Source organism: Amycolatopsis sp. NPDC039088 (assembly GCF_055598845.1).
Genome location: NZ_JBVKAE010000012.1, coordinates 1 through 111,638 on the forward strand (window position 1 = coordinate 1; position 111,638 = coordinate 111,638).

Here is a 111,638-nt window from a genome sequence, read left to right on the forward strand (position 1 = left end):
GTGGCGCTGATGGGCCCGACGAGATCCAGGTGTGCTTCGCCGAGGTCCCGCATGAGGTCGTCGTAGGACATGGTGACGAGGATGTGGGTGGCCTCGCCCGCCTGGCCGGGCAGATTCCGGCTGGTCGTCTTCAACCGCACATAGTCGGTGAACGCATCGCCGTAGCGTTCGTCGTGAGTGCGGGAGTCGCGGACCCCGTCGATGGCCTTGTGCGGTTTCGCCATCGGATCGAGGTCGGACTTCAACCGCGCATACGTTTCCAGGTCGAGTCTGGCTTTGAGGCCGAGGGTGCCGTCACGGTGCTTGACGAACCGCAACTCCGGCCTGGTGTCTTTCGGATCCTCACTCCGCGGCTCTTTCCCATTGGGGTCGAGCTTGTCCAACAGGCGTCGTCCGGCGCGGGCGATTTGTCGTGGTCCGGCGTGGCGGGCGAGGTCGACGAGGATCTTCTCCCCGCCCCGCACGTCTTCTTCCGGGACGGTGGAGGGGATGCGCGACAGGGTGCGGATGATCGCGTCGATCTGGCTGCCGCCGATCGCGCCTTCAGCCGCGGCTTCGGCCGTCAAGGGTGCCAGCGGCGGCTCGGGGTCTCCGCCGATAGCCGGTCCGGGATGCAACGCCAGCACCCGGTCCGCGCGGACTCCGGCTTCCTTGTCCGTGACATGAAAGTCCTCGAAGATCAGCGCAGCCAGAGTGGAATGACCGGAGCATCCACGGACACCGCGGGAATTGATTTCCGCCAGGATCGCGTATTGCTCCGCCTCCAATTGCCGCTTCAGAACCTCGATTTCCTGCTTCCGGGCATGCAGCGTCGCAGTGTCGGCACGCCACCACTCGGAGCGCACCGCCTGAGGACTGTTTTCGCTGGCCACGACTCCAACGATACCCGCGTTCGAACAGGTGTGCTAGTGCGATTTGCGTAGTGGCCGCGTCTGGCTCATTTCACCCGATAGGGAACAATGGACCGTCAAACAACTGCGCTGAGCAATATACTTAAAGGACGCGTAGCGGGTGTAGGAGCCTTCGCGGCGTGGTTCCAGACTGGGTGGCGGATGTGAATCGCTGCGCCACTGGTTCGGGCACACAAACCACGATTCACGTTAGTCGCGTCAGCAGTTCTCCAGGAAGTGCCGCAGCACCCGCGTACCGAACCGCAACCCCTCGACCGGGACGCGCTCGTCGACTCCATGGGCCATAGCGCGGTAAGGAAAACCTTCCGGCAGCCACAACGGCGCGAAGCCGTAGCAGTCGATCCCCAGCGGGCTGAACGCCTTCGCGTCCGTGCCGCCGCCCATGCAGTAGGGGACCACGACCGCTTCGGGGTCCTCCGACCGCAGTGCGGCCGCCATGGCGTCGAACCACGGCGAATCCACCGGGGCCTGCACCGGTGGCTGGTGCGCGACGAACTCGCGGGTGACGCCCTCGCCGAGCATCGCGTCGAGTTCGGCGAACAGGGCGGGTTCGGCGCCGGGCAGCACGCGGACGTCCACCTGTGCCTCGGCCGAACTCGGGATCACGTTCACCTTGTAGCCGGCGTCGAGCATGGTCGGGGTCGTGCTGTTGCGGACGGTCGGGACCACCAGCGCCCCGGCCGGTCCGAGCCGCGCGATCGTTCCGTCCACATCGGACAGATCGACCGGGATGCCGAGCGCCTCCCCGGTGCGTTCCAGGAATGCCTGCACCGTCGGGGTCAGCTGGACGGGCCAGCGGTGCGCGGCGATCTTGCCGAGCGCGGTGATCAGGCGGGTGACCGCGTTCTCGTCGTTGGGACGCGACCCGTGCCCCGCGCGGCCCTTGGCGGTCAGCCGCAGGTGCGCGGTGCCGCGTTCGGCGGTCGCTACCGGATAGAGCCGCACGCTCCGGCCGTCGGCGGCGGGGACGTGGTAGGTGTAGGCGCCCGACTCGCTGATCGCGGCCGCGCAGCCGTCGAACAGGTCCCGGTGCGTCGCGGCGAGCCAGTGCGCGCCGTACTCGCCCTTGTCCTCCTCGTCGGCCACGAAAGCGAGGACCAGGTCCCGTCGCGGTCGCGCACCGGTGGCGAGGGCGGCGAGCACCATCGCGCAGAAGTCTTTCATGTCGACCGCGCCGCGGCCCCAGAGGAACCCGTCGCGGATTTCGCCCGAGAACGGGTCCACCGACCAATCGGCGGCGTCGGCCGGGACGACGTCGAGATGCCCCTGTACGAGCAGTGCGGGCAGGCTCGGGTCGGTGCCCGGGACCCGGGCGATCACGTTCGCGCGCCGGGGCGCGGATTCGATGATCTTCGAGCCGATCCCCATCCCGGACAGCAGCGACGCGACGTACTCGGCCGCTTCCCGCTCGCCTTCGGAATCCCCGTTACCGCGGTTCGTGGTGTCGAACCGGATCAACCGCGAACAAACCTCGACAACATCCAGCTCAGCCATAGATACCTTGCACCGCCCCGGCCGCGATCGCCGTGACGATCTTGAACGCCTTCATCGTTTCTGTCATGTCCGGCGCGTCGAAGCCGACTCGCCGGACGCCGATCTGTTCCACCGTCGGGATCACCGCCGCGGCCTGCGCGAGGTGACTCGCGTCGAACTCGACTTCGATCCGGTGGCCTGTGGTGAACCGCTCGACCCGGCCTGCCCGGTTCATCGAGTCCGCCGCGGCCGAGGCCAGCAGCTCCGCGGTCCTCGCGGGCGGAAGGCAGATCGCGGCGTAGCGGCTGACGCATTCCTTCACCGTGACCAGTTCCGCGTCCGGGGCGTAGTCCTGGGCGTCGTCGCAGGCCTTGTCGTCACCGGAGACGACCAGCACCGGGACGCCGTACTCGGCGGCCATCGCGGCGTTGAGCCTGCCTTCGCTGGCGGGGACGTCGTCGAGCCACACCCCGGTGATCTGATTCTCCAGGTAGGTGTGGGAGAGGACGCCGTCGAATCCGGCGCCGGCGTGATAGCCGAGGAAGACCACCCCGTCCACGCCGGTCTCGATCCCTTGCATCATCGAGAGCGGCTTGTGCCTGCCGGTGAGCATGCGCGCCCGGCCGTCGAGGTCTTCGAGCAGAAGATTCCGCTGGGAGGAATGCGCCTCGTTGACCAGTACGTCGGTGGCGCCCGCGTCGAACAGGCCGGCGATGGTCGCGTTGACGTCACCGGTGAACAGGCGCCGGAATCGTTGCCACTGTTCGGTGCCGGGGATGACGTCCTCGGTCCAGGTGACGCCGGTGGCGCCCTCCATGTCCGCCGAGATCATGATGCGCATGCCGGGCACCCTAGCCGAGGTGCTTTGCCCCCGCCGCCGCGATCAGGGCCAGGAACCGGAACGTGGATAGACAGCCCAGGCACGCTCCCACGCCGCGGCCCGGCGCCGGTCCAGTACCAGCCGGACGACCCGGTGGAGGACGACCAGTGCGGCGACCACCGCGAACCAGAGCCAGAGGCCGACGAGCACGGAATCGAACACGGCCGTGGAGGCGGTCTTCGGGGCGGTGGTGAGGTCGCCGCGGGAGTCGACCCAGATCGGCACCGGCGATCCGGCGGGGCTGCCGGGTGTGGCGAGGACGCCGCCGGTGTGCCGGACTCCGCGTGAGTCGGTCCAGGCCGCCTCGGTGGTGGCGTCGCCGGTCCCCACGCTCTCGCTGTCGACGATGCGGACGGGCGCGGCCTTCAGCAGATACGCGGTGGTGGCCTGGCGGCCGGTCGCGTCGGCGGCGGCCTCGGCCACCTGCCTGTCGTGATTGGCCGAGCCGACGGCGGCCGCGACGGGGACGGCGAGGAGCGCGGCGAGGATGACGAGCTTCAGGAGCAAGGCCTCGATACGGTCCGAAGCGCGCGCGAGCGAGTTGTGGCCGGGAAAGAGCCGTCGCCGGAACCGGGCGATCGGACCGCTGGACCCGTGCACGAGCAACTCCATTCCCTCCGGAACACGAAACACTCCGTTTCGATTGTCGGTCACCGGCGCGGCGTTGTCCCGGTATGGGGACACAGACCACTCTGTGAAGCGATACACAGCCGTTAATTCGTTTTGCCCGTCCGCGCTTCCCGGCTACCGTCGTGGCCATGGGAACTTTGTCCTTCCTGTGATTCTCGCCTTCGACGCGGCCCTGGCGTAGAGCCTTCGCTCCGCCGGGCCGCGTCCTTCCGCGCGCTCTTCTTCCTTCCGAGAATCCAGGAGGACGCCCTTATGCGTACCCCGTGTAAAAAACCCGGAACACAACTCGTGCTCTCCGGTGTCACCAAACGTTTCGACGACCATGTCGTGCTCGACGAGGTCGGCTTCACCGTCAAACCGGGGGAGAAGGCCGGTGTCATCGGCGACAACGGCTCCGGTAAATCCACGTTGCTGAGGCTGATCGCCGGTCGCGAGGAGGCGGACAACGGCACGGTGACCGTCACCGCGCCAGGCGGTCTCGGGTATCTCCCGCAGACGCTGGACCTGCCCGCCACCGCCACGGTCGGGGAGGCGATCGACCTCGCGCTGGCCGACATCCGGGAGCTGGAATCCCGGCTGCGGGCGGCCGAGGCGTCGCTGGAAACCGCGGAAGACCTGGCAGCCTACGGCGATCTCACCGCCGCGTACGAAGCCCGCGGCGGCTATGAAGCCGACGCCAGGGTGGAGGTGGCACTGCACGGACTCGGACAGCCGGGCCTCGACCGCGGCCGGCCGCTGGGCACGCTGTCCGGCGGGCAGCGATCCCGGCTGGCGCTGGCCGCCACGCTGGCGGTGGCACCCGAACTGCTGTTGCTGGACGAGCCCACCAACGATCTCGACGACGAAGCCGTCGCCTGGCTGGAGAACCACCTCCGCGGGCATCGCGGCAGGCTCGTCGCGATCACCCACGACCGGACTTTCCTCAGCCGCGTCACCACCACGATCCTCGAGGTCGACGCCGACCGCCGGACCGTGCACCGGCACGGCGACGGCTACGCGGGTTATCTCGCGGCGAAGGAGGCGGCGCGGGCCAGGTGGGTCCGGGAATACGAGGAGTGGCGGCTGGAGAAAGCCCGGCACGAAGCGCTGGCGGACGCCAACATCGATCGGTTCTCCGCGATCCCGCGCAAGGCCCCGGCGGCCTTCAGCGGGGCAGGCGCCTTCCGTGCCCGCTCTCGGGCACACGGGGCGATGAGCCGGATCCGGGCGGCCCGCGAGCGGATCCAGCGGCTCGAAGCCGATCCGGTTCCGCGTCCGCCGCGGCCCTTGCGGTTCACCGCGCGGATCGCCGCCGGGGAAGCGGAGGCCGGTCGGCCCGTGGGTGCTCGTGACCGGTCCCAACGGGGCTGGCAAGACCACCCTCATGCGGGTCCTCGCCGGTGAGCTGACGCCGTCGACCGGGTCCGCTGAGCGGGCGGGCCGGATCGGGTTCCTGCGGCAGAACGGCGGCCTCGCGGGTGACACGCCGACAGTGCTTCGGGCGTTCGCGGCGGACGGCGACGAGGAAGAAGCCGCGGAGACGTTGCTGTCGCTGGGTCTCTTCCGGGCGCCGGATCTGCGCAAGCCGGTCCAGGACCTCTCGGTCGGGCAGCGCCGCAGGCTGGAGCTGGCACGGCTGGTGACGGCCGGGACCGACCTGCTGCTGCTCGACGAGCCGACCAACCACCTCGCCCCGGATCTGGTGGAGGAGATGGAGCAGGCGCTGGAGCGGTACACCGGCGCTCTCGTCGTCACCCACGACCGGCGGATGCGGCGGACGTTCGGGGGCAGGCGGCTCGAGCTGGCATTCGAACCGGTCGCCGTCTGAGGCGGACGAGGAAGTGTCGCGCATGGTGAGACGGCGAACACCGAGGCGAGCACTCGGCGTAACCTTCTCCGACGCGATGACGTTGGGGAGATGATCGACTTGACCGGCAGCACGGTCCGCCATGCCGTCTACTTGCCACCCTTCGGCCCGTTCGGCGAGCCCGCGGTGCTCGTGGACCTCGCTGTCCGCGCGGAGGCGGCGGGCTGGGACGGTTTCTTTCTGTGGGACCACGTCGTCGCGGACACGATGCCCATCGCGGATCCGTGGACGACGCTCGGCGCGATCGCGCACGCCACCACCGGACTGCGGTTCGGGCCGATGATCACCCCGCCCGCACGGCGCCGTCCGTGGGTGGTCGCGCGGCACGCGTCGACGGTCAGCAGGCTTTCGGGCGGGCGGCTGATCCTCGGCACGGGTCTCGGCTCGGACGAATCCGGTGACTTCAGCCGGTTCGGCGAGCAGACCGACCTGCTGACCCGGTCGGCGATGTTCGACGAAGGACTCGACGTCATCCGAGCGATCTGGTCCGGGAGGCGGTTCGACCACGACGGCGCGCACTATCAGGTGGCGCTGGCCGAGTCGCCGCCCGAACCGCATCCGATCCCGATCTGGGTGGCGAGTTCCACCGACAATCCCCGAGTCGTGCGGCGGGCGGCGCTGTGCGACGGGATCTTCCCCAATCCCGAGGACCACACGCCGACGGCCGAAGAGATCGCCGAGACCCACCGCGCGCTCGGCATGGCCGGGCTGGAACCGGGACGGCCGTTCGACGTCGCGGTCGCCGGGAACGCGAGTCCCGCGTGGGAGGAACCGATCAAGGTGGACCTGCCCGCGCTGGCGCAGGCCGGGATGACGTGGTGGATGGAATCGCTGATGCACCTCGATCCGCTGGAGCTTTCGCAGAAGATCGTGGACGCGGGCCCGCCGCGGTGGTGATCGCCGTCTGTCCTCAATGGACAATGGTGCCCTCCTTCGCTGGATTCCGTTGCTCCGAATGACTTCACCGCCCTTGCGTTAGAGCTCGCCTTTGGTAGCGTCACCGTCGGCATCCGGTGAACCGGTGATGCCGGGGAGGGGACCGATGCCTAACAGGCAGGACGGGGCGAAGCTCGACGGCCACCACGCGACGCACCTGGAAACCGCGGTCGCGCTGATCAACACTCTGACCGGGGAGTACGTCCACGGCAGGCCGAAACCTCCGCTCGGCGGCCGCGATCTGGCCCGCGCCGCCACGGAGACGCTCGATGGTGCCGGGCCGGGAAACGGCCGGGTCGACCTCCTCGCGGCGGAACGGTTGCGAGACGTCGCGTCGAGGCTGCGAGAGATCATCGTGGCGCTGTCCCGGGACGAGCACGACGACGCGGCCGGGCTGCTGAACCGGATGCTCGCCGACAGCCGGGCGCGCCCGCATCTGCATCGGCACGACGATCGGTCGTGGCATCTGCACTTCCACAGTCCCGAAGCCGATCTCGTCCAGCAATGGGCGGCGGGTCTGGCCGTCTCCGTGGCCGCGGCGCTCGGCGAGCACATCCCGCATCGGGTGGGGCTGTGCGCCGCGCCCCGGTGCGATCAGGTGTACATCGACGCGAGTCAGGCGCAGATCAAACGGTTCTGCGGGCTGGCCTGCCAGAACCGGGTCAAGGCCGCCGCGTACCGCGCTCGGGTGCGCCGGTCCGGTCCGTGAACCCTCGGCACGCCGAAACCGTCGGTGGTCAAGTCTTGACCGTCCGTCGATCCCGTGGGTAATCTCTCCTTTACTTTCCAATAGTAAGGAAAGTTTCCTATTTAATCCCGCCGCCCTGACCGTCGGCGCGCCAACGCCGGTGCCGCTGACGCGAGAGGAGAAGCCGAATGCGTTGGGACAAGATCCGTCTCCGGGTGACGGCCGCACTGGCCGCCGGACTGCTGGCCCCGGTCGCCGCCGCGAGCACGTCGATGGCGACCGAGACCGCAGGAGAACCCGCAACGCAGGCCGCCGCCGCACTGCCGCCGGGCAGCCCGGCCGCGATCAACCGACAGCTGAAGGTCTGCGGCCTCCAGCTCTGCAACTCCGCGGGCAAGCCGATCCAGCTGCGAGGCATGAGTACCCACGGAATCCAGTGGTACAGCCAATGCGTGAAGACCGCGTCGCTCGACGCGCTCGTCAATGACTGGAAAGCCGACGTCCTCCGGATCTCGATGTACATCCAGGAAGGCGGCTACGAGACCAACCCGCGCAAGTTCACCGACATGGTGCACTCCTACATCGAAGAAGCCACCAAACGCGGGATGTACGCCCTGGTCGACTGGCACCAGCTCACCCCTGGCGACCCGAACGCGAACCTCAGCCGGGCGAAGACGTTCTTCACCGAGATCGCGCAGCGGCACAAGGACAAGACCAACATCATCTACGACATCGCCAACGAGCCCAACAACGTCAGCTGGGACCGCGTCCGCAGCTACGCGGAGCAGATGATCCCGGTCATCCGCGCGCAGGACTCCGACGGCGTCGTGCTCGTGGGCACCCACGGGTGGGGCTCGCTCGGCATCTCCGACGGCCGCGACGAGACCGACATCATCAACAACCCGGTGCGGGCGAGCAACTTCATGTACACGTTCCACTTCTACGCGGCGTCGCACAAAACCGAGTACTTCAACGCGCTGACCCGCGCCGCGGGCAAGATCCCGCTGTTCGTGACCGAGTTCGGCACCCAGACCGCGAGCGGTGACGGCGGCAACGACTTCACCAACTCCCAGAAGTACCTGGACTTCCTGGCCTCGAAGAAGATCAGCTGGACCAACTGGAACTTCTCCGACGACAGCCGTTCGGGCGCGGTGTTCAAACCGGGCACCTGCTCGGGCTCCTCCTTCACCGGCACGGCTCCGCTGAAGCCCGCCGGTGTCTGGATCCGGGACCGCATCCGCACCGCGGACGACTTCCCGACCTCCTGATCCCGGCAGCGCGCACGTCATGAGGGGTCCCCATAGGACGAAAAGTGTCCTATGGGGACCCCTCATGACACTTCAGCCGAGCGGCTCGAAGTCGAGCGAAGCGAGACGGTCCGGGTCGGCGAGGATGTCGATCTCCGCGATCTTCCCGTCCACGACGGTGAAGGCGAAGAGTGTCTGCGGAACGCCGTCCTTGGTGACGAGCATGCCTGCCGCACCGTTGACCAGAACGGGCAACGGAACCGCGCCCACGCCGGTCTGCCGGAACATGAGCGCCTGGCTCGCGACCGTGGCCGCGCCGCGTACGGAGCGCGAGGTGCCGGCCGGAGCCGCGCCGCCCTCCGCGCGGAGCAGGACGTCCGGGTCGAGCACGGAGACGAGGGCGTCGAAGTCGCCGTCCCGCGCGGCGGCGAAGAACGCGTCCACGACTTCCCGCTGACGGCTCAGGTCCGAGTCGGGGACGGTCGGCGAACCCTGCAGACGGCGGCGGGCACGACTGGCCAGCTGCCTGGTCGCGCCCGGCGACCGGCCCACGATCGGCGCGATCTCGTCGAACGGCAGGGCGAACATGTCGTGCAGCACGAACGCGAGCCGTTCGGCCGGGTCCAGTGTGTCGAGCACGACCAGGAGCGCGAGCCCGACCGAGTCCGCCAGCAGGATCTCGTGCTCCGGGTCGATCCCGCCCTCGCGGCCGATGATCGGGTCGGGAAGCTGCGCGCCCACCGGGTCCTCGTGCCGCGACTTGCGCGAGCGCAGCATGTCGAGGCAGATCCGGCCGACGACGGTGGTCAGCCAGCCGCCGAGGTTGTCGACGTCCTCACCGCCGTCCCGGCTGAGCCGCAACCAGGCCTCCTGCACGGCGTCGTCCGCTTCGTTCAGCGAACCGAGCATCCGGTACGCCACCGCTCTCAGATGCGTCCGGTGCCCTTCGAAGCGCCGCGCCAGCCAGTCGTGTTCTTCCACGGTCCCCATCCTTCTTCCCTGTCCGTCGTAACCCTGACGGAGGGGGGACCGTGGATGTGACAGGGCCTCACCGGGACATCCGGTAGCCGCCGTCGACCTCCTTCACCGGCTTGTGCGGGAACCGGCGTTCGGCGTAGGCCTTCGCCGCCGAATCCGGGCGCACGTACAGCGTCTCCACCTTGTCCTGCAGTGGTTTGACCACGGTTCCGAGGAAGCCGCGGCGGTCGTCGAGGTAGGGGCCGAGCACGTCTTCGCCCGCCGGGCAGACGGCCATGCAGTACGCGGCCTTGTAGTTCGGTTTGAACGCCAGGCTCTGCCACATCGACACGTTCTCCGAGTCGGTCACCCTCGACCGGAAGTCGGCGGCGTCCTCGCTGTCGGCCACGGTCTGCGCCCAGTCGGTGAAACCGCTCATGAACTCGCGGTAGTTGTGTGTCGAGCAGGCGAGGAAGTCGAACTCGCCGGTCTTCGAGATCGCGCCGATCGGGCAGGCCGCGACACACAGCTTGCACTCCAGGCAGGGGTTGTAGTCGAGGGCTTCGCCGTGGGTGGACACCTCGGCGTCGAGCAGCAGCGTCGCCAGGAGCACGAAGTTGCCGAACTTCGGGTGGATGACGTTGCGGTGCAGCCCCATGGCACCGAGTCCGGCGGCGACGGCGACCGTCTTGTGCGCGACCACCCAGATCCGGCCGGGATAGTTCTCCATTTCCATCGGGAAGGTCGCCGACGGGTTGATCGCGCGGTAGCCGGCGTCCTGAAGCGCGCGGACGATCGTGTGCCCGGCCTCGTTGATGATCTCGCCGCCGCGGTGGAACTCCTGGTTGGCGACGCTGCGGGCGGGGGAGCGGACGTCGTCGCGGTTCATCCGCACCACGAGCGAGACCAGGGTCTTGGTGCCGGGCAGCGCGCGCAGTACGTGTTCGCGTTCACCTGCCAGATCCGGATGGTCCAAGGGGACCGCGGCCGCGTCGTCGGCGCCCGCGGCGAGACAGATCTCCTTGAGCCAGGCGGCGTCGATCACCGGGGACGGCTTGTCGCGCGGTTTGGCGAGGACGGCCTGTACCGATGGATGGGCCGCGAGTTTCTTGGGCAGGCGGTCGGTCACAGCGCCTCCACGATGGTCGCGTTGGCCTGGCCGCCGCCTTCGCACATCGCCTGCAGGCCGTAGCGGGCGCCGTGGTGGTGCAGGGCGTTGACCAGCGTGCCCATCAGCCGGGTGCCGCTCGCGCCGAGCGGATGACCCAGCGCGATCGCGCCGCCGTGGACGTTGACCTTGGCCGGGTCGGCCCCGGTCTCCTGCTGCCATGCCAGTACGACGCTGGCGAACGCCTCGTTGATCTCGAACAGGTCGATGTCCGCCAGGCGCAGGCCCGCGCGCCGGAGCACCTTCTCCGTCGCCGGGATGACACCGGTGAGCATGAGCAGCGGGTCGGAGCCGGTGACAGCGAAACTGTGCAGGCGCGCGCGAGGCCGGAGGCCGAGCCTGGCGGCGGTCTCGCTGGAGGTGATGAGCACGGCGGAGGCGCCGTCGTTGATCGGGCTGCTGTTGCCCGCGGTCACCGACCAGTCGATCTGCGGGAAGCGTGCGGCCACGGCCGGATCCTGGAAGGCCGGGCGCAACTTGGCGAGCGTTTCGAGGTCGGTGCGGGGCCGGACGGACTCGTCGGTGGAGACCAGGCCGGACGGTGTCTCGATCGGCACGAGCTGGCTCGCGAACCGGCCGAGCTCGTGCGCGCGGGCCGCCTTCCGGTGCGACGACACGGCGAACTCGTCCATCGCCTCGCGGCTGAGTGACCACTTCGCGGCGATGAGTTCGGCGCTGATCCCCTGCGGTACCAGGCCTTCCGGATAGCGCTCGGCGACGCCGGGGCCGAGGGGATCGGTGCCGGGCAGCACGTTCGACCACATCGGGACGCGGCTCATCGACTCGACACCACAGGCGATGACGACGTCGTAGGCGCCGGCCATCACGCCCTGCGCGGCGAAGTGGACGGCCTGCTGGCTGCTCCCGCACTGCCGGTCGACGGTGGTCGCGGGCACGGTTTCGGGCAGCCCGGCCGCGAGCGCCGCCCATCGCGTGACGTTCTGGGCCTGTTCGCCGACCTGGTCGACCGCGCCGCCGATGACGTCGTCGATCAGCGCCGGGTCGAGCCCGTTGCGGCCGACGAGGGCGCGCAAGGTGTGGGCCAGCAACTGGACCGGGTGGATCTCGTGCAGGGCGCCGCCGGGCTTGCCCTTGCCGATCGGGGTGCGGACGGCGTCCACGATCACCGCGTCGTGCACGACTGCCTCCTGGGAGAGTTGGGATTTCCAACTCACTCTGACATCGAGTGGGTTGGAAATCAAGACTCACTGGGTTTACGCTGGTCGCATGACCGAAGGACCGAGGGATTGCTCGATCGCCAACGCGATGGAGGTGATCGGCGAGCGCTGGAGCCTGCTCGCGCTGCGCGAGGTGTTCTTCGGGGCGCGGAGGTTCGACCAGATCGTCCGCAACACCGGGGCGAGCCGGGACATCCTGACCGCGCGGCTGCGCAAACTCGTCGAGGCGGGAATCCTCGAGAAACGGCTCTACGAGGAGCATCCGCCGCGATACGAGTACGTGCTCACCGAGGCGGGGCACGCGCTCAACCACGTGCTGCTGAACCTCATGGCGTGGGGCGACAAGTACGTCACGGAAGGGCCGCCGCCGACGGTGTGGCGGCACGCGTGCGGGGAAGAACTCGCGCCGGAGACGGTGTGCGCGCACTGCCGCGAACCGGTGCGGGAGAAGGACATGACGCTGGTGCGGAGTACGCGGCGCGTCCGGGCCTCGTGAGTGGTGATGACGCTTCTGACGTCATCACCACTCACGAGGCTTCAGGAGCGAGCCTTCCACTCCCGTTCGATCATGCGCATCAGCGCGGGATAGACGAACAGGTAGCGGAACGGCTTGATGAACCCCATGTACGCCCGGCCGAACCGGCCGTTGGGTTTGACCAGCACCGCCAGCTGACCGCGATACCGCCCCGGCTCGTCCTCGATCCACGCGAGATGCAGGACGCCGTGCATGGTCCGGTTCGCCATCTCCGCGGCGAATTCGTCGTCCAGCCGATAGACCGGGGTGAACGGCAACCAGTCCTCGTCGGGGCCGGTGGGTGTGTCGCGGAGGTCTTCCGGCAGCCGGTCGCGGAGTGAACCGACCCGGGTGTCGAGACCGGAATCCCGTTTGTCCAACCGGAACAGCGCGCCCAGCTTCCACCGCAGCGACCACAGTGCGCGGACGATCGCCGGGGCGCCGTCCGGGAAATTCCCCGACGAGAACTGTTTGACGAGCTTGGGAAAGTCGTCGGGGCCGCCGGGAGTGCCGAGCGCCCAGACGTCTTCGAGGTCGAAGTCGCCCGCGATCTCGTGGATTCGCCACGAGCGCGTCGTATGGGCCGTGTTCGCGAGTTTCACGCCGACACCAGCTGGACGATCTCACGGGGGCGCACCTCGCGGTCGTCGAAGGTGACGTCTACTTCGGCCGATCCCAGTGCTCGCATCGAAGCTGCTTGTGCCGCTTCGGATTCCCAGCGTGCGATCGACACTACGGCGTCGCCGCCGGCGGTGACCCAGCATTCGGCGCCGAGGCAGCCCGGCGTGGAGCGCAGCACCTCGGCGACCCGCTGGACCCGCGAGATGAAGGCGTCGTGATGGTCGGTGTGCGGGTAGTGCGTTGCTACGAAGCCGACAGTCATGTCGTTGTTCCTCCCAGTGCGTTCCGCCATCTATACGGTAGCGTATATATCGCTGTCGTGGTGACGGCGTGACGGGAGATACGGTGATCACATGGCCGCAGAGACCCGGACACCGCCGCAAGCGTGGATCGAGGCGGGGCTGCGCGCGCTGGCCGCCGGAGGTCCTGGCGCCGTCCGCGTCGAGGCGCTCGCGAAGACGCTGGGAGTCACCAAAGGCGGCTTTTACGGGCATTTCGCCGACCGCGGCGCGCTGATCGAGGAAATGCTGGCCACCTGGGAACGGACGAGCACCGGCGAACTGATCGCGAGCGTCGAGCGCGAAGGCGGCGACGCCAAGGCGAAGATCCGTCGGGCGGGCATGCTCATCACCGAGCGGGTCCTGGCGGTCGACCTCGCCATCCGCGACTGGTCCCGCCGTGATCCCGGCGTCGCCGAACGGCTCAGGCGGGTCGACAACCAGCGGATGGACTACCTGCGGTCCCTGATGCGCGAGATCTTCACCGACGAGGACGAGGTCGAAGCCCGCTGCCTGCTGGCGTTCTCGCTGCTCGTCGGCAAGCATTTCATGGCCGCCGACCACGGCGGACGCACTCGCGACGAGGTCACCGAACTCGCCGGGACCCTGCTGCTCAAGGGCTAGTACGCGCGCCACTAAGGTGGACGGATGGCGTCGGTCAAACAGTTCCAGGTCACCTTCGACTGCGCGGATCCCCAGCGGGTCGCGCGATTCTGGTGCGAGATATTGGGTTACGTCGTGCCGTCGCCCCCGGAGGGGTTCGCCACCTGGGACGAGTACGAGCGCACCCTGCCGCCCGAGGAACGGGGCCAGTCGTTCGCCTGCAGCGATCCCACCGGGGTGGGCCCGCGGCTGTACTTCCAGCGCGTACCCGAAGGCAAGGTCGTCAAGAACCGGGTGCACCTCTGCGTGCGGGCGGGCACCGGGCTCGTGGGTGACGAGCGCCTCGCCGTACTCGAGGCGGAGCGCGACCGGCTGGTAGCGCTCGGCGCGGTGTGTGAGCGGGTGATGCTCGCGGACGACGAGAACGAATCGTGCATCGTCATGCAGGACATCGAGGGCAACGAGTTCTGCCTCGACTGAGCCGCCTACTCGTCGTCCTCTTCGGGAGTCGTCGGGACCTGCTTGCGCGCGACGTAGATGAGCAGCCCGATGATCACCACGGGGCCGACGAAGATGAGGATCTCGTCCCAGCCGCCCTGGTGCATCATCATCACCCGCGCCGCGATGGTCATGAGCCGGAGACCAGCGCGATCCCGAGCGCGGTGTAGCCGATCATCAGTGCCAGCATCGGGTATTGGCCCACCTTGACGTAGTTCGCGCGGAGCACGCCGACGGAACGATCATGTGCCGAGGTTACGGCCAGCACGTGCCCGGCGACGATTCCGGCGATCTGCACCAGCGCGATCACGCCCGTCGAGACGACCGTGTAATCGATCGCGCGGCCGAAGCCCTGCTGCCCGGAGAACACCGCGAACGAGAAGTAGTGCGCGACCGTGTACCCGACCATGATCGGGATCAAGGACGGCGCGAACGCGGGATACGGGTCGAACCCGCGGCGCAGATAGGGCCTGGTCAGGCTGATGGCGCCCGCGTAAGCGCCGTAGGTGAGCGCGATACAGGCCGCGAGCCCGGCGGTGCCGTCGAAAACGCCGGCGTCCAGCGACGTCCAGAACGGGAGCCGGGTCAGACCGTCGAACGCCGTCGAGCCCAGCACCACGAGAACCAGCGCGGTCAGCCAGGGCGCGGGGGAGAGGGTGAGCAACCCGTCCAGCGGGTTTCGGCAGACGAGCCGCCCATCGGCTCGTCTGCCGAAAGGGGAGAGGCGCGCGATCAGGCGCGCGTAGACCTCGAAAGCGTCGCCACGGTCGAACCACCGCGAACCGAACACCACGCCGAGCGCAATGTGTATAACGGCGTACACGGTGCTGGACAGGGCGATCGCACGCGGCGAGTCGGAGTGAGGGAAGACCAGTTCCAACCAAAGAAACGCCAGGAGGCCGACGATCGCGGGCAGATAACCCCACCTGTCCGGGAGTTCGCGATGGCGGAGAGGGATCAGCGACGCGATCGTCCTCAGTGGATTGAGTCGCCGCCAGATCGGGCCGAACGCCAGTGAAAGCGGGACCAGGCCGACCCAGAACCAGACGTAGAACCAGGCCGGAGCCGGGTTCTCGGCCGAACTGGCGGGGCCTGCCCAGGCCATCACGAGAAAGCCCGCGAACAGCATCACGCCGAGCCCGCGCAACACCACCCGGAGGAACGCGCTGTCGGCGAACCGTTGCAGACCACGGGGAAGCGCGCGGCCGGCGTCGGCGCCGCGGAGTCTGGGCTCCTTCCAGAACACGGTGAGCGCGAAGAAGGAGACCATCACGGCCGCCGCTCCCGCGTAGAGCGCGAGCCACAGCGGGACCGGCAGATCGGACCGGCCGCCGAGACCGTGCGCCAGGATCATCCGCTCACCCGGAGCTTGGTCACCGCCGCGCCGCTCTTGTGCAGTTCCACCTCGAAGATCCCGTCGATGTTCGCGGTGAAGGCGACGGTTCCCGGAATCCCGGGGGCGAGCTGGGCGGCCTTGTCGTAGCCGTGGACGTGCAGTTCGTCCGCCTGGTCGGAGGTGACTTCCAGCGCGACGTTCTCGCCGGTACGCACCGCGACCTCTTCCGGGCCCGCCGTGCGTTTGCCCTCGGTGATCGAGAATTTCACGGTCCGGGCGCCGGTCTGCTGGGTCGGTTCCGAACAGCCCGTCACGGCCAGCAGCGCGGCCACGGTGATCCCGCAGATCCCGCCGATCCTCCGCATCGAGGTCCCTCCAAGTCGTACGCCCCGGCTTGCCTGTCCGGGACCTTGCCCCTATCGTGTTACCCCAAGGTAACAGTTACTTAGGTTAGCAGGAAGGCGAGCACGGTGTTCATGGCTCAGGAGAGCCCGCCTGCCGGCGGCGCGCAATTCGGGCAGATCGTCATCGCGGGCCTGATGTTCACCGCGGTCTTCCTTCCCTTGGCTGTCTTCGTCCTCCGTGAGCGCGCGGGAAAGCGCACCGTCGTCGGTCGCGTCGCCGACTGGACGGGTGAATTCAGCGGGCTGCCACGCTGGGCGGCGCTGCCGATGGTCGTCGCCTTCCTCTCCGGGATGTCGGCGCTGATCGGCGTCTACTGGGACGTGCCGATCCACATGGAACTCGGCCGCGACGAAGGACCGCTCGCGAATCCGTCGCACTACCCGATCTACTTCGGACTGATGGGCATCTTCGCCAGTGGCGTGCTCAGCGCGACCCTGGCGACCAAGGATCTGCCGAAGCGCACCTTCCGCATCGGCCCGCACTGGCGCGCCCCGATGGGCTCCATCCAGATGATGGCGACCGGTCTGGTCGGCATCGCGGGCTTCCCGCTCGATGACGTCTGGCACCGCCTGTTCGGCCAGGACGTCACCGAATGGGGACCCACGCACGTACTGATGATCGGCGGCGGCGTCTGCGTCGTCCTCGGTCTGCAGCTGCTGCTCGGCGAAGCCCGCCAGGTCGGCGCGACCGGACCGATCGTGCGCCTGCTCGGGCCGGTGCTCGCCGGCGCCTGGATGATGGGCGCGTCGGCGTTCCTGATGGAGTTCGACCTCGGCGTGCCGCAGTTCCCGATGTTGTCGCAGGTCGTGCTCGTCGGCCTGATCGGTGCCTGGACGCTGACCTACGGACGGCTGTCCTGGGGCCCCGGCGGCGCGCTGATCGTGGTCGTGGTCTTCCTCGCCTCGCGTGCGTCGTTCACCGTCATCCCGCTGTTCGCCGACCTGCACGTGGCGTCGCTGCTGCCGTACGTCGCCGAAGCGGTGATCATCGAGGTCGTCGCCCTGGTGCTGCGCGGCAGGAAGGGGTATTCCTTCGCCGTTGTCGCCGGTCTGCTCGTGGGGACGGCCGGGATGCTCGCCGAAGCGGCGTTCACCCAGTGGCTGATGCCGAATCCGTGGCCGGCCGCCCATCTGCCGTTGTTCGTCCTGTTCGGAACCGGCGCGGCACTCGCGGGCGCGTTCATCGGCGTCTGGCAGTACGAACGGGTGGAGGAGACGGCGACCCAGGTGCCCGCGACCGGGCCCCGGCACTCGATCGGGCTCGTCGGCGCACTGGGCGCGGTCGTCCTGATGTCGGCGGTCGCCGTCCCGCAGGACCCGGAAGCGGGGTTCACCGCGGACGTCCGGCTGACCGAAGCCGCCACCGGGCTGCCGATCTCGAATCCGCACGGTGGCGGCACGCCCCGATGGGTTGACGCGACCGTCACGATCTCCCGGCCCGACCTGGCCGACGACTCCGTCTGGTTGAACGGCTTCGCTTGGCAGGGTGGCGACTTCTTCACGGCGCCGCTGGAGAAGATCGGCGAGGGCGTTTACCGCACGGCGCAGCCGCTGCCGGTGTTCGGCCAGTGGAAGACCGGGATCCGGGTGCACGTGCCGAACCGGATGATGGGGCTCGCCCCGATCTACGCGCCCGCCGACCCGGCCGCGAACGCGCCGTCGATCGACGCGGCGTCCGGCCCGCGGGTGTTCATGTCCGAGATCGAGTTCCTCCAGCGGGAACGGAAGTCCGATACCCCCACCGTGCTGTGGACGGTCGCCTACGCCGTCGTCGGGCTGATCTTCGCCGGGATGTGGGCGCTGTTCGCGTGGCTTTACGCGGCCGCGGCCAGCGCGCGGCGGCGTGAGGTCTCCGTCGGCTGACCTTCCTCCTGTCGCGATTCGTCCTCTGGATGCGGTAGTTGCGTTGCGCAAGTACCGCATCCAGAGGACGAAACGCTTTGCTCCCACTTCGTTCGCGCGTATCGATTGAGCATCATCGGGCGCAAGCCTTTTGCAAGCACGGTTCCCTTGAATACCCAGGACACCGCACGTGTTCCCACTTCACGCGCCGAATTGGTGACTCAACGCTACTGGGCTCGAACGCAAAGTAGCTGTCGACCACGCGATGGCGTCCGCCGTGCACGATCGGTATTGGCGAGTCATTGCGCGGTTACCGCGACATGTGGTTACTTTTCCGCCTCGGGGGTTGGCACACAGCGAATTTCGATGGGGTGGTCTTCGTGCGCACAGAGCGTTTTCCCAGACGACGACGCGGTCTCCGCGTGGTCGCGGTTCTTGCCGCTTCGGCGGTCGCGACGGTGCCTTTCGCGCCGGTCGCGACGGCGCAGCAGCAGGGCAAGGTGCTGCGGGTGGCGCTCACGACCGGTATCGACCACCTGAACCCCTTCACCGCCACGCTGTCGGCGGCGACGCAGGTCGGCCGGTTCAACTACGAGTTCCTGACCCTGCCTTCGGCCGAGGACACGCAGCCCACGGGCGGCGTCGCGGAGTCGTGGAAGACCTCCGACGACAAGCTCACCTGGACCTTCACCATCCGCCAGGGGATGAAGTGGTCCGACGGCAAGCCGGTGACCGCGCAGGACCCCGCGTACACCTTCCAGCGGATGCTCGACGACGAGAACGCCCGTACCGCGAACGGCAGCTACGTCACGAACTTCGCGTCGGTGTCGGCACCGGACGACAAGACACTCGTCATCAAGACGAAGACGCCGCAGGCGAGCATGACCGCGCTCGACGTCCCGATCGTGCCCAAGCACATCTGGGAACCGATCAAGGACCTCAACGCACCCTCGACCGACGAGATGGCCGTCGTCGGCGTCGGCAGCGGCCCGTACCTGCTGACCGAGTACAAGAAGAACGAGTTCGTGAAGTTCAAGGCGAACAAGGACTACTGGCGCGGCGCGCCCAAGGTCGACGAACTGCAGCTGCTGCAGTTCAAGGACGCCGAGGCGGCGGTGAACGCGCTCAAGCAGGGCGAGGTCGACGTCATCAACCGGCTCACCCCGACGCAGTTCGACGCGCTCAAGGGCGAGAAGAACATCACCACGAACAAGGCACCCGGCCGCCGGTACAACGAGCTCATCATCAACTTCGGCGTGAAGAACGTCGCCGAGCAGCCGATCGGTGACGGCAACCCGCTGCTGAAGGACATTCGCGTCCGCAAGGCGATCGCGCAGGCCATCGACACCGAGTCCATCGTCCAGAAGGTGATGAGCGGCTACGGCCAGCCCGGAACCGGTGTCGTGCCCGCGATCTACAAGGCCTACACCTGGAGCCCGTCCGAGGCGGAGAAGACCAAGTTCGACATCGCCGCGGCGAACGCCACGCTCGACCAGGCGGGCTTCACCAAGGGTGCCGACGGCATCCGGGTCGCCCCTGGTGGCGCGAAGCTGGAGTTCCGCCTCGCCGGCCACGCGAACCGCCCGTTCGACCAGCGGACCGCCCAGTTCGTCTCCGGTTGGCTCAAGGACGTCGGCATCGGCGTCAAGCAGGAACTCGTTTCCGACGACGAACTCGACGACCGCACCACCGCGGGCAACTACGACCTCGCGATCTCCGGTTACGGCACCTCGCCCGACCCGGATTACGCGCTGTCGCTCAACACCTGCGCCGCCCGTCCGAACGCACAGGGCAACGGCGGGACCTCGGCGACGTTCTTCTGCGACCCGCGGTTCGAAGAGCTGTACAAGAAGCAGTTGACCGAGTTCGACCCGGCCAAGCGCGCCGAAATCGTCAAGCAGGCACAGGCCGTGCTGGCGAGCCAGTACGTCGACGTCGTCCTGGACTACGACAACGTGCTCGAGGCCTACCGCTCGGACAAGTTCGCCTCGTTCACCAAGCAGCCGCAGCCCGACGGCGCGATCCTCGAGCAGTCCGGGTACTGGGGCGTCTACGGCGCCACCCCCGCCGACGCGGCCGCCGCGAGCTCCGACGACGGCGGAAGCAACACCGGACTGTGGATCGGCATCGGCGCGGTCGTGCTCGTGGTGCTCGTCGGCGGCGGTGTGCTGCTCGGACGGCGCGGCAAGTCCGCCGAAGACCGGGAGTAAAGGACAGCGTTGAGCGAGGCACTCAGTTCTCTCGACCAGACCTCGGTGCTCGTCGACCCCGACGAGCACCGAGGCGGGACCGGCACCACGCGGTTCGTCCTCTCCAAGATCGGCGGCGCGCTGGCGAGCCTCGCGCTCGTCGTCGTCCTCGGCTTCTTCCTGTTCCGGACGCTGCCCGGTGATCCCGTGCGGTTCATGGTCCGTGACCGGCCGACGGATCCGGTGCAGATGGCGGAGCTGCGAGAGAAGATGGGCGTGGACAAGCCCCTGCTGCGGCAGTTCTGGGACTACGTCGTCGGCTTGTTCCGCGGCACCATGGGCGATTCCTATCTGCTGAAGCGTCCGGTCATGGACCTGATCGGCGAGCGGCTGTGGCCGACCATTCTGCTCGTCGGCAGCGCGACCGTGCTCGCGATCGCGCTCGGCCTCTGGCTCGGCATTCGCGCGGGCTGGCGCCGGGGGAGCAGGTTCGACAAGGTCCAAACAGGACTCGCGCTGACCCTGTGGTCGGTACCGCAGTTCTGGCTCGGGCTCATGCTGCTCGTCGCGACGAACGGCCTCTTTCCCAGCCGGGGCATGCATTCCCCGGACGCCGAGCCGGGCTTCTTCAGCGAAGGGCTCGACGTCCTCCACCATCTGGTGCTGCCGTGCGTGACCCTGCTGGTGGTGTTCTACGCCCAGTACATGCTGGTCATGCGCTCGTCGTTGATCGGTGAGATGAATTCGGACTACCTCACCACCGCGCGGGCCAAGGGACTGCGGGACGACCTCGTGCGCAAGCGGCACGCGGTTCCCAACGCCCTGCTCCCGACGGTGACGCTGGTGTTCATGCAGTTCGGGATGGTGGTCTCGGGTGCGGTCTCGGTCGAGGCCGTGTTCAGCTGGCCAGGTCTCGGGCAGCTGCTCTACGAAGCGCTTCGCGGCCCGGACCTTCCTGTGCTGCAAGGCGTCTTCGTCACGCTCGCCGGCGCGGTGGTGCTGATGAACCTGCTCGCGGAACTGCTCTACCGCGTGCTCGACCCCAGGGTGCGGACGGCATGACGACAGCGGAAAAACCCGGTTCGATCGTCTGGCGCCGCCGTCGCGCGGCCGTGGCGAAACACTGGCACGAGTTCACCACCAACAAGGCGGGTGTCTTCGGCCTCGCGTTCCTCGCGATCATCACGGTGCTGGCCATCCTCGCGCCGGTGATCTCGGACGAGTCCGGCCTCGACGTCACCAAGGCCACCGGCGGTTCGCTGACCCCGCCCAGCGCGGAGTTCTGGCTCGGTACGGAGATCGACGGCCGCTCGGTGCTGCTGATGACGTTCTGGGGCGCGCGGATCTCGCTGCTCACCGGCTTCTCGGCGGCACTCCTCTCGGTACTGATCGGCACGCTCGTCGGGATCGCGGCCGCGCACTTCAGAGGATGGTCGTCCGCGCTGCTGCTGCGGTTCACCGACTTCTTCCTGGTACTGCCGTCGCTCGTCCTCGCCGTGGCGCTGGCTTCGGTGCTGGAGCAGGGTGCCATGACGGTGATCGTCGCCATCGGCGTCACCGCCTGGCCGAGCACCGCGAGGCTGGTCCGGGCACAGACACTGACGATCGAGGGCCGCCCGTACATCGAGCGCGCGAAGGCGCTCGGCGGCGGTCACCTGCACGTTATCGGCAAGCACGTCTTGCCCGGTGTCATGCCGCTCGTGCTGGCCAACACCACCCTCGTCGTCGGCAACGCGGTCATCGCGGACGCGACGCTGGCCTTCCTCGGTGTCGGCAACCCGAACACCATCTCCTGGGGCACCATGTTGCAGACCGCGCTGAACAACGGCGCGATCAGCAAGGGCGCCTGGTGGAACCTGCTGCCGCCGGGTATCGCGATCGTCGTGATCGTCCTCGCCTTCACCCTCGTCGGACGCGCGCTGGAGACCGTGCTGAACCCGCGCCTGAAGGGACAGCACTCATGAGCCCCTTGCTGGAACTGAAGAACCTCGGTGTCACCTACACGACCGGCAGCGGCGAGGTCGCCGCCGTCCGGGGCGTCGACCTGGTGCTCGAACCCGGCGACACCCTCGGGGTGGCGGGGGAGTCGGGGTCGGGGAAGTCGACCGTCGCGATGAGTGTCCTGCGGCTGCTCCCGCGGTCGGCGAAGATCAGCGGGGAGATCCTGCTGGACGGCGAAGACGTCACGGCCATGAAGTGGGGCAGGCTGCGGGCGGTGCGCTGGGCCGAGGCCTCGGTCGTGTTCCAGGGCGCGATGCACGCGCTCAACCCGGTCCGCAAGATCGGCGAGCAGATCGCCGAGCCGATCCGCCTGCATCCACCGGGTGGAAAGGCGCCCTCGGACGCTGAGATCGAGGCCAGAGTCGCCGAACTGCTCGAACAGGTCGACCTGCCGCCCGGCCGCGCCGGGGCGTACCCGCACGAGCTGTCCGGCGGTCAGAAGCAGCGCGTCATGATCGCGATGGCGCTGGCCTGCTCGCCGCGGCTGATCATCGCGGACGAGCCGACCACCGCACTCGACGTCGTCGTCCAGGCCCAGGTACTCGCCCTGCTCGGCAGGCTGGTCGCCGAGCAGGGGATCGGGCTGATCATGATCAGCCACGACCTGTCGGTGCTCGCCGCGACCTGCCGCCGGATCGCGGTGATGTACGACGGCGAGATCGTCGAAGAACGGCCGAGCGCGGAGTTGATGAACGCGCCGCGGCACGAACACAGCAAGGCGCTGGCGGCCGCGTTCCCGACCGTCGGCGATCCGGCTTCACGGTTCGCGCCCGCCACCAGCACGCCACTGCCGCCGGAGCCGGAACGCGCCGGTGACCAGCCCGCGCTCCTGGAGGCCGAGGACCTGCGCGTCAGCTTCCGCGACCGCACCGGCAAGCGGATCAACGCCGTCGCCGGAGTGAGTCTCCAGGTGCGGAAGGACGAGATCGTCGCGCTGGTCGGCCAGTCCGGCTCCGGTAAGACGACCCTCGCCCGGACGCTGCTCGGGCTGCAGAAACCCGACTCCGGGGCGGTGCGCTACGACGGCAAGCCCGTCCCGCTGGGCGGAGCCGGGCTCAAGGCGTACCGGCGGCAGGTCCAGCTGGTCCTGCAGGACCCGACCAGCGCGCTGAACCCGAACCACACGGTGTACGAGGCCGTCGCGGAAGGCCCACGCATCCACGGCATGGGCGCGAGCGAGCACGAGATCGTCATCAAGGCCCTCGAAGCGGCCGAACTGCGGCCGGCGGAGAAGTTCCTCGACCGGCTCCCGCACGAGTTGTCCGGCGGGCAACGGCAGCGCGTGGTCATCGCGGGCGCGCTCGCGCTGAACCCCGGCGTGGTCGTGGCCGACGAACCGGTGGCGTCGCTCGACGCGTCGGTGCGCGGGGAGATCCTCGCGCTGCTGCTGCGCCTGCGGCGTGAGCTGGGTCTCGCTGGGCTCGTGATCACGCACGACCTGGGGCTGGCGTGGAACATCGCCGACCGGGTCGCGGTCATGTACCGCGGGGAGCTGGTGGAGGTCGGTACCGTGGAAGAGGTCCTGCTGGACCCGAAGCACGAGTACACGAAGTCGCTGCTCGCCGCGTTGCCGGGAGGTACCGCTCAGCGGGCGGCGGCGGACCGCTGACCGACGGGAAACCCGTGTCCAACGCGGGAAATACCCATTGCCGCGCACACGCACAGGCGCGGTGTGTAACCTCCAATCTCGAAATGGTGACCACGACAGACCCCCAGCAGACGCCCTCGGCCGGTTCGCTCGGCGAGCGGCTCCGGGTGCCTTCCCGCTTCCCGTACCGCACGATCGCGATGGGAACCGTGGGCAGCACGCTGCTGATGCTGGCCGCGCTCGGCGCGGGCGGCATCCTCGTCCGTGACCCGATCCTGGGCCACGGGCCCTTGTCGTGGATCCGTTACGGCCACGGCCGTCTCCTGGCCAACGCGATGCTCTACCTCGGCTTCGGGCTGATCATCTGGGCGTGGGTCCGGTTAGGCCGCTACGCGCTCGCCGGCCGGATCGGCAGCCGTCCGATCGTGATCGCGGCGGCCTGCTGGATGGCGCCCCTGCTGGTGTCGCCGCCGCTGTTCACCCGCGACGTCTTCTCCTACCTCGCGCAGGGCGCGCAGCTGCTGAACGGCCTCGATCCATACGCCAACGGCCCGGCCGAACTGGTCGTGCTGCCGGACGTCGTGCAGAACGTGCACCCGCTGTGGCAGACCACGCCCGCGCCGTACGGCCCGCTGTTCCTGCTGGTCGCCAAGGGAATCGTCTCGGTCACCGGCAACGACATGATCGCCGGGGTCATCGCGACCAGGCTCGTGCTGATGATCGGCCTGATCGGCATGCTGTGGTCACTGCCGCGGCTGGTCAAGCATCTCGGCGGCAAGCTGCCGATCACGCTGTGGCTCGCCATCGCCAGCCCGATGACGGTCATCCACCTCGTCGGCGGTCCGCACAACGACCTGCTGATGCTGGGCTTCCTCACCATCGGGGTACTGGCCGCGCTGGAGCGCAAGCACGTCCTCGCGATCGTCCTGGTCACCATCGGCATGCTGATCAAGCCGACCGCCGCCTGGGCACTGCCGTTCCTGGTCTGGGTGTGGGCGAACCACCTGCCCGGCGACCGGAAGGTGGTCAACTTCTTCCGCGCCGGGGCGGCGTCGGTCGGGATCTTCTTGCCGGTGTTCGTCGCGGGAACCTGGATTTCGCTCGGTTCGGTGAACCTCGGCTGGCTCACCGGCCTCAAGGCGCCGACGCTGATCGCGAACTGGATGAACTTCCCGACCGGGATCGGCGAGATCGTCTACTCGCTGGTGAACCTGGTGATCGACGTCGAAGTCTCGCCGTTCGTCACCGTGTTCCGGGCGATCGCGATGATCGGTCTGTTCGTCTTCGCCGGCCGCCAATGGTGGCTCGCGCGCAACGGCGGGAACCCGGCGATCCACCGGATGGCGATCGTCCTGCTGGCCGGCGCGATCGTCCCGCCGCCGTCGCTGCCGTGGTACCTGACCTGGGGTTTCGTGGTCCTTTCTGCCTTCGAGTGGCGCCGCCGTAACCTCGCCGTCGTCGTCGCGGTCTCGGTGTTCGTGACGCTGGTGTACTACCCGACAGGGGAGCAGGCGCTGTACGACTGGTGGTTCATGGCCGGGGTCGTCGCCGCGAGTGTCTACGCGGCCGCCTCGCTGCTGCGGCCGGATCCGCTGGGGATCATCGCCGCTTGGCGGGGGAAGCCGGTGGAGCAGTTCCTGCCCGCGGAGGCCCCTCGCTCCTCCTGATACGCGCCGGTGGCGGACGAGCCGAGGTAGGGCCGGGCCTGATTCTGGAAGCCAGCGGCGCTTCAGTGTCCACAAGGGACCTTGCCGGTCGATTGAGTGTCTGATTGATGCCGCTATGTATGTTTCCGCGTGGGGTCGTGAGTGATAATGAGGGTTAGAACGACCCAAATCACTCTCGACCCCCTCGCGAAACCGTGCAACTCGCCCAAACCGGGCGCAATTGTCTCAAAAAGTGTCCCTATGGACAGTCAAGTGCCGGGTGAGGCCCTTGCGTGAGCCCGCTCCCGTCGGGTCCGCCATGACGCGTTCGCTTACTTTGAGGGGCTCTGAGTCCCTCAAAGTGGCCTCGGATTTTGTGTGCCTACGTCTGGTCGCCAGAGGAGCGGTGATTCGACGGGCCGGCTGATCAAGGGCACCTCGGTCGGGTGCCCGGTGCGAAGCCGAGAGTGGGGGAGCGGGGACGTCCAGCGTCATCCACACTCAAAACGCACCGACCTACTGGTGTGACAACTCCACCAGTAGGTCAACAAGTCAGTGGTCGCCAAGGAGTCCTTCGCGACCCGGGCCATTGCCGGGCTCGCCCGCCGTAGATACCCAGGCCCGTAAAATGTATAACGACCTATACGGCGTGGCAATGGCGTTGTTGCCGTTTCACGGCAACAACGCCAAAGAAAGCTAAGAAGCCCGCCATCCTCGCCAAGTGTGGACGAGAGTGCTCACGACCGCGTGCGGGGGCGGCTGCTCTTCGTACTGCGGATACTTCTCCCGCAGCAGCCGCACCGGCAGCGCCTGCTCGCCGGGATCGGTCAGCACCCTGGCGACCCCGTCGGCCCGCGCCCACCACAGTCCGGCCCAGTCCTCGTCGTAGTGGTCGGTCAAGAAGCTGACCATCGGGTTCTCGGCGATGTTCTTCAGCCGTCGCAGCGCTGTCGTGCTCTTCGGCTTGTGATCGATCGCGAAGGCCACCGAATCCCCTTCGACGACGAAGGTCACCGGGACCAGATGCGGCACGCCGTCCGCCCCCGTCGTCGCCAGCCTCGCGATCCGCTCGCCCTCGAACCGGGCGCGGGCTTCCTCCGGGGACAACCGCATGCCTAGACGCTACGCCGTACCCGGAGCACGTTGTCCGAACGCGTCCCCGGTTGCCCCTCCGGTCCCGGGTGGTCGTGCGTGATCAGATCCTGCAGCTCCACGGTCCATTCACCTTCGGCCAGCGCCAGCGCTTCGAGTACCTCGGCGGGCGTCGGGAAATGGACGTCCTTGTGCGGCGGGTCCTCCATCCAGGTCGGCCAGCCCGCGTGGCCGGCGACCAGCAGCGTGCCGCCGGGTGCGACGGCCTCGGCGGCACGGCGGAGCGCCTTGTCGCGGTCGCCGTTCTCCTCGACGGGGGAGTGGAAGAACTGCGCCGAGACGAGGTCGAACCGCCCCTCCGGGAAGGACACCGCGACATCATGACGCTCCCAGGTGATGCCTTCGACCCCGGCTTCGGCCGCGTGCGCGGAGGCACGATTGAGCGCGGTGTCCGAAATGTCGACGGCGGTGACGCGCCATCCTTGCCGCGCGAGCCAGATCGCGTCGCCGCCTTCGCCGCATCCGAGGTCGAGTGCGGTGCCCGGTGTCAGATCGGCGGCTTCGCGTACCAGCAGCGGGTTCGCTTTCCCGCTCCAGACCTGGTCCTTGTCCCTGTAGAAGTCTTCCCAGAACTGCTGTGTGGAATCCATGTCGGAAACGATGCCCGCGATCTCGCCGAAACCGCCAGTCCTGTTGCTGTTATGGCAAAATCCGCAGCGTTCCCTGGTTCGCGTCGAGGGTGGCCCGCGCGCCGAGGGGGATGGTCGGCGACGCCGGGACATGGCCGAAGCCGAAGTCCCACACCGTCGGCACGCCGAGCGGGCCAAGCCGATCGAGCATCAGGTCTCGGATCGCTTCGGGCTCGCCGCACGCTTTCCACGAGCCCAGTACGACTCCCCGGGCGCCGTCGAGCCAGCCGGATCGCAGCAGCTGGGTCACCATCCGGTCGATCCGGTACACCGGTTCGGTGACGTCTTCCAGCAGCACGATCGCGTCTCGCGCGGAGCCCTGCTCGGGAGTGCCGAGGCCCGAGGCGAGCAGGGAGAGGTTGCCGCCGATGAGCGTGCCGGTCGCGGTACCCGGCACCAGTGGCGACGCCGTCGGCGAGGTGATCGTCCGTACCTCGTCCGGTTCGAACAACGACAGCCGCAGGTGTTCGGCGGCCACCGCGTCGAACAGGGTGGTCGCGGGCAAGGGGGAGAACAGGGTTTCCAGTCCCAAGTGGACATTCACCGCCCGGTGCAGCGCGGTCACGTCGCTGGATCCCGCGAACATCTTCGGACCGGCTGCCCGCAGCGCCGTCCAGTCGACCAGGTCGAGCATCCGCTGGGAGCCGTAGCCGCCGCGGGCGGCGAGCACGCACGTCACGCCTGGATCCAGCCACGCCCGCGTGAACTCGGCGGCCCGCGCCTCGTCGGAGGCGGAGAGATAGCCGTCGCGGACCGCGCGCACGCACTCGCCGACGCTGACCTCGACACCCCAGCCGCGCAACACCGGCAACGCCTTCTCGACGAGATCCGGCGGCACCGGACCCGCGGGGGCGACCAAGGCGATCGTGTCACCCGGCCGCGTCTTCGGCGGCCTCACCGGCTCAGCCGCAGTTTCGGCACGCCGGGGGTTTCGAAGCCGAGGACCTGACCGTAGAAGGACAACTCCGCTTCAAGCGCGGCCACGATCGTCTCCGCCTTCCGGAAACCGTGCTGCTCACCCTCGAACCTCAGGTAGGCGTGGTCGATGCCCCGACCGGCCAGTCCGGCCACGAACCGGTCCGCCTGCTCGGGCGGGCAGATCTCGTCCTCCACGCCCTGCAGGAACAGCAGCGGTCCGGCGACCGTGCCGGCGTTGTGGATGGGGGAGCGATCCCGGTAGCGCTGCTCGGTCTCCGGCAGCGGTCCGATCAGCCCGTCGAGGTAGCGGGACTCGAAGTCGTGTGTCTCGCCGCCGTCACCGGTCCACTGGTAGAGGTCGAGGATCGGGTACATCACGGTGCCCGCGCGGTAGGTGGTCGTGGTGGTCAGCGACGCGGCGGAGGTGTACCCGCCCGCGCTGCCGCCGCGGATAGCCAGCCTGTCGCGGTCGACGGTGCCTTCGGCGGCGAGGGCCTCGGCGACGGCGACGCAATCCGCGACGTCGACGACACCCCACTGTTCACGAAGCCGTTCGCGATAGGCCCGCCCGTAGCCGGTAGAACCGCCGTAGTTCACCGTGACGACGGCGAGGCCGCGGCTGGTGAAGTAGGCGATCTCGAAGTCGAGTACCGCGCTGTCGCGGCCGGTCGGCCCGCCGTGCGGATAGACCAGCAGCGGCGGTCGTTCGCCGTCCGGCGCGGCGAAGTCGGCGTTCGCGGGCAAGTAGACGAAGGCGGGGACCCGGTCGCCGTCGCCGGTCTTGAAGATCCGCTCCACGGGTGCCGAGAGGTAGTCCGGCGACGGCGGTTCGGGTGCCGACGCGAGTTCGGTCATCGTGCCGCCCTCGAGATCGACCTTCACCACGGCGCCTTCACGGTCCGGTCCGGCCGCGACGCCGACGACGCCACCGTCGTGGACCGCGAAACCGTTGGTGGACCACGCGGTCAGGCCGGCGGCCGCCGCCACCGGCGTCACGTCCCGTGTCGCCTCGTCGAGGACGGCGAGCTTGCCCGACGCGATGACGGCGAACCGGCCGTCGCCGAGCGGGGTGAACCAGCGCGCACCGAGTTTCCACATCGCGCCGCCGATCTCCTCTTCGGCGGGCGCGAGATTCGTGACGCCGCCGTCGAGTCCGACGCGGTGCAGATTCCACCAGCCGTCGGGATCCAGCAGCGCCAGCAGGCTGTCGGCGGATTCCCATTCGACCTGGCAGACGGCGACGTCGGCCGCGCCGGCGAGCACACGGTGGGGTCCGAACGTGCCGTCCTCGCCGACGTCGGCGACGCAGAGTTCCGTGCCGTCCCATGGCATCGCGGGATGGTTCCAGCCGATCCACGCCGCCCGCGCGCCGTCGGGCGACAGTTGCGGCGCGGTGAGGAAGTGATGGCTCGCGGACAGGACCCGTTCCGGGCCGCCGTCGAGGGGGAGCGCGATGAGGTCCCTGTCGATGTCGACGCGCCTGGGGCCGGTGCTGCGTTCGCGGACCAGCCACACCTCGCCGGTGCGGCCGGGCCGGAGATCGCTGTAGCGGATCCCGTGCCGGGTCGCGGGTTCCGGCGTCAGGGGAGTGGTCTCGCCGGTGGTGAGATCGCGGCGGTAGACCCGCTGATCCGCCCAGTGGGTGAACACGAGGACGTCGCCGTCCACCAGCCAGGGGCGGCCGCCGTACTCGTGCACGCGGTTCCGGACGTTCCACGGAGCGGGAAGGACGTCTTCGACCGTGCCGTCCGCGCGTGCTCGCACGAGGGTGACGCGGCCGCCGTCACCGGTGCGCGGTTCGGCCCACCAGACCTCGTCGCCGACCGTCGCGAGCCATTGCGCGTTGACTCCCGAGGCGGCGACATCGGCGGCCGACAGGGGGGATGTCCAGGTGCCGTAAGGGGCGATCTCAACCACAGCTGAAGACTAGGATCGCCGCTTTGTCCGGGGTGGCCCGGGGCACACCCACGACCTGGCGATCCGTCGCGCCGTTCGCCCACGGCTGAACGGTGGGGCGGCGGATGCCGATCATGTGGCCGTGGCCTAGGGTCAAAGGTGCCATGTCTCGCGTAATCCACGTCTTCCGCCAGCCCGACCGGTTCGTCGCCGGAACCGTCGGTGAGCCCGGCGACCGCACCTTCTACCTCCAAGCGTCCGAGGACGTCCGCACGATCAGTGTGACGATCGAAAAACAGCAGGTCGTGGTCTTGGCCGAAAGGCTCGGCTCGCTGCTGGAAGAGGTCGCCAGCCGGTTCGGCGCGGACGTACCGGACGACGCGCCCGACGAGCTGCTCGACGTCGACCCCCTGACCGTTCCGGTCGAGGAGGAGTTCCGCGTCGGCACGATGGGTCTCGGCTGGGACGCCGAGAGCAGCGCCGTCGTCATCGAACTGCTCGCGATGACGGAGGGGGAGGTGGACGAAACGGTCGTTCTGGACGACACCGAAGAGGGGCCGGACGCGGTCCGTGTCTTCCTGAGCCCCGGCGCGGCGCGGGCGTTCGCCGAACGTGCCGACCGGGTGGTCAACGCCGGCCGTAAACCGTGCCCGCTGTGCGCCGAGCCGCTCGACCCGGCGGGGCATATCTGCCCGCGGCAGAACGGGTACCGGCGCGACGTCGACGTCCTCGAGGACTGACCAGGTGGCGGAGACTTCGCGGGAGCTGGTGACACGCGGCAAGATCGACGTCGAAGGCAGGCTGGTCGACGCCTCCAATGTCACGCTCTTCTGCAAGATCGAGCTCGACGGTGTGACCGGCAACGTCGTGTACAAGCCGGTGTCGGGTGAACGGCCGCTGTGGGACTTCCCGGACGGGACGCTCGCGGGCCGCGAGGTCGCGACGGCCATGGTCTCCGAAGCCGCCGGGCTCGGCGCGATCCCGCCGACGGTGCTGCGTGACGGACCGTTCGGGCCGGGCATGGTCCAGCTGTGGATCGAGACCACCGAGGAGGAATTGGTCGACGTCCGGTCCCCGGAGAGCCTGCCGGAGGACTGGCGCGTCGTGCTGCACGCGCACGATCGCGACGGCGAGCCCGCGGTGCTCGCGCACGCGGATCGGCCGGGGATGCGGGAACTGGCCGTGCTCGACATCGTGGTCAACAACACCGACCGCAAGGGCGGGCACGTGCTCGCCGGCGCGGACGGCCGCATCTACGGGGTGGACCACGGGATCTGCCTGCACACCGACCCGAAGCTGCGGACGGTGCTGTGGGGCTGGATCGGTGAGTCGCTCACGGAGACCGAGATCGGCAAGCTGCGCGGGCTGCGCGAGCAGATCGACGGCGAACTCGGCGAGGCGCTGAGCGAGCATCTCACCGGTTTCGAGATCCGTGCCTTGGCCGAACGTGCCGATCTGCTTCTGGCGGAGGGCGTGTTCCCGGAACCGGGTGACGACTGGCGCGCCATCCCGTGGCCGCTGTTCTGACCGACTGATCACTGGGGGGCGATGTGACCGAGGTGCTGGACGACGAGGCTCGCGCGCGTTTGGTCGCGCGCTTCGGTGACGGCGTCAAAACGTGGTGTGACGAGCTGCCCGCCGTCGTCGCGAAGCTGGCGGAACAGTGGGGTCTCACCGTCGTCGACGCGAAGCCGGGCAATACCGGCCGCACCCTGATCTGCACTGGGGACGACGGTGCCAAGAAGGTCCTGAAGCTGACCCCGGATCGCGCGATCGCCGAGTCCGAGGCTGCCGCGCTGCGCGCCTGGGACGGCTGTTCGCGGGTCGTGCAGGTCCTCGCCACCGAACTCGCCGACGGCGCGATCCTGCTGGAAGGCATCGATCCCGGGACCCAGTTGCTGGAGTCGGGTGCGAACGTTCCGTGGGCCGAGGTCGGCGACCTGATGACGCAGATCCACTCCGTGACCCCTCCGGCCGGTTTTTCGACACTCGAAGACCGCGTCGTCTTCATGTACGGGCTCGCCGAGCGAGGGCTGCGCGGGTCCGTCGCCGAAGCCACGCTGCCGATGGAGGCCCTCGACCGGGCCCGGCGGCGCGCCCTTGCCCTCGCGACCGACGGGGGAGGGAACTCGCTCGTGCACGGCGACCTGCATCCGGGCAACGTCCTCGACGGCGGGCCCGGCCGTGGCGCGGTCGCCATCGACCCGCGCCCGAGCGTCGGTGACCCGGCCTTCGACCTCGCCGATTGGGTCACCTTGCCGATGAGCGACGGCGGCACGCTCGAAGACGGGTTCGACGCCATCGCGCCGCACCTGCCCGGATTCGACGCGGAGCGGGTCCGGGGGTGGTGCGTCGCGCTTTCCCCGCTGTTCGTGATCCGGCCGCTTCAGCGTGGTGAACGGACCCCGTTCGTCGAAGCGATGCTGTCATTCTGGTGGTGAACCTGAGTCCGCGATCGACTCCGGTCAGGCGACGGATGGCAGCCTGACCGGCGTGGCGGGGCGACGTCGGCACCGGGCGCCGATAGCGTCGTCCGCCGTGCGCTCTCATTCGTATGACGACGTGCTGTCCGGGCCGCGCAAGCGGAAGATCCCCGAGGTGCCCGCCGAACCGGGACTCGTGGTCGAGGACCCGGCCAGCGGGTATTGCGGCGCCGTGGTGAAGATCGAGTACGGCAACGTCGTACTGGAGGACCGGCACGGCAGGCACCGTGTGTTCCCGCTGAACCCGGCGGGTTTCCTGCTCGAGGGCAAACCCGTCACGCTCGTGCCGGCGAAGGCCGCTCCGAAGACCCCGGCGCGGCGGATCTCCGCGTCCGGGTCGGTCCAGGTCCAGGGGCTCAAGGCGCGGGTCGCGCGCGATTCGCGGATCTGGGTCGAGGGCAAGCACGACGCCGAACTCGTCGAGCGGGTCTGGGGTCACGACCTCCGGGTCGAAGGCGTCGTGGTGGAACCACTCGATGGTGTGGACGTGCTGTCGGACCGCATCGGCGAGTTCGGCACCGGTCCCGGCCGTCGTCTCGGGGTGCTGGTCGATCACCTCGTCGCGGGCAGCAAGGAGTCCCGGATCGTCGACGGGATCCGCGACGAGAACGTGCTGATCACCGGGCATCCGTACATCGACATCTGGGAGGCCGTGAAGCCGTCGGTCGTCGGCATCCGCGCCTGGCCGAAGATCCCGCGTGGCACGGAATGGAAACAGGGCGTCTGCGCCGCGCTGGGCTGGGGCGAGCCGTACGAGGGCTGGCAGCGGGTCCTGGCGGCGGTCGGCGGCTACCGGGATCTGGAAACGCCGCTGATCGGAGCGGTGGAGCGGCTCATCGACTTCGTCTCCGATCCCGGCGAGGAGTCCTGAATGACCGGTTTGCGCGAGGTCACTCAAGGTCACGCGTCGGTCACGTCGGTTTCGCTTCTCCGGTATGAATCGGCGCGATCTGGGAGCATGAACGCATGACAGGCGCTCTCATCTGGCTGATCGCCGGGATCCTCTTGATCATCGCCGAGCTGCTCTCGGGTGACCTGTTCCTGCTCATGGTCGGCGCCGGAGCCCTGCTGGGGGCCGGTTCCGCCGCGCTGACCGGGAACCCTTTCATCGACGTCGCGGTGTTCGCCGTCGCGTCGATCGGGATGCTGGCCCTCGTCCGGCCCGCCCTCAAACGCCGGTTCCTCGCGGGACCGGACATCAAGACCAACACCGAGGCGCTGATCGGCGCGCGAGCGGTAGTAGTGTCCACAGTGGACATCGAAGCCGGGCAGGTGAAGCTGGCGGGTGACGTCTGGTCGGCCAGGGCCATGACCGAAGGGGAACCGATCGCCCCTGGGACATCGGTGACCGTCGTCGAGATCTCGGGCGCCACGGCGGTCGTGTCCGCCGAGCTGTGAGCCGGACGGCTGAACAGCAAAGGGTTTCTACGTAAGGGGAAGGTAGTTGTCAGAGACAGTGGTGTTCATCGTTGTCGGGCTGCTCGCGTTGTTCGTGGTCGTCGTCGTGGTCAAGGCGATCATGGTGGTGCCTCAGGCGCAGTCCGCTGTGATCGAACGGCTGGGCCGGTTCCGGACGGTGGCTTCTCCCGGCCTGACGTTTCTGGTGCCCTTCCTGGACAAGGTGCGGGCGCGGATCGACCTCCGCGAGCAGGTCGTCTCGTTCCCGCCCCAGCCGGTGATCACGGAGGACAACCTGACCGTGTCCATCGACACGGTCGTGTACTTCCAGGTGACCGATTCGCGGGCGGCGGTCTACGAGATCTCGAACTACATCGTCGGTGTCGAGCAGTTGACCACCACGACGCTGCGAAACGTCGTCGGTGGCATGAGCCTCGAGCAGACCCTGACCTCGCGTGACTCGATCAACAGCCAGCTGCGCGGCGTACTCGACGAGGCCACCGGCCGCTGGGGCATCCGTGTCGCGCGAGTCGAACTGAAGGCGATCGACCCGCCGCCCTCCATCCAGGACTCGATGGAGAAGCAGATGCGCGCCGACCGTGAGAAGCGCGCGATGATCCTGACCGCCGAAGGTCAGCGTGAATCGGCGATCAAGACCGCGGAAGGTCAGAAGCAGAGCCAGATCCTCGCGGCCGAAGGTGCCAAGCAGGCCGCGATCCTGAGCGCGGAGGCCGAGCGGCAGTCGCGGATCCTGCGGGCACAGGGTGAACGTGCCGCCCGGTATCTGCAGGCGCAGGGTCAGGCGAAGGCGATCGAGAAGGTCTTCGCGGCGATCAAGGCCGGACGTCCCACCCCCGAGGTTCTCGCGTACCAGTACCTGCAGACCCTGCCGCAGATGGCGCAGGGCGACGCGAACAAGGTCTGGATGATCCCGAGCGACTACGGCAAGGCGCTGGAAGGTTTCGCGCGCGCACTCGGCGCCCCCGGCGACGACGGCGTGTTCCGCTACGAGCCGCCGAAGGAAGAGCCTGTCGAGAAGCCGGACCTGGAGGACGAAGAAGTCCAGGGCTGGTTCGACACCTCCAGCGACCCGAAGGTCGCCGAGGCCGTCGCGGCGGCGGAAGCCGTGGCACGCAAGGAGGTTCCGGCGCTGGGTGTCGCGACGCCGCGACAGGAGCCGCCGGCTCCTCGGCCGATTCCGAAGGCTTTTCCCACTCCGGAGCCGGAGGCCGCCCCGGAACAGCAACAGCAGCAGACGCCGCCGCCTTCGCAGTTGCCGCAGCCTCAGCCGCCCGCCGCTCCGCAGGGAGGCCCGTACCAGGGCCCTCCGGGACAGGCGCCGGGTGGCAGCGGCCCGTTCCCGCAGCAGGGTCCGTTCGGCGGTCCGCCGCAGCGCTGATCTGATTCGACAGAGGGCCGTCCCGGTCGGGGCGGCCCTTTTTCGTGGGGTTTTGCCTCGAAGAGAGTCTTCAACGGTACTGGACCTCCAGCGCGCTGGAGGTTGCATAGTGCCGGTCATGAGGCGAACTGGATTCGACGTGCGGGGGTTTCTCGACGAGCGCGAGCGGCCCGCCAGCGTCGCCACCACCACGAAACGCGGCAATACCGCCTTGGCGACGATGTGGTTCGTGGCCGAGGAGAACCGGCTGTGGTTCCATACGCCCGCGACCTTCGCCCCGCCGGACGACGTCCAGGTGCGCCTGACCGGACCGGCGAGAATCGAACACAAGGATCTGGAACGGGTCCGCCGCATCTACGAGCGCGACGTTCCGGAATGGACAGGGTCCTGGGCTGCCCACGCGGCGGCACCGGACGCGCTGCTGTGGTCCATGTCCCCGGAACGCGGGATGGCGGTGGAGTACCCCGGACTGGAAAACACACCGGTGGTTCGCTGGTCCAGCATCGGCGAGTACGCCCGGATCAGCGCCTGAACGAAGTGGCCATGCCCGCGCATACCCCGTCCGTGTCGCCCGGAACCGCACGCGATTGGACGCTTCGGCAACCGGGTACCCGGGGAGATCAACATGACCACTGGCGCGAGGAGGATGCCGCATGCGGCGGACGGACCCGGAGACCAGGGACGTGCTGGGCGTCCCCTTCCCCAAGCCGATGCGCACGATGGGCCGGGTCGCGCGGGGGCTGGCCGGACTGGCGCTCGTGCCGTTCGAGGGGGTCCCCGGCCGAGGTCCGCGGCGGGCGGTCTGGGCGTGTCCCGGCAGGCTCTACATCGAGACGCACGGTGTCAAAGGTCCGGACGGTGCCCGTGTCGCCCGGCGGGTCGAGCGGGCGTTGTCGGAGATCCCCGGGGTGCGGTGGGCGCAGGTGAACGCGCCGACGTCGCGGGTGGTCGTGGCGGTCGGGGAGCCCGCGCCCCGGCGGGTGGATCTGGTTCGCGCGGTCGAACGGGCCGAGTCGGAGCCCTCTTGTGAGGCCGAGCGGATCGAGGAGGACGAACTCCACCATCCGGCCGACGGAGCGCGCGCGACGCGGCTTCCCTCCATGATCGCCGCCGACGCCGCCGGCCTGGTGCTCTCGGCGGCCGCGAAACTGATGCCATGGGCGCCGTTGCCGACGGAGGTGGCCGCACTGGCCTCGCTTGTCGATCTGCATCCGCGGCTGCGCGCGCTGGCGAACCGCAAGCTTCGCGGGCACGAGCGGGCGGATTCGGCCACGTCGATCGGGGCGGCGCTGGCACACGGTTTGGCGGCCCGGAGCGAGGGCACGGTGCTGGACATCATGGTCCGGAGCACCCAGTGGCGAGAGGCCAAGGCCCACAAGCGTGCCTGGTGCGAGGCGGAGTCCCGGCTGGTGCGGCAACGTGATCACGCCGGCGCGGATCCGGTGGTGGGTGAACGACCCCGGCCGCTCCCGGAAGGGGCCGCGGATCGTTACGCCCGCCGGTCCATCGCGGCCGGGGCGGCGGCGGCCGCGGCGACCCTGCCGTTCGCCGGCCCGCGACGTGCCGCCGCGGTCGGGATTTCGGCCATGCCGAAGGCGCCGTCGAATGGCGCGGCCGCCTTTTCCGCTCAACTGGGCCAAGTTCTCGCCAGGCGGGGCGCGCTGGTGATGGACCGCTCCGTGCTGCGGAGGCTGGATCTGCTCGACACGCTGGTCATCGACACGGCGGCACTCGGTGCCGGGGTGAACGTGCTCAGCGATCTGGTTCCTTTGCCGGGCAGCGAACCGGTGGAGATGACCGCCGCCGCCTTCGCCTTGTTCGACGAAGAGAAGCCACAGGTGGTCCGGCGCGACGGCGATTGGGTCCTCGGTCCGGTCGACGATCTGGACCTCGACGGGCGCAAGGGAACACGGGAACGGCAGCGGTTGCTGGACCAGGGCGCGCCCCTCGTGCTGGGCCTTGCCCGTGACGGGCGGCTGCAGGGCCTGCTGGCCGTCACGGAAGAACTCTCGCCGGAGGTCGACGCCCTGTCATCGGCGGCCGAGTCGGCCGGTATGCGGGTGGTGTGCAGCGATGGCGGTCAAGGAGTGCTCGACGGCGTCCGCGAACTCCAGGCCGACGGGCGCGTGGTCATGCTCGTCTCCGGTGACCGGCGGGCTCTGGGCGCGGCCGACTGCGGGATCGGCGTCCACGACGAGGGAACCCCGCCACCGTGGGGCGCCCACGTGCTGATCGAGCGGGACATCGACACGGCCATCCTGCTCGTCGAAGCGATCACCGCGGCCAAGACGGTCGTGCGCGACTCCACGCTGTTCGCCACCGTGGCGAGCGGTATCGGCGGGGTCACCGCCCTCAGCGCCCGGCGCAAACCGGCCGCGAGCGGCCTTCGCGCGGTCAACGCGGGCGCGCTCATGGCCTTCAGCGACGGCATCTGGCGGGCACGGAACCTCACCGGCACGCGGAAAGCGGCTCCAGCGGGCCGCGTCGCGCCGCCATGGCATCTGATGCCGGCGGACCTCGTCCTCGACCGGCTCGGCTCAGACCCGCGTGGTCTCGGCGAACACGAGGCGCGACGGCGCGCTCCCGCGAATCGCGTCGGGGGAGCAGGCGGTGCCGGCACCAGTATCGCCAAGGCGTTCCTCGCCGAGCTTTCCAATCCGCTGACTCCGGTGCTGGCGGGCGGCGCGGCCGTGTCCGCCGCGGTGGGTTCCCCGGTCGACGCCGCGTTGGTCGCCGGGATCGTCGGGGTGTCCGCGTTGATCGGCAGCGTGCAGCAGGTCCACACCGAACGCGCGCTGGCCGGGCTCTTCGAGCGGTCCGCCACGGTGACCACCGTCGTGCGGGACGGTACGGAGCAGCGCGTCGTCGCCGACGATCTGGTGCGCGGCGACATCGTCTCGCTGCGTTCCGGTGACGTCGTACCCGCGGACTGCCGGGTGCTCGAGGCCACCGGCGCGGAACTCGACGAATCGTCGCTCACCGGCGAATCGTTGCCGGTGGCCAAGGATCCGTCCCCGGTGGTGGCCGCGGACATCGCCGACCGGGCCTCGATGCTCTACGAAGGCACCGTGGTCGCCGCGGGGAAGGTGACCGCCGTGGTCGTCGCGACCGGCGATCAGACCGAGGTCGGCCGCGGCTTGGCCGCGGCACGGGGCGCCGCACCCGAGACCGGCGTCGAAACCCGGCTCGCGTCGCTCACCAAACAGGCGCTGCCGGTCGCGGTCGGCTCGGCGGCCGCCGTCGCGGGCGCGGGCCTGATCCGCGGTGTGCCGCTGCGCGAAAGTCTCGGCGCCGCGGTGAATCTCGCGGTCGCGTCGGTGCCGGAAGGCTTGCCGTTCCTGGTCAACGCGGCGCAGCTGGCCGCGGCCCGCAGGCTCGCCGACCACGGCGCGCTGGTCCGCAATCCGCGCACCATCGAGGCGCTCGGCCGGGTCGACGTCCTCTGCTTCGACAAGACCGGCACCCTCACCGAAGGAAGGCTCAGCGTCACCCGGATCGACGACGGGCACAGCAGCGTCGCCGTGTCGCGGCTCGGGAAGAGCCATCGCGCGGTGCTGACCGCCGCCGTGCGCGCGACACCCCGGGCGGAGAACCCGGAGGAACTGCCGCATCACACGGATCAGGCCGTCCTCGAAGGCGGCCTCGCCGCGGGTGTGGCCGCGGGCGGCTGGGAGAAGACGGACGCGATCCCGTTCGAGCCGTCCCGAGGGTTCCACGCCACCAACGGCCGGCTCGGCGACGGCAATCTGTTGTGTGTCAAGGGCGCGCCGGAGGTCGTCGTGCCACGGTGCACCAGGCACGGCGGCAAGCCGATCGGCACCGGAACCCGGAAACGGCTGGAAAAGCGGATGGAGCGGCTGGCCGCCTCCGGACATCGCGTACTCGCCGTCGCCGAGCGGACCGTGTCCACAAAGGACATTTCCGAGGACGACGTCGTCGATCTCCACCTGCTCGGCTTCGTCGCACTGGCGGATCCGGTGCGCGACAGTGCCGCCCCCGCCGCGGAGACGCTGCGCGAGGCCGGGGTGCGGACGGTGATGATCACCGGGGACCATCCTGCCACCGGGGAAGCCGTCTCCGAGGAGATCACCGGCCGCAACGGCGACACCAAGGTGCTCACCGGCGCCCGGATCGAAGAACTCGGCGACGCCGAACTCGATGCCGAACTCGCCGACGTCGACGTGATCGCCCGGTGCAGCCCGGCGCAGAAGGTGCGGATCATCCAGGCGTACCAGCGTGGTGGCCGGGTCGTCGCGATGACCGGTGACGGAGCGAACGACGCACCCGCCATCCGGCTCGCCGACGTCGGGATCGCGCTCGGGCAACGGGGCACACCCGCGGCGAGGGCGGCCGCGGATCTGGTGGTCACCGACGACCGGCTGGAGACGATCGTCGCCGCGCTGATCGAAGGCCGGGCGATGTGGGCGTCGGTGCGGGAAGCGCTCGGCATCCTGCTCGGCGGGAATCTGGGGGAGATCGCGTTCACCGTGCTCGGGTCCGCCGTCACCGGACGGTCTCCGCTCACCGCCCGTCAGCTGCTGCTGATGAACCTGCTCACGGATCTGGCGCCCGCGCTGGCCATCGCGCTGAGCAGGCCGGATCGCGAGGCGGTGCCGGAACTGCTCCGGGAGGGGCCCAGTGCCTCGCTCGGCGACGCCCTCCGGCGCGACATCACCACGCGGGCGGTCACCACGACGCTGGGGGCGACCACGGCGTGGACTCTGGCCAGGTTGACCGGCAGGCGCCGGCGTGCGAGCACCGTCGCGCTCGCCTCGCTCATCGGAACGCAGCTCGGGCAGACGCTGGTGATCGGCGGACGTGACGGCACCGTGCTGGCCGCGGGTCTGGGGTCCGCGGCCCTGCTGGCGGTCCTGATCCAGACGCCCGGCGTCAGCCAGTTCTTCGGCTGCACCCCGCTCGGGCCGATCGGATGGGGGATCGCGCTGGGCAGCGCCGGTGCGGCGAGCGCCGTCGGGCTGCTGGTCGGTCATCCACGCATTTAGTCCTCTAAATGCATTCGGTCCGCCGGACCGGGTCTCGACACCGGGTCTAGGATCCCCGCTTGTGACGGACGAGAAACCGCTCCGAGCCGATGCCCGCCGTAACCGGACCCGGGTGCTGGAGGCCGCGGAGCGCGTCTTCACGGCCAAAGGCACCAGCGCGCCGACCGAAGAGGTCGCCCGCGAGGCAGGCGTCGGGGTCGGCACGGTGTTCCGGCACTTCCCGACGAAGGAAGCCCTGCTGGAGGCTGTTCTCTTCGCGCGGCTTCACCGCTTCGCCGACGAAGCAGAGGCGACGGTGGCCGCGGACTCGCCCGACCCGGGCACCGCGTTCTTCGGCTTCCTGACCGGCTGGATCGAGATGTCCGGCGCCAAGAACGCCTACTTCGAGGCCCTGTCTGCGGCCGGGGTCACCGTTCCGGCCACGGGCGCGGTGATCGGCGCCCGCCTGAAGGACGCGCTGGGCGTCCTGCTCGGCCGCGCGCAGGACGCGGGCGCCGTCCGCAAGGACCTCATCGTCGACGAGCTGATCCCGGTGATCATCGGGACGGCGAAGGCCGCCGAATACGCCGGTCCCGACTTGCGGAACCGAACGATCTGCCTCCTCTTCGACGGGCTTCGGCCGCGTCAGGCGTAAGGATCCATCGTCGGGCGCTTCGGTGTGAGAGCGTCGCCGGAGGACTCACCGCGCAGCCTGCGCCTGATCCACGGGACGGCGTGTTCCTTGCCCCATTGGAGGTTCTCCGTACGCCGAGCCTGCGGGCTCAGCACCGGCCGCGGTCCGAGCTCCGCGGGCGTGAGCTTGTGCGGCTCGCCGAGCGCGTCCAGCACGGCAATGGCGATCTCGTTGTGCCCCAACGAGTTCAGGTGCAGACGGTCGGGAGCCCACAGCCGCCGGTCCCGCAACTGACGCATCGCCCACATGTCCACCAGCAGCGCCCCGTGCCGCGCGGCGATACCGCGAACGTGCTCGTTGTAGATCGCGACGCGACCCCGGATCCTGCGGAACAGCGCGTCCTCGACCCCGTCGACGCCGGTGAACAGGACGACGCGTGCTCCGGAGGCGACGATCTCGCCCACCGCGACGTCGTAGTCTTCGCACAGGGCGTCGATGTCGACCTTCGGCCGCATCAGATCGTTGCCGCCGGCGTAGAACGTCACGAGGTCCGGGTTCAGCGCGAGCGCCGGTGAGAGCTGCTCGGTGAGGACCTGTCCGAGGAGCTTGCCGCGGATCGCGAGGTTGGCGTAGCGGAAGCCGGTGTGGTTACCCGCGAGCTGACCGGCGACGCGGTCGGCCCAGCCTCGGACGCCGTTGGGGGACGACGGGTCCTCGTCGCCCACGCCTTCGGTGAAGGAATCGCCGAGACTGACTAAGCGCTTGGTCATACCCTCGATGCTACCGAGGGGCACGATCCACTGGGCAGGAACCCGGCTCCAGTGGGTGACGCCGCCGAAGCCACCGTGCAGCCGGGGACGCGGCAAGGGGCGCCGACGTCCCCGGCGTCGTCCACTGGCCTGGACTGCGCCTTTGTCTTATGTGCGTGCTCCTGCCACCGACGGTGGCACTAGGCCTTGGCCCAGCGTTGACCGGCGCCGGTGGTACAGGTCGCCACGTTCACGACCGAACCGTTGCCGGTCCCGCCTGCGACCTCGAGACAAAGTCCACTTTGGACCGCGCTGATCGTGCCGTTGGTGTTGACGCTCCATTGCTGGTTCGCGCCGCCGTGGCAGTCCCAGATCTGCACCCGGGTGCCGGAGGTGGCGTTCGTCGGTACGTCGAGGCATTTACCCAGCACCTGCAGAGCCTGGTTGTTCTGGCTGAACTGCTGGTTGGTGGCCGTGTGGCAGTCCCAGACGATCATCTGGGAGCCGTTGGCCGAGTTCGCGCCGTTGACGTCGAGGCATCGGCCGGAGGACTCACCCCGGAGCCGGAACGTCGTCGGGGTCGGCGTCGTGCCTCCGGTGAAGAACTTCCACACCTCTGCCGAAGTCCAGGTGCGCCAGCCGTCGCCACCACTGTCGATGGGACCGGGGGTGTGACCGCCGTCGAAGGCGGCCCAGACGACCGGATAGCCGGCGCGGCACCCCGAGTAGGTGGTGATGATGTGGGTCCGGCTGCCCGCCGCGGGTTCCCGTGGGCTCTGCGGGGTGCAGCCGTTGTTCCTGACGAACGTGTCGCGAAGTCCGCGGCCGAGGGAGATGTTGAGCACCGAGTCGGAGACGCCGTGAATCCCCATGTAAGCGATGGGCTGGCTGCCGCCGGCGCACCCGCTGAGCTGCGCGCCGGAGTAGACCGCGACCGCGCGGAACAGGGGTGCCCTGGCACAGGCGATCGCGTAACTCATGCCGCCGCCGTAGCTGAAGCCCAGCGCGAAACGTTGTGCCGTGTCGACACAGAGGTCGTTCTCGATCAGCTTGATCAGGTCGTCGGTGAGGGTCACGTCCTCCCCGCCCGAGTTGGCCCAGCCGTTGCCGAAACCTTGCGGCGCGACGAAGATCGCGCTGTTCTCCGCGAGCCTCCGCTGGCCGTAGTAGGACCAGTTGAAGCCGTCGGTTCCGCCCGAGTCGACGTCGTTGGCGGTCCCGCCCCGCCAGTGGTATCCGAAGATCAACCGGTACTGGCGGGTGTTGGAGTAGTTGTCGGGCAGCCGCAGGATGAAATTGCGGGTCTTGCCGCTGCTCTGGATCGTCTGGGGACCGCTGCGCAGCGTGGGTGCCTTGCCGCAGCCGGCGGACGCGGCGAGGGTGCCGGGATCGGCGGGCCGCGCCGGGGCGGCGGCCGCCGCGGTGGAACCGGCGAGGATCAGGGCGGCGGTGGCGATCGGTGCCCACCACCAGCGGTGTGGGCGGGCTCGTTTCCTCATGGGTGCGCTCCTGTTCTGTACTGGGTTACCGGGTCGGGTCAGACGGCGGCGATGGCCCAGTGGTTGTTGGGGCTGCTGTTCGGTGCCCACATCGCCACGCCGGAGCCCGCGGTGGAATCGCCGAGGCTGTCGAGCGCGGTACCCGTGCCGCGGTTGATCACCTGATGGCGGCCGCCGCCGACACCGTTGAGGCGCCATTGCTGGTTGGCTCCGCCGTTCCAGGCGGCCTGCTGGCAGGCGGCGCCGTTGGCGCTGTTGCCCCAGCTGTCGGCGACCATCCCGTTCGTACGGTTGACAATGCGGAACCATTCACCGCCCAGCGGCACCAGTTGCCACTGCAGGTTGCCGCTGCCGTCCCAGTTCCATTGCTTGAGCCGCGATCCCGAGGCGACGTTCCCGCCGCTGTCCAGTGCGAGTCCGGTGGCGGCGTTGGTGATCCGCGACCACCCGGTGGGGACGGGCGCGGCACCCAATGCCGGGATCTGCCCGGAGAAGGTCAGCTTGACCACGTACGCCGGGGCGGCGAAGGGGGCGCTCGCCGACGGCATCGAGATGTGCAGTCCCGCGCCGTTCTGGTTACGGGTGGGCAGGTCGAGGTACGTCCCGGCCGTGGAGCCGAGCAGCCGCACGGAAGCCAGGGAGCTCAGGTCGATCCGGCCGGAGTCGAGGGTGGTGATGCTCAGGGTGCTGCCGGGCCAGCCCATCACGGTGGCGTACAGCACCGTGTTGTCCTTGCCGCGGGTGAACCGGATGTCCCGGTTGGTGCCCGCCCTCGGCTGGACGAAGGAACCGCCGCCCATCTGGGTGGGTCCCTCGCCGTAGGCCGTCCAGGCCCGGGTGGCGTAGACGGATTCGCCGAACCGGTTGAGGTAGTCGCCGATGCCCAGCAGGATCGCGCGCTGGCCGGCGGGGATGGTCCCGTCCGCCATCGGCGCGATGTTCAGCAACATGTTGCCGTTCTTGCTGACCCTGTCGAGCAGCGAGTGCAGCATGGCGTTCAGCGAGTAGTAGCCGATGCCGACGGTGTAACACCAGCTGGAGCTCGAGATGCTGTCATCGGTCAGCCAGAAGGGGTGCTGGATGTCCGCGGGGCCGCCGCGTTCGAAGTCGAACACCGACCCGCGGTTGTTCAGGCCGTCCTTGTAGGTGCTGACCACGTCCTTGTTCCACGCGACCGCCCGGTTGAAGTAGTGCGCGAGGAAGTTCAGCCGCTGTGCCTCGTCGACCTGGGGAAGGTTGAAGTCCTGCCAGACGATGTCGGGCTGGTAGCCGTCGATGACCTCTTTCAGCTTGTCGAACCACAGTTGGTTCTCCGGCGCCCTGCCGAGCTGGCCGTACAGCTTGCGCAGGCTCGGATCCGACTGCGCCGGGACCCGGTCGTAGAAACCGGTGAAGTTGTACGCGTGATGCAGTGACACCACGAACTTCAGCCCTTTGGCCCGGATCGCGGCGGCATGGAGCCCCACCAGGTCCAGTTTGGGGCCGGTACGTACCGAGTTCCATTCGTTGACGGCGCTGTTCCACATCGAATAGCCGTCGTGGTGTTCGGCGACCGGTCCGGCGAACCTGGCACCGGCGTCGGCGAACAGCTGTGCCCATTCGCCGGGGTCGAAATTGCCGCCCGCGGATTTCAGCCTCGGCGCGAACTGGACCCAGTTCCCCGCCTTGTCCCGCGCTCCGTTGATGAAGTTGTGGTACGGCCACGCCGACGGATCCCCGTACGTGGCGATGTGATGGCGGTTCTCGTTGGACCCGCCGATGTACATGTTGCGTGGATACCATTCGTTGCCGAACGCCGGGACGCTGAACACTCCCCAGTGGAAGTAGATGCCGAACTTGGCGTCCTGGAACCACTCGGGCGCGGGCGGATGCTGGTCGACCGACGGCCACGTCGGCGTGTAGCTGCTCGGCCCTTCGGTGGCCCACACCGTTCCGGCTCGCAGCAGTCCGGCGGCGGCGGTGAATCCACTCAGGGCGAGCACCCGGCGACGGGTGAACCGGCTTGAGGACAAGGACATGGCACGACCCCCTTCGGCTCAGGCGCGAGCCCATTTCTGGTTGGCTTGGCCGTTGCAGGTCCAGAGGACCAGCCGGCTCCCGTTGGCGGTGGCGGCCTGATTGACGTCCAGGCAGAGTCCGGAGTGGACATTGGCGATGGATCCGTCGGCGTTCAGTGTCCACTTCTGATTGGCCTGGCCGTTGCACGACCAGGTGAGGACTCGCGTGCCGTTGGCGGTGCCCTGGTTCTCGGCGTCCAGGCACTTGTCACCGAAGACCCGGATCTCGCCGTCCGCCCACGTCGTCCACGACTGGCTCGCCGCGGTGTGGCAGTCCCAGATCACCGTCGCCGCTCCGGGCGCGGTCGAGCCGCCGTTCACGTCCAGGCACCGGCCCGAGCCGGTACCGCGCAGCCTGGCTGTCGTGGCGGCCACGGGGTTACCGCCGGCGACCCGGTACGCGACCACGCCATGCGCCGGGACGGTGGCGGAAATCTGCCCGCCGCTGCTCGAGGTGGCTCCGGTCCACAGGTCGGTCAGCGTGAACGACCCGCCGGACAACCCGAGCTGCGCCGCCGTGGTGGTGACCGTGCCTGCCCCGCCGCCGCGGTTGAACAGACCGACCGCGACCGAGCCGTCCGACAGCGGTTTGGCGAAGACTTCCGTGGCGCCGTCGTCGCGCACCCGTCGGCCGCCCGCGCCGAGCTTGTCCTGGTTCACCGCCAGCAGTCGCGGGTTGCGCAGGATCGCGCTGACGTCGGCGGACATGGTGCGGATGTCGTTGCCCGCCATCAGCGGCGCGGACATCAGGGCCCAGAGCGCGAAATGCGCCCGCGACTCGGTCAGGGTCAGGCCCGGGCGCCCGACCACCAGCATGTCCGGGTCGTTCCAGTGGCCGGGCCCGGCCTGGGAGGCCAGGGGAGCGTTGATGTCGACGACGTTGCCGACGCCCATCGGATAGCTGTTGGTGTTGCCGTTCTGCCAGATGTCGAGCAGGTCTTCGGTGGTACGCCACAGATCGGCGACCTCGCCCCAGTTGTACTTGTCGCCGGTGATCGCGTGGAAGCTGTTGGGGTTGATGCTGTAGACGATCGGCCTGCCGGTGGCCCGGACCGCGTCCCGCATGATCGTGAAGTGGGTGACCTGTTCGTCCCGGGTGCCGTTGGGGGAGCACCAGTCGTACTTCAGGTAGTCCACTCCCCAGGAAGCGAAGGTGCGGGCGTCCTGCACCTCGTGCCCCTGGCTGCCCGTGGAGCCCGGGTGCGTGCCGACACGCTGGGCGCAGGTGCGCTCGGTCGGCACCTGGTAGATCCCGAACTTCAAGCCGCGGCCGTGGATGTAGTCGCCCAAGGCCTTCATGCCGCTCGGGAACTTCGTCGGGTGGGCACGCAGATTGCCCTGCGCGTCGCGCTGCGGATCGAACCAGCAGTCGTCGACCACCACGTACTGGTAGCCCGCGTCCCGCATCCCCGAAGAGACCATCGCGTCCGCCGCCTGGCGGACCGCCGCCTCGGTGACGCCGCAGCCGAAGCTGTTCCAGCTGTTCCAACCCAATGGGGGAGTGATCGCCGGGCTGCCCGGTGCCGCGACGGCGACCTGCCGGGCTGGTGCGACCGTGACCAAGGCCAGCGCCGCGGCCGCGATCGCCAGCAGGGCGACCAGTCGTCGACGTGATCGAGTGCGCATCCTTGCTCCTTCGGTGATGTGCGGGGTTCGGCCGTTTTCAAGTAGTCGCCGTCAGGCCCGCTGGAGTTGGAAGCGCTGGTTGGCGTTGCCGGTGAACGTCCACTGCGAGATCCGGGCGCCGTCGGCGGTGGAGGCCTCCCAGACGTCCAGTGCCAGGCCGCTCTGGCGGTTGATCAGGCTGATCACCCCGTTGCCGTGCTCGGTCGCCTGCCATTGCTGACTCGCGGCGTTCGTGTCCGGCTGTTGCGCGACGTCCGCGCCACTGCCCGGACCCGAGACCTGGAGCACGAGGCCGCTGTGCCGCGCCCTGATCCGGTAATAGCGGCCGCCGGAGTCGAGGAAGTCGAACTGCTGATTGGTCCCGCCGGTGACCGCCCATTGCCGCAGCGTGCCGCCGGCGGTGGTGGACGAGTTCGTGATCTCGGCGCTTTTGCCGCTGTGCTGGGCCACCAGCCGGTACTGGACACCGACCTGGATCGGGCTTCCGCCGGTCGTGCCGTTCAGCGCGGTGAGCACAGCGTCGTAAGCGGGCTTCTTGTTGCCACCTCGGTCGAACAACAGGGGGTTCTCACCGGCGCGCCAGGAGTCGCTGTCCCGGATTCCCCACGTGGTGATACCGGTGCAGCGCGGCACGTTCAAGCAAGCCCGGACGGTTCCGGCATACGCGCTCGCCGGCGCCTGCGCGATGTCGAGCTCGGTGATCTGCACGTCGACGCCGAGTGCGGCGAGGTTGGCCAGGGTGGTCTGGAAGGTGGCGGGCGGGCCGCCGCTGCCGAAGTGCGCCTGCAGGCCGACACAGTCGATCGGGACGCCGCGCGACTTGAAGTCACGCACCAGGTTGTAGACACCCTGGGTCTTGGCGGCGTTCCAGTCCTCGATGTTGTAGTCGTTGTAGCAGAGCTTGGCGGCGGGATCCGCCGCGCGGGCGGTACGGAACGCCTCCTCGAGGAACCCGGTGCCGAGGACGTCGCGGAACACCGACGACCGAAGCTGGCCGCTGCCACCGTCGGCGAAGGCCTCGTTGACGACGTCCCACGCGTGGATCTGGCCGCGATAACGACCCATGACCCCGTTGATGTGGTTGTTCATCACCGCGCGCAACGTGTTCGCGTCCCGGATGCCGCCCACCCAGCCGGGTAGCTGCTGGTGCCAGACCAGGGTGTGCCCACGGAGTTGCTTGTTCTGGCTGCGGGCGTGGCCGGCGACCCGATCGGCTCCGCCGAAGGTGAAGTTGCCGCGGGAAGGCTCGGTGGCGTCCCATTTCATCTCGTTCTCGGGAGTGATCGAGCTGAACTCCCGGTTGAGAATGGTGGTGTACTGCGCGTCGCCCAGCCGCCCCGCGGCCACCGCGGTGCCGAAGTACCGGCCGGACTGGGCCGCCGCGGCACCGAGGGTTCCGGCCGCGGCGCCGGCGGCGTCCGGTACGAGGGTGATCACGCTGGTCGCGGCGAGCGAAGCGATCGCCCAGCGGAGCAAGGGCCGTCTCCGCCGTCGGGGGGACCGGAGCTGCGAGTTCATACTTCCTCCTTCATCGTTGAAGGCATTCGAGCGGTGGTGCTGAGAGCGCTCCCAGTTCGGAGTGGGAAAAGCCCAGGATGTGGATGGGGGATGGCCGGACCAGTGCCCTCGAATCGTCAGGTTTCGCTGACCTGGCTGGGTTTACCGGTCCGCCGGGGGGCCATCACGTCCTGGTGGGGGTGGCAGGCAGGACAGCCGAAGTCAAGGCGGCGAAGAAGGGGGCGAGCGCGTTCCGCGGTTGAACCATGAGGACTCCCGAGTGGGGTCGAACCGGTTCGATCAGTTCGTAACCGTACTCGATCCGTTATGTACAGCGCAATGCTTCAGTCTTATCTCGGCCAATGGATCAGTCTTATCGAGCAGGGAGCCCGAAAGATCCGCCCTGGCGGGAAAGCGGTTTCCCGCAGCTTGGAGCGGGCTGGGGTCGCCCTCGACGGCAAAGGGGTCCGCGTTCGTCCAACGGGGGAATCCTTGACGTCGTTGGAAACGGATCAATATCGTCATCCCGTCACCCTCTTCACGTGCCGGTTCCGCTCGGCGGTCAGGAATGTTCCTCTGTGGACCGTCCGCAATGGACACCGTCGACGATGTCCTTGGCGTGGTCATCGGTGTGGAGCGGATCGGTGCCCGAGCGAGGAGGACGCGGGTATGCGCGTGTTTCGGATCATTGCCACGGTACTGCTGGTCGCCTGCGGCCTCCTGTCGCCGGCGAGTCCGGCCGGCGCCGGGTCGCCCCGGTACACCGGGTATCTGTTCGTCTCCTTCACCGGCGAGAACACCGCGAACGGGGAGCAGGTGCACTTCGCGCTGAGCCAGGGCGATGACCCGCTGCGGTGGCGGGAGCTGGGCGGCGGCGAGCCGGTGCTGAGGTCGACGCTCGGCACCAAGGGGGTCCGGGACCCGTTCGTCATCCGGTCGCCGCGCGGCGACCGATTCTACTTGATCGCGACGGATCTGAGGATGTACGGCCGCGACGACTGGGACCAGACCACACGCCACGGCAGCCGGTCGATGGTGGTGTGGGAGTCGAAGGATCTGGTGCGGTGGAGCGAGCCGCGGCTGGTCGAGGTGGCGCCGGAGACCGCGGGCAACGTGTGGGCCCCGGAGGCGTTCTACGACCCGGCGCGTGGTGCATACGTGGTGTTCTGGGCGTCCACGCTCTACCCGGCCGACGATCCCGGCCACACCACGAAGTCCCACAACCGGATGATGTACGCCACCACCAAGGACTTCCGCACGTTCAGCGAGCCGAAGGTCTGGTTCGACCCCGGGCATTCGGTGATCGACTCCACGGTGGTCGAGCACAACGGCGTCTACCACCGGTTCTCCCAGGACGATCGGGGTGCCGGTGGCGGTGGCTCGACGCCGTGCGGGCGGTACATCACCCAGGAGAAGTCCACGGTGCTCACCAACCCCGGGTATGCCCTGGTGAAGGAGTGCGTCGGCAAGGACGCGATCGTCGGTGGCGAGGGTCCGCTGGTCTTCCGGTCGAACACCGAAAAGCGCTGGTACCTGTTCATCGACGAGTACGGCGGCCGCGGCTATCGACCGTTCGAGACCACCGATCTGAACTCAGGCGACTGGCGGCCCGTGGCGGACGCGCAGTTGCCGGGCAAGCCCCGGCACGGCACCGTCTTGCCGGTGACGCGGGCCGAGTACAACCGGCTGGCCAAGATCTGAGGCCGCCGTCGACATCTTGCGAAGGGACCCACCGCGTGCCGATCCTGGCCACTCGTGCCCGTATTTCCGCCTCTGAGCTCTCGAAACGGCGCCGGGGGTTCGCGATCGGCGCGCTCGCCCTCGGCGCGTTCGGCATCGGCCTGACCGAGTTCGTCGTCGTCGGCCTGCTCGGACCGCTCGGTGAAGACCTCGACGTGTCCATCCCCACCGCCGGCCTGCTCGTCACCGGCTACGCGGCGGCGGTGGCGATCGGCGCTCCGATCATGACCGCAGCGGGCACCAGGCTGCCGCGCAAGACGATGCTCATCGCGCTGATGGGTCTCTTCATCGCCGGGAATGTGCTCGCCGCCGTCGCGCCCGGATACGGCGTGCTCATGACCGGCCGGGTCGTCACGGCCCTGTGCCATGGCGCTTTCATGGGCATCGGCCCGGTCATGGCGGCGAGTCTCGTCGCCCCTGAGCGGCGCTCCCGGGCCATCGCGTTGATGATGACGGGGCTGACGTTGTCGACGGTGGTCGGCGTTCCGTTCGGGACGGCGCTGGGTCAGCAGCTCGGGTGGCGTTCGGCGTTCTGGGCCATCGCCCTGATCGGTACGGCCGCGCTGGCCTCGATCGTGGCGTTCGTGCCCTCGCGAGCGAACGACCCGGGTACCGGGCTCCGCGGTGAACTGGCCGTGTTCCGCCGCTCCCGGGTATGGCTGGTGCTGACGACGACGATGCTCGGCTGGGGTGCGGCCTATGCCGCGATCACCTTCCTGGAGCCGATCCTGACGCGTGTCGCCGGTTTCGACGCCTCGGCGGTGCCGTGGCTGTTGTTGCTCTTCGGCGCGGGGCTGACCGGCGGCAACCTGCTCGGCGGAAGGCTCGCCGACCGGGCACTCATGCCCACGTTCTACGGCACCATCGTCGCGGCGATCGTCGCACTGGCCGTCTTCGCCTTCGCGGTGCACCAGCAGGCGTCGGCGGTGGTCATGGTGTTCGTGATGGGTGCCGCCGGGTTCGCGATGGTCCCCGTCTTCCAGACCCGCATGATGGACGCCGCCAAGGACGCGCCCTCGCTCGCCTCCTCGTCGAACGCTTCGGCGTTCAACGTCGGCATCGCCCTCTCCGCCTGGCTCGGCGGGATGGCGATCGACAGCGGGTTCGGGCTGATCGCCCCGGTGTGGATCGGCGTGGCACTGGGCGTCGCAGCGCTCGGCGTCGCACTGGTATCCGGCGCCATCGAGCGCCGCGACACCCGCTGAAATCTGTCAGCTAACCGCACTGACTGGGTGGCTCGACGGAAGCCGGGCCACCCAGTGCGTCGCTCTTCAGTCTCAGTTGACGTTGGCCGAGAACGAGTTGACCGCGAGGCCGACTCCGCCGCTCCAGGGCTCGAATCCGGCCTGGATGCTGGTCAGGTACCAGGATCGGTCGACACGGGTGCGGGCGTCGACGTCGTTCACGAAGTCCATGACGTTGAACGACCAGCTCGCGATCGGGGACTGGGCGACGTAGGAAACCACGTCGTTGCCGCCGTTGTTGCCTTGCCACACTTCCCAGCCCCGGCCGCCGATGGTCGTGGTGCCGACCCGGCCGCCGATCGGTTGCACGCCGCCGGTGCGGTTGAACCAGATCATCAGCTCCATCTGGTTGACCCCCGTGGTCTTCGCGGTCGGATCCATCCAGATGTCGTAGGAGGCGTTGAAGGTGGACCCGCCGACGTAGTTGTAGGAGATCGACGACTGCGCGTTGCCGATCCGGCTCAGCTGTCGCGGCAGGTTCGTACCGGGAGAGCAGTTCCCGTAGTGGCAGCCAAGGTAGACCGCCGGATACGACAACGGCGCTCCGCCGCTGGTGGAGCCCTGCTGGGTCTGGATCCGGAACCCGCTGCCGGTGACGTTGATGCACTGCGTCGCGTTGCTGCCCCACCGGTTGTTCATGACGACGTACCGGCCGCCGATCGTGGTCGATCCGTACTGGTCACAGATCAGTGTGTCCGCATGGGCGGGCGGCGCCGCTTCGACGGCCGGTGCCATGAGCCCGGCCGTGGCCAGTGCTACCGCGGACAGGGCGTGTTTCAGTTTCACGTTCCGCCTCCACCTCGTTGTGCGGGGAGCATCTCTGGGAGCGCTCTCAGGTCGGATCGCTTTCGATGAAACCACAAGAAGACCCGTGAGCAAAGAGTGCGGCCGTGATCAAGTTTCGAAGAGTCCGCCGCGGTGAGCCCTTTTCGACCCGCGCTTTCGCCTGACTGTCCACTGTGGAGTTTCAGGGCCCGCGACCATGCGCCACGCTAGGATTCGATGCGCGGTCGCCGGACATCGGGCTCTGGTCGGGCCCGGTAGTGTGCCGGTACTCGACAACACCGTCCGCGCGAAGATTCTCGGAGAGAGCGATGAGCATGGATGAGGCCTCACGACTGAGTGCGTCGGTGGACAAGGTCTCCGTTGGGCGGGTGTACGACTACCTGCTCGGCGGGACGCACAACTATGCCGTCGACCAGGCTTTCGCCGAGAAGCAATTGGCCGTGCTGCCGGAGATCCGGGACTTCGCCCGCGCCAACCGGGCGTTTCTCGGCCGTGCGGTCCGTTTCATGGTCGGGCAGGGCATCCGGCAGTTCGTGGACATCGGTTCCGGACTGCCGACACAGGGCAACGTGCACGAGGTCGCCGACGAGGTCGCACCGGGTGAATGCCGGGTGGTCTACATCGACAACGAACCGATCGCCCGGGCACACGCGCAGATCCTGCTCGAGGAAACCGCGGACCCGGACCGGCACGCCGCGCTGGACGCCGACTTCTTCGACCGGGGCCTGCTGTGGGACCGTGTGCTCGATACCGGTTTGATCGACCGGACCCAGCCCGTCGGGCTGCTGCTGGTCGCCCTGTTGCATTTCATGTCCGACGAGCAGAACCCGCATTCAGCGCTCGCCTCCCACCGCGCGATGCTGCCGCCGGGCAGCTTCCTGGCGGTCTCGCACATTCACGTGGCGCCTGAAGACGTGGAGACGCAGAACGCGGGCAAGCGGGTGGCGCAGGAGTACGGGCGCCGGACCAACCACACCGCGATCATGCGTTCACGCGAGCAGATCGCGGAGTTCTTCGGAGACTTGGAGCTGGTCGAGCCCGGTCTGGTGTGGCTGCCGCAATGGCGACCCGACACCCCGGGCGCGGACGAGGACGCAGCGCGCTCGCGCGGCCTGGCCGGGGTGGCGCGCACCCCCTGAACACATAAAAGAAGGCCTGCATCAGCGCCTCGGAAATCTTGTAACGTGACTTCGGTGGAAGGGACGCAACCACCGACCGAAGCCGTGCCCGGCCTGACCCTCGCCGGTGGGCGCTACCGGCTGCTCAGCCCACTGGGACGTGGCGGCTACGGCTGTGTTTGGCTGGCGGAGGACGGCGTCCTGGGCGTTCAGGTGGCGATCAAGGAGGTCGCGGTCCCGCCAGGGGCCGCCGGAGTGACCGCCGAGATGATCGAACGAGCCACGTGGGAGGCCCGCAACGCCGCTCGGCTGCGCGATCACCCCGCCATCGTGACCGTGCACGACGTGCTGGTCGAGCGGGGCGTGCCGTGGACGGTCATGCAGTACGTCCCCGGCCGGTCGCTGGCCGACGAGGTCGACCTGACCGGGCCGGTTCCCGTCGCGACGGCACATCGTGTGGCGCTGGCGATGTTGTCGGCCTTGTCCGCCTGCCACGAAGCGGGGGTGATCCACCGCGACGTCAAACCGCACAACATCATGCTCGCCGAGGACGGCACGCCGATGCTCACCGACTTCGGCATCGCCAAGGCCACCGGGCAGGCGACCGTCACCGAGGACGGCATGGTGATCGGCTCGATCACCTACCTCGCGCCCGAGCGAGCCAAGGGGCTCCCCGCGACGCCTGCTTCCGACCTGTTCTCGCTGGGAGTGACCCTGTTCGAAGCGGTGGAGGGAGTGCCGCCGTTCCACCGAGGGTCGGGGATGGCGACCCTGTCCGCGATCCTGCTGGACGACCTGCCCACCCCGCGCCTGGCCGGGCCGCTCGCTCCGGTCATCCAGGGCCTCACCGCCAAGGACCCCGGCCTGCGGTTGACCGCCGCGCAGGCCACCGCTCTGCTGGCCGGGCAGTCACAGAGACCGACAGTGGGGCAGGACGAGTTCGACGTCGTCCTCCGCCATGCCGGTCGCAAGAAGATCCAAGTCATCAAGGTCGTCTACAAGGACCTCGGCCTCGGGCTTGCTCTGAGAGAAGCCACGAACCTCGTCGAAGCCGTCCCGCAGACGATTCTGAAGCGGGTCACTCGACGAGCCGCCGACGATGCCAAGCAGAAACTCGAGGCGGCCGGAGGCACAGTCGTCCTGACGCCCCAGACCGGACCAGACACGAGGCCGGAGCCGGCCTGACCAAGTCGCGTTCGCGATCGAAGTGAGTCGGCTCGCTGTGCCGAGCCGGAAGTCAACCTGTGCGGTAGGGATGTCGTCCCGGAGCCGGACGCGCCGCGGACGTTTCGACGGCTATCGTTCCGTGTGCGCCCACCGACCTGGTTGAGAAAGATCGCCCCCGAGGTGGCCGACGCGGTACTCGCCGTGTTCATGACCTGGTTCACGGTCGAGGCGGGCTTCGCCGTCCATCTCCCGGGGTTCAGGCCGTTCGACGCGACCGGTATCGCGCTGAGTGTGCTGGTCAACGCCCCACTGGCGGTTCGGCGCCGTGCGCCGCTGGCGGTCTTCGTCCTGTTGCTGGCCGGATGGGCCGGCTTCCTGGTGCCGGGGTACTGGCCGGGCGTCAGCGCGCTGGCGCTGCTGCTCGGCTTGTACACCGTCGCCGCGCACCGGTCCCTTCCAGTGACGGCGGTGTGCGCCGCGGCCACGCTGGCGGGCGAGACCTACGCGGCCTGTCATTCCCAGCTGATCGGCTCGACGTGGACGGCGGTGTTCCAGAGCCTGCTGCTGACCGGCGTCGCGTGGGGTTTCGGCACGAACGCGGGACGGCTGGCCCAGCGCAACGGCCAGCTGCGGGTGCTGACCGGACAGCTGCGCCGCGAGCAGGAAGACCGGGAGCGGCGGGCCGTCACGGAGGAACGGGTTCGCACCGCGCGAGAGCTGCATGACGTCGTGGCCCATCACATGTCGGTCATCGCGGTGCAGGCGGAGATGGCGCGGTACGTGTTCGAGTCGGATCCGGCGGCCAGCCGGACGGCGCTGGACGTCATCGGCCGCACCAGCAGCGAGGGTTTGGACGAATTGCGGCGCATGCTGACCGTGCTGCGGTCCGGCGAGGACGACGACACCTACGTACCCGCTCCTGGACTGGAGGGACTGGAGGAACTGGCGGCGAGAGTCGGCGCCGCCGGGGTGCGCGTCGAGATCTCCGTGCGGGGGAAGGCGCGCTCGCTGCCGGAAGGAGTGGAACTCTGCGTCTATCGTGTCGTGCAGGAGGCGCTGACCAACGTGGTCAAGCACGCCCGTCCGGCCAGGGCATGGGTGTCGCTGACCTATGGCGCGGAGGAAGTGTCGGTCCGGATCGCCGACGACGGCCGGTCGGAGCGGTTCCAGGAGAGCGCCGGGCACGGCATGATCGGCATGCGTGAGCGCGCCGAACTGTACGGGGGAACACTCGTGGCCGGCGCGGGCGCGGAAGGGGGTTTCGTGGTGACGCTCGTGCTCCCGCTGGCAGCCGGGGGAGTCGGTTCATGATCGAAGTGCTGGTCGTCGACGACCAGGATCTGGTCCGTGCCGGATTCGTCGCGCTGCTGCGGGCCGCGCCCGGCATCACCGTCGTCGGCGAGGCCGCCGACGGAGAGCAGGCGGTTGACCTGACGGCGCGGCTGCGGCCCGACGTCGTCTTGATGGACATCCGGATGCCGGGCACGAACGGGGTGGTCGCGACCGAACGCATCCTCGCCGCGGAAAGTGATCGCCCGACCCGTGTGCTGGTGCTGACGACGTTCGACCTGGACGAGTACGTGTATGCGGCGCTGCGCGCGGGGGCTTCGGGCTTCCTGTTCAAGGACGTCCGTGCGGAACGGCTGGTCACCGCGATTCACACGATCGCGGCGGGGGAGCAGCTGTTCGCACCGTCTGTCATGCGGCGGCTGATCGAGGCCTACGCGAACCGGCCGGACCGGCGGGCCGCCGCTCGCGGACCTGAACTGGACTGCCTCACCGCACGGGAGACCGAGGTGCTGCGGCTGGTCGGCAAAGGCATGACCAACGGCGGTATCGCCGGCGAGCTGGTGGTGAGCGAGTCCACGGTGAAGACGCACGTGAACCGCGCGATGACGAAACTCGGTCTGTCCAGCCGCGCGCAGATCGTCGCACTGGCCTACGAATCCGGTCTCGTCAAGCCGGGCGGCTGAGGCTTCCGGACGGCGATCCCGGAAGCCTCAGGACAGTTCATCGCCCGGCTTGCAGGGCCCGCCAGGTGTTCGCGCCGGCGATCCCGTCGGCGTCGAGGCCCCGGGAGGCTTGGTAACCCTTGACGGCCGTGGTGGTCTTGGCGCCGAATTTGCCGTCGACGGTCAGATTCGCGGTGGTGGCGGCGTTGAGGGACCGTTGCAGCCGGAAAACGGCTTCACCGGACGAGCCGTCCTGAAGCTGCGGAGTGCTGCCGCGGGCCAGCAGTGCCGTCCAGGTGTGTGAGTCCACCGAGTCCGCCTCCGCGAGTCCCACCTGTGCCTGGAACCGCTTCACCGCGGACACGGTCGCCGGATCCAGGACACCGCTGGGATCACCGGCACCCGTGTCCTGTCCGGCGGCACGGAGCAGGCATTGTGCCGTCTTCACCTCGGGCCGGGTGACGCCGGGCTCGAGCCGCGGATAGGGACCGTCGACTCCGACGCTCGCGCAACCGCGGGACCGGGACACCAGCTCGGTCGCGGCGCGCTTGCCCTCGGCGGCCGCGTCGGCGGCGTCCTGGATGGGCGATGCCTTGACGCCGGGGAAAAGAATGTAGTCGACGACCCTGCCGGACACCCCGCCCGAACGCGGGTCGGGGTTGATACCGAGCGCCTTGGCCAGCGCGTAGGAGCCCTCGCCGATCGCCCCCGCCGGGCCGACGTCGCCCACGACGGCATAGGCGACCCTGCCCTGATAGACGACCGCGGCGACGGTGCCACCGGTGATGCCGGAGCGGGCGTAACTCCAGGTCGAGCTGATCCCGGGGACCACGATGTAGGGCAGTTTCTCGGCGTTGAGCGGCTTGCCGTCCGACTGCGACCACGCGGTCTGCCCCTGCCAGGAGGGATCGGTCGAAGCGTTGCACTTCTCGGTGCGCTGGCCATCGCAGTCGACCGTCATCCCGGATCGCCAGTGCACCGCGCCGCCGGTCGCGCAGACGGGAACCGTGCGCGTACCGCCGCTGCGCTCGGCGTATTTCCCGGCGGACACCTGCTGCGCGCAGGTCGCGACCACCGCGCTCAACTCGGCGCCGGTCGGATCAGCGGCCGTGACCGCGCTCGCCTGGTTCGCCGTCGCGAGGCCGCAGACGACCATCATGGCCATTCCCAGTGCTGCCGTCGTCAGCCGCATCGCGCCTCTTCTCTGTCCACAGTGGAGTTTCATTTGCCCGCCTGCAACGCCGCCCAGGTCTTCGCGCCGACGATTCCGTCGGCGGTGAGGCCTTGCGCGCTCTGGTACCGCTTCACCGCCGCGGTGGTGTTCGGGCCGAACCGGCCGTCGAGTTCGAGGCCCGCGTCGAGGGCGGCGTTGAGCGCGCGTTGAAGGCGCAGCACCGCGTCTCCGGAGGCGCCGTCCTGGACCTGCGGCGTCGTGCCCCTCGCCAGCAAAGCCGTCCACGTGTGCGAGTCCACCTTGCCGAGTGACGGCAGGCCGACGCTCGCCTGGAACTGTTTCGCGGCGTCGGCGGTCGTCGCGTCGAAGGTGCCGGTGGGGCCGTTCGCCCCGGTGGGGAATCCGGCGGTGGTGAGCAGGCACTGTGCGGCCTTGACCAGGTTCCCGGTCGCGGCCGGGGCGATCTCGGGATAGCGTGGGTGGTCCAGGCTCACCGCCGCGCAGGTCTTGGCGTCGCCTTCGATGACGTTGCGGTACCGGATCGCGGTGAATCCCGCCGTCCGATCGGCCGACCACGTGCGCTGTGACGCGACCGTCCCCGAGCGGTACTCCTCCCACACCACCGCCTGGGTCTTCGCGGCGTCCGCCCACCGGATGAACAGCGCCATGTGCTGGTGGGCGCTGGAATGCACCCACAGGCTGTCACCCGGTAGGAGGTTCTTCTTGTCGATCCGGGTGGCGACCTGCATGATGTCGCCCGTCCAGCGCGCGGTCTTCAGCCCCCAGGCCATCGACACGTAGCCGGAACAGTCCTGCCGGTAGGTGCCGTACTGATTGGTGTGCTTCGCTTCCTGACTGTAGGGCACTCGCTCGTCGAGCCAGCTCTTTGCTCTGGTCAGGATGTCGTCGCGGGTCAGTTTCAGATCGGCCGTGGGATGCCCGGCGGACTGGAGATCCGGTTCCGCGTTGGCGAGCCGGGGTACCGGCTGGAGAAGTCCACAAAGGACCAAGACGGCGGCGAGGATGCTCGCGGCTGTGGTTCGCATGGACTCAGCATCGAAGGACCGGCCGGGCATGGCAAAGGTTTTCGCCTACCCCAAAGGGTGTCGCGCGGGTCAACCCTGGTGGTAGGCGGACCAGTCCTGCGCGGTATTTGTGCCTTCGACGGTGTCGGGAAGCGCCGCGGATCCCCTAACATCGGGCGTCGCAAGGGGGTTCGCCAGGCGCCGTGGTTCCATCCGGTGGCCTGCCGGCATGAGGGTTCGTTTCAGGGGGATGTCATGTCGCGTGTGCTTGTTTTCGATGACCGGGAGCACGGTTCTCGTAGGGAACGTCCGTGCTGAGGATCTATTTCACTCCAGAAGATCTGGCCAGGACCCGGATCAGTCCGGCACCGCAGCCGATGTGGGAGATCCTGCTCAGCATGTACCGGCTGCGAGGCCGCGAAGGCGGGGTCATCTTCGAAGAATGGCGAAGATCCGTGGCTCAGGCGGCACACGTCACCACCCGGCCGCTGGCCGACCTGGCCGCGCAATCCGGCTACGCGGTCGATTTCATCACCCCGACCCTGCGGAACCTCTCGCTGGCGGAAGGGCTTGAAGCGCTGCGTCGCACCCCGAAGAGGCGCCTTCGGGCCGATCTGGCCGTGCTGGCCGGAAGCCGGCGGCTCCCCTCGTGGACCGCAGGGCTCGCCGAGGGCAGGCCGGAGACGCTCATCCGGCTCGCCGACTCGGTCGAGCGGTACTTCACGGCCTGCCTCGCCCCGTACTGGGTGCGGGTGTGCGGCCGGGTCGAGCAGGAACGGGCCAGACAGGTGAAGACGATGACCGAGGAGGGGTGCGAGTCTCTGCTCGCCAGGGTGCACCCTACGGCGCGGTGGAACTATCCCGTGCTGGAGCTGGACTATCCGGTCGAGCACGAACTGCGGCTGAACGGGCGGGGACTGTGTCTCACGCCGTCCTTTTTCTGCTGGGGACTGCCGACGACCTTTTTGGACGGTGAGCTGGAACCGACCCTGGTGTACCCGATCGAGCACAAGGTGGGCTGGTCGGGAGACAGAGCGACGCACCGGCCGCTGACGTCCCTGCTCGGCAGGACACGGGCCCGGGTCCTCGAGACCATCGGGGAGCGCCCCGGCACCACCACCGAGGTGGCTTCCCGCACGAAGACCAGTCTCCCGACGGCGAGCCAGCAGGCCGCCACCCTGCGCGCGGCAGGGCTGATCACCAGCAGCCAGAACGGGCAGTCCGTGCTGCATTCGATCACCCCGCTCGGGCTCGCGCTCCTGGCGGAAGGCTGAACGTCCGGGGCCCGGTCGCGAGCAACTCACGGCCGGGCCCCGGACTCCGGTCACGGGGTCTGCAGGCCCGGACGGCCTTCTTCGATCACGTACGAGCGCAGCGTCGTCACGGGTTCGCCGCGGACGGTGACCTTCTTGACGGCCCGGAAATCGACGTCCATCTTGGTCTGGCTCAGCTTCGCGCGGACGTAACCCCGGTGCTGGGAGTAGAACTTCAGGTGCGGGTTGCCCGCCTGGTCGGGGACGCCGGTGGAGTCCGCGCCGTTGCCGCCGGAGGAGACGGAACTGGTGACCAGTTCGGTTCCGACCACCGGGGAGCCCGGATTGGTGTAGTCCACCTTGAGTTCGTTCGCCCAGGCACGGTGCACGTCACCGGTGAGGACCACCGGGTTGCGGACACCGCGCTGGACCCAGCCCTTCTGGATGCGGTCACGGGAAGCGGGATAACCGTCCCAGCCATCCATTCCCGACGCGCCGTTCGCGTCCGCCCGCCGGGCGAAGAACACCTGCTGGCCGATCACGTCCCAGGTTCCCTGCCGCTGGGAGAACCCGTCGAGCAGCCAGTTCTCCTGCGCGATACCGGGCAGGCTCCGCGACGGATCACCGGCTTCAGGGCAGTACTTCCAGCCGTCGCCGCACGCCTGGTCGCTCCGGTACTGGCGGGTGTCGAGCATGTGGAAGGTGGCGAGCCTGCCCCAGCGCAGGCGCCGGTACAGCTGGATCTTGTCGCCGTTCGGTTTCGCCCCGCCCCGCAGCGGCATGTTCTCGTAGTACGCCTTGTAGGCGTCCTCGCGGCGCTTGGCCCAGCCGTCCGGCAGAGAGGGTTTGTCGTTGTCCCGCTTGCCCGCGGCGTAGTTGTTCTCGACCTCGTGATCGTCCGGTACGACCAGCCAGGGAGCGACGGCGTGCGCGGCCTGGAGGTCGGCGTCCATCTTGTACTCCGCGTACCGTTGCCGGTAGTGGGCGAGTTTGGTCAGTTCCGTCTTGTTCTGGTGACGCCGGGGGCACGGATCGTCTTGCCCGTGGCTGGTTTCGTAGATGTAGTCACCGAGGTGCAGGATGAGGCCGGGACGTTCCTCGGCCATCCGGCGGTACACGGTGTAGAACCCGTCTTCGTAATGCGCGCACGAGGTGAACGCCATCAGCAGGTCGCGTCCGAACGTGTCGAACGCGGGCGCGGTGCGGGTGCGGCCGACGGGTGAGATATGCCCCGCGGCGCGGAACCGGTAGTAGTACTCGTAGTCCGGCTGCAGCCCGTTGACCTCGACGTGCACCGAGTGCGCGTCGGCGTACACGGCGGTGAACTGGCCCTTCTTGACCACGTTCGTGAACTTGTCGTCGGTCGCGACCTCCCAGTCCACCGCGGTCGACGTGGTGGGCATCCCACCGTTGCCGTTCTCCAGCGGTTCCGGCGCCAGCCTGGTCCACAGCACGACACCGTCGGGCAACGGGTCGCCCGACGCGACACCGAGCTTGAACGGGTAGGGCAGCGCCGCGCTCGCCCGGCCGCCCAGTGCCACGGCCCCCACGGTGACGGCGGTACCGAAGACGAAGGTCCGTCGGTTGAACTTGCTCATGTCCCCATCCCCTACTTAGGTGTTTCCAGGTTGTCGTCCAGCACGGCGGAGTTGCCCGCGAACGGCGCCCCCGGGCCGAACGCGGTCGGTGTGCCGATCTGGGCGCGGCCGAGCTTGTGTGCCGCCGTCACCGTGAGCGCGTTGCCCGCCAGCCCGGTGTTCAGCACGAACATCGCTCCGGTCTGCGGGCTGCCGTCCTCCCAGGGAGCCGAGACGGTCAGTTCCGGTTTGCCGTCGCCGGTGATGTCGAGGATCCGCAGGCCGTACCCGAAACCCTCGCCCGCTGCCGCGCCGGCGTTGACCGGCGCGGTGTTCTCGCCGACCGCGGTGGCGGGGAAGGAGGACAATCCGGTCGCGCCGCCGCGCAGCAGGCACAGCGCGCCGGTGCGGTTGTCCTCCTTGAGCACTCCGACGGCCAGGTCGTCGAAGGTGTCGCCGTCGAGGTCGCCGACGGCGAGGGAGCCCCCGAACTGGTCGTTCGCCTCGGGGCTGCCCGGGATCGCGTCACCGGACTGGTCGATCACCTCGACCGCGGTGGTCAGCCCGGCGTTGCCGCCGCGTACGGCGACGAGCGCGCCGGATCCAGCCGGGCCGCCGCGACGGCGGTCGGCCTGGATCACCAGGTCGGCGTTGGCCCCGCCGTGGAAGCGGCCGATCACCGCGCCCCGCCATTTCCCGTGGGTGGCCGCGTTGCCGACGCTGATGTAGGAGGACGCCTTGGCGGAGAGCCCGCTCGCCGTACCGTGCAGCAGGTGGACCGAGCCCCAGGCGTCGGCGGTCCCGGTGATCACCTCGCCGGCCGAGATGACGGCGAGATCGTCCCGCTTGTCGCCGGTGACGTCACCGGCGGTGAGCGCCCAGCCCATCAGGTCGCCGGCCTCGGCCGCCCCGGCGAGATCCGGATCGTCCTGGTTGAACGCGATCGCGTTCCGCGCGGTGAGCCCGGCGCTGCCGCCGTAGAGGATCCACACCGCGCCGGCGCGCGCCTTCGTCTCGATCGCCTCACCCGGCGACCCGATGCCGAGGTCGGCGTAGCCGTCCCCATTGAAGTCGCCGGTGGCCAGACTGGCTCCGAACTGGTCGCCGGCCTCCATCACTCCCGGCACGTCCGCGGTGTCCTGGTTGATCGTCCCGAGCGGTCCGGGAAGAGCACGGAGATAGGGCGCTGTGCGCTGCCCGTAGAGGACGCTGACCGCGCCGGCGTTCGCCAGGCCGTTGACCGACTCTCCCGGGTTGCCGATCGCGACGTCGGCCAGCCCGTCCCGGTTGAAGTCGCCGGTCGCGAGGGCGGCGCCGAATTTGTCGGAGGCTTCCATGCCCAGCCCGACACCGGCGGTGTTCTGGTTGACCAGTGCCGCGGGGGCCCCGGGGAGAGTGGTCCCGCCGGGCACCACTTGCACGGAGCCGCCGAGGTCGTTGGGCTTGAGGGAGGTGTCGCCGCTGTAGGTCAGCCGCGCTCCCGTGGACAGCACGAGGTCGGCGACGCCGTCCCCGTTCACGTCCGTCTGCGGTGAGGCCGCGAGTGCCGTGGGCATCGGTGCGGCGGCCACCGGGGACGTCACGAAGGTCAGTGCGGCCGCGGCCGCCAATACGGGAAACCATTTTTTCGCCACGATCGACGACGGTAGGAAGCGGGTACGAGCGCGGACAATGGTTTTCGGCTGGGTGAAAAGGTCCCTCACGGTGCTCACCGTCCTGCCTGCAGCGCGGCCCAGGTGGCCTGGCCGACCACGCCGTCCACATCCAGGCCGCGGGCGCCCTGGTAGTCGCGGACCGCCTTTTCGGTGTTCGGCCCGAACGCGCCGTCGATGGCGAGGGTCTTGCCGGACGTGGCGGTGAGGGCCCGTTGCAGCCGGTTCACCGCGGCTCCGGTGGCACCCTGCCGCAGGGTGGGAGTGTCCCCTGTGGACAGTAACGCGGTCCAGGTACGCGCTTCGATCTCACCGGTCGCGGCGAGCCCGTGAGCCTGCTGGAACGCCTTCGTGGCGGACACCGTGGGTTCGTCGAAAGTGCCGGTCGGACGGCCCTTGGGCGTCAACAGGCATTGCGCCGCTTTGACCGGGTTCCCGGTCGCGCCCGAGGCGATTCTCGGATAGGCGGCGAAGTCGAGGCTTACCGTGTCGCACGGGAGCGTCGTGCCGGGTCCGACGTCGAGGTAGTCTCGGTCGATACCGGAAATCCGGACCCCGCCCCAGGTTTCCGCGACCTCACCGGCGTACTGGTGGATCCGCTGATGGCTCACCCAGTACGTGCTCGGTGCGTAGGAGCCGGTGTCGGTGTCGGCCTTGTCGTTCCACCAGGCGAACCAGATGTGGTCCGGCTTGGTGTAGGAGGTGTTCGTGTAGGCGCTCGCCAGATCCTTGATCCCGGATCCGGCGCTCGTGTAGACGCCGGAAAGCCAGCCCTTCGCGTGGAGCGCGTCGGTCCAGCCGCTGACATAGGACAGCACACCGGCCTTGCACGCCGTCGTCGACGAGTAGCCTTCGATGTCGCTGTAGATCACGCTGCCCGGACCGAAGCCGAGCGCGGTGTTGGCCGTGATCGCGCTCGCCGCCGCGTCGCGGCCCTGTTGCCGGGCGACCGACGGGTCGCTGGACATCTTCAGCCGATAGTCGGTGCACGGCGCCTGCCTGCCGACGTCGGTGAGGATGAAGCGCCAGCCGCGGGCGGCCTGGTTCGCGACCCAGGCCGGAGTGAGATTGGGCTGCGCGCAGGCACGCAGGTTACCGCTCGAGTAGATGCCGACGGCGCGATACGGAGAGGCACGCCAAGCGTCCATTGTGGCCTGTGCCGGTGCCGCGCAGGCTTCGAATCCCTTGCCCTGGAAGCTTCCGGGGGCCACGATCGGCGCCGCCGCGGCCGCCTTCGCCGGTCTGGCGGGCAGGGCGGCACGCGCGCCGCCCGGGACCAGACGTGCTCCGGACAGCGCCGCCCGCATGGTCTGTTCGGTCTGGCCGGTATGCCCGGCGGTGACCAGGACACCGGCATCGGGGACCGCGACCCGGATCGTGTCTTCGCGGGACGGCGTCCCGGGTGGCGGGGTGGCCGTCCCCGGCGGAGCGGTCACCACGCCATCGGGCACCTGCTCGGGCGTCAGCTCCGCGAGCGGTTCGATCACCATGCCCGCCGTCCGGTCGACGATTTTCGCCGGGCAGTCCGGTTCTTCGGCCTGGTGTCCCAAGTAGACGGTCTCGCTGTCGAACCGGACGCAGGCGCTCGGCGTGGTGGCCAGATCGACCACCCGCCAGCCGGCGGGAACGTCGAGCTGATAGCCGTGGTAGGTGACGGTGCGCGAACCCGTGTCCGCGACGGCGGCCGGGGTGGTCGTGGTCGCGGCCGTCAGCAGAGCGAAGGCGATCGCGGTGGCGCTTGCGCGCCAGGTGGGTTTCATCGGTTCTCCTCCCGGAATCGAGGGCGGGAGGTTATCGGCGCGTGGCGAAGGGCCGGAAGCGTTTTGGCGCCCGTGGAAAGGCTTCCGGCGCAAGGAATCCGCGTTCTACGGTTCCGGCTCCGTACCTGGACGAGCAAGGAGTGTCATGCGGCGCCTACTGACTTTTCTCGCCACCGTCGTGGCCATGGTGATGATCGGTGCGGGATCCGCGCACGCGGCGCCCGCCCCGGCGTGGCCGTTGGTGGGAGGTGATTCCACCGGCCCGGAGGTGACGTCGGCGCAGTATCTGCTCCGGCAGCGCGGCGCGCAGATCGACGCCGACGGCATCGTCGGCCCGAAAACCCAAGCGGCGGTGAAAGCGTTCCAGACCGCTCAGGGACTGACGGCCGACGGCATCGTGGGTCCCAAGACCTGGAGCAAACTGGTGGTGAACCTCGACAGCGGCGCGACCGGCGAGGCGGTGACGGGCGCACAACACCAGCTGGTGCGCCACGGTTACCAGGTCAAACCGGACGGTACGTTCGCGGCGAGTACCGCGAGCGCGGTGACCGCCTTCAAGACCAAGCACGGGCTCCCCGCGACGTCGCTCATCGACGCCACCACGTGGCAGTGGCTCATCGGCGGGACCCCGTCCGTCACGGGCTGGTCGCTACCCCTCTCGCGCGCCACCCTGCCACGCAGTGAGTACGACGATCCGCATCACGACTACCCGGCGATCGATCTGCCGGTCGGCGCGGGCACGCGGGCCCTCGCGGTCACCGCCGGCACGGTCGCGCTGGTCAACGACAGCACCTGCGGTAAAGGCGTGGTGCTGAGCGCGAACGGGGCTCGTTTCGTCTACTGTCACTTCTCCCAGCACGCCGTGGCGTCCGGGGCGACGGTCCAGGCCGGCCAGCTCGTCGGCTACACGGGGAACACCGGAAACTCGACCGGGCCGCATCTGCACTTCGGCGTCAAGATCGGCTCGACCAGTCATTGCCCGCAGCGGTTGCTGCTGGCGATCTACGACGGCGTCGCCCCTCCCGCGCCGTCGAGCCTGCCCACCTCGGGCTGTTCGTACTGAAACCCCTGCGAAACCCGGAGAAACCCATGCGCAGATTAGCGGCGGCCCTCGCCGTCTTGGTGCTGTCGGCCGGATCGACGGTTCTCACCGTGGCACCGGCCCACGCGTACGGCAACGCCTTCTTCCATACTCAGAGCAGCGGAAACCGAGGCGTGGAAGTGCTCGCGATACAGAATCTGCTCGCCCAGCACGGACACGCTGTCCCCGCCACCGGCGTGTTCGACCCCGCCACGGTCGCGGCCGTGCGTGCCTTCCAGACCGCCAAAACCCTCGGGGTGGACGGGATCGCGGGACCGAAGACCTGGGCCGCGCTGGCTCCGACGGTCCGGGCGGGCGACGGCGGTGAGGCGGTCAAAGCACTTCAGGTGGAATTGAACGCCAAACGCCGGCTGAACCTTCCGGTCAGCGGGCGGTTCGACGCGGCGACGACCACAGCGGTCCGCGGCTTCCAGGAGCACGCCGGCATCGCCGTGGACGGTATCGCCGGGCCCGCCACGTGGAAGAACCTCGTCTGGCACCACGACTATCCCGACTTCGGCCAAGGGCTGTGTGATCAGGATCCCGACGGGAACGGAACGGCGGCGAACTGGGGAACCGGTGCCGCGGTGGCGCAGCTCGAACAGGCGGCGAAGACGTTCTCGGCCACGGGCCGCGGGAAAGTGCCGATGGGCGACTTCGGTTTCGAACACGGCGGCGCGATCCCCGGGCACGGCAGTCACCAGGTGGGACTCGACGTCGACCTGTGGCCGGTGCGGACCGACGGCGCGCAGTGTAGTGCGGGCCGGATCACCTGGCGATCGTCCACTTACGACCGAGCGGCGACGCGCGAACTGGTCAAGACGATCCGGGCGGCCGCGCCAGGGCACGTGAAGCTCGTCTTCTTCAACGATCCCACGCTGATCGACGAAGGCCTGACGGCCAGCTATCCGAATCACGACAACCATCTGCACGTCCGCTACTGCGAAGCGGTGCATCCGAACAACCTTTATGTCTGCTGAGACACCGCCAAGGTCAGGGCCAGGTCAACTCGCCGTCGGTGATGACGGGATGCCGTTCGCGACAACGAGGTTCACGGTCGTGGACGTAGTTGTCGAGGCGTTCGGCGATCTCGTCGAGGATCTCGGTCACGCTCGCCCAATCGGACCGGTAGATCCCTTCGCTGGCATACCACTCCATGACGTGGCCGTGGTCTTCACCCGGCCGGAGATCGACACACAGCAGACCTCCGTCGATCGCCCGGCCGATGGGGAGAACCGCGGTGCAGAAGGGAAATCCGTGCTGACCGGCCTGCTTGTGGTGTGTTCCTCCGGGAGTACAGCAGCCAGGGTCGGGGTACCGTGACTGCCTGCCGTACTCGTCCTCGGCCCGAGCCACCGGCAGCGGCAGATAGCCCTTCGGGATCAGATACCCGGCTCGGTTCCCGCCGCCGTGATCACGCTGGTCGTCGACGCCGTCCGTCGCGGCCCACCAGGCGACCAGGTCGGGCGGCAGTTCGAGGCCCACCCGGTCCCGCAGGCGTTCGACGGCTGCGGCCGGCGCCGGGGGCCGGATCTCCCGCGCGGTGGCGCGTGCGTGTTCGGCCAGCAAGGCCGTGATCCGCTGCCAGGTCTGTTCCACCGCCGTGCTCATCAGCGCCCCCTTTTTCTCGATGGGCCACCGTAGCGAAAGCCGGCACGCGGATCACTCAGGAGGCTGCTTCCGTGTCGGGGGATTCGAGGAACTCGCCCACCACGTCGGACTCTTCACCGTCGAGTTCGACGAAGATGCTCAACGCTTGGAATGCGTATTCCCTTGCCGGGTCGCACAGATTCGTGCGGCGGTGCAGTTCCGCGGTCCTTCGTATCGGTTGCGATGCTCGCGCCACGGCTCAGGTTTCCGTGTCGATCAGGTCATCACCATGCCGGTGGATCTGAACCTTCTCGTCGCCACCGGGATCCGAAGGGGCCCGGCAAAGTCGGGATGCTGCAGGTCGGGGACCTCTTGGTCATGGCGCAGGCCGACGTCTATGAAGGATTTGGGACGTTCACCGTCCCCAATCCTCCACACTCGGACCCGCGGGCATCAGCGATGCCACATCCGGACCACCAAGAGCCGCACTGACCTGCAAGATCGCGACTTTGCCGGGACCCTGCCGCGATCCGATCCGGCACAGAACTCACATTTCGCGGGCCTGCGTCGTCGAGTGGGCAGAAGATCCACTACGGCAAAGGAGATCGCGATGGACGCCCGGCTCGACTACTTCCGCAACCCCGTCGGCGGAAAGTTCATGCGGAACATCATCTCGGCGGGGAGAGCGCTGGCCGGTTCACCGCTGTCGCTCACGACCCAGGAACTCGTGCGGATGCGCGCGAGCCAGATCAACGGTTGCGCCGTCTGCCTGGACATCCACACCAAGGAGGCCGCAGCCGCCGGGGAGTCCGCCGTGCGGATCAACCTGGTCGCGACCTGGCGCGAGGCGACGGTCTTCACCGAGGCCGAGCGCGCGGCGCTGGAGCTGACCGAGCAAGCCTGCCGGATGGCCGACAGTGCCGGTGGCGTCACCGACGAAGCCTGGGCGAACGCCGCCCGGCACTACGACGAGGACCAGCTCGCCGCGCTGGTGGGGGTGATCGCGCTGATCAACGCCTTCAACCGGGTGAACGTTCTCGTGCAGAACCCCGCGGGGGACTACCAGGCGGGGCAGATCGTCTAGTGACCGTGCCGCCGGGCCCGTGTCGCTGACCCGGGCCCGGCGAACCGTCACTCAACCGTCCATGGCCGGAGCTTCTCGGGGTTTCGGACACCCCAGATGTGCCGGATGCGGTCGTCGGCGACGTCGAAGGCGAACACCGCGACGGTCAGGCCGCCTTGCCGGAGCACCAGACCGGGGCGTCCGTTGACCGTCCGCTCCAAGAGCGCGAGGTCGGACGTCTTGCGTGCGACCTCCATGAGATAGGACGCGACCCGCTCCGGCCCTTCGAAGGGGTGGAGCGCCGCGCTGACGAGTCCGCCACCGTCGCCGACCGCCTTGACGTCGGGGTCGAGTAGGCCGATGAGCGCGGTGATGTCCTTGGTCTCCCACGCCTTCTTGAACTCCTTGACGAGATCGGCCTGCCGGGTGACCGGGGTGGGGGAGGCCTGTGCCGCGCGGATGCGGCGGCGCGCGCTGGAGGCGAGCTGGCGACAGGCCACCGGAGTGCGACCGACGATCTCCGCCACTTCGGCGAAGGGGTAGCGGAAGACCTCGTGCAGGATGAACGCGACGCGTTCGGCCGGGGTCAACGACTCGAGCACGACGAGGAAGGCCATGGTGATCGACTCGTCGAGGGTGACCCGGTCGGCCGGGTCGTCGACGGCGGACGGCGGCCGTCCGATCGTCCCTTCGACGCGTCCCGGCACCGGTTCGGGAATCCATTCGCCGACGTAGCGTTCCCGTCTCGCTCGCGCCGAGCCGAGCAGATCCAGACAGATGCGGCTGGCCACCGTGGTCAGCCAGGCCCCAGGTGAGTCGATCGCGCCCCGCTGGGCGGAGGTCAAGGCGTACCAGCGGGTGTAGGTCTCCTGCACGACGTCCTCGGCCTCGGACAGCGAGCCGACCAGCCGGTACGCGAGTCCCATCAGCTGGCGCCGCTCACTCACGATCGCCCGCAGCCCAGGGTCGAGCTGATCGGGTGCCGGTTCGTTCATGGGATTTCGCCTCCTGGTCGCGTGCAACTGTCCCTGATACGACGAGGGAGCCCCGCTGGATGTGAGGTCAGCACGCACCTCACATTCGGCGGGGCTCTGTCGTCGTAGTGCTGAGACTCAACACCTTCCGGCTAGGAGCCCAGCATGACGACGATGACCACGTTCAGCGAACTCACCGGTGATTACTCGCTCGACGCCGCCGGGACGACGCTCGCCTTCGTCTCCCGGCACACCATGGCCAGCAGGGTGCCCGGGCATTTCGACGAGTTCGACGGCAGCGTGCACCTCGATGGGGACGACCCGTCGAGGTCCAGCGTGCGGCTCACCGTCAAGGCCGCGAGCATCCACACCGGTCACCAGCAGCGCGACGACCACCTGCGCACCGCGTTCCTCGACGTGACAGGTCATCCGGACATCACTTTCGTGTCCACCGCGGTCCGGCACCTCGACGGCCCCCGGTTCGAGGTCAGCGGGAGCCTGACCATCCGAGGTGTCACGAAGGAGGTCGGCGTCGCCGTCGAACTGACCGACGCCAGGCCCGGCCCGGCGGGTGGCTTCAGGGCAGGATTCACGGGAAGTGTCACGATCGACCGTAATGCGTGGGGCGTGAACGCGAACTTCGCCACCAAGCTCATGATCAGCCCCAAGGTGACCTTGCAGTTCACTGTCGCCGCGAACCGGCGATCCCCGCGGAGCTGACCCGCCACGCGCGATCGCGCAGGGTGAGCCGGTCCGCGGGTAGGGTCGTCCTTGATGATCGACCGACAGCGCCTGCTGGTTTGGTGGGGCGCCCTGCGCTACACGGCGTTCATGGGAACCGATGTCCCGCCGAAGCGGTCGGCGGGATTACGCAGGTTGCGTGCTCTCGCAATCATCGGGTTCGGTCTGTGGTCGGGTTTCGTGACGTTCTCGACCGTTTCGACGTTCCCGGCCGCGAAAGTCTTCAACGTGGTCGTCACCGTGCTGCCCTGTCTGCTGGCGGTCCGTTCGCCGCTGTGGGGATGGCGTGCGCTGATCGTGGGCATCGTGCTCACCCCGTTCACCCTGCCCGGCATAGCCGATTCCTGGGGCTGGCCGTGGGCGCCGGGACTCGCGCTGACGGCCGTGATCGTCTTCTACCTGGTGGGGGAGAGCAACGACCAGGCGGAACTGACGTGGGCGGCGCTGATCTCGTTGGGCGCCGTGTCACCCTTCCTCGACGATTGGCGTGACGCGGGACTGCTCGTGGTGCTCGGCGGAACTGTGTTCTTCGTCGGCAACACGGTGCGTCAGCGCAGGCTCGCCGAAGAAGCCCGCGTGGCACAGCAGGAACGCCGGCTCGCCGAAGAGACCCGGGCAGCGCTTCTGGAGGAACGAGCGGGTATCGCACGGGAACTCCACGACGTCGTCGCGCACCACATGTCCGTCCTCGCGTTGCGGGCGGATTCGGCGCGTTTCCGGTTCCCCGGCCCGGCCGGGCCCGACCGTGATGCCGAGATCTGGCGGGAGTTCGCCGATCTCGCCGGAACCGCTCGTGAAGGCCTGACCGAACTGCGCAGGCTGCTCGGTGTCCTTCGGTCCGATGACAGCGCTCCCTTGGTCGCCCCGCAGCCCGGGCTGGGCAAGGTGGTCGAGCTCGTGGAAGGGGTCAAGGCCGCGGGCACCTCCTGCGACCTCAAGCTGCGCGGTGACCTCGACGCTGTCCCGGTCGGGGTCGCGTTGTCGGTGTTCCGGATCGTGCAGGAAGCACTCAGCAACGCCATCCAGCATGCTCCCGGCGCGTCGATCTCCGTCGAACTGGCGACCGGGGCGAGTTCCGTTCGGCTGCTCATCGAGAACGGGCCTGGTGCCGGGCCGACGCGGACAGCGCAGGCGGGCAGCGGGCACGGCCTGGTGGGAATGCGGGAGCGGGCCGCTATGCTCGCGGCGGATCTCGAGGTGAGGGAGAAGCCGGACGGTGGTTTCCTGGTCGCCTTGACCGTTCCGCTCGATCGGGAGGGGCAGCCGCAACCGTGATCTCGGTGGTCATCGCCGACGACCAGACCATGGTCAGGCAGAGTTTCCGTGCGGTGCTCGACGCGCAGGCCGACATGCGAGTGGTCGGAGAGGCCGCTGACGGGGCCACCGCGGTCGCCCTCTGCGCCGAACTCGAGCCGGACGTCGTCCTGATGGACGTGCGCATGCCCGAACTGGATGGTCTCGAGGCGACCCGGCGGATCGTGGCAGGGCGGCACGAAGTCCGCGTCCTGATCCTCACCACCTTCGACATCGACGAATACGTGTTCGGCGGGCTACGGGCAGGCGCCAGCGGTTTCCTGCTGAAAGACTCCCCGCTGGACGATCTGGTCACCGCGGTCAGGGTGGTCTCCGCGGGCAACGCGCTCTTCGCCCCGACGATCACCAGGCGCCTGATCGGTGAGTTCACCCGCACCCACGCGTCGGCGCACGCATCGCATGCGCTCGTGGCGGAATTGACCGCCCGTGAGACGGACGTGCTCCGGCTGATCGCGCGCGGACTCTCCAACACGGAGATCGCCGAAGCGTTGGTGATCGCGGATCAGACGGCGAAATCCCACGTCAGCAGGGTTTTCGCCAAACTGGGTGTCCGGGATCGGGCGCAAGCGGTGATGGTCGCGTACGAGGCGGGCCTCGTCGTGCCGGGCGGCATGCCCTGATGGAGTGACCGAGTCCTCTTCGCGTGTCCGTGAAGGCCTCCTTGCCTACTCTCAGAGTCAGGGGCCCAGCAAAGTCGAGGTAAGGCGGGCCTGATTCTGGACGCCGATGTGGCTTCAGTGTCCACATGGGACGATTGGACGTCCGGTTGGTGCTTTTATGTCCGGATCTGCGTGGGGTCGTGAGTGTTAATGAGGGTTATTGAGAGGTAACCCAAGCGTGGCGTGCCTCGGCGTGGGTCCGGACCGGCTGACGGGAGCGGGGACGGCGCCTGGTCTGTCCACAAAGGACCCTATTTGCACGGGTAAGTGTCCAACTTGGGTGGTATGCGTGGTTTCGCGAGCGGGTCGTGAGTGCGAAGTAGGGTTCTAACCCTAATTAACACTCACGACCCCCTTCAAAACCGTAAATATAGGCATCAATCGGACATGAAGTCGTCCAATGGTGTCCCCTGTGGACAGTCAAGGAGGCCCCACTGTCTCAGTGGGGCGTCCTTGATTGCGACCAGTCCGCGAAGGCCTCCTTCGCTACCTTCAGGGTAGGGAAGGGGACCTTCACATCAGCGAGGCGATCACGCCATGTTTGCCTTACCCCTCAAATAGAACGACCCACATCACTCACGACCCCCTCGTGAAACCGTGCAAGATCCCCAAATCGGGCACTCTTGTCTCGAAAAGTGTCCCTTATGGACAGTCAAGAGCTGGGCTGAGCCTCTCGTGCGAGCCCGCTCGCGCCGGCTGCGCCACGACCGGACTTTCCGGAATCGAAGTCCCCCAGGTCCAGGCGGCACGCCTGATACCGGGGTAGGGGTGCGGGCGAAGTCGGCTACCGGGGTAGCGGTGCCAAGACGGTTCCCCCGGGCGATGCCCACCTGGCGAATTCCGGAGATCGTTTCCCCATGCATCGCTCGAGAAGGCCACGCGTCACGACGACGCTGATCATCGTCGCCGTCGTGACGACCGTGCTCGCCGCGGTCGCGTTCATCTGGTGGATCTCGGGGTGGCCACTCGGCGTCGATTCGGCGGTCTACCGAGCCGGCGGGTTCGCCGTTGTCCACGGGGAGAGCCTCTATTCACCGTTGCGCAGTCTTCCGGACTGGGCACCGGAACTGCCGTTCACCTATCCACCGTTCGCCGCGCTGCTCTTCACTACGCTGACCGTGCTACCGCCCCAGTTGTGCTGGGGCCTGCTCGCGCTCGCCGCCGCACCTTCCCTCTATTACGCGCTGCGGCCGTTCGCGGACCGGGCACACCTTCCGGTGCTGCTGCTCGGCGCGTTCGCGGTTCAGCCGGTATGGCAGACCATCGGCCTCGGCCAGGTCAATCTCGTTCTGCTGGCCGTCGTGGTGACCGACATGCTTCCCCTGCGCGAGTCGCGCTATCGCGGAATCGCGATCGGGATCGTCGCGGCCGTCAAACTGATCCCGCTGATCTTCATCGTCCATCTCCTGGTGGTCAGGCGTACCGGTGACGCGGTACGCGCGTTCGCGGCGTTCCTGGGTGCGACTGCGTTCGCTGTGGTCGTCCTGCCGGGGGATTCCGTGCGTTACTGGACCTCCGCGATCTTCAACGACCATTTCGCCGAGATGAAGGGCTGGGTGGGGAACCAGTCGTGGCAGGGGTTTGTCGCGCGGACGTTGCCGGAAGGGCGGGTGGTCACGGTGGCGATCGTGACGTTCGGGGTGGTTTGCGCGGCGCTGGCGATGTGGCTCGTCCGTCGCCTCCATCACGCGGGCGACGATCGCGCCGCACTACTGGTCACGGCCGGATGCGCTTTGCTGCTCAGCCCGATTTCCTGGACACACCACTGGGTGTGGGTGGTACCCGCGCTCGGCTATCTCGCCGCCCGGGGACACCGCGGGGTGGCGCTGGTGGTCGCCGTCCTGTTCGCCGGATGGACGATCGCGGTCGTGCCGGGCGGGGGTGGGGCCGAACGCGACTGGAATTTCGCGGAGGCGATCGTCGGCAACGCGTATCTGATCGTTCTGCTCGTCGCGGCGCTCATAGTGGCTGGTCGGTCCTCCCGGCGTATAACGCCATACACGCCGGGAGAAAGTGCATTATTCGTCGGCATTCGGCGCGTGATCACGTCCTTCCCGCGTGTAAAACAAAAGGAACGCCAGGATGCCCGCGATTCCCGCGACAACGCAGATGTTGTCGGCGACGTCGGTGCCGAACGCCGTCACGATCGGCCCGGAGCCGATGACGATGCCAAGCGTCTGGCCCACCACGACAGCGAAGCCGCCGAGAAGGAACAGGAACAGGCAGACGCGGGTCGCGGCCAGCAATATGCGGTACATGGGGATCACGCTCCAGGCAGCCACAGCACGCCGACGGCCATGAGCACGCCGAACAGCAGGGTGGGCAACAAGTAGTAGAGAACGACAGGGACGAAGATCCGCACCGGATTGATCTCGGCGATGCCCGCCGCGACGTAGAGCGGTGCCGCGCCGGGTGGGGAGCATCCCTCCGACGACGCCCACACGAGGATGGCGGCGAAGGCGACGTGCGGAGGGATGCCCGAGGCGGTGAGCGCGGCGAACGCCACCGGGCCGACGGCGGCGACCGTCGACGTCGTGTTGAGTGGTCCCGCGACCAGGACGATGACGACGCCGACCACGATGGCCGCCACCAGCGGGGAGACTCCGGTGAGTCCTTCCAGATAGGGCTTGAGCTGGTCGTCGAGGCCGAGTGCCTTCAGCACGTTCGACGCGGCGAAGGCGGAGATCATCGTGACCCCGACCAGCCCGAGCTTGGGGCCGACCGCGCCGAACAGGTCCCACCACTGTGCCCGGCCCTTCGGCAGCGCCTTCCGTTCGACGAGCAAGCCGACCAGCAGCATGACGATCGGCAGCCAGATGAGCAGCGGGATCGCGTCGGAGGCGTCGGTGCCGATCCGGGCCGAGACGAGATCGTCGGTCGGCGGGGCGGTGAGCAGGATCGGGACCGCGATCGAGCCGAGGACGACCAGCGACGGCCAGCCGACCTTGAACGACGCGCGCAGCGGATGGATGTCCTGCGGCTCCATCGCTTGTACGCCACGGCGTTTCACGATGACGTAGGCCATGATCAGCCGCATGCCCACCATCCACGCGCCGGTGACGAAGATCGTCGCGACGATGTCGCCCGCGCTGAGCACCGGCACTACGGTCGGCGCCGCCAGGAGGATGAAGAACGCTCCGCTGAAGGGAAAAGTGGCGCCGACACCGGCGTTCCCGGACAGCACGAGCGCCGCGGTCTCACCGCTGGCCTTCGACCGTTTCATCCAGGGGATGGTGATCGATCCGACGGTGGCCACGATCGCGGCGCCGTTGTGGGCGACCGCGCCGAACAGTCCCGAAGCGACGGTCGCGGCGTAGGCGGAGCCACCTCGGCGGCGGCCGAGGAACGAACTGAGGATGTCGACCATCCGCTGTACCAGTCCGGTCCTGCTGAGCAGCTCGCTGACGAAGACGAACGCCAGCGCGGCGAAGGTGATTTCGGATTTCAGCCCGTCGACCAGGCTATCCCAGACGATGGTGAAGAAGTCGGTGCCCGCGAACGCGGCGGTGACGAGAAAGCCGACCACCATCGCTTCGCCGATGTTGCGTTTGAAGACCGCGTTCCACACGACGATGGCGGCGATGAACGCGACCAGCGCCAGGATGGCGTTCATCCGCGATCCTGGGGTGAGCAGTCGGTGACGAGGCCCGCGTCGCGGTAGGCGGCCTTCGCTTCCGGGCTGGAAAGGAAGCGCAGGAGGTCCGCGGCTTCGGGCGGCGCCGAGCAGCCGATTGCGGCGGAGAGCTCGCTGTAATGCTGGGCTCCGTCGGGCAGCGGGCCGATGATCCGGGCCTGCGGGACGAACTTCAGTTCGCTGATCTGCTGGACGGCGAGGTCGGCGCGGCCATCGGTGACGGCCAGCGCGGTGAAGCCCTTGTCCACGACGGTGGCCCGTGCGTTGACCTCGTCGGCGATGCCCAGTTCCTCGATCAGCCGGGCGAAGTGGATACCGCTCGCGCCGCTGCGCGAATACGCGACGGATCGCGCCGAGACCAGTGCCGTGCGAAGGGCGTCCACCGTGCTGATGTCGGGGCTGTCGAGTTCCGGTGCGGTGGCGAGGCCGATGCCGCTTTTCGCCAGGACGACACGGGAATCGGGGGTGACCGCGCCGGCGGCCGCCAGTTCGGTGAAGGCGCCGGACACCGCGATCACGACGTCGGGCTTGGCGCCCTCGCCGATCCTCTCGACCAGGATGGTGGTGGGGTCGAACGTGACCTCGACGTCGACCGCGTGCTTCTTCGAGAACGCGTGCAGCAGCACGTCGTCGAGTGCCTTCTTGACGGAGAGGGCACTGAAGAGGGTGATCATGAGAAGTCCCTTCAAGCGGGTGGGGAGTGGAGGGCGGCGCGCTGACGATCGGTCAGCGGACGGGTGGAATGACCCCGCAGGAGCAGAAAGATCTCCGCGGTGTGCTCGAGTTCTTCGAGGGTGTCCAGTGCGGCGTCGAGGTTCGTCCCGGCGACCACCGGGCCGTGGTTGGCGAGCAGCAGCGCCGGATGGTCGACGGCCGCGCGAGCGATCGGCTCGGCAACCGCGGGGTCTCCCGGCGGGTGGTAGGGGAGCAGGGGAAGCCGGCCGACCCGCATTGCGAAGTACGCGGTCAGCGGCGGGATCGCGTCGCCGGGGTCGAGGCCGTCCAGGCACGAGACGGCGGCGGAATGCGTCGAGTGGGTGTGCACGACCGCGTTCGCGGCCGGCCGCTGTCGCAGCATGGTCGCGTGGAAGAAGGCTTCCTTCGACGGCGGTGGTCCGGCGAGGTGGTTTCCGTCGGCGTCGACGACCGACAGATCACCAGGCCGCACGGTGCCCAGGCAGGCGCCGGTCGGTGTGACGAGGAGCTGCTCCCCGTAGCGCACGGAAATGTTGCCCGTGCGGCCGTGGGTGAGCCCGCGGTCGTAGAGGGACCGTGCCGCGGCGATGACACGTTCGCGGTGGAGCCGGTCGGTACTCATGAGCCGGACGCCGTCGCGAGCAGGTCCGGGTCGCCGAAGTTGCCGGATTTGAGCAACAGGGCGGGCTGCCGCTCGTCCACGGGATGGATCCACGGCACTCCGGCCGCGGCTTCCACCCCGATGACGCCTCCGCGGACGCCGAGTGCGGTGACGATCGCGCCGGAGGTCTCACCGCCCGCGGCGACGAGCCGGCGGACACCACGTTCGGCGAGGCCGACGGCGACGAGCCCGGTCGTCTTCTCGAGTATCTCGGCCGACCGGGCGACACCCAGTTCTTGTTGGGTGCGTTTGAGCTCCGCCGGACTCGACGACGAGTGGATCAACGGTCCGACGGTGTCGGCCAGGGAGTCGTACCAGGCCAGCGCATCCGCCGCGAGAGCGGCGGGATCCGGTGTCCCCACCGGGTCGAGCCGATGGACAGGACGGCCCAGCCGTTTCATGACGGCGACCTGTTCCAGTGTCCGCGCCGAGCAGCTGCCGGAGAGCACCACGGCCGGGCCGGTCGGCGCCTTCGTGTCGTTCGGCGGGGGATCGGTGGACGCTCGCGCGGCGGCGAGCCCGGCCGCGAGACCCGCCGCGCCCGCGACGAGAGGTGAGTCCGCCGCGACCCGTCCCAGCAGGCGTAAGTCGTCTTCGGTGAGGGCGTCGACGAGGACGTAGCCGCTCTTCTTGTCGGCGATCGCCTCGCGCACGACGGTTTCGCCGCGCCGGATGACGTCGTGGGTGACGAGAGCGACCGGCGTGGAGGTTTGCGCCCGCAGCAACCGAGGCAGGTTCGAGTCCGTCATCGGCGTGGCGGGATGGTCACGCATGGGTGATTCCGCCAGCAGGGTGTCGCCGACGAACAGGTGACCCTGGTACTGCGTGCGTCCGTGTTCCGGGGAACTCGGCGTCGTCACGACGACGCTGGGCGGCAAGGCCTGCGAGAGTGCGTCGAGAACCGGGCCGATGTTGCCGCGCGGTGTCGAGTCGAACGTGGAGCAGTACTTGAAGTAGAGCTGATCCGCTTCCCGGTTTCGCAGCCATCGCAAGGCTTCCACGGACGACGAGACCGCTTCCGCGGCCGGGATCGCGCGGCTCTTGAGTGCGATCACGATGGCGTCGTGTGGTGGCAGTGCTTCGGCTTCGGGTGGGACGCCAAAGAACAACAGGGTGCGCAGGCCGCCGCGGCGGAAGGCGACGGCGACGTCGGTCGCGCCGGTGAAGTCGTCGGCGATCGCGCCGAGCACGCCGGTCATCTTCCGATCACCGCCTTCAACCTCGCCGCTGCGCTGCGAGGTCCGGATACAACCGGGACGCCGAGAGCCGCCGACAGTTCTTCCGCGACCGGGGCGAGGGAGTATTGGGCGAGCAGAACGAGATCCCAAGATCCGGCTCGCGCCTGGCAGGTTTCGACGACCTTGCCGGGGGCGAGCACGCCGTCGACCTCGACGGCGATCCCCTTCTCGCGTGCCGCTTGCTCGAAACGCGCCGTCGAGTCGCTCAGCGCTGAGGCGAGCGAGGCGACCAGGAGGATTTTGCCGTGGCCGCTGGAAAGCGCGTCGTCGAACGCGGCCTCGTCCGGCGCCAGGGTCGGGACAGGCGCGTCGACCTGCTTCGTGACCTCGCCGTACAGCGAGCACGTGAGCAGTACGCCGTCGGCGCCGCCGCTGACCGCGTAGTCGATGAGGCGACGCATCCGGTCGTCCAAGGCGGGGGTGCGGCCGTCGTCGCCGACGTCGGCCAGCAGGCGGTCGTCGAGGATGTTCCATGGCGTGGCCTGCGGGAACCCGGTCGCCAGCGCGTCGACGGCGGGTGGGATCGCGGCCGGTGTCGCACTGATCAACGCGATACGACGGTTCATCGGGCCTGCTCCTTGATCCAGTCCAGACCCGCTTCGGTGGTGGTGGCGGGCCGGTATTCGCACCCGATCCAGCCGTCGTAGCCCTCGGCGGTGAGGGTGTCGAAGACGCCGATCCAGGGGATGTCGCCGGTACCGGGTTCGGCCCGGCCGGGTGAGTCGGCGAGCTGTATGTGGGCGGTCCGGGGCAGGTGGTCCCGCAGTGCCGTGACGACGTCCTGCTCGTCGATGGAGGCGTGGTAGACGTCGAAGAGCAGGCTCACGTGGTCCTCGCCGATCGCGTCGGCCACCATCGCCGCGTGTGCCTGGTCGTCCAGGACGAAGCCCGGCGCGTCCTGTTTGTTCTGCGCCTCCAGCAGGAGCCTCACGCCGCTTCCGCGTGCCCGCTCCGCCGCCCACGCGATGTTCGCGACGTACTGCGCGAACGCGCGGTCGCGGGAGACGTCCGCGGGCCGGATCCCGGCGGGTAGATGCAGGAAGGTGCTGCCCAGTGCGACGGCGTACTCCAGGCCGAGTTCCACGCCCGCGCGGAACTCGGCCGCCCTGCCGGGCAGACACGCGTAGCCGAGCCGTTCGGGGGAGCCGGGCTCGCCGGTGGGGGAGTTGATGAGGATCTGGGTCAGCCCCGCGTCGGCGAGGCGCCGGACGAGCGTGGCGGCGGGATAGGGGTACGGCGAGGCGTACTCGACGGCGGTGAAGCCGGCCGCCGCTGCCGCGTCGAAGCGCTGTTCGAAGGGCAGTTCCGTGAACAGCCACTTGAGGTTGGCGTCCAGGCGGAGTCCATTGTGGAGAATCATCGGCGGTTTCCTGGGGTTCCTGGGTTGACGAGGTTGGCCGGGGTGCGTCCGTGCAGGGCGTCGATCACCTGCTGGGCGGCCATCAGGCTGGAGCGGGATCGCGCTTGTTCCGTCGCGGCCCCGATATGCGCGGTGACCACGACGTTGTCGAGCCGCCGCAGCCTGCTGTCGAGTGGCAAGGGCTCCTCCGCGAGTACGTCCAGGGCAGCGCCTGCCAGCGCGCCGTTCTCCAGCGCGTCGGCGAGGGCCTCCTCGTCGACCACCTCTCCGCGAGCGGTGTTGATCAGGAAAGCCCCCGGCTTGAGCTTCCGCAGCGCGGACGCGTCGATCAGGTGACGGGTGGAGTCGTCGAGGAAGATGTGCAGGCTGAGGAAATCGGCCTCCGCCAGTACCTCGTCGAAAGTGCGGGACTCGACGCCGGTCTCCGCCAAGAAGTCGTGGTCCGGGTACGGATCGTGCGCGACGACCCGCATGCCGAGGGCCAGCGCGAGCCGCGCGACGGTCTTGCCGATGGAGCCCAGCCCGATCAGACCGAGTACCGCGCCGTCGAGTTCCCGTCCGCTGCGCTGCTCCCAGCGGCCCGCTTGGACGCTCGCGATGTTCTGGGGGATCAGGCGGGCGCAGTTGAGCATGAGCGCCAGGACGTGCTCGGCGACCGACCGGCGGTTGGCCCCAGGGGTGTAGGTGACGGCGACGCCGCACCGGGTCGCGGCGTCGAGATCGATGTTGTCGTAGCCGACACCGCAGCGGCCGAACACCTTGAGCCTGGACGCGGTCTCGATGACGTCGGCGGTGAAGGCGTCGGTGCCCGCGACGATCCCGTCGGCGTCACGAACGAGGTCGGCCAGGGAAGTGCCGGTGGCCTCGCGCTGCGCGGGGGTGGTGAAGACGGTGTCGAAACCCGCGTCCGAGAGCAGCCTGTCGACTTCACCGCCTGGCTTCAGATACGAGGTCGTCACGAGTACGCGCATGGTCATCCGGTTCGTTTCTCCTGTTCGAAGCAGCCTGATGCAAATACTATAGGATTCATGTCAATAGTATAGCGAGCCAAGATCAAGGCTCCCTGGCACGCGGGATATCGTGAGGCGACTAAGGAGGGACACATGGCTTCCCCGCGGAGGTCGGGACGGCAGCCGCTCGCCGACCGGATGTACGAGGTGTTGCTCGGCCAGTTCACCGACGGCCGGTGGTCGGCGGGCGAGCCCGTCAACATCGGTGCGCTCTCACGGGAACTCGACGTCAGCCAGACCCCGCTCCGGGAGGCGCTCGCACGGCTGGAGCACACCGGGCTCGTTCGCCGGGAGGCGCTCAAGGGCTACCGGGTCGCCCCGCTGCTCACCGAGTTCGAGCTGATCAAGCTGATGGACGCCCGCCTCGTTCTCGAACCCGCACTCGCCTACGAAGCCGCGCGCCGGACGACGCCCGAGTTCCTCGAAGAGGTCTTGGAGAGCGTCGACGACCTCGCGCGCGCGGCCACCTCACCGGACACGAAGGTCTTCAGCGCGTACTGGACGATCGACGAACGGTTCCACCTGCTCATCGCCGCCCGGGCGGACAACCCGTTCCTGGAGAAGGCGTACCGGTCACTCGGCGGCCAGGTGCAGAGGTTCCGGTTCTTCGCGAAGCTCGGCTCGGCCAGGGGAGCGCCCGGGCTGGCTGCGGAGGAGCACCGCGCCGTCTATGAAGCCTTGGCAGCAGGGGAGGCGGACGAAGCGGCGGCTCGTATGCGCAGGCACATCGAGAACGCGAAGCAGCGCGTCCTGGAGGACCGGAAGTCAGTCGAGGCGGCCGAACTCCCGGCCGCTCGCTGACCTTGTTAAGCGTATAACGACCTATACCCCAGGACTGGCTGCAAGATTTGCTAAGTCTCGTAGGAAAAATCAGCTCAGAGATGCCCGCGGGGTCCGGGTGTGCCGGATTCAGGGCCATGCCCCTGAACCTCTGTTGATCAAGCTTCGCAACCGGGTACGACCCCGCGTCTATGAAGGAATTGGGACACTCAACGTCCCAATTCCTTCATAGACGTCGGCCTGCGCCATGACCAAGAGGCCTCCGACCTGCACGATCCCGACTTTGCCGGGCCCCTGACCTTGAAGGTAGGGAAGGAGGCCTTCACGGACCGGCAAGAGCATCACCGCTACTTGAGGAGGGCGAGAAAGAACTCCCGGATGTCCTCGGCAAGCAGGTCCGGCACCTCCATCGCTGCGAAGTGGCCACCGCGCTCGAACTCCGACCAGTGCCGGATGTCGTACAGCCGCTCCGCCAGCGGCCGCACCGACTGCGTGATGTCATGCGGGAACACCGCCACGCCGAGTGGTACCGGGCATGGTGCGGTTCCCCTCGGGGCGTCGTGGTGCAGTCGTGCCGACGAAGCCGCGGTGGCGGTCAGCCAGTACAGCGAGATGTCGGTGAGCATCCGGTCGTCGCTGATCGGTGAACGAGGGTCCGTCCACTGTGCGAAGCGTTCGGCGATCCAGGCCAGCTGGCCGACCGGCGAGTCGGTCAGCGCGTAGCCGATGGTCTGCGGGGTGGCAGCCTGTAAAGCCTGGTACGGCGGGCGGTTCGCCATCAGTCGCCGGACCTTGTCCAATCTGGCCTCGTCCTCTTCGGACAGTTCGACGTCGGGATCCGGCCGGGTAGGCAGGTAGTTGACGTGCACCCCGATGACCCGTTCGGGTTCCATCGCGCCGAGTGCCGTCGAGATGCCCGAGCCGAAGTCGCCGCCTTGTGCGCCGTAGCGGTCGTACCCGAGTCTGCGCATCAGTTCGGCCCAGGCCCGTGCGATCCGGACGATGTGCCAGCCGCGTTCGTGGGTCGGTCCGGAGAAGCCGTAGCCGGGAATGGACGGGATTACGAGATGGAAGTCTCGCGACAGTGGCCCGATGACGTCGAGGAACTCCAGGAACGACCCCGGCCAGCCGTGCGTGAGGATCAGCGCGAGCGCGTCCGGGTTCGCCGACCGGACGTGGATGAAGTGGATGTTCTGGCCTTCGATCTCGGTCGTGAAGTGTGGAAGGTCGTTGAGTGCGGCTTCATGGGCGCGCCAGTCGTAGTCGGTGTGCCAGTACTCGGCCAGTTCCTTGAGACGTGCCAGTGGGAAGCCGTAGTCCCAGCCGGCGTCGGCGACCTCGTTGGGCCAGCGGGTGCGGGAGAGCCTGTCGTGGAGATCGTCGAGGTCGGCTTGGGGGATGGCGACGCGGAAGGGCTTGATCATGGTCTCGGCTCCGGAGGGTTTCATTCGGCGCTCGAATGTTCAGGCGCCTAACGTTTGGTGACCCAACGATACTCCGATCGTTCGGTCACCCAACGATTCGTTAGACTCGTCACATGGAGCACCCTTCGGAAGAGACGCACGCCAAGTGGCAGAGGCTGCCCAGCTGGCTGCTCACGCAGACCGCGAACCACGCGCATCGCCTGGTGACCGAGGGGTTCTCCGCCGTCCACGCGCGGGGCTATCACTACCGCGTGCTGGCGACGTTGGAGGAGTTCGGTCCGGCCAGCCAGGCCACACTGGGCCGCCGTAGCGGTATCCACGTCAGTGAGATGGTCGCGACGATCAACGAGCTCGCCGAACACGAACTGGTCGAGCGCGCCCCGGACCCCGACGATCGGCGGCGCAACGTCGTCTCGCTGACCACGGCGGGCAAGCGGCAGCTGCGGCGGCTGGAGAAGCAGCTCGCCGAACGTCAGGAGGAACTGCTGGCTCCGCTGTCAGTCGAGGAACGAGAGCGGTTCACCGAGCTGCTGTCGAAGCTGCTGGACCACCACGACCGGCAGTCTTCTTACCCCTAGAAGCCTTGAACGGCCGCGAGAAAGGCTTGACGGGCGTCGGAAGTGCTGTACTGGGGCCACAGGGCTTGAAGGGGTACGTGCACCGGCGGCTGTAGCTCCTTGACCTGGACCGCCCCGCCCGCGGCCGGACCGGGGGAGGCGGTCACGAAGGCGACGCCATCGGTGTCGAGCACGGCGGTGACCGGGGGCGTGCCTTGGATGGGGTTGCGGTGGACGCGAGGTTCGAATCCCGCGTTACGGCAGAGGTTGACGAGCAGGTCGGTGTATCCGGAGCGGCCGGGCCGTCCCCAGACGGTGATCTCCTCGCCGTCGAGGTCGCTCAGCCGGACTTCGTCGCGTTCGGCGAGCCGATGTCGGGAGGCGACGGCGATGTTGAGCCGTTGCCGGATCAGGGTGGTGCCGACGAGGCCATGCGCCGGGGTGAGTGCCCGGCCGAGGCCGAGGTCGAGTTGTCCGTCGAGCAGTTGTGCGGTGAGTTCGTCGGGGTAGCGCTGGTGGACGTCGATGACGAGGTCGGGGTCGGGTTGGTGGTTGCGCAGCAGGGCGGTGAGCTCGTCGCCGGTGACGGCGGGGGTGTGGCCGACGCGGAGTCGTTCGGCTTCGCCGCGGCCGATGCGGCGGGCGCGTTGGACGGCGGTGTCGGCGATGCCGTGCAGGAGGCGGGCGTCGGCGATGAGTGCCTGTCCGGCGGGGAGGACGGTGACCCCGGTGGCGCCGCGCTCGAGCAGGGGTACGCCGACTTCCCGCTCGAGCGTGCGCACCGAGGTCGACAGCGCCTGCTGGCTCAGGTGCAGTCTGGTCGCCGCGCGGGTGAAGCTGCCTTCTTCGGCGACGGCGATGAGGTGGTTCAGCTTGTACAGGTCCAGGCCCACCTCGGGGTTCCCCTTCGTGTCCGGTTCGTGGCGTCATGACCAGCGTATGGGCGGGCGCGTGGTCAGCGCGTGGTGTAGCCGCCGTTCGGGAACATCGTCTGGCCGGTGAACCAGGAGCCTTCGGTAACGAGGAACCGGATGATCGGCACGATGTCCTCGATGTGGGTGAGCCGTCCGCCCATGGCCTGTGACTTGTGGAATTCGACCCGTTCGGGAGTTTCCTGGGGGTAGAAGAACGGGGTGTCCATCGGGCCGGGTGCGACGACGTTGACGGAGATGCCGCGGTCGGCGAACTCCTTGGCGGCGGCCCTGGTGAAGTGCTCCAGTGGTGCCTTGCCGCCGGCGTAGGTGGAGTAGCCGTCGGTGAAGGCGGCGAGCAGGGAGGTGCCGAGGCTGATGATCTTGCCGTTGTCGGACAGGCGTCGTCCGGCTTCCTGGATGAAGAAGTAGGCCGCTTTCGCGTTGATCGCGAACATGCGGTCGTAGTCCTCTTCGGTGGTTTCGAGGATGGGCTTGCGCAGGACCATGCCGGTGGTGTTGACGGCGATGTCGGCGCGGCCGAAGGTGTCGACGGCGGTGTCGAAGAGGCGGTGGACGTCGGCGATCCGGGTGAGGTCGCCCTGGACGGCGATGGCTGCGGAGCCGGTGCCGCGGACGGCCTCGACGGTCTTTTCGGCGTCGGCCGCGGAGGGGTCTCCGTGGTAGTGGACGACGATCTTGGCGCCGGCTTCGCCGAGGGTGGTGGACAGGAGTCCGCCGAGGTTCTTGGCGCCGCCGGCGATGATCGCGACTGTTCCGTTCAGGTTCTGTTCGGTCATGGTTCCGACCGTAGGAGCGGGGAGCGGGTGCTGGGAAACACAAGATCCGGGTGGGGTCACAAGCCCGGGTTGTGGCCTTTCCCACCTGTTTCGGCGGACGAATATCCAAGATCGAACGGCGGAATCACACCGAATTGTGGACACTCGTTGCCGTGCTCCGAGAAGTCGATGATCTTGATCAGCTCGCCGATGCCCCTGTGGTGCCCGCGTCCGGGCGTCCGGCGCGTGTGGTCGAGAGAGTGCTCGATCGGCTGGCGTGGTCGCCGTATCCGAGGGCGATCGTGCTGTATCTCGTCATCCGTACGGCCAGTGTCCAGTTGCTCGACCTGTTGGCGGCTCGGCGGGGGATGACGCTGTCGGATCGGCTGACGGCGTGGGACGGGCAGTGGTATCTGCGGCTGGCGGTGCACGGGTACGCCGATCTGCCGGGGACGTTGGACGCGGCGCGGCAGCCGTATTCGGACGCGCCGATGGCGTTCTTCCCGCTGTATCCGAAGTTCGTCGAGGCGGTGATGTGGCTCGGCGTGGACGTCGTCACCGCGGCGCTGACGGTGTCGGTGCTGGCGGGGCTGGTGCTGGCGTGCGGGTTGATCCGGATCGGGCGGGCGGTGTCGGCGGATCGGGGTGACCGGACGGGGCTGCTGTTGGTGGCGTTGTGGGCCGGGGCGCCGATGGCGATCGTGTTCTCGATGGCTTACACGGAGGCGGTGTTCTGCGCGTTCGCGGTGTGGGCGCTGGTGGGGGTGCTGGAACGGCGCTGGGTGCTGGCCGGGTTGTGCGCGTTCGGGGCCGGGTTGTCGAGGTCGACGGCGGTGGTGCTGGTCGCGGTGGTGGTCGTCGCGGCGTTGGTCGCGGCGTTCCGGCGGTCCGAGGAGCGGTTGCCCGCGCTGCTGGGTGCGGTGGTCGCGCCGTTGGGGGTGGCGGGGTACCTGGGGTTCGTCGCGTACCGGACAGGGAGCTGGACGGGCTGGCAGGACATCGAGTTGCGGGGCTGGAACACGGAGTTCGATTTCGGGGTGGAGACCTGGGAGTCGGCGCTGGCGCGGTTGACCGCGGACGAGTCGGTGTTCAGCACGCTGACGGTGTTGTTCCTGCTGGGCGCGCTGGCGCTGGTGGTGGTGGCGGTGTGCACGCGGGTGCCGTGGCCGTTGACGCTCTATGGTCTCGGTGTGCTGTTGCTGGCGATCGGTACGCGGGGGCTGCCGGACGCGAAGATCCGGTTCATCCTGCCGGCGTTCCCGGTGCTGGTCCCGATCGCGGTGGGGTTGTCGAAGCGGCGGACGGGGACGGCGGTGGCGGCCGCGGTCGCGTGGGTGGTGCTGGGGGCGTGGTTCTCGGCGCATGCGCTGACGGCGTGGCGGTACGCGATCTAGGGCGATCTAGCTCGCCTGGCGGGTCCGGTGGTCGGCGACGTGGACCCTGGTGGCGCAGCGGGTGGAGCAGAACCGGCGGCGTCCGTTGCGGGAGATGTCGACGTAGACGGTGTCGCAGTCTTCGCGGGAGCAGACGCCGAAGCGGTCCGGGGCGTCGCAGACGAGGTGGGCGAGTCCGCCCGCGGTGTAGGCGCGGACCCGGGAGACAGTGCCGGCGTGCGCGTCGACGTAGTGCAGGTGGGGTGCCTTGCCGTCGTGGGTGGAGATGTAGGGCTTGGACGCGGAGTCGCGGAGCAGTGCGTTGACCAGGTCGACGCGTGCCGTCGGGTCCGCTTCGAAGACCTGTCGGAGTCGTGTGGTCCAGGAGACGATCTCGTTCGCTTCGTGTTCGAGGACGGCGGCGACGGTCATGCGGTCCTTGAAGATCGCGGTCAGTTCGGCCGGGCCGGCGGCGTCGCCGAGGTTGACCAGCTCGGCGGCGATCTGAGCCGCCGCCCCGCCGTAAGGGTTGAAGTGCATTAACTCATTACAGCACGATCGGGGTATGGAATCGAACAAGTGCCCGCGGTGTGGGTGGCCGCTGGCCGAACTGCCCGGAAGTACGGCCCATTCCCAGCGGGTCTCCCAGGGAACGCTCGAGTACGTGCGGTGCCTGTGCGGGAGCTGGCTCGCGCGGGTCGACGGCGTCGTGATCGGGGCGACGAAATCCCAGCTGGGGCAGGCTCAGTTCTGACGGTGGCGTGCGTCGGCGAGCAGTTGCGCGAGCGCGTGCACGGGAGAGGTTTCCAGCTTGTGCCGGTGCGCGTCGTAGCGGTCGCGGGTGGTGCGGATGTCGGCGTGGCCCAGCAGGTCCTGGACTTTCTGGACCGGGACGTCGTTGGCCAGCAGCAGGGTTCCGGTGGTCCGCCGGGCGGTGTGCGGGGAGATGGTGTTCGCGGCGTCGAGTCCGGCGGCACGGGCCTGTGTCCGCAGGAGGAACCAGACGTCGCGTTGTGCCAGCGGCTTTCCGCCGGGTTTGGTGCTGTCGTAGCGGTGGGGCATGGTGGCGAGCAGCGGACCGGTCAGCTCGTCGGGCCGGACGCCGGCGCGGGCGGCGCGCAGTTCGAGGTAGCGGCGCAGCGGGTGCTGGGCGGCGGGGACGAGCGGGACGAAGTCGCGGTGGCCGCCTTTGGCGGTGTAGCGCAGGATCGTGTGTCCGGCGTCGGTGTCGAGGTCGCGCACGGTGGCGGTGGTCAGGCCGGAGACGCGCAGGCCGGTGTAGAACAGGATCGCGACGACGGCGGCGTCGCGCCAGGACGGTTCGGTGTCGTTGGCACGGGCCCGGTTCTCCATGTGGTTCAGCAGTTTCGCCGTCGATTCCCCGTCGAGCGCGGGCAGCGGCGGGGTTTTGCCGGTCTTGGGCCGGTTGACCGCGGAGACCGGGTTGCGGTCGGCGACGTCGTTGGACTGCAGGTACCGGTACCAGCTGGAGATGCCGGCGAGGGTGCGCGCGACGGTGGAGTCGGCCGCGGGCCTTGGCAGGCCGTCCCTGCCGGTGACGGTGAGGGTGTTCTTCCAGGCGTCGACGTCGGCACGGCGGGCCTGGAGCGGGTCGAGTCCGGTGCGGGCGCACCAGCCGAGCCAGGCGGCGAGGTCGGCGTAGTAGGCGCGGCGGGTGTGGTCGGTCTTGTCGGTCTCGAGCCAGAGCGCGGTGATGTGCCGGATCGCGTACCGGTCCAGTGGATCGGCCGGGGGGAGTGCGGGCAGCAGCGCGACGGCTTCGGCGAGGACCTGTCGCCGGTTCTCGGCCCTGGTTTCCGGTAGCCGGGGCTCCGGCGGGTGCGGAGTGGCGGGCACGAGTTCGGCGGACATCGTGATCATCCTATACGCACCGCGGTCTCCCGCGATGGAGAAGCCGGTCGTCCGGAACCGGTTTGTTTCCGCTATTCACAAGATCGTAATCGGCCCCATATTTTTCTGCTCGTCACGTTGATGACTACTGGGGATTGAGGGAAGCTCAATGAAGGCCGTTCGTTTCTTCCCTATGGTTTCGGGGCGGCCGCGTGTGTCGGTTCACGTTTCGTGAACCAGGCAACAGCGCGGGTACTGGAATGCTGGAGTGAATTACCGCCCGCGAAAATCGAGTTACGGAAAGAGAATCCGGTGATGGGGCCGATTCTGGCCCCACTGGAACTCCGATTCGCCGGGACTCAGGTGTAGTAACCCGCCACCGGGACACGGGCCTCGTCGTACAACGCCGGCCCCTCCAGGCGCACGGCCGGTGCGGTGGACGGTGGTTTGAGGGCGTTCACCTGCTCCCCGGACAGGGCGAACACGACCCGTCCCAGTCCGGAGCGTTCGATGGCGCCCTGGCACATCCCGCAGGGCTGGCAGCTGGTGTACATCGTCGTCGCGGCCGCGACGGCGGGGTCGAGTTCGCGTGCGGCCCAGACGGCGAGTTTCAGTTCCGGGTGCAGGCTGATGTCCGATTGGGACACCGTGGTGTTGTGGTCCTCGGCCAGCACCGTGCCGTCGGCGCCGACGAGCAGTGAGCCGAAAGGCGGGTCGCCGTCGGCGCGGGACTTCGCGGCCAGCTCGATGGCACGGCGGAGGAACTTCTCGTCTTCTTCGGTCATGATCGCTCCTGTTCTGGCCGGTACCGGCCCAGTTCCCAATGTGCGGCGACGGTCGCCAGTGCCTGCCAGGCGGCTTCCGGGCGGAGAGTTTCTTCGGGGTTGCCGGAGAACGGATCGAGGACGACCGTCTCGGCACCGAGGTGACGAAGGCGGTCGAGGTCGTCGACGATCTGCTCGATCGTGCCTTCCCCGGCGAGGCGGTCGGGTCCGGTGACCGGCCGGTCGGTGATGTTCAGCAGGATCCGCGGGGTGAACGCGGGGACGGGCCGGTCTTGGGCGTCGGCGATGGTCTTGACCCTGGTGAGCGCTTCGGTGAGCCAGGGGAGGCTGGTCCGTAGCGGATGCCAGGCGTCGCCGACGCGGACGGCGCGGCGGATCCCGGCGTCGCTGTTGCCGCCGACCCAGACCGGGATGTCACCGGCGCGGTAGTCGGAGTCGTTCGCCCAGGCGGCGCGGACGGCGTCGAGGTGGTCGTCGGTCAGCCGTCCTCGCTTCTCGAACGGGACGTCGAGGGCTTCGAACTCCTGGCGTGCCCATCCGGAAGCGACTCCGAGCACGAGCCGTCCGCCGCTGAGCTGGTTGAGGTTCGCGGCCATCCGCGCGATCAGCAGGGGATGCCGGTACGGGACGATGAGCACGGTGGTGCCCAGCCGGATCCGGTCCGTCACCCCGGCGAGCCACGACAGTGTCGTGAACGGCTCGTAGAACGGCGCCGGATACTGCTCGGCGACGTCGGGGGTGATCGCGACGTGGTCGGACACCATGAGCAGGTCGTAGCCGAGGCCTTCGACGGTGGTGGCCCAGCCGCGGAGGATTCCGGGATCGGTCCCCGGGCCGAAATTCGGGACGTTGACACCTATTCGCACCGGCCAAGGCTATCGGCGCCGGACAGAAACCGGGAAGAGATCATTCCCGGTGTAACGGCGGTTCCGCCGTGGATCTGCCGGTAATCTGGCCCGATGACCGAGACTCTCGACGCGACGGACTGGGCGATCCTGGTCGAGCTGCAGAAGGACGGCCGCCTGCCCCTCACGGAGCTGGGGAAGCGGGTCAGCCTGAGCGCGTCGGCCACGACCGAACGGGTCAAGCGGCTGGAGTCGGCCGGGGTGATCACCGGCTACCGCGCCGACGTCGACCTCGAGAAGGCCGGGTACGTGGTGCTCGCGGTGGTGCGGCTGAAGTATCCGGGCAGCAAGCACGCGCCGCTGCACAAGCTGCTGGCCGAGCGGACCGAGATCCTCGAATGCCTCCGTACGACCGGTGACGACTGCTACGCGCTGAAGATCGCGGCGCCGTCGATGGGGCGGCTGGAGGAGATCGTCAACGAATTGGCGCTGTTCGGCAGCACCAACACCAACATCGTCTACAACCAGACGCTGCCCTATCGGGGGCCGCAGGGTCCGTGACGGTGCCCTCCGGCCCCCGGATAGCAGCCTCTTCCGAGCTAGAGCACGTCGTCCGCTCCGAACCATCGGCGCAGCGCGCCGCGCAGCCCTTCCTGATCCTCACCGACCCACGCCACATGGCCGTCCGGCCGCAGCAGCATCGCGGGCGCCTCCAGTTCCTCGCTGACGTCGACGACGTGATCGACCCGGTCTCCCCAGTTCTCCACCGAAAGCCGCCCGGTCTGGTCGAGCAGCAGTCCGCGGCCGTCGTGCATGAGCCCGTAGAGATGCCCCTGCTTCAGTTCGACGTCCCGCATCCGGCGGCCCAGCAGTGCGTGTCCGTCGCCGAAGTCGTAGCGGATCGCGGTCGCGGTGATCTTCTCGGTCAGGAACAGGCTCACGTCCTCGAATTCCATGAGTTCCGTCAGCAGCCGCCGGACGGCCTGTGACCCCGGATCGAGCGACATCAGCTGCATCTGCGCGCGGGTGTTGTCCAGTACGGCGGCGGCCACCGGGTGCCGTTCGGTGTGATAGGTGTCCAGCAGGTCTTCCGGTGCCCAGCCGTTGACCGCGGCGGCCAGTTTCCAGCCGAGGTTGAAGGCGTCCTGGACGCCGAGGTTGAGCCCCTGCCCACCGACCGGCGGGTGGATGTGCGCCGCGTCGCCCGCGAGGAACACGCGCCCTGCCCGGTAGCGCTCGGCCAGCCGCGTGGCGTCGCCGAAGCGGGAGAGCCATCGCGGCGAGTGCACGCCGAAGTCGCTGCCCGCGACGGCCTTGAGCTGTCGTTTGACCTCGTCGAAGGTCGGCGGGATCCGGGGATCCTCGGCCAGTCCTTCGGCGGGCACGCCCACCCGGTACACCCCGTCGCCGAGCGGGGAGAGACCGAACCGCAACTGGGTCTTGCGGACCTCGGTCATCACGGCGAGCACCGTGTCCCAGTCCTCGGTCAGTTCCATCTCGCCCAGCAGCGTCTCGGCGGTGGCGGGCTCGCCGGGGAAGTCGATCCCGAGGAGCTTGCGCACCGTGCTGCGGCCGCCGTCGCAGCCGACGAGGTAACGCGAGCGCAGTGTCGTCCCGTCGGAGAGTTCGACGTCGACGCCGTCCTCGTCCTGCCTCAGGCCGACCAGTTCCCGGCCGCTACGGATGTCGACGCCTGCCTCGGCGGCGTGTTCGATCAGCAGGCGGTCGGTGACGGTCTGCGGAATGGCGAGGATGTAGGCGTGGGCGCTGTCCAGCGGCGGCGCCGATTTCGGAATGCCCGCGAACGAGCCGCCGACCGGGTGCTTCGTGCCGTGTTCGAGGAAGCGCTCGAGCAGGCCTCGCTGGTCCATCACCTCGATGCTGCGTGCGTGCAGGCCCATGGAGCGGACGACCTTGGTCTGTTCCGCGTCCTTCTCCACGACGACCACCTGGACGCCGTGCAGTCGCAGTTCGGCGCCCAGCATCATGCCGGTCGGTCCGCCGCCGGCGATGATCACGTCGATCAAGATTCCCCCGATTGTCGAGCTTGTGTTGTCCGGCGGGAGATTCTGCGGCACGACAGGGGTCTTGCCGCAAGCCCCCCGGTGCGCTATACGTTAGAAGTGGCAGGGAGTGTCGATCTCTCTGCCATCGTCATTTCAGTCCGCAGTGGACGGACAAACCCCCGTTGGAAGTAGTGCGGTCCACTGTGACCTGTGTCGAACATGTTCGGCACGAACTTGTTCGCAACGAACATGTTCGTTAAAGTGATGGCATGGCACCTGAGAAGAGCCGTCGGGAACGACCGGCCAAACCCGCGCTGACCCGTGACGGCATCGTGGCCACGGCGGTCGGGATCCTGCGCGAAGAAGGCCTGCGGAAGGTCACGATGCGCCGCCTGGCGCAGGAACTCGACACCGGCGCGGCCTCGCTCTACGTCTACGTCCGCAACACCGCCGAGCTGCACGCGGCGATCCTGGACGAACTGCTGGGCACGATCGCCCAGCCGGCGCCCGGTGATGGCTGGCGTGACCGGCTCGAACAGCTGCTGAGCGCCTACACGGCGACGCTTCTCGAATACCCCGGTCTCGCGCTGTCCGCGCTGGTGGCCCGCCCGAGCGGGGGGAACTACCTCCGCCTGGTCGAGACGATGCTCGCCCTGCTCGCCGAGGGTGACGTGCCACCCGAGCGGCGCGCCTGGGGTATCGACGTCCTCCTGCAGTACGCGACGGCGACCGCGGCCGAGCACGCCGACGAGGAGCCACCGGAGGACTGGGACGCACTGGCCCGCGCCGTGCACGACGCCGACGAGACGACCTACCCGCAGATCGCCGCACACGCGGCCGACCTGCTCAGCGGACAGCCCGCACAGCGGATGTCGTGGGGCATCCGGGTGCTGATCACCGGAATCACCGGCACCGCCGTGCCCACCGAGAGGAACCCGACATGACCACACACCACCCCATCGCGATCATCGGCGCCGGCCTCGGCGGCCTCACCCTGGCCCGCGTCCTGCACGTCAACGGCATCGAGGCGGCGATCTTCGACCTCGACGCGTCGCCGTCCGCCCGGACGCAGGGCGGCATGCTCGACATCCACGAGGAATCCGGCCAGGAAGCACTCCGGGCCGCCGGTCTCCACGAGGAGTTCCGCGCGCTCGTCCACCCCGGCGGCGAAGCCGTGCGCATCCTCGATCAGCACGCGGTCGTGCACCGCGAGGAGACCGACGACGGCGACGGCGGCCGTCCCGAAACGGCCCGCGGGGACCTGCGCGACCTTCTGCTCGGCTCTCTGCCCGAGGACACCGTGCGCTGGGGCGCCAAGGTCACCGGCGCACGTCCGCTCGGCGGCGGCGCCCACGAGGTCACCCTGGCCGACGGCACCGTGTTCACCACCGATCTGCTGATCGGCGCCGACGGCGCGTGGTCCAAAGTCCGGTCCCTGGTCTCCGGCGCCACGCCGTCCTACGAAGGAGTGTCCTTTGTGGAAGTCCACCTCCACGACGCCGACACCCGCCATCCCGCGAGTTCCGCGCTCGTCGGCGACGGCATGTTGTTCGCGCTGCGGGCGGGCAAAGGCTTCCTGGGGCACAAGGACTCCACCGGCAGCCTCCACGTTTACGTCGCGCTCAAAACCGCCGAAGACTGGATCTCCACGATCGACTTCGGTGACGCTTCCGCCGCGAAGGCCGCGGTGCTGAAGCACTTCGACGACTGGGACGCGGGCCTGCGAGCACTGATCACCGACGCGGACGGCTACCTGACGCCGCGGCCGATCCACGCACTACCGACCGGGCACCGCTGGGATCGGGTTCCCGGTGTCACCCTGCTCGGTGACGCCGCCCATCTGATGTCGCCGTTCGCCGGTGAGGGCGCCAACCTCGCGATGCAGGACGGAGCCGAACTCGGCCTTGCCCTCGCCGCTCATCCCGGTGACACCGAAGCCGCTCTCCACGTATACGAGAAAGCGTTGTTCCCGCGCAGTGAAGCCTCGGCCGTCGAGTCCGCCCGAAGCCTCGACCTCTGCTTCGCCGACGACGCTCCGAAGCCTTTGCTGGATTTGTTCGCGTCCTACCGCTAGGCAACCGTCATCCCGTCTCGCGCGTACCTCCGGTAGACGATCGAGGGGGTGCGGTGGCGGACACGAATACGGGCTGGGCCGGGGAACTCAGGCCCGAAGAGATCGCGGCGACCAGAACATGGCTGGCCAAGCGCGGTATCGAGGTGGGAGAGCCGTCACGGCTGCTGTCCATCCGGATCGGCCCGCGGTTGAGCAGAACGGTGCGGGGCGGGTTCTGGTGGACGCTGGGGGCGTCGGTACTGAGCGCCACCGCCTACGTCCTGTTCGAGAACCTGCTGGGCATCCGCGGCAGCGAGCTCCCGGACAGCTTCTACCCCTACCTGTTCTGTGCCTCCATTCAGGTCGCGCTCTGGGTGTCCTGCCTGCATCGTGAGCGTGCGCTGGGTCCGCTGCCGGTCATGGACCGCCGTTCCGGACGTCCGGCGTCGCTGAAGGTCCTCGGCGGCTGGTACCTCGCCTCGTTCGCGATCACCTTCGGCGGTGGGGCCGCGCTCGTGGTGGCCCTGTACCTCACCACGTCGGCGAAGACCTACGCGTGGAGCTGGCTCGCAGCGCTCGGCTGGTCCGCCCTGTGCTGCGCGGTGATCCTCATCGGCACACTGCGGCGGCCCGTCCACGCCGAGGACACGGCTTCGGCGGCCGTCGACACCGAACTGCGTGTCTTGGACGGCCAGACCACGATGCCCGGTTTGTACGCGGTGCTCGTCCTGCTCGACGTCTTCTTCAGCGACCTCGTACCCACCGAGTTCACCCCCTGGCTGATCGCCTACGCCGTGCTCGCGCTCGGCACGATGATCGCCGGTCTCCTGCTGCGGAATCGCCGTCCCGACCTGCCGCCCGGCGACTACGGAACCCCGGTACGGCCACCACTCGACGCGACGCGATAAGGCAGGTTCAGACCGGTTCGTGCTGGGTGCGCCTGGCGTAGGCCCGGGCGGCGCGCGCCCGGTCACCGCAGCGGACCGAGCACCACTGACGACGGCCGTTGCGCAGGAAGAACCGAGTGCACGGCGCGGATCCGCAGGCGGCGAGCCGTTCGGCGTCCGGCCCGGTCACCAGGTCGGCGGCGTTCGCCGCGAGCGCGGCCAACGCGTGTTCGACGATCTGGGTGACCGGATGCGGCGCGGTGCGGCACAGCCCCTCGACCGGATCCCAGCGCAGCAGCGCGGCGGTGGGCGCTTTGCTCAGCGCGTCGTTGACGGCGTTGAGAGCACTCTGCGGGGCTGGCTCCGCACAGGACATCGAGGCGAACACCATCCGCACCTGTTCGCGCAGCGACCGGATCTGCGCCGCGCACAGCTCCCGCAAACCGGTGCCGGGCGGGGCGAATCCCTGCTCGACGAGCCAGCGCGTTGCGGCGTCCGGGGTGCCGATCAGATCGACGAACTGCCCGCCGGGCAGCGCGATCGCGGTGTTGGCGAACGCGAGCGCGAGGTACTGCTCCGCCCCCGGCGCGGGTGGCAGGACAGCGGTGTCGAGATCGGTCCCGGCGTAATCGTCCACGTCCTCATGGTAGGCGGCTGGATCAACCATGAGAAAGCCTCACGGAACACCTTGCGCTAATCCGTGAGGATCCCTAAGGTTGCTCACGGAAAGAACAAGAGCTATCCGTGAGGTGGAAGATGGCAGTAGGCGTGAACACGATCAGCGACCGGCTTTCGGTCCAGGTCGTCGGCGGACCGACGGCACTGATCGAGTACGGCGGCCTGCGGTTCCTGACCGACCCGACCTTCGACGAGCCCGGCGACTACCCGCGACCCGGTGGCAGGCCCGGCCTGCGCAAGACGGCGCCGCCCTCGGTCAAGGCCGCCGACCTCGGCCCCGTCGACGCGGTCCTGCTGTCCCACGACGAGCACCCCGACAACCTCGACAACTCCGGCCGGGCACTGCTGGCCGACGTGCCGCTGACGCTCACCACACCCAGCGGCGCCGTCCGGCTGGGCGGCACGGCGAAGGGGCTCGCGCCGTGGGAGTCGGTCGAACTTTCCCGCCCGGACGGGGAAGTCGTGACCGTGACCGGCGCGCCCGCGGTCCACGGACCCGAAGGCGCGGACAAGGTCACCGGAGAGGTCGTCGGTTTCGTGCTGACCGCCCCAGACCTGCCGACGGTCTACGTCAGCGGCGACAACGCCTCCCTCGACGTGGTCCGGGAGGTCGCCGAACGGTTCGGCCCGGTCGACACCACCGTCCTGTTCGCCGGTGCCCCACGACTGAAGGATGTCTTCGACGGCTCCCCGCTCGTCCTCGACAGCGCCATGGCCGCGGAAGCGGCGAAGATCCTCGCCGCCCGCACGGTGGTCCCCGTCCACGTCGACAGCTGGGACCACTTCACCGAGAGCCGCGACGACGTCGTGGCCGCGTTCACCGCCGCCGGCCTGGCCGACCGCCTGCGTCTCGGCTGATGCCCCGGCACCTGACCGAGCCGGTCATCGAGGCCTCGCTGTCGCGGACACAGAAACGCACCCTGGCCGTCTTGACCGTCTCGCAGGTGCTCAGCGGCCTCGGGCTCTCGGCGGGAGTCACCGTCGGCGCCCTGCTGTTCCAGGACATGCTGGGCTCCACGGCGCTGGCCGGCCTGCCCAGCGGTCTGCTCACCGCCGGGACCGCGATCGCCGCCGTCGGCGTCGGCCGCCTCTCGCAGGCACGGGGCCGCCGCCCCGGGCTCGCGGGCGGCTACGTCGCCGGGGCGGCGGGCAGCGCGGGGATCATCACCGGCGCGGTCATGGAGAACACGGTCCTCATGGTCGTCGCGCTCTTCCTCTACGGCGCGGGGGCGGCGGCCAACCTCCAGGCCCGCTACGCCGGAGCGGACCTCGCGACCCCGGCCCGCCGGGCGCGCGCGGTGTCCACCGTCCTGGTCGCCACCACACTGGGCGGGGTGGCGGGAGCGACCCTCGCCGCCCCGGCCGGAGTCCTCGCGTCCGCGCTGGGCCTCCCGCCGCTCACGGGCCTCTTCCTTCTCTCCGGAGCGGCGTACGCACTGGCCGCCGTGGTCCTCCTCGGCTGGCTGCGCCCCGACCCGTTCCTGCTCGCCCGCACCCTCCCACCCGATGAGCGAGCAGGTCACACCATCGCGGCCGTCGGCCATGGACCCGGTGTGCCGCAAGGCGTTCTGGTCATGGTCCTGGCCCAGGTCGTGATGATCACGATCATGACCATGACCCCGATCCACCTGCTCGGGCACGGACACGGCACCGGCGCCTCCGGGCTGGTGATCGCACTCCACGTCGGCGCGATGTTCCTGCCCTCACCACTGTCGGGAGTACTCGTCGACCGCCACGGCCGTCGAGCGATCGCCGTCGCGGCCGCGGTCACCTTGCTTGTCGCCGCCGTCCTCGCCGCGGCCGCACCGGGCGATTCCGTGGTGCTCCTGGCCCTCGCGCTCATCCTGCTCGGATCGGGCTGGAACCTCGGCATGGTCAGCGGCACCTCGATCATCACCGACGCCGCACCGCTGGCCACCCGCGCGAAGACACAGGGGATGGCGGACGTCGCCGTCGCGATCGGTGGCGCGGCGGGCGGGATGTCGTCCGGGTTCGTCGTGGCCGGCATCGGCTACCCCGCGCTCGCCCTCCTCGGCGCGGTCATCTCGCTGGCCATCGTTCCCGTGGCTTTGCGCCGTCCGGCCAAGCCGTAACATTCCGGCTGTGCCAGAACGTGAAGGAAGGTCCACCATTTCCACCACCACAGCACAGATCCCCACACCGGACGGCCAGGCCGACGCCTTCGCCGCCTTCCCCGACGAAGGCGGACCGCATCCGGGTGTCCTCTTCTATCCCGACGCCTTCGGGCCACGACCCGTCCTCCGCGAGATGGCCGTCGAACTGGCCGGGCACGGGTACTACGTCCTCGTCCCCAACGTCCTTTACCGGCACGGCCTCGCACCGGTGATCGAGCTGCCCGAGCACATCACCGCCGAGAACCGGCCCGACGTCTTCGCCGCCCTGATGCCGTTACTCAAGGCCCACACCACCGAACAAGCCCTGCGCGACGCCGACGCCTACCTCGGCTTCCTCACCAGCCGTCCGGAGGTGAGCGCCGGACCGGTCGCCACGATCGGCTACTGCATGGGCGCCGTCCTCGCGATGCGCACCGCGACCGCCCACCCCGGCCAGGTGGCCGCCGTCGCCGGCTTCCATCCCGGCGCCCTGGTCACCGACGCGCCCGACAGCCCGCACCGCCAGGTCCCCGACCTCACCGCCGAAGTCCACCTCGGCCTCGCCGAGAACGACATGACACCCGAGGCCATCACCGAACTCAGCCAGGCCTTCGACACCGCGGGCGTCGGCTACAGCTGCGAGATCTACCCCGGCACGGTCCACGGCTTCACCATGGCCGACACCGACGCCTTCGACGCCGCCGGATCGCGGCGCCACTGGGATCGGCTGCTCGCCCTCCTCGATCGAACCCTGGGCTAGGGCCTGCGCGCGACAGCGGCGACGACGGCGACGACCGCGGTCAGCACGCCGAAGATCGTGGTCAGCCCGACGGCGATACCGGTCGCCTTGTGGAACCCGAACACGAAGTCGAGCTGGGACCTGAAGCTCACGCCGTTCGCCAGCGGGGAAAAAGCCAGGTTCATGATCACGAAGAACACGTTGATGGCGCCCAGCGTCCACGCGCCCGCGACCGTGCGCGCGAAGGTGAACACGGCGAGGATGACCAGCAAGCCCGCCGAACAGAACCCGCCGATCACGTTGATCCACACCGCCCTGGGCCAAGGCTCCGGGGTGTTGTTCACCTGGATGTTGGCGACGGCGAACCAGACGAGCAGGCCGGCGGTGAGCAGAGCGAGCAGACCCGCGAGCACCGACGCGACGGCGTTGGCGCGCAACCGTACGGGTGCGCCGAACTGCTGGGGATAACCCGGCGGCGGGTAGCCCTGCTGCGGATGGCCGTATGGCGGAATCGCCTGGTGTGGCTGCATTCGCAGCAGGTTACTGGGGTGTCTGTGCGGAGCCGACGGGGGACAGCCCGGCTGTGCCATATTGGGCCATATGCCTACCGTTCCCGTGGAAAACGACTACGACACGTTCGCCGAAGCGTATGCGACCGAGAACGAGACCAGTCTCAACAACGCCTACTACACGCGGCCCGCGATCCTGGACCTGGCGGGCGACGTGGCAGGACGGCGAATCCTCGACGCCGGGTGCGGGTCAGGTCCGATTTTCGCGGACCTGCTGGAGCGGGGCGCCCTCATGACCGGGTTCGACTCCAGTGCCAAAATGGTGGAGCTGGCCCGGAAGCGGCTGGGCCCCGACGCCGCCCTGCGAGTCGCCGACATGAGCGAACCGTTGCCGTATCCCGACGAAGCGTTCGACGACGTCATCTCCGCCCTGGTGCTGCACTACCTGGAGGACTGGACGGCGCCGCTGGCCGAAATCCGGCGCGTGCTGAGGCCAGGTGGCCGGCTGATCCTGGCCGTCAACCACCCCTTCATCTTCAAACTGCTGTACCCGGAAGCCGACTATTTCGCGACCGTCAAGTGGTCCGACGAGTACACCTTCAACGGCGAGAAGGCGGTGCTCACCTTCTGGCACCGGCCCCTGCACGCGATGAGCGACGCCTTCACCGCGGCCGGTTTCCGAACAGCCGTCATCAGTGAGCCCTACCCGGCACCGGGTGCCAGGGAGCGGTTCCCCGACGAACTCGCGGGGAAGACCGCCTTCCTGAGTTTCCTGTTCTTCGTGCTCGAAGCCGCCTGAACGGATCTCGTCACGGCTGAGGTTCGGGTTCAGGCCGTCTCGAGCAGCAGCCCGACGAGCTCGGCGGGCATGGTGATCATGCAGTCGTGGCCGGTCGGCAGTTCCCGCACCCGCTCGCCCGCCGGGACGGGACGCCGGGTGATGCCCGCCGGCTGACCCTCGACGCAGTGGATGTGCGTACGCGGGATCGTGCGCGCGGCCGGGTTGTCCAGCCGGACCGGTTCCTGAAGGCAGCGCACCGGGTGGTCCGACAGCATCGAGCGCAACCGGGCGACGTCCTCGGGATCGGTGACCCCGAACAAACCGAACGGCGGCGGCTGCTCCGGCATCGGCGGAACCCGCCAGCCGTCCACGGCGAGGTCGATGAGCCGCTTGGTGACCGGAAGGACATCGACCGCGGCTTCGCCGTCGTCGGGAACCATCGCGTCGAGGAACACCAGATGCGCGATCCGTTCCGGGACCCGGTGGGCCACCCCCGAAACGACCATCCCGGCGTAGCTGTGCCCGACGAGCACGACGTCGTCGAGACGACCGCCTTCGATCAGGCCGGTGACATCGTCGACATGGGTGGCCAGCCCCACCTCGGGGTTCAGCAAGTGTGCCTTGTCGCCGTAACCGGTCAGCGACGGCGCGAGCACCTGGTGCCCGGCCGACTCCAGCAGCGGAACCACCCGGTCCCAGCTCCGCCCGCTGTGCCAGGCGCCGTGTACCAACAGAAAGGTGGCCATAGCAGTCGGTTCCTCCTCGTACCTCGGTACTCTTTGGTAACCGCTACACAGTGATCCACCCGCCCCCAACCTGGCAATACGGCACTTTTCGGTGCCCCGGTTCTCAGGAGGTAACCATGCAGGACCCGTGCCAGGCCCGCGAAGTCCTCGGGATCGTCGGGGACAAATGGGCGCTGCTGATCGTGCGCATGCTCAAGGACGGGCCGCGACGCTTCACCGAACTCAAACGCGCCATCGACGGCATCAGCCAGCGCATGCTCACCGTGACACTGCGCGACCTCGAGCGCGACGGCATCCTGACGCGCACGGTCCGCAACGTCATGCCCCCGCATGTCAGCTACGAGCTGACCACGATGGGGCACACCCTGCGCGAAGCCGCCGCGCCACTGCTCGAGCGGAGCCTCACCCACCTGCCCCACATCCACGACGCCCGCGCGTCGTATGACGACCGCTAGGTCGGTGCGTCTTCGACTGGGTGGCCGCTGACCAGGCAAAACGCTCTCAGATTGCCGCTGAGCGACGAAACCCGCCCACCCGGTGTCATTACCCCGACGAACGCGGGTTCCTTCGAGCGCGTTCGCGATCTTCGGGGTGCCCAGTTTTCGTACCCGTCAGATCGGCTGTCGACAGCCGAGCGAACCATCGGCGATCCATGTCCGGGGATGCTCAGTCATAAGGGGCATTATCACGGTGCATCATCCTGTAGTTAGTTTCGCGTCCAGCTGACGCGTAACTGGTTACACGTACTGCGAGACGCGATACCGAAGACGGAAAAAGGCCGGTTTCACTGCTGAACAGCAGCGAAACCGGCCTGAAGGGCCTGCGGGGGTAGGAGGAACCTCGCTCAGGGGAGGACTGTGCCGAGCTTGTCCACCCCCTCCCTGATCCCGTCCTCGATGCGCCGGTACGCGTCGGCACCGGTGACCAGACTGTCCGCGATGCCCCCGACCGTTTCCGCCCCCGCCCCCAGCCGATCGCCGGCCGCGGTGAGGTGCTTGGTCATCGTGTCGCTGAAGGTGGTGGCGGCGGGGACCTCGCCGAGCAGATGCGCCACCAGTTGCACCCGCGACATCGCACCTGCCGCGCCGCTCAACGTCGACGTCGCCTCGTCCAGGACACCCGCGGCACCGACCAGCGAATCGGGATCCGTTTCGTAGCCGGCGTCGCCGGGGGAGAGCGCACCGTCCGGGTCGAGGCCGAGCTCCGCCAAGGAAATCCTGGTCAGCTCAGGCTCGTCCCACTTCGAACCCGGGTTCTTCTGGTAGCCGTAGGCGCCGGATTCGTGCGCCAGCACGATCTCCCCGTCGATCTCGACGGCTTCCTCGACGCCGTGCGAGTCGTAGCCGTCGTCGTTGCCCGGCTCGCCGCCCCTCAGCTCGATCTCTTCGCGATCGTTGAAGTCGTACCACTCCGGCGTCCGGTCCTGTCGGTAGAACTTGCCGCTGTGCCCGTCGGAGGAGGAAAAGATGAACTCGTCGTCGCGCACCACGACACCCTGGACGTTGTTCGGTGTCTCGATCGGCTCTCCGGCCTTGTCCGGCTCGGGTGAGCCGTTCTCACCGACAGGGACTTCATAGAGCCGGTTGTTGGTGTAGTCGCCCACGAAGAGCTTGCCCTGGGCGTAGGTGACATAGCTGTGGGCGGGCGTCGCGACCACGTCCACGGCCCTGACCGGTCTACCGCCGTCCTGTGCGGCGTCGAGCTCGGCCTTGTCGTACACGTAGACGTACCCGTTGGACGACACCCAGACGTGCTTTCCGTCCGTCGCGACACCACCGGTATGCGTGGGCGCGCCTACCTCGCCGTCACCATCGAGATAGACGTTCCCCGTTTCTGTGCCGGTCTCGTAGTCGACGTAAGTCAGCCGACTCGGCGTCAGCCCTGGCCCGATGGGACTGTCACCCGATCCGTCCCCATCGCCGTCGTGGTACGAGCCGACGAGCAGGTTCTCGCCGTCGTAGGCCAATCCCTGGGACGTCCACGGTTGTCCCGGATCGACGCCGCTGATGTCGGCGTTGCCGTCGCTGTCCCAGCCACCATCGGCGCCGCCGGTCGCGGCTGCCAGCGCGATCAGCCTGCTTTCGTAGGTCCGCTGCGCGGCGGTCAGTGCCCGGATGGTCTGCATCGCGATCTCCGGCGCTTCGAGCAGATCGCTCAGCCCGAGCCTCCGCCACGGCACGATGGCGGCGTCGGCCGACGTCCGCAGTGCGATGTACGCCTTTGCGGCGCCTTTGACGGCCGACTCCGCGATACCGAGCTGGGTGTACACCTCGGCGACCGCTCGTGAGGACTTTTTCGCCTCGCCGACGAACTCCCCGGCCGCCGTACCGCGCCATGAACGCGCCGCCCGCAGAGCGCCGTCGGAGATCCCGTCCGCGACGGTCTGCAACGACTTCTTCGTGTCGGCGATGGTGGCGCCGACCTCGGCGATGCCTGCCGCGTCACCCGAGGTGAGCTTGGCATAGAGCGGTTCGGGATCAAGGAACGGCATCGGCTTCTCCTCGGGCAACCCCTGGTCAGGGTGGGTCGTGCGCGTTCAGACGCCGCCGGGCGGACACCGGTTCCCGCGCATCACCCACCCCGCCACCGTTCAGGACAGCATGCCGCCGTCGACCCGCAGGACGGTGCCGGTCACATAGGAGGCGCGGTCGCTCAGCAGCCATGCTGCGGCCTCGGCGACCTCCTCGGGTTCGGCCACGCGCCCCAACGGGGTGCGCGCGTTGAGCTGGTCGAGGATGCCCGGCGAGCTCTCGACCCACTCGCTGAACATCTCGGTCAGCGTCGTGCCGGGGGCGACGGCGTTGATGCGGATCCCTTCCGGGCCGTAGGTGGTGGCGGCCGAGGCGGTGAGGCTGTTGACGCCGCGTTTCATCGCGCCGTACGCGGGCAGTTCCGGGTTGGCCATCAGGCTGCCGACGCTGGTGTTGTTGACGATGGCCCCGGTCCCCGCCGTGGCCCGGATCGCTTCGATCTCCGCGACCATCGACAGCCACGGGCCTTTGAGGTTCACCGCGTAGATGCGGTCGAAATCGGCTTCGGTCACCTGGTCCATCGGGCCGGGCGGCACGTTCGTCGCGCCGTTGTTGAACGCGACGTCGAGCCTGCCGTGCAACTCCACGGCACGGTCGACGGCCGCACGGATGCTCGTCGCGTTGCCGAGGTCGCACACCACGTGGTCCGCGACGCCGCCTTCCGCTCGGATCTCCTCGGCCACGGCCTTCAGCTGAGACTCGGTGCGGGCGGCGAGCACGACGCGGGCGCCCTCCCTGGCGAACAGCCGCGCGGCGGCGGCGCCGATACCGCGTCCGGCACCGGTGATGAGGGCGACCTTGCCGGTTAGCAGGCCCGAAACAGTCGTTGTGGTGGTCATGGCACCGAGAGTTCACCGGCACCGAAGGCGTATCCAGGCATCGGCGGTACCTGGCTGGCACACGGCGATCGTCCACACTGGAGGAGTGGACAGAGTACAACTGGCGGACTTCCTGCGCAGCAGGCGCGAGCGGATCACCCCGGCCGACGTGGGCCTGCCCGCCGGGCCACGCCGCCGAACGCCGGGACTTCGCCGCGAGGAGGTGGCGCAGCTGGCGTTCATCTCGACCGAGTACTACACGCGGCTGGAGCAGGCGCGCGGCCCCCGGCCCTCCCGTGAGGTCCTGGGCGGGCTGACCAGGGCGCTGCGGCTCTCGGACGTGGAGCGCGACCACCTGCATCACCTCGCCGGTGCGCCGCCGGGACCACCGCCCGGCCCGTCCCGCGAGGTCCGGCCGAGCATCCTCGCGCTGCTGCGACGTCTTCCGCAGGCAGCGGCGATCGTGCTGTCCGCGACCTACGAGGTGCTCGCCTGGAACGACCTCGCCGCCGCCTTGATGGAGGACTTCTCCGCCCTGCCGCGCCGCGACCGCAACCTCGTACGCCGCGCGTTCCTCGGGCCACGGCCGGAGGGAAGGCGGCTGTACGGGGTGTCCGACGCCGACGAGTTCGCCGCGAGCGCGGTCCGGAACCTGCGGGCCACCGCCGGCCGCTACCCCGGCGATCCCGAGGTCACCGGGCTGATCCGCGAACTGCTCGACGGCAGCGAGGACTTCGCCCGGCTGTGGGCGGCGCACGACGTCTGTGCCGCGCCGACGCTGTGCAAGACGTTCCGGCATCCGGTGGTCGGCCCGGTCAACGTCAACTGCGACGTCCTCGACATCAGCGACCGGGATCAGCAGGTCGTGATCTACACCGCCGACCCCGGTACGCCCTCGGAGAACGCGTTGCGGCTGCTATCGGTCGTCGGGACGCAGCGAATGGACGTCCCGCTCTGAGCCTTTTGTAGGTTCCCTCGATACCAGTGGATCGATCCGCAGCGCGATCGCCAGCGCGAAGCGGCCGGCCGGGTCGTCGATCGTGCCGCCGAAGAGCGTCCGCAGTTGCCGGATCCGGTACCGGACGGTCTGGACGTGGACATGCAGTTCGACACCGATCGCCTGTGGCTGGTCGGGCCGCGCGAGCCAGGCCGCGAGGGTCGCGGTCAGCCGTTGCCGCGCTGGTTCGGGCAGACCGGCCAGCGGGGCGAGGACGTCTTTCGCGAACTCGGCGGCGAGTTCCGGATCGGCGGTCAGCAGCAGGTCGATGCGGTGATCGGTGGTGTGGACGAGGGCGCCCTCGCCGAGGGCGCCGGTTCTGGTCAGCCGCCACAACGCGCTCGCCCGGCGGGCGCTGAGCGTGGCCGAGCGAAGCGGCACGACCGGGCCGACCCCGGCCTGGTCGCGGCCGATCAGGTCCCGCAACCGGCCGAGGTACCACTCGAGCCGGTCGGCGGGCATGACCACGGCGGTGAGGTCGTGGTGTCGCCCGATCAGCACCCGGCCCGGCATCCGGTCCAGCAGGCGCGGCGCGACCTCGGCGCTGGTCACGGCGATGACGAGCCGGTCGGGCAGCACCCACGCGGCTTGGCTCGCGGCGTCGTCGAGCACGTCGCGGGCGGTCGCCGGTTCGGCGAGCAGGAGACCGAGGAGCCGGTCCCGTCGCGCTTGCCCGGCCCGCGCCGCCTGTGACCGCGCTTCGGCGTATCCGTCGGCGGCCGCGGCCGAGAGTTCCGCGATGAAGGCGAAAAGCGCTTCACCGAGCTCGACGATCGCCTGGGTCGGCAGGTCCACGGCCGGTGCCGCCGAGGTGAGTTGCCGCCACACCCCGAGCGCGGCCGACTGATAGAAGCCGAGCATCTCCTCCAGGCTGCGGCCGGCGTTGTGCTGGGACCGGCCTTGAGCGCGGTAGACCTCGCGGTCGGTGGTGACGTCGGGATGGCCGATCTCGCTGAAGAAGGCGCCCAGTGCGACGTCGAGGGTGCGTTGGAGATTGGCCGCCGTCCGATGGTCCAGCGGGGTCCGCAGCCCGGCGCGGATCTGGTCCATCGCGGCCGACGCGATCGCGGCGGTGTCCGGCTCCAGCCGGGTGAGCACCGAGGCGTCCAGCCGGCGCCACGGCTGTGCCGACGGCGTAGTCATAGAGACAACCTAGAGGCAACCTACAAAACCCCGATCAAGAACGCGCGCCTCCGTCCTAGTGGTCCACCCGCGTTCCGGCGGACGCTGCTCGCAGCATTCGACGACGCGTGCAGGAGGCGGCAGTGACACGTTCTCGCTGGGGAAGACTCGTTCGTATCGCCGCGGTGGCGGGCACCGCATTGACCCTCGCCGGACTCGCGACACCGGCCGTCGCGGCGGAACGGCAGGTGTACGTCGCGATGGGTGACTCGTTCTCGGCCGGTTCCGTGGTCCTGCCGCAGTCCGATCTGCTCACCTGCGCCCGCTCCGCGATCAACTACGCGGGCTTGCTGGCGAAGGAGATCGAGGTCGACGAACTGCGCGACGTCACCTGCGGCGCCGCGACCACGTCGCATTTCAGCAACCCGCAGAAGGGCATCATCTCCGGCACCAACCCGCCGCAGTACGACGCGCTCTCCGCGGACACGACGCTGGTGACCGTGGGCATCGGCGGCAACGACATCGGACTGGTCGGGCTCGCGACGTCGTGTGTGAACCTGCTCCCGGTCGGCGCCTCGTGCAAGGCGGCCAACACCGCGGGCGGGGTGGACAAATACGCGACCAAGATCGACGCCTTCGCCGCGACCTACGGCACGGTCATCGAGCAGATCCGCCAGCGCGCCCCGCGGGCGAAGATCGTCATGGTCGGCTACCCGACCGGGATCAAGGGCGGCGGCTGCTGGCCGGTGGTCCCGGTGCTGCCGCAGGACGCCGACTACATCCAGGCCAACATCGACCGGCTCAACGCCCGGATGGCGGAGCAGTCCGCGGCGCACGGCGCGAGCTACGTCGACATCCGGACGCCGAGTATCGGTCACGACGCCTGTCAGCCGATCGGCGTCAAATGGATCGAAGGACTCATCCCGTCGGTGGTGAACAACAGCTTCGCGCCCCTGCACCCCAACGCCGCCGGACTCGCCGCCGTGGTGCCGAGCATCCGCAAGGTGCTGTAACCCGCCGCCGACGCCAGGAAAGGACCTTTCCTCGCAAAATCTGCGAGGAAAGGTCCTTTCCTGGCGCGCATGGGGCGTGAGATCAGGCGGTCGGCGCCCAGTACAGAAGCCGGTTCGGCGAACCGGAGCCCGGGTTGGTCACCTTGTTCGGGGTGGCCGCGTTGATCAGGGCGGTGGCCACCTGTGCGGGCGTGGCCGTCTTGTTGTTCTGCAGGTAGCGGGCCGCGACGCCGACGACGTGCGGGGTCGCCATCGAGGTGCCGCTGATGGTGTTGGTGGCGGTGTCACTGGTGTTCCACGACGAGGTGATGTTCGTACCCGGCGCGAAGATGTCCACGACCGAGCCGTAGTTGGAGAAGCTGGAGCGCGCGTCGGTGTTGGTGGTCGAGCCGACGGTGATCGCCTGCGTCACGCGGGCGGGGGAGAAGCCGGAGGCATTCTGGTTGGAATTACCGGCGGCCACGCCGTAGGTGACGCCCGCGGCGATCGACCGGCGGACGGCGTCGTCGAGGGAGGTCGAAGCCCCGCCGCCGAGGCTCATGTTGGCCGCGGCCGGCTTGACGTGGTTCTTGGTGACCCAGTCGATGCCCGCGATGACACCGGCGGTGGTGCCGCTGCCGGAGTTGTTGAGCACGCGGACGCCGTAGACGGTGGCGCCCTTGGCGATGCCGTACTGCGAACCGGCGATGGTGCCCGCGACGTGGGTGCCGTGGCCGTTGCCGTCCTGGGCGACGGCGTCGTTGTCGACGAAGTCGTAGCCGTTGCGGGCGCGGCCGCCGAAGGTGCTGTGGCTGACCCGCAGGCCGGTGTCGATGACGTAGACGTTCACGCCGGCGCCGGTGGAGGTGTAGCTGTAGCGCTGGTCGAGCGGGAGGTTGCGCTGGTCGACGCGGTCGAGACCCCAGGACGGCGGGTTGGTCTGGGTCGCGTCGGCGTGGACGACCTGGTTCTGCTCGACGGTCACGACCGACGGGTCGGCGGCGAGCCGCTTGGCCTGCTTCTCCGACAGTGACGCGGAGAAGCCCTTGAGCGAGCTGCTGTAGACCTGCTCCACCTTCGCGCCGAAACGGTTCGCCAGCGCGCCTACGACGCCGGTGTCCTTCAGCGTGACGATGTAGCTGTTCGGGATCGCTTCAGGGGATCCCGCGGCGAGGATCTGCCCTTCGGCGGCCTGTGCGGGTGCGGCGGTGACGCTGATCGCCACAGCGACCACGCCCGCCATTCCGGCACCGGTCAGCCAACGCGTTTGTCTCGTCTCTCGCATCTGTTCGTCCTGTCGTTTCGCAGGGGACCGGCCGGTCAAGACCACAGCGGCGGAAAAGGCGGTCCAGCTCGACCGCATGGGACGGCACCTGCCGAAGCCCACGAAGATCGAGGTTATTGAGCGCTTGACATGTCCGAATCGACTGAATGGGGCAGCGCCCGACCTTCGTCTGGCGTCCATTAGCGGCGGGGTGCCCTGCACGGAAAGTACGTTCCGGCTCCTCCGTACCCTGTATGGGGAACACCTGACGATCACCTGGAGTCCGAACCACCGTGCCAGCCACATCGAGCCTGCGGGCCGACTGCGAGAACTGCTTCGGTCTGTGCTGCGTCGTCCCGGCCTTCGCGGCGTCGGCCGACTTCGCGATCACCAAACCGGCGGGCCAGGCGTGCCCGAACCTGCTCGCGGACTCCCGGTGCGGCATCCACGACAAGCTCCGCAAAACGGGTTTCACCGGCTGCACGGTCTATGACTGCTTCGGTGCGGGCCAGAAGGTCTCCCAGGTCACCTTCGACGGCGAAGACTGGCGGAAGGCGCCGAAGACGGCGCGGTCGATGTTCGCGGTGTTCCCGGTCATGCGGGATCTGCAGGAACTGCTCTACTACCTCACCGAGGCGGCCGCGCTGCCGACGTCCGCGCCGATCCGCGGCGACCTGGCCGAGATGATCGACCAGACCGAGCGGATGACCCTCGAAAAGCCCGACGTGCTGCGGAAACTGGACGTCCACACGCACCGGGGCGGGGTCAACGGCCTGCTGCTGCGCGCGAGCGAACTCGCCCGCGCGGAGGTGCCGGGCAAGAAGAAAGACCGTCGCGGTGCCGACCTCATCGGCGCGAAGCACAAGGGCGCGAACCTGCGTGGTGCGCTTCTCCGTGGGGCGTACCTGATCGGCGCGGATCTGCGGGACGCCGATCTGCGCCAGGCCGACGTCATCGGGGCCGACCTGCGCGACGCCGACATCCGTGGCGCGGACCTCCGCGGCGCGATCTTCCTCATCCAGTCCCAGCTGGACGCGGCCAAGGGCGACGCGACGACGAAACTCCCGGAAACGCTGTCCCACCCCGCGCACTGGTAGCCGTTTCTATCCTTTGTGGACGATTTCCCGCGCCCAGTCCTCTCGCCGCTGGGTGTGCAGGCGCCAGTAGTGCTCGGCGATGTCGTCGGGGTCGAACGGTGTGCCTTTCGCGACCGGGCCGGCGACGGTCACCGTCGCGACATGCACACCGGACGGCCCGAACTGCTTGTCCAGCAAGGAGACCAGTGCCCGGACGCCTGCCTTGCCGAGCGACAGGCTGGTGTACTCCGGCACGGCGTCCGGCATTCCGCCGGTGACGATGATCGTGCCGGATCCGCGTTCGGCCATTCCGGGCGCGACGTGCGCGGCGGCGGTGATCGCCCCGACGACGTTGACCGACCAGGCCGCGAGGTGCTTTTCGACGGAGAGCTCGCCGGGGGTGTCGGCCTGGATGATCGCGGCGTTGTAGACCACGGCGTCGGGCACACCATGCTCGCGTGCGGCCGCGTCGAGGGCGGTCGTGAGCGACTTCTCGTCGGTGACGTCGGCCGTCAGCGCGAGAGCGGTCCCGATCTCCGCGGCCGCCGGGGCGAGAGTCGCCGCGGTGCGCGCGAGGAGAGTGATCGGTAGCCCTTCGCGGGCGAATCGGAGAGCGACCGAGCGGCCGATGCCCGGTCCCGCGCCGATGACCACTGCGCCTGCCATGTTCGTTGCTCCTTCGGATCGGGTGTGGCGACCGTAGGGCCTGACATCGATGTGAGGGTCAACCCCGCATTGAGAGGACGAAACGCGGGGTGGGGGCGCCTTAAAGTGCGCATCGGGTGAGCGGTTCACCTGCCAGACTGAGGCCCATGCGTGCCGATCGCCTGGTGGCCACTCTCCTGCTGATGCAGGCCCGTGGCCGAGTCACGGCTTCCGAACTGGCCGAAGAACTCGAGATCTCGGTCGCCACGGCCAGGCGTGACCTCGAAGCGCTGTCCGCCGCGGGCGTGCCGGTGTACCCGCAACCGGGCCGGGGCGGGGGATGGTCGTTGATCGGCGGCGCGCGGACCGACCTCAGTGGACTGTCGGCGTCGGAGGCGCAGGCGTTGTTCCTGCTCGCGGGACCGGCGGCGTCGATCTCGCCCGAGGTCAAATCCGCGCTGCGGAAACTGGTCCGCGCCCTGCCCGACACCTTCCGCGCCGACGCACAGGCCGCCGCGGACGCGGTCGTCATCGACCCGTCACGCTGGGGAGAACGGGAGAAGGAACGACCCGAACTGCTTACCGTGCTGCAGGCCGGGATCGTCCGCCGCCGCAAGGTCCGCTTCGGTTACGCCAAGAAGGGGGCCGGTTCGGTCGAGCGGCTGGTGGATCCGTGGGGGCTCGTGGACAAGGACGACGTCTGGTACCTCATCGCGGGCACTGAGAAGGGGCAGCGGACCTTCCGCGTCGACCGGATATCCGATGCCGAGGTGAGCGACCTGCCCGCCGCGCGCCCGGACGACTTCGAGTTGTCGCGGGCGTGGGAGCAGGTGGTCGATCAGGTCGAGCGCCGTCGTTCGGGGCTGGACGCGACCGTGCTCATCGCCGAACGGCATCTCCCGATCCTTCAAGACCATTTCGGACGGCAGTCGGTCGTCGAGGAGAGGCTCGACGACGGGCGTGTGCAGGTGACCGTGTCGGCCCCGGTGGCCTGGATGATCGCGCAGCAGCTCGCGGGCTGGGGCTCGATGATCGAAGTGCTGGGCCCGCCGTCGGTCCAGGAGGAACTCGCGCGGATCGGTGCGGAACTGGTCGAGCGCTACGCGGCGCCGGTGCGGTAACCCTGCGGGCTGACGCCGTGTTCGCGTTTGAACGCGGTGCTGAGCGCGAACGAACTGCCGTAGCCGACCTGACGGGCGACCGCGCCGATCGTGAGGTCGGGATGCTGGCGCAGGAGATCCGCGGCGAGCGCGATCCGCCAGCTCGCGAGGTAGGCCATCGGCGTTTCACCGACCACCGCGGCGAACCGCCGGGCGAACGCGGCCCGCGAAACGCCGGTTTCGGCCGCGAGGCTCGCCACCGTCCACGGCTCGGAAGGCTTGTGCTGCACCAGTTTCAGCGCCCGCCCGACGACGGGGTCGCTCTGCGCGCGATACCAGGCAGGCGCCGAGGTGCCCGGCCGGTCGAACCAGGTCCGCAGCGCGGCGACCAGCAGCAGATCGAGCACCCGATCCAGGACGGCTTCCTGCCCCGGCGAATCCTTGACGATCTCC

The 111,638-nt window shown here is 68.8% G+C and carries 105 protein-coding genes and 1 pseudogene (1 of these 106 running past the window's edge); 53 read left to right on the forward strand and 53 right to left on the reverse strand.

Features of this window, described 5'->3' with window-relative positions; genetic code table 11:
* The 4 genes from ACZ7KI_RS17160 to ACZ7KI_RS17175 form a co-directional block, all read right to left on the reverse strand.
* The coding region (locus ACZ7KI_RS17160; protein WP_470274086.1) for a DUF222 domain-containing protein at positions 1–872 on the reverse strand (872 nt) is incomplete at its 3' end.
* Positions 873–1,109: 237 nt separating this feature from the next.
* The gene (locus ACZ7KI_RS17165) at positions 1,110–2,405 is read right to left on the reverse strand and encodes a M20/M25/M40 family metallo-hydrolase (protein WP_470274087.1); all 1,296 of its coding nucleotides are present in this window, start codon (positions 2,403–2,405) and stop codon (positions 1,110–1,112) included.
* The gene (locus tag ACZ7KI_RS17170; RefSeq protein ID WP_470274088.1) at positions 2,398–3,225 is read right to left on the reverse strand and encodes a M55 family metallopeptidase; all 828 of its coding nucleotides are present in this window, start codon (positions 3,223–3,225) and stop codon (positions 2,398–2,400) included. Before ACZ7KI_RS17170 ends, ACZ7KI_RS17165 begins: the two co-directional genes overlap by 8 nt.
* A 42-nt stretch (positions 3,226–3,267) precedes the next feature.
* Positions 3,268–3,864 (reverse strand): Rv1733c family protein, encoded by a 597-nt coding sequence (locus tag ACZ7KI_RS17175; protein ID WP_470274089.1) that lies wholly within the window; start codon positions 3,862–3,864, stop codon positions 3,268–3,270.
* A gap of 282 nt (positions 3,865–4,146) precedes the next feature.
* On the opposite strand from ACZ7KI_RS17175, the pseudogene ACZ7KI_RS17180 reads away from it, so the two are divergent.
* The 4 genes and pseudogenes from ACZ7KI_RS17180 to ACZ7KI_RS17195 all read left to right on the forward strand — a co-directional run bounded on the left by ACZ7KI_RS17180 (position 4,147) and on the right by ACZ7KI_RS17195 (position 8,632).
* A pseudogene (locus ACZ7KI_RS17180) lies at positions 4,147–5,701 on the forward strand (ABC-F family ATP-binding cassette domain-containing protein).
* 90 nt (positions 5,702–5,791) lie between these two features.
* Positions 5,792–6,637 (forward strand): LLM class flavin-dependent oxidoreductase, encoded by an 846-nt coding sequence (locus tag ACZ7KI_RS17185; RefSeq protein ID WP_470274090.1) that lies wholly within the window; start codon positions 5,792–5,794, stop codon positions 6,635–6,637.
* Between the two features lie 145 nt (positions 6,638–6,782).
* Entirely contained in the window at positions 6,783–7,385 is a 603-nt protein-coding gene (locus ACZ7KI_RS17190) for a CGNR zinc finger domain-containing protein (protein WP_470274091.1), read from the forward strand.
* A gap of 167 nt (positions 7,386–7,552) precedes the next feature.
* On the forward strand, positions 7,553–8,632 hold the full coding sequence (locus tag ACZ7KI_RS17195; protein ID WP_470274092.1) for a glycoside hydrolase family 5 protein: 1,080 nt from the start codon (positions 7,553–7,555) through the stop codon (positions 8,630–8,632).
* A 72-nt stretch (positions 8,633–8,704) separates the two neighbouring features.
* Here the strand turns inward: ACZ7KI_RS17195 and ACZ7KI_RS17200 are convergent, their stop codons facing one another.
* The 3 genes from ACZ7KI_RS17200 to ACZ7KI_RS17210 all read right to left on the reverse strand — a co-directional run bounded on the left by ACZ7KI_RS17200 (position 8,705) and on the right by ACZ7KI_RS17210 (position 11,875).
* The gene (locus ACZ7KI_RS17200; RefSeq protein WP_470274283.1) at positions 8,705–9,592 is read right to left on the reverse strand and encodes a sigma-70 family RNA polymerase sigma factor; all 888 of its coding nucleotides are present in this window, start codon (positions 9,590–9,592) and stop codon (positions 8,705–8,707) included.
* A gap of 67 nt (positions 9,593–9,659) precedes the next feature.
* Entirely contained in the window at positions 9,660–10,697 is a 1,038-nt protein-coding gene (locus ACZ7KI_RS17205; protein ID WP_470274093.1) for a 4Fe-4S binding protein, read from the reverse strand.
* A complete protein-coding gene (locus tag ACZ7KI_RS17210) occupies positions 10,694–11,875 on the reverse strand; it encodes a thiolase family protein (RefSeq protein ID WP_470274094.1) in 1,182 nt (393 codons plus the stop codon). The genes ACZ7KI_RS17205 and ACZ7KI_RS17210 overlap by 4 nt, the downstream gene beginning before the upstream one ends.
* Positions 11,876–11,963: 88 nt before the next feature.
* Between ACZ7KI_RS17210 and ACZ7KI_RS17215 the strand changes: the two genes are divergently transcribed.
* A complete protein-coding gene (locus ACZ7KI_RS17215) occupies positions 11,964–12,410 on the forward strand; it encodes a winged helix-turn-helix transcriptional regulator (RefSeq protein ID WP_470274095.1) in 447 nt (148 codons plus the stop codon).
* Positions 12,411–12,451: 41 nt separating this feature from the next.
* Here ACZ7KI_RS17215 and ACZ7KI_RS17220 read toward each other — a convergent pair whose 3' ends face one another.
* Together ACZ7KI_RS17220 and ACZ7KI_RS17225 are read right to left on the reverse strand one after the other, a co-directional pair.
* Positions 12,452–13,030, reverse strand: coding sequence for a DUF2867 domain-containing protein (locus tag ACZ7KI_RS17220; protein WP_470274096.1), 579 nt, complete (start codon positions 13,028–13,030; stop codon positions 12,452–12,454).
* Positions 13,027–13,311 (reverse strand): antibiotic biosynthesis monooxygenase, encoded by a 285-nt coding sequence (locus ACZ7KI_RS17225; RefSeq protein ID WP_470274097.1) that lies wholly within the window; start codon positions 13,309–13,311, stop codon positions 13,027–13,029. Before ACZ7KI_RS17225 ends, ACZ7KI_RS17220 begins: the two co-directional genes overlap by 4 nt.
* Before the next feature lie 91 nt (positions 13,312–13,402).
* Between ACZ7KI_RS17225 and ACZ7KI_RS17230 the strand changes: the two genes are divergently transcribed.
* Entirely contained in the window at positions 13,403–13,951 is a 549-nt protein-coding gene (locus ACZ7KI_RS17230; RefSeq protein WP_470274098.1) for a TetR/AcrR family transcriptional regulator, read from the forward strand.
* Between the two features lie 24 nt (positions 13,952–13,975).
* A complete protein-coding gene (locus tag ACZ7KI_RS17235) occupies positions 13,976–14,410 on the forward strand; it encodes a VOC family protein (RefSeq protein WP_470274099.1) in 435 nt (144 codons plus the stop codon).
* A gap of 5 nt (positions 14,411–14,415) precedes the next feature.
* Here the strand turns inward: ACZ7KI_RS17235 and ACZ7KI_RS17240 are convergent, their stop codons facing one another.
* The 3 genes from ACZ7KI_RS17240 to ACZ7KI_RS17250 are packed head-to-tail and all read right to left on the reverse strand — an operon-like array spanning position 14,416 to position 16,129.
* Positions 14,416–14,562, reverse strand: a complete 147-nt coding sequence (locus tag ACZ7KI_RS17240; RefSeq protein WP_162835874.1) for a hypothetical protein — start codon at positions 14,560–14,562, stop codon at positions 14,416–14,418.
* Positions 14,559–15,782 (reverse strand): hypothetical protein, encoded by a 1,224-nt coding sequence (locus ACZ7KI_RS17245; RefSeq protein ID WP_470274100.1) that lies wholly within the window; start codon positions 15,780–15,782, stop codon positions 14,559–14,561. The genes ACZ7KI_RS17240 and ACZ7KI_RS17245 overlap by 4 nt, the downstream gene beginning before the upstream one ends.
* On the reverse strand, positions 15,779–16,129 hold the full coding sequence (locus ACZ7KI_RS17250) for a cupredoxin domain-containing protein (RefSeq protein ID WP_470274101.1): 351 nt from the start codon (positions 16,127–16,129) through the stop codon (positions 15,779–15,781). Before ACZ7KI_RS17250 ends, ACZ7KI_RS17245 begins: the two co-directional genes overlap by 4 nt.
* Before the next feature lie 111 nt (positions 16,130–16,240).
* Between ACZ7KI_RS17250 and ACZ7KI_RS17255 the strand changes: the two genes are divergently transcribed.
* The 6 genes from ACZ7KI_RS17255 (at position 16,241) to mptB (ending at position 25,455) form a co-directional block, all read left to right on the forward strand.
* Positions 16,241–18,031, forward strand: coding sequence for a hypothetical protein (locus ACZ7KI_RS17255; protein WP_470274102.1), 1,791 nt, complete (start codon positions 16,241–16,243; stop codon positions 18,029–18,031).
* Between the two features lie 401 nt (positions 18,032–18,432).
* Complete coding sequence (locus ACZ7KI_RS17260; protein ID WP_470274284.1) at positions 18,433–20,220, forward strand: ABC transporter substrate-binding protein; 1,788 nt, start codon at positions 18,433–18,435, stop codon at positions 20,218–20,220.
* 9 nt (positions 20,221–20,229) lie between these two features.
* Positions 20,230–21,261, forward strand: a complete 1,032-nt coding sequence (locus ACZ7KI_RS17265) for an ABC transporter permease (protein ID WP_470274103.1) — start codon at positions 20,230–20,232, stop codon at positions 21,259–21,261.
* A complete protein-coding gene (locus ACZ7KI_RS17270; RefSeq protein WP_470274104.1) occupies positions 21,258–22,163 on the forward strand; it encodes an ABC transporter permease in 906 nt (301 codons plus the stop codon). Before ACZ7KI_RS17265 ends, ACZ7KI_RS17270 begins: the two co-directional genes overlap by 4 nt.
* Entirely contained in the window at positions 22,160–23,809 is a 1,650-nt protein-coding gene (gene nikE, locus ACZ7KI_RS17275; RefSeq protein ID WP_470274105.1) for a nickel ABC transporter ATP-binding protein NikE, read from the forward strand. The genes ACZ7KI_RS17270 and nikE overlap by 4 nt, the downstream gene beginning before the upstream one ends.
* An 83-nt stretch (positions 23,810–23,892) precedes the next feature.
* Complete coding sequence (gene mptB / locus ACZ7KI_RS17280) at positions 23,893–25,455, forward strand: polyprenol phosphomannose-dependent alpha 1,6 mannosyltransferase MptB (protein ID WP_470274106.1); 1,563 nt, start codon at positions 23,893–23,895, stop codon at positions 25,453–25,455.
* Between the two features lie 675 nt (positions 25,456–26,130).
* On the opposite strand, the gene ACZ7KI_RS17285 is transcribed toward mptB, so the two are convergent.
* From ACZ7KI_RS17285 to ACZ7KI_RS17300, 4 genes are read right to left on the reverse strand one after another with little or no spacing between them, the layout of a single operon-like run.
* On the reverse strand, positions 26,131–26,547 hold the full coding sequence (locus ACZ7KI_RS17285; protein WP_470274107.1) for a TIGR03668 family PPOX class F420-dependent oxidoreductase: 417 nt from the start codon (positions 26,545–26,547) through the stop codon (positions 26,131–26,133).
* 2 nt (positions 26,548–26,549) lie between these two features.
* On the reverse strand, positions 26,550–27,176 hold the full coding sequence (locus ACZ7KI_RS17290; protein WP_470274108.1) for a class I SAM-dependent methyltransferase: 627 nt from the start codon (positions 27,174–27,176) through the stop codon (positions 26,550–26,552).
* Positions 27,177–27,225: 49 nt separating this feature from the next.
* Positions 27,226–28,113, reverse strand: coding sequence for a S66 peptidase family protein (locus ACZ7KI_RS17295; RefSeq protein ID WP_470274109.1), 888 nt, complete (start codon positions 28,111–28,113; stop codon positions 27,226–27,228).
* Positions 28,110–30,050: a S9 family peptidase gene (locus tag ACZ7KI_RS17300; protein ID WP_470274110.1), complete on the reverse strand. Its 1,941-nt coding sequence runs from the start codon at positions 30,048–30,050 to the stop codon at positions 28,110–28,112. The genes ACZ7KI_RS17295 and ACZ7KI_RS17300 overlap by 4 nt, the downstream gene beginning before the upstream one ends.
* A 143-nt stretch (positions 30,051–30,193) precedes the next feature.
* On the opposite strand from ACZ7KI_RS17300, the gene ACZ7KI_RS17305 reads away from it, so the two are divergent.
* From ACZ7KI_RS17305 to ACZ7KI_RS17345, 9 genes are all read left to right on the forward strand, one after another.
* The gene (locus ACZ7KI_RS17305; protein WP_125678033.1) at positions 30,194–30,769 is read left to right on the forward strand and encodes a DUF3090 domain-containing protein; all 576 of its coding nucleotides are present in this window, start codon (positions 30,194–30,196) and stop codon (positions 30,767–30,769) included.
* Between the two features lie 4 nt (positions 30,770–30,773).
* A complete protein-coding gene (locus ACZ7KI_RS17310) occupies positions 30,774–31,556 on the forward strand; it encodes an SCO1664 family protein (protein ID WP_470274111.1) in 783 nt (260 codons plus the stop codon).
* Positions 31,557–31,579: 23 nt separating this feature from the next.
* A complete protein-coding gene (locus tag ACZ7KI_RS17315; protein WP_470274112.1) occupies positions 31,580–32,470 on the forward strand; it encodes an aminoglycoside phosphotransferase family protein in 891 nt (296 codons plus the stop codon).
* Positions 32,471–32,567: 97 nt separating this feature from the next.
* Entirely contained in the window at positions 32,568–33,383 is an 816-nt protein-coding gene (locus ACZ7KI_RS17320; protein WP_470274113.1) for a DUF3097 domain-containing protein, read from the forward strand.
* A 95-nt stretch (positions 33,384–33,478) separates the two neighbouring features.
* Positions 33,479–33,910, forward strand: coding sequence for an NfeD family protein (locus ACZ7KI_RS17325; protein WP_470274114.1), 432 nt, complete (start codon positions 33,479–33,481; stop codon positions 33,908–33,910).
* A gap of 58 nt (positions 33,911–33,968) precedes the next feature.
* Positions 33,969–35,309 carry an SPFH domain-containing protein gene (locus ACZ7KI_RS17330; RefSeq protein WP_470274285.1) on the forward strand — a complete coding sequence of 447 codons (1,341 nt, stop codon included), beginning with the start codon at positions 33,969–33,971 and terminating at the stop codon, positions 35,307–35,309.
* 118 nt (positions 35,310–35,427) lie between these two features.
* On the forward strand, positions 35,428–35,841 hold the full coding sequence (locus tag ACZ7KI_RS17335) for a pyridoxamine 5'-phosphate oxidase family protein (RefSeq protein ID WP_470274115.1): 414 nt from the start codon (positions 35,428–35,430) through the stop codon (positions 35,839–35,841).
* A gap of 121 nt (positions 35,842–35,962) precedes the next feature.
* The gene (locus ACZ7KI_RS17340; RefSeq protein WP_470274116.1) at positions 35,963–40,312 is read left to right on the forward strand and encodes an HAD-IC family P-type ATPase; all 4,350 of its coding nucleotides are present in this window, start codon (positions 35,963–35,965) and stop codon (positions 40,310–40,312) included.
* 61 nt (positions 40,313–40,373) lie between these two features.
* On the forward strand, positions 40,374–40,946 hold the full coding sequence (locus ACZ7KI_RS17345) for a TetR/AcrR family transcriptional regulator (RefSeq protein ID WP_470274117.1): 573 nt from the start codon (positions 40,374–40,376) through the stop codon (positions 40,944–40,946).
* On the opposite strand, the gene ACZ7KI_RS17350 is transcribed toward ACZ7KI_RS17345, so the two are convergent.
* From ACZ7KI_RS17350 to ACZ7KI_RS17370, 5 genes are all read right to left on the reverse strand, one after another.
* Entirely contained in the window at positions 40,937–41,695 is a 759-nt protein-coding gene (locus tag ACZ7KI_RS17350) for an SGNH/GDSL hydrolase family protein (RefSeq protein ID WP_470274118.1), read from the reverse strand. The two genes, ACZ7KI_RS17345 and ACZ7KI_RS17350, sit on opposite strands and share 10 nt — an antisense overlap.
* A 179-nt stretch (positions 41,696–41,874) precedes the next feature.
* Positions 41,875–43,173 (reverse strand): ricin-type beta-trefoil lectin domain protein, encoded by a 1,299-nt coding sequence (locus tag ACZ7KI_RS17355; protein WP_470274119.1) that lies wholly within the window; start codon positions 43,171–43,173, stop codon positions 41,875–41,877.
* Between the two features lie 38 nt (positions 43,174–43,211).
* Complete coding sequence (locus ACZ7KI_RS17360; RefSeq protein WP_470274120.1) at positions 43,212–45,191, reverse strand: alpha-L-fucosidase; 1,980 nt, start codon at positions 45,189–45,191, stop codon at positions 43,212–43,214.
* An 18-nt stretch (positions 45,192–45,209) separates the two neighbouring features.
* Positions 45,210–46,856, reverse strand: a complete 1,647-nt coding sequence (locus tag ACZ7KI_RS17365; RefSeq protein ID WP_470274121.1) for a glycoside hydrolase family 27 protein — start codon at positions 46,854–46,856, stop codon at positions 45,210–45,212.
* Positions 46,857–46,907: 51 nt separating this feature from the next.
* Positions 46,908–48,374: a glycoside hydrolase family 10 protein gene (locus ACZ7KI_RS17370; RefSeq protein ID WP_470274122.1), complete on the reverse strand. Its 1,467-nt coding sequence runs from the start codon at positions 48,372–48,374 to the stop codon at positions 46,908–46,910.
* 648 nt (positions 48,375–49,022) lie between these two features.
* On the opposite strand from ACZ7KI_RS17370, the gene ACZ7KI_RS17375 reads away from it, so the two are divergent.
* Both ACZ7KI_RS17375 and ACZ7KI_RS17380 read left to right on the forward strand, forming a co-directional pair.
* Positions 49,023–50,054, forward strand: coding sequence for a glycoside hydrolase family 43 protein (locus ACZ7KI_RS17375; RefSeq protein WP_470274123.1), 1,032 nt, complete (start codon positions 49,023–49,025; stop codon positions 50,052–50,054).
* Positions 50,055–50,095: 41 nt separating this feature from the next.
* A complete protein-coding gene (locus ACZ7KI_RS17380; RefSeq protein WP_470274286.1) occupies positions 50,096–51,298 on the forward strand; it encodes an MFS transporter in 1,203 nt (400 codons plus the stop codon).
* Positions 51,299–51,370: 72 nt separating this feature from the next.
* Here ACZ7KI_RS17380 and ACZ7KI_RS17385 read toward each other — a convergent pair whose 3' ends face one another.
* Complete coding sequence (locus ACZ7KI_RS17385) at positions 51,371–52,123, reverse strand: GH12 family glycosyl hydrolase domain-containing protein (RefSeq protein WP_470274124.1); 753 nt, start codon at positions 52,121–52,123, stop codon at positions 51,371–51,373.
* A gap of 314 nt (positions 52,124–52,437) precedes the next feature.
* Here ACZ7KI_RS17385 and ACZ7KI_RS17390 point away from each other — a divergent pair, with 314 nt between their 5' ends.
* The 4 genes from ACZ7KI_RS17390 (at position 52,438) to ACZ7KI_RS17405 (ending at position 56,381) form a co-directional block, all read left to right on the forward strand.
* A complete protein-coding gene (locus ACZ7KI_RS17390) occupies positions 52,438–53,262 on the forward strand; it encodes an SAM-dependent methyltransferase (protein ID WP_470274287.1) in 825 nt (274 codons plus the stop codon).
* Positions 53,263–53,307: 45 nt separating this feature from the next.
* Positions 53,308–54,426 carry a ribosomal protein L7/L12 gene (locus ACZ7KI_RS17395; RefSeq protein WP_470274125.1) on the forward strand — a complete coding sequence of 373 codons (1,119 nt, stop codon included), beginning with the start codon at positions 53,308–53,310 and terminating at the stop codon, positions 54,424–54,426.
* 123 nt (positions 54,427–54,549) lie between these two features.
* Positions 54,550–55,719 (forward strand): sensor histidine kinase, encoded by a 1,170-nt coding sequence (locus tag ACZ7KI_RS17400; RefSeq protein WP_470274126.1) that lies wholly within the window; start codon positions 54,550–54,552, stop codon positions 55,717–55,719.
* Entirely contained in the window at positions 55,716–56,381 is a 666-nt protein-coding gene (locus tag ACZ7KI_RS17405; protein WP_470274127.1) for a response regulator, read from the forward strand. The genes ACZ7KI_RS17400 and ACZ7KI_RS17405 overlap by 4 nt, the downstream gene beginning before the upstream one ends.
* 37 nt (positions 56,382–56,418) lie before the next feature.
* Here ACZ7KI_RS17405 and ACZ7KI_RS17410 read toward each other — a convergent pair whose 3' ends face one another.
* Together ACZ7KI_RS17410 and ACZ7KI_RS17415 are read right to left on the reverse strand one after the other, a co-directional pair.
* Positions 56,419–57,552 carry a peptidoglycan-binding protein gene (locus ACZ7KI_RS17410; RefSeq protein WP_470274128.1) on the reverse strand — a complete coding sequence of 378 codons (1,134 nt, stop codon included), beginning with the start codon at positions 57,550–57,552 and terminating at the stop codon, positions 56,419–56,421.
* Positions 57,553–57,581: 29 nt separating this feature from the next.
* A complete protein-coding gene (locus ACZ7KI_RS17415) occupies positions 57,582–58,580 on the reverse strand; it encodes a peptidoglycan-binding domain-containing protein (RefSeq protein ID WP_470274129.1) in 999 nt (332 codons plus the stop codon).
* A 290-nt stretch (positions 58,581–58,870) separates the two neighbouring features.
* On the opposite strand from ACZ7KI_RS17415, the gene ACZ7KI_RS17420 reads away from it, so the two are divergent.
* On the forward strand, positions 58,871–59,833 hold the full coding sequence (locus tag ACZ7KI_RS17420) for an ArsR/SmtB family transcription factor (protein WP_470274130.1): 963 nt from the start codon (positions 58,871–58,873) through the stop codon (positions 59,831–59,833).
* A 50-nt stretch (positions 59,834–59,883) separates the two neighbouring features.
* On the opposite strand, the gene ACZ7KI_RS17425 is transcribed toward ACZ7KI_RS17420, so the two are convergent.
* From ACZ7KI_RS17425 to ACZ7KI_RS17435, 3 genes are all read right to left on the reverse strand, one after another.
* Positions 59,884–61,410 carry an alkaline phosphatase D family protein gene (locus ACZ7KI_RS17425; protein WP_470274131.1) on the reverse strand — a complete coding sequence of 509 codons (1,527 nt, stop codon included), beginning with the start codon at positions 61,408–61,410 and terminating at the stop codon, positions 59,884–59,886.
* An 11-nt stretch (positions 61,411–61,421) separates the two neighbouring features.
* On the reverse strand, positions 61,422–63,023 hold the full coding sequence (locus ACZ7KI_RS17430; protein WP_470274132.1) for a hypothetical protein: 1,602 nt from the start codon (positions 63,021–63,023) through the stop codon (positions 61,422–61,424).
* A gap of 74 nt (positions 63,024–63,097) precedes the next feature.
* Positions 63,098–64,801, reverse strand: a complete 1,704-nt coding sequence (locus ACZ7KI_RS17435; protein ID WP_470274133.1) for a glycoside hydrolase domain-containing protein — start codon at positions 64,799–64,801, stop codon at positions 63,098–63,100.
* Between the two features lie 145 nt (positions 64,802–64,946).
* On the opposite strand from ACZ7KI_RS17435, the gene ACZ7KI_RS17440 reads away from it, so the two are divergent.
* The gene (locus tag ACZ7KI_RS17440; RefSeq protein WP_470274134.1) at positions 64,947–65,864 is read left to right on the forward strand and encodes a peptidoglycan-binding protein; all 918 of its coding nucleotides are present in this window, start codon (positions 64,947–64,949) and stop codon (positions 65,862–65,864) included.
* A gap of 26 nt (positions 65,865–65,890) precedes the next feature.
* On the forward strand, positions 65,891–66,862 hold the full coding sequence (locus tag ACZ7KI_RS17445; protein ID WP_470274135.1) for a peptidoglycan-binding domain-containing protein: 972 nt from the start codon (positions 65,891–65,893) through the stop codon (positions 66,860–66,862).
* 13 nt (positions 66,863–66,875) lie between these two features.
* Here the strand turns inward: ACZ7KI_RS17445 and ACZ7KI_RS17450 are convergent, their stop codons facing one another.
* On the reverse strand, positions 66,876–67,493 hold the full coding sequence (locus tag ACZ7KI_RS17450) for an SMI1/KNR4 family protein (RefSeq protein ID WP_470274136.1): 618 nt from the start codon (positions 67,491–67,493) through the stop codon (positions 66,876–66,878).
* A 589-nt stretch (positions 67,494–68,082) separates the two neighbouring features.
* On the opposite strand from ACZ7KI_RS17450, the gene ACZ7KI_RS17455 reads away from it, so the two are divergent.
* The gene (locus ACZ7KI_RS17455; RefSeq protein ID WP_470274137.1) at positions 68,083–68,556 is read left to right on the forward strand and encodes a carboxymuconolactone decarboxylase family protein; all 474 of its coding nucleotides are present in this window, start codon (positions 68,083–68,085) and stop codon (positions 68,554–68,556) included.
* 47 nt (positions 68,557–68,603) lie between these two features.
* Here ACZ7KI_RS17455 and sigJ read toward each other — a convergent pair whose 3' ends face one another.
* The gene (sigJ, locus tag ACZ7KI_RS17460) at positions 68,604–69,530 is read right to left on the reverse strand and encodes an RNA polymerase sigma factor SigJ (RefSeq protein WP_470274138.1); all 927 of its coding nucleotides are present in this window, start codon (positions 69,528–69,530) and stop codon (positions 68,604–68,606) included.
* A 144-nt stretch (positions 69,531–69,674) separates the two neighbouring features.
* On the opposite strand from sigJ, the gene ACZ7KI_RS17465 reads away from it, so the two are divergent.
* The 4 genes from ACZ7KI_RS17465 (at position 69,675) to ACZ7KI_RS17480 (ending at position 74,556) form a co-directional block, all read left to right on the forward strand.
* On the forward strand, positions 69,675–70,229 hold the full coding sequence (locus ACZ7KI_RS17465; RefSeq protein ID WP_470274139.1) for a YceI family protein: 555 nt from the start codon (positions 69,675–69,677) through the stop codon (positions 70,227–70,229).
* Positions 70,230–70,283: 54 nt separating this feature from the next.
* Positions 70,284–71,525 carry a sensor histidine kinase gene (locus ACZ7KI_RS17470; protein ID WP_470274140.1) on the forward strand — a complete coding sequence of 414 codons (1,242 nt, stop codon included), beginning with the start codon at positions 70,284–70,286 and terminating at the stop codon, positions 71,523–71,525.
* Positions 71,522–72,184, forward strand: a complete 663-nt coding sequence (locus ACZ7KI_RS17475; protein ID WP_470274141.1) for a response regulator — start codon at positions 71,522–71,524, stop codon at positions 72,182–72,184. The genes ACZ7KI_RS17470 and ACZ7KI_RS17475 overlap by 4 nt, the downstream gene beginning before the upstream one ends.
* 950 nt (positions 72,185–73,134) lie before the next feature.
* Positions 73,135–74,556, forward strand: coding sequence for a glycosyltransferase 87 family protein (locus ACZ7KI_RS17480; RefSeq protein WP_470274142.1), 1,422 nt, complete (start codon positions 73,135–73,137; stop codon positions 74,554–74,556).
* Here the strand turns inward: ACZ7KI_RS17480 and ACZ7KI_RS17485 are convergent.
* Genes ACZ7KI_RS17485 through ACZ7KI_RS17515 form a run of 7 tightly spaced genes read right to left on the reverse strand, consistent with a single transcriptional unit; the run spans position 74,487 to position 80,789 of the window.
* Entirely contained in the window at positions 74,487–75,836 is a 1,350-nt protein-coding gene (locus tag ACZ7KI_RS17485; RefSeq protein ID WP_470274143.1) for an SLC13 family permease, read from the reverse strand. The genes ACZ7KI_RS17480 and ACZ7KI_RS17485 overlap by 70 nt on opposite strands.
* Positions 75,833–76,531 carry a molybdate ABC transporter substrate-binding protein gene (locus tag ACZ7KI_RS17490; protein WP_470274144.1) on the reverse strand — a complete coding sequence of 233 codons (699 nt, stop codon included), beginning with the start codon at positions 76,529–76,531 and terminating at the stop codon, positions 75,833–75,835. The genes ACZ7KI_RS17485 and ACZ7KI_RS17490 overlap by 4 nt, the downstream gene beginning before the upstream one ends.
* Before the next feature lie 11 nt (positions 76,532–76,542).
* Entirely contained in the window at positions 76,543–77,175 is a 633-nt protein-coding gene (gene otnC, locus ACZ7KI_RS17495; RefSeq protein ID WP_470274145.1) for a 3-oxo-tetronate 4-phosphate decarboxylase, read from the reverse strand.
* Positions 77,172–78,413, reverse strand: coding sequence for a 3-oxo-tetronate kinase (gene otnK / locus ACZ7KI_RS17500; RefSeq protein WP_470274146.1), 1,242 nt, complete (start codon positions 78,411–78,413; stop codon positions 77,172–77,174). Before otnK ends, otnC begins: the two co-directional genes overlap by 4 nt.
* Positions 78,410–79,018, reverse strand: coding sequence for a hypothetical protein (locus ACZ7KI_RS17505; RefSeq protein ID WP_470274147.1), 609 nt, complete (start codon positions 79,016–79,018; stop codon positions 78,410–78,412). Before ACZ7KI_RS17505 ends, otnK begins: the two co-directional genes overlap by 4 nt.
* A complete protein-coding gene (locus ACZ7KI_RS17510; RefSeq protein ID WP_470274148.1) occupies positions 79,015–79,812 on the reverse strand; it encodes a hydroxypyruvate isomerase family protein in 798 nt (265 codons plus the stop codon). Before ACZ7KI_RS17510 ends, ACZ7KI_RS17505 begins: the two co-directional genes overlap by 4 nt.
* On the reverse strand, positions 79,809–80,789 hold the full coding sequence (locus ACZ7KI_RS17515; RefSeq protein WP_470274149.1) for a phosphoglycerate dehydrogenase: 981 nt from the start codon (positions 80,787–80,789) through the stop codon (positions 79,809–79,811). The genes ACZ7KI_RS17510 and ACZ7KI_RS17515 overlap by 4 nt, the downstream gene beginning before the upstream one ends.
* 126 nt (positions 80,790–80,915) lie before the next feature.
* Between ACZ7KI_RS17515 and ACZ7KI_RS17520 the strand changes: the two genes are divergently transcribed.
* Entirely contained in the window at positions 80,916–81,623 is a 708-nt protein-coding gene (locus ACZ7KI_RS17520) for a GntR family transcriptional regulator (RefSeq protein WP_470274150.1), read from the forward strand.
* A 326-nt stretch (positions 81,624–81,949) separates the two neighbouring features.
* On the opposite strand, the gene ACZ7KI_RS17525 is transcribed toward ACZ7KI_RS17520, so the two are convergent.
* Positions 81,950–83,026 (reverse strand): epoxide hydrolase family protein, encoded by a 1,077-nt coding sequence (locus tag ACZ7KI_RS17525; protein ID WP_470274151.1) that lies wholly within the window; start codon positions 83,024–83,026, stop codon positions 81,950–81,952.
* Between the two features lie 113 nt (positions 83,027–83,139).
* Between ACZ7KI_RS17525 and ACZ7KI_RS17530 the strand changes: the two genes are divergently transcribed.
* On the forward strand, positions 83,140–83,604 hold the full coding sequence (locus ACZ7KI_RS17530; protein WP_470274152.1) for a MarR family winged helix-turn-helix transcriptional regulator: 465 nt from the start codon (positions 83,140–83,142) through the stop codon (positions 83,602–83,604).
* Here ACZ7KI_RS17530 and ACZ7KI_RS17535 read toward each other — a convergent pair.
* Entirely contained in the window at positions 83,601–84,476 is an 876-nt protein-coding gene (locus ACZ7KI_RS17535) for a LysR substrate-binding domain-containing protein (protein WP_470274153.1), read from the reverse strand. The genes ACZ7KI_RS17530 and ACZ7KI_RS17535 overlap by 4 nt on opposite strands.
* Positions 84,477–84,538: 62 nt before the next feature.
* On the reverse strand, positions 84,539–85,294 hold the full coding sequence (locus ACZ7KI_RS17540) for an SDR family oxidoreductase (RefSeq protein WP_470274154.1): 756 nt from the start codon (positions 85,292–85,294) through the stop codon (positions 84,539–84,541).
* Positions 85,295–85,446: 152 nt separating this feature from the next.
* On the opposite strand from ACZ7KI_RS17540, the gene ACZ7KI_RS17545 reads away from it, so the two are divergent.
* A complete protein-coding gene (locus tag ACZ7KI_RS17545; protein WP_470274155.1) occupies positions 85,447–86,667 on the forward strand; it encodes a hypothetical protein in 1,221 nt (406 codons plus the stop codon).
* Between the two features lie 6 nt (positions 86,668–86,673).
* Here ACZ7KI_RS17545 and ACZ7KI_RS17550 read toward each other — a convergent pair whose 3' ends face one another.
* Positions 86,674–87,186, reverse strand: coding sequence for a CGNR zinc finger domain-containing protein (locus ACZ7KI_RS17550; RefSeq protein WP_470274156.1), 513 nt, complete (start codon positions 87,184–87,186; stop codon positions 86,674–86,676).
* Positions 87,187–87,211: 25 nt separating this feature from the next.
* On the opposite strand from ACZ7KI_RS17550, the gene ACZ7KI_RS17555 reads away from it, so the two are divergent.
* The gene (locus ACZ7KI_RS17555) at positions 87,212–87,400 is read left to right on the forward strand and encodes a hypothetical protein (protein ID WP_470274157.1); all 189 of its coding nucleotides are present in this window, start codon (positions 87,212–87,214) and stop codon (positions 87,398–87,400) included.
* Here the strand turns inward: ACZ7KI_RS17555 and ACZ7KI_RS17560 are convergent.
* The 3 genes from ACZ7KI_RS17560 to ACZ7KI_RS17570 all read right to left on the reverse strand — a co-directional run bounded on the left by ACZ7KI_RS17560 (position 87,391) and on the right by ACZ7KI_RS17570 (position 90,148).
* Positions 87,391–88,518, reverse strand: a complete 1,128-nt coding sequence (locus ACZ7KI_RS17560) for a tyrosine-type recombinase/integrase (RefSeq protein ID WP_470274158.1) — start codon at positions 88,516–88,518, stop codon at positions 87,391–87,393. The genes ACZ7KI_RS17555 and ACZ7KI_RS17560 overlap by 10 nt on opposite strands.
* A 338-nt stretch (positions 88,519–88,856) precedes the next feature.
* Positions 88,857–89,282, reverse strand: coding sequence for a nucleoside deaminase (locus tag ACZ7KI_RS17565; protein WP_470274159.1), 426 nt, complete (start codon positions 89,280–89,282; stop codon positions 88,857–88,859).
* Positions 89,279–90,148: an LLM class flavin-dependent oxidoreductase gene (locus ACZ7KI_RS17570; protein WP_470274160.1), complete on the reverse strand. Its 870-nt coding sequence runs from the start codon at positions 90,146–90,148 to the stop codon at positions 89,279–89,281. Before ACZ7KI_RS17570 ends, ACZ7KI_RS17565 begins: the two co-directional genes overlap by 4 nt.
* A 93-nt stretch (positions 90,149–90,241) precedes the next feature.
* Between ACZ7KI_RS17570 and ACZ7KI_RS17575 the strand changes: the two genes are divergently transcribed.
* On the forward strand, positions 90,242–90,688 hold the full coding sequence (locus tag ACZ7KI_RS17575) for an Lrp/AsnC family transcriptional regulator (RefSeq protein WP_465466026.1): 447 nt from the start codon (positions 90,242–90,244) through the stop codon (positions 90,686–90,688).
* A gap of 38 nt (positions 90,689–90,726) precedes the next feature.
* On the opposite strand, the gene rox is transcribed toward ACZ7KI_RS17575, so the two are convergent.
* The gene (rox, locus tag ACZ7KI_RS17580) at positions 90,727–92,154 is read right to left on the reverse strand and encodes a rifampin monooxygenase (protein WP_470274161.1); all 1,428 of its coding nucleotides are present in this window, start codon (positions 92,152–92,154) and stop codon (positions 90,727–90,729) included.
* Positions 92,155–92,402: 248 nt separating this feature from the next.
* Here rox and ACZ7KI_RS17585 point away from each other — a divergent pair, with 248 nt between their 5' ends.
* Genes ACZ7KI_RS17585 through ACZ7KI_RS17595 form a run of 3 tightly spaced genes read left to right on the forward strand, consistent with a single transcriptional unit; the run spans position 92,403 to position 95,094 of the window.
* Entirely contained in the window at positions 92,403–93,077 is a 675-nt protein-coding gene (locus tag ACZ7KI_RS17585; RefSeq protein ID WP_470274162.1) for a TetR/AcrR family transcriptional regulator, read from the forward strand.
* Positions 93,074–94,207 carry an FAD-dependent oxidoreductase gene (locus tag ACZ7KI_RS17590; RefSeq protein ID WP_470274163.1) on the forward strand — a complete coding sequence of 378 codons (1,134 nt, stop codon included), beginning with the start codon at positions 93,074–93,076 and terminating at the stop codon, positions 94,205–94,207. Before ACZ7KI_RS17585 ends, ACZ7KI_RS17590 begins: the two co-directional genes overlap by 4 nt.
* 53 nt (positions 94,208–94,260) lie before the next feature.
* The gene (locus ACZ7KI_RS17595; RefSeq protein ID WP_470274164.1) at positions 94,261–95,094 is read left to right on the forward strand and encodes a hypothetical protein; all 834 of its coding nucleotides are present in this window, start codon (positions 94,261–94,263) and stop codon (positions 95,092–95,094) included.
* Positions 95,095–95,101: 7 nt separating this feature from the next.
* On the opposite strand, the gene ACZ7KI_RS17600 is transcribed toward ACZ7KI_RS17595, so the two are convergent.
* The gene (locus ACZ7KI_RS17600) at positions 95,102–95,740 is read right to left on the reverse strand and encodes a CGNR zinc finger domain-containing protein (RefSeq protein ID WP_470274165.1); all 639 of its coding nucleotides are present in this window, start codon (positions 95,738–95,740) and stop codon (positions 95,102–95,104) included.
* Between the two features lie 89 nt (positions 95,741–95,829).
* On the opposite strand from ACZ7KI_RS17600, the gene ACZ7KI_RS17605 reads away from it, so the two are divergent.
* From ACZ7KI_RS17605 to ACZ7KI_RS17615, 3 genes are read left to right on the forward strand one after another with little or no spacing between them, the layout of a single operon-like run.
* Complete coding sequence (locus ACZ7KI_RS17605; protein WP_470274166.1) at positions 95,830–96,609, forward strand: MBL fold metallo-hydrolase; 780 nt, start codon at positions 95,830–95,832, stop codon at positions 96,607–96,609.
* Complete coding sequence (locus ACZ7KI_RS17610) at positions 96,609–97,844, forward strand: MFS transporter (RefSeq protein WP_470274167.1); 1,236 nt, start codon at positions 96,609–96,611, stop codon at positions 97,842–97,844. Before ACZ7KI_RS17605 ends, ACZ7KI_RS17610 begins: the two co-directional genes overlap by 1 nt.
* A 37-nt stretch (positions 97,845–97,881) precedes the next feature.
* A complete protein-coding gene (locus ACZ7KI_RS17615) occupies positions 97,882–98,625 on the forward strand; it encodes a dienelactone hydrolase family protein (RefSeq protein WP_470274288.1) in 744 nt (247 codons plus the stop codon).
* Here the strand turns inward: ACZ7KI_RS17615 and ACZ7KI_RS17620 are convergent.
* Positions 98,622–99,134: a hypothetical protein gene (locus tag ACZ7KI_RS17620; protein WP_470274168.1), complete on the reverse strand. Its 513-nt coding sequence runs from the start codon at positions 99,132–99,134 to the stop codon at positions 98,622–98,624. The genes ACZ7KI_RS17615 and ACZ7KI_RS17620 overlap by 4 nt on opposite strands.
* A 70-nt stretch (positions 99,135–99,204) precedes the next feature.
* On the opposite strand from ACZ7KI_RS17620, the gene ACZ7KI_RS17625 reads away from it, so the two are divergent.
* A complete protein-coding gene (locus ACZ7KI_RS17625) occupies positions 99,205–99,912 on the forward strand; it encodes a class I SAM-dependent methyltransferase (RefSeq protein WP_470274169.1) in 708 nt (235 codons plus the stop codon).
* A gap of 29 nt (positions 99,913–99,941) precedes the next feature.
* Here ACZ7KI_RS17625 and ACZ7KI_RS17630 read toward each other — a convergent pair whose 3' ends face one another.
* The gene (locus ACZ7KI_RS17630; protein WP_470274170.1) at positions 99,942–100,640 is read right to left on the reverse strand and encodes an alpha/beta fold hydrolase; all 699 of its coding nucleotides are present in this window, start codon (positions 100,638–100,640) and stop codon (positions 99,942–99,944) included.
* Between the two features lie 116 nt (positions 100,641–100,756).
* Here ACZ7KI_RS17630 and ACZ7KI_RS17635 point away from each other — a divergent pair, with 116 nt between their 5' ends.
* Positions 100,757–101,095: a winged helix-turn-helix transcriptional regulator gene (locus ACZ7KI_RS17635; RefSeq protein WP_470274171.1), complete on the forward strand. Its 339-nt coding sequence runs from the start codon at positions 100,757–100,759 to the stop codon at positions 101,093–101,095.
* Between the two features lie 389 nt (positions 101,096–101,484).
* Here ACZ7KI_RS17635 and ACZ7KI_RS17640 read toward each other — a convergent pair whose 3' ends face one another.
* Positions 101,485–103,131, reverse strand: a complete 1,647-nt coding sequence (locus ACZ7KI_RS17640; protein WP_470274172.1) for a WXG100 family type VII secretion target — start codon at positions 103,129–103,131, stop codon at positions 101,485–101,487.
* 99 nt (positions 103,132–103,230) lie between these two features.
* A complete protein-coding gene (locus ACZ7KI_RS17645) occupies positions 103,231–104,010 on the reverse strand; it encodes an SDR family NAD(P)-dependent oxidoreductase (protein ID WP_470274173.1) in 780 nt (259 codons plus the stop codon).
* An 85-nt stretch (positions 104,011–104,095) separates the two neighbouring features.
* On the opposite strand from ACZ7KI_RS17645, the gene ACZ7KI_RS17650 reads away from it, so the two are divergent.
* Positions 104,096–104,947 (forward strand): helix-turn-helix transcriptional regulator, encoded by an 852-nt coding sequence (locus tag ACZ7KI_RS17650; protein WP_470274174.1) that lies wholly within the window; start codon positions 104,096–104,098, stop codon positions 104,945–104,947.
* Here ACZ7KI_RS17650 and ACZ7KI_RS17655 read toward each other — a convergent pair.
* On the reverse strand, positions 104,906–106,129 hold the full coding sequence (locus tag ACZ7KI_RS17655; protein ID WP_470274175.1) for a PucR family transcriptional regulator: 1,224 nt from the start codon (positions 106,127–106,129) through the stop codon (positions 104,906–104,908). The genes ACZ7KI_RS17650 and ACZ7KI_RS17655 overlap by 42 nt on opposite strands.
* A 164-nt stretch (positions 106,130–106,293) precedes the next feature.
* Between ACZ7KI_RS17655 and ACZ7KI_RS17660 the strand changes: the two genes are divergently transcribed.
* Positions 106,294–107,121, forward strand: a complete 828-nt coding sequence (locus ACZ7KI_RS17660; RefSeq protein WP_470274289.1) for an SGNH/GDSL hydrolase family protein — start codon at positions 106,294–106,296, stop codon at positions 107,119–107,121.
* A gap of 82 nt (positions 107,122–107,203) precedes the next feature.
* On the opposite strand, the gene ACZ7KI_RS17665 is transcribed toward ACZ7KI_RS17660, so the two are convergent.
* A complete protein-coding gene (locus tag ACZ7KI_RS17665) occupies positions 107,204–108,385 on the reverse strand; it encodes a S8 family peptidase (RefSeq protein ID WP_470274176.1) in 1,182 nt (393 codons plus the stop codon).
* Positions 108,386–108,657: 272 nt separating this feature from the next.
* Here ACZ7KI_RS17665 and ACZ7KI_RS17670 point away from each other — a divergent pair, with 272 nt between their 5' ends.
* Entirely contained in the window at positions 108,658–109,461 is an 804-nt protein-coding gene (locus tag ACZ7KI_RS17670; RefSeq protein ID WP_470274177.1) for a pentapeptide repeat-containing protein, read from the forward strand.
* Positions 109,462–109,467: 6 nt separating this feature from the next.
* Here the strand turns inward: ACZ7KI_RS17670 and ACZ7KI_RS17675 are convergent, their stop codons facing one another.
* Positions 109,468–110,106 carry an SDR family NAD(P)-dependent oxidoreductase gene (locus ACZ7KI_RS17675; protein ID WP_470274178.1) on the reverse strand — a complete coding sequence of 213 codons (639 nt, stop codon included), beginning with the start codon at positions 110,104–110,106 and terminating at the stop codon, positions 109,468–109,470.
* A 146-nt stretch (positions 110,107–110,252) separates the two neighbouring features.
* Here ACZ7KI_RS17675 and ACZ7KI_RS17680 point away from each other — a divergent pair, with 146 nt between their 5' ends.
* On the forward strand, positions 110,253–111,206 hold the full coding sequence (locus ACZ7KI_RS17680; protein ID WP_470274179.1) for a helix-turn-helix transcriptional regulator: 954 nt from the start codon (positions 110,253–110,255) through the stop codon (positions 111,204–111,206).
* Here ACZ7KI_RS17680 and ACZ7KI_RS17685 read toward each other — a convergent pair.
* Positions 111,185–111,638, reverse strand: the 3' portion of a protein-coding gene (locus ACZ7KI_RS17685) for an AraC family transcriptional regulator (protein WP_470274180.1). The gene runs 485 nt beyond the window's last position; 454 of the gene's 939 nt are visible here — the last part of the coding sequence; its start codon lies off the right edge, out of view; the stop codon is at positions 111,185–111,187. The genes ACZ7KI_RS17680 and ACZ7KI_RS17685 overlap by 22 nt on opposite strands.

Bases quoted from the DNA above. Each gene is read 5' to 3' on its own strand.
- ACZ7KI_RS17540 (WP_470274154.1), bottom strand. From the start codon at position 85,294: ATGACCGAACAGAACCTGAACGGAACAGTCGCGATCATCGCCGGCGGC.
- ACZ7KI_RS17365 (WP_470274121.1), bottom strand. From the start codon at position 46,856: ATGCGCACTCGATCACGTCGACGACTGGTCGCCCTGCTGGCGATCGCG.
- ACZ7KI_RS17635 (WP_470274171.1), top strand. From the start codon at position 100,757: ATGCAGGACCCGTGCCAGGCCCGCGAAGTCCTCGGGATCGTCGGGGAC.
- ACZ7KI_RS17270 (WP_470274104.1), top strand. From the start codon at position 21,258: ATGACGACAGCGGAAAAACCCGGTTCGATCGTCTGGCGCCGCCGTCGC.
- ACZ7KI_RS17340 (WP_470274116.1), top strand. From the start codon at position 35,963: ATGCGGCGGACGGACCCGGAGACCAGGGACGTGCTGGGCGTCCCCTTC.
- ACZ7KI_RS17185 (WP_470274090.1), top strand. From the start codon at position 5,792: ATGATCGACTTGACCGGCAGCACGGTCCGCCATGCCGTCTACTTGCCA.
- nikE (WP_470274105.1), top strand. From the start codon at position 22,160: ATGAGCCCCTTGCTGGAACTGAAGAACCTCGGTGTCACCTACACGACC.
- otnC (WP_470274145.1), bottom strand. From the start codon at position 77,175: ATGAGTACCGACCGGCTCCACCGCGAACGTGTCATCGCCGCGGCACGG.
- ACZ7KI_RS17490 (WP_470274144.1), bottom strand. From the start codon at position 76,531: ATGATCACCCTCTTCAGTGCCCTCTCCGTCAAGAAGGCACTCGACGAC.
- ACZ7KI_RS17605 (WP_470274166.1), top strand. From the start codon at position 95,830: ATGGCAGTAGGCGTGAACACGATCAGCGACCGGCTTTCGGTCCAGGTC.
- ACZ7KI_RS17215 (WP_470274095.1), top strand. From the start codon at position 11,964: ATGACCGAAGGACCGAGGGATTGCTCGATCGCCAACGCGATGGAGGTG.
- ACZ7KI_RS17415 (WP_470274129.1), bottom strand. From the start codon at position 58,580: ATGCGAACCACAGCCGCGAGCATCCTCGCCGCCGTCTTGGTCCTTTGT.
- ACZ7KI_RS17350 (WP_470274118.1), bottom strand. From the start codon at position 41,695: ATGACCAAGCGCTTAGTCAGTCTCGGCGATTCCTTCACCGAAGGCGTG.
- ACZ7KI_RS17665 (WP_470274176.1), bottom strand. From the start codon at position 108,385: ATGCGAGAGACGAGACAAACGCGTTGGCTGACCGGTGCCGGAATGGCG.
- ACZ7KI_RS17195 (WP_470274092.1), top strand. From the start codon at position 7,553: ATGCGTTGGGACAAGATCCGTCTCCGGGTGACGGCCGCACTGGCCGCC.
- ACZ7KI_RS17585 (WP_470274162.1), top strand. From the start codon at position 92,403: ATGGCACCTGAGAAGAGCCGTCGGGAACGACCGGCCAAACCCGCGCTG.
- ACZ7KI_RS17680 (WP_470274179.1), top strand. From the start codon at position 110,253: ATGCGTGCCGATCGCCTGGTGGCCACTCTCCTGCTGATGCAGGCCCGT.
- ACZ7KI_RS17550 (WP_470274156.1), bottom strand. From the start codon at position 87,186: ATGCACTTCAACCCTTACGGCGGGGCGGCGGCTCAGATCGCCGCCGAG.
- ACZ7KI_RS17230 (WP_470274098.1), top strand. From the start codon at position 13,403: ATGGCCGCAGAGACCCGGACACCGCCGCAAGCGTGGATCGAGGCGGGG.
- ACZ7KI_RS17675 (WP_470274178.1), bottom strand. From the start codon at position 110,106: ATGGCAGGCGCAGTGGTCATCGGCGCGGGACCGGGCATCGGCCGCTCG.
- ACZ7KI_RS17450 (WP_470274136.1), bottom strand. From the start codon at position 67,493: ATGAGCACGGCGGTGGAACAGACCTGGCAGCGGATCACGGCCTTGCTG.
- ACZ7KI_RS17290 (WP_470274108.1), bottom strand. From the start codon at position 27,176: ATGGATTCCACACAGCAGTTCTGGGAAGACTTCTACAGGGACAAGGAC.
- ACZ7KI_RS17425 (WP_470274131.1), bottom strand. From the start codon at position 61,410: ATGAGCAAGTTCAACCGACGGACCTTCGTCTTCGGTACCGCCGTCACC.
- ACZ7KI_RS17225 (WP_470274097.1), bottom strand. From the start codon at position 13,311: ATGACTGTCGGCTTCGTAGCAACGCACTACCCGCACACCGACCATCAC.
- ACZ7KI_RS17640 (WP_470274172.1), bottom strand. From the start codon at position 103,131: ATGCCGTTCCTTGATCCCGAACCGCTCTATGCCAAGCTCACCTCGGGT.
- ACZ7KI_RS17250 (WP_470274101.1), bottom strand. From the start codon at position 16,129: ATGCGGAGGATCGGCGGGATCTGCGGGATCACCGTGGCCGCGCTGCTG.
- ACZ7KI_RS17515 (WP_470274149.1), bottom strand. From the start codon at position 80,789: ATGACCATGCGCGTACTCGTGACGACCTCGTATCTGAAGCCAGGCGGT.
- ACZ7KI_RS17600 (WP_470274165.1), bottom strand. From the start codon at position 95,740: ATGGTTGATCCAGCCGCCTACCATGAGGACGTGGACGATTACGCCGGG.
- ACZ7KI_RS17620 (WP_470274168.1), bottom strand. From the start codon at position 99,134: ATGCAGCCACACCAGGCGATTCCGCCATACGGCCATCCGCAGCAGGGC.
- ACZ7KI_RS17375 (WP_470274123.1), top strand. From the start codon at position 49,023: ATGCGCGTGTTTCGGATCATTGCCACGGTACTGCTGGTCGCCTGCGGC.
- ACZ7KI_RS17610 (WP_470274167.1), top strand. From the start codon at position 96,609: ATGCCCCGGCACCTGACCGAGCCGGTCATCGAGGCCTCGCTGTCGCGG.
- ACZ7KI_RS17170 (WP_470274088.1), bottom strand. From the start codon at position 3,225: ATGCGCATCATGATCTCGGCGGACATGGAGGGCGCCACCGGCGTCACC.
- ACZ7KI_RS17575 (WP_465466026.1), top strand. From the start codon at position 90,242: ATGACCGAGACTCTCGACGCGACGGACTGGGCGATCCTGGTCGAGCTG.
- ACZ7KI_RS17555 (WP_470274157.1), top strand. From the start codon at position 87,212: ATGGAATCGAACAAGTGCCCGCGGTGTGGGTGGCCGCTGGCCGAACTG.
- ACZ7KI_RS17405 (WP_470274127.1), top strand. From the start codon at position 55,716: ATGATCGAAGTGCTGGTCGTCGACGACCAGGATCTGGTCCGTGCCGGA.
- ACZ7KI_RS17360 (WP_470274120.1), bottom strand. From the start codon at position 45,191: ATGTCCTTGTCCTCAAGCCGGTTCACCCGTCGCCGGGTGCTCGCCCTG.
- ACZ7KI_RS17510 (WP_470274148.1), bottom strand. From the start codon at position 79,812: ATGATTCTCCACAATGGACTCCGCCTGGACGCCAACCTCAAGTGGCTG.
- ACZ7KI_RS17645 (WP_470274173.1), bottom strand. From the start codon at position 104,010: ATGACCACCACAACGACTGTTTCGGGCCTGCTAACCGGCAAGGTCGCC.
- otnK (WP_470274146.1), bottom strand. From the start codon at position 78,413: ATGACCGGCGTGCTCGGCGCGATCGCCGACGACTTCACCGGCGCGACC.
- ACZ7KI_RS17325 (WP_470274114.1), top strand. From the start codon at position 33,479: ATGACAGGCGCTCTCATCTGGCTGATCGCCGGGATCCTCTTGATCATC.
- ACZ7KI_RS17165 (WP_470274087.1), bottom strand. From the start codon at position 2,405: ATGGCTGAGCTGGATGTTGTCGAGGTTTGTTCGCGGTTGATCCGGTTC.
- ACZ7KI_RS17525 (WP_470274151.1), bottom strand. From the start codon at position 83,026: ATGATCAAGCCCTTCCGCGTCGCCATCCCCCAAGCCGACCTCGACGAT.
- ACZ7KI_RS17240 (WP_162835874.1), bottom strand. From the start codon at position 14,562: ATGACCATCGCGGCGCGGGTGATGATGATGCACCAGGGCGGCTGGGAC.
- ACZ7KI_RS17520 (WP_470274150.1), top strand. From the start codon at position 80,916: ATGGCTTCCCCGCGGAGGTCGGGACGGCAGCCGCTCGCCGACCGGATG.
- ACZ7KI_RS17245 (WP_470274100.1), bottom strand. From the start codon at position 15,782: ATGATCCTGGCGCACGGTCTCGGCGGCCGGTCCGATCTGCCGGTCCCG.
- ACZ7KI_RS17355 (WP_470274119.1), bottom strand. From the start codon at position 43,173: ATGAGGAAACGAGCCCGCCCACACCGCTGGTGGTGGGCACCGATCGCC.
- ACZ7KI_RS17305 (WP_125678033.1), top strand. From the start codon at position 30,194: ATGTCTCGCGTAATCCACGTCTTCCGCCAGCCCGACCGGTTCGTCGCC.
- ACZ7KI_RS17630 (WP_470274170.1), bottom strand. From the start codon at position 100,640: ATGGCCACCTTTCTGTTGGTACACGGCGCCTGGCACAGCGGGCGGAGC.
- ACZ7KI_RS17335 (WP_470274115.1), top strand. From the start codon at position 35,428: ATGAGGCGAACTGGATTCGACGTGCGGGGGTTTCTCGACGAGCGCGAG.
- ACZ7KI_RS17590 (WP_470274163.1), top strand. From the start codon at position 93,074: ATGACCACACACCACCCCATCGCGATCATCGGCGCCGGCCTCGGCGGC.
- ACZ7KI_RS17560 (WP_470274158.1), bottom strand. From the start codon at position 88,518: ATGTCCGCCGAACTCGTGCCCGCCACTCCGCACCCGCCGGAGCCCCGG.
- ACZ7KI_RS17370 (WP_470274122.1), bottom strand. From the start codon at position 48,374: ATGAACTCGCAGCTCCGGTCCCCCCGACGGCGGAGACGGCCCTTGCTC.
- ACZ7KI_RS17445 (WP_470274135.1), top strand. From the start codon at position 65,891: ATGCGCAGATTAGCGGCGGCCCTCGCCGTCTTGGTGCTGTCGGCCGGA.
- ACZ7KI_RS17455 (WP_470274137.1), top strand. From the start codon at position 68,083: ATGGACGCCCGGCTCGACTACTTCCGCAACCCCGTCGGCGGAAAGTTC.
- ACZ7KI_RS17435 (WP_470274133.1), bottom strand. From the start codon at position 64,801: ATGAAACCCACCTGGCGCGCAAGCGCCACCGCGATCGCCTTCGCTCTG.
- ACZ7KI_RS17390 (WP_470274287.1), top strand. From the start codon at position 52,438: ATGGATGAGGCCTCACGACTGAGTGCGTCGGTGGACAAGGTCTCCGTT.
- ACZ7KI_RS17470 (WP_470274140.1), top strand. From the start codon at position 70,284: ATGATCGACCGACAGCGCCTGCTGGTTTGGTGGGGCGCCCTGCGCTAC.
- ACZ7KI_RS17235 (WP_470274099.1), top strand. From the start codon at position 13,976: ATGGCGTCGGTCAAACAGTTCCAGGTCACCTTCGACTGCGCGGATCCC.
- mptB (WP_470274106.1), top strand. From the start codon at position 23,893: ATGGTGACCACGACAGACCCCCAGCAGACGCCCTCGGCCGGTTCGCTC.
- ACZ7KI_RS17190 (WP_470274091.1), top strand. From the start codon at position 6,783: ATGCCTAACAGGCAGGACGGGGCGAAGCTCGACGGCCACCACGCGACG.
- ACZ7KI_RS17285 (WP_470274107.1), bottom strand. From the start codon at position 26,547: ATGCGGTTGTCCCCGGAGGAAGCCCGCGCCCGGTTCGAGGGCGAGCGG.
- ACZ7KI_RS17440 (WP_470274134.1), top strand. From the start codon at position 64,947: ATGCGGCGCCTACTGACTTTTCTCGCCACCGTCGTGGCCATGGTGATG.
- ACZ7KI_RS17530 (WP_470274152.1), top strand. From the start codon at position 83,140: ATGGAGCACCCTTCGGAAGAGACGCACGCCAAGTGGCAGAGGCTGCCC.
- ACZ7KI_RS17565 (WP_470274159.1), bottom strand. From the start codon at position 89,282: ATGACCGAAGAAGACGAGAAGTTCCTCCGCCGTGCCATCGAGCTGGCC.
- ACZ7KI_RS17625 (WP_470274169.1), top strand. From the start codon at position 99,205: ATGCCTACCGTTCCCGTGGAAAACGACTACGACACGTTCGCCGAAGCG.
- ACZ7KI_RS17485 (WP_470274143.1), bottom strand. From the start codon at position 75,836: ATGAACGCCATCCTGGCGCTGGTCGCGTTCATCGCCGCCATCGTCGTG.
- ACZ7KI_RS17410 (WP_470274128.1), bottom strand. From the start codon at position 57,552: ATGCGGCTGACGACGGCAGCACTGGGAATGGCCATGATGGTCGTCTGC.
- sigJ (WP_470274138.1), bottom strand. From the start codon at position 69,530: ATGAACGAACCGGCACCCGATCAGCTCGACCCTGGGCTGCGGGCGATC.
- ACZ7KI_RS17255 (WP_470274102.1), top strand. From the start codon at position 16,241: ATGGCTCAGGAGAGCCCGCCTGCCGGCGGCGCGCAATTCGGGCAGATC.
- ACZ7KI_RS17505 (WP_470274147.1), bottom strand. From the start codon at position 79,018: ATGAACCGTCGTATCGCGTTGATCAGTGCGACACCGGCCGCGATCCCA.
- ACZ7KI_RS17655 (WP_470274175.1), bottom strand. From the start codon at position 106,129: ATGACTACGCCGTCGGCACAGCCGTGGCGCCGGCTGGACGCCTCGGTG.
- ACZ7KI_RS17465 (WP_470274139.1), top strand. From the start codon at position 69,675: ATGACGACGATGACCACGTTCAGCGAACTCACCGGTGATTACTCGCTC.